93 protein-coding genes, 1 tRNA gene, 2 rRNA genes, 1 other RNA gene and 16 pseudogenes (2 of these 113 cut by a window edge) are annotated in these 98,429 nt (G+C 51.6%); 75 read left to right on the top strand and 38 right to left on the bottom strand.

Annotated elements, in window-relative coordinates:
* The 3 genes from MMC1_RS13650 to MMC1_RS13640 all read left to right on the top strand — a co-directional run.
* Positions 1-150: ribosomal RNA gene (locus tag MMC1_RS13650) — 23S ribosomal RNA — on the top strand (it extends 2,721 nt beyond the left edge of the window).
* A 110-nt stretch (positions 151-260) separates the two neighbouring features.
* Positions 261-375, top strand: a 5S ribosomal RNA gene (gene rrf / locus MMC1_RS13645).
* Positions 376-393: 18 nt separating this feature from the next.
* A tRNA-Met gene (locus MMC1_RS13640) sits at positions 394-470 on the top strand.
* Positions 471-783: 313 nt separating this feature from the next.
* On the opposite strand, the gene MMC1_RS20320 is transcribed toward MMC1_RS13640, so the two are convergent.
* The 4 genes from MMC1_RS20320 to MMC1_RS13620 all read right to left on the bottom strand — a co-directional run bounded on the left by MMC1_RS20320 (position 784) and on the right by MMC1_RS13620 (position 5,323).
* The gene (locus MMC1_RS20320; protein WP_011714265.1) at positions 784-2,787 is read right to left on the bottom strand and encodes an ATP-binding protein; all 2,004 of its coding nucleotides are present in this window, start codon (positions 2,785-2,787) and stop codon (positions 784-786) included.
* A 354-nt stretch (positions 2,788-3,141) separates the two neighbouring features.
* The gene (locus MMC1_RS13630; RefSeq protein WP_011714264.1) at positions 3,142-3,555 is read right to left on the bottom strand and encodes a hypothetical protein; all 414 of its coding nucleotides are present in this window, start codon (positions 3,553-3,555) and stop codon (positions 3,142-3,144) included.
* Positions 3,555-4,892, bottom strand: coding sequence for a recombinase family protein (locus MMC1_RS13625; RefSeq protein ID WP_011714263.1), 1,338 nt, complete (start codon positions 4,890-4,892; stop codon positions 3,555-3,557). The genes MMC1_RS13630 and MMC1_RS13625 overlap by 1 nt, the downstream gene beginning before the upstream one ends.
* Positions 4,889-5,323 carry a DUF2924 domain-containing protein gene (locus MMC1_RS13620; RefSeq protein WP_011714262.1) on the bottom strand — a complete coding sequence of 145 codons (435 nt, stop codon included), beginning with the start codon at positions 5,321-5,323 and terminating at the stop codon, positions 4,889-4,891. The genes MMC1_RS13625 and MMC1_RS13620 overlap by 4 nt, the downstream gene beginning before the upstream one ends.
* 256 nt (positions 5,324-5,579) lie before the next feature.
* On the opposite strand from MMC1_RS13620, the gene tnpA (MMC1_RS13615) reads away from it, so the two are divergent.
* The 16 genes and pseudogenes from tnpA (MMC1_RS13615) (at position 5,580) to tnpC (MMC1_RS13540) (ending at position 19,041) form a co-directional block, all read left to right on the top strand.
* Entirely contained in the window at positions 5,580-5,921 is a 342-nt protein-coding gene (gene tnpA, locus MMC1_RS13615; RefSeq protein WP_011714232.1) for an IS66 family insertion sequence element accessory protein TnpA, read from the top strand.
* Positions 5,921-6,280: an IS66 family insertion sequence element accessory protein TnpB gene (gene tnpB, locus MMC1_RS13610; protein WP_011714233.1), complete on the top strand. Its 360-nt coding sequence runs from the start codon at positions 5,921-5,923 to the stop codon at positions 6,278-6,280. Before tnpA (MMC1_RS13615) ends, tnpB (MMC1_RS13610) begins: the two co-directional genes overlap by 1 nt.
* A 35-nt stretch (positions 6,281-6,315) precedes the next feature.
* Positions 6,316-7,896 (top strand): IS66 family transposase, encoded by a 1,581-nt coding sequence (gene tnpC, locus MMC1_RS13605; protein ID WP_011714234.1) that lies wholly within the window; start codon positions 6,316-6,318, stop codon positions 7,894-7,896.
* A 244-nt stretch (positions 7,897-8,140) separates the two neighbouring features.
* The gene (locus tag MMC1_RS13600; protein WP_011714260.1) at positions 8,141-8,527 is read left to right on the top strand and encodes a helix-turn-helix domain-containing protein; all 387 of its coding nucleotides are present in this window, start codon (positions 8,141-8,143) and stop codon (positions 8,525-8,527) included.
* A gap of 1 nt (position 8,528) precedes the next feature.
* Positions 8,529-9,179, top strand: a complete 651-nt coding sequence (locus tag MMC1_RS13595; protein ID WP_011714259.1) for an ImmA/IrrE family metallo-endopeptidase — start codon at positions 8,529-8,531, stop codon at positions 9,177-9,179.
* Positions 9,180-9,253: 74 nt separating this feature from the next.
* Positions 9,254-10,495 carry a hypothetical protein gene (locus tag MMC1_RS13590; RefSeq protein WP_011714258.1) on the top strand — a complete coding sequence of 414 codons (1,242 nt, stop codon included), beginning with the start codon at positions 9,254-9,256 and terminating at the stop codon, positions 10,493-10,495.
* Entirely contained in the window at positions 10,492-11,601 is a 1,110-nt protein-coding gene (locus MMC1_RS13585; protein WP_011714215.1) for a hypothetical protein, read from the top strand. Before MMC1_RS13590 ends, MMC1_RS13585 begins: the two co-directional genes overlap by 4 nt.
* Positions 11,602-11,866: 265 nt before the next feature.
* On the top strand, positions 11,867-12,520 hold the full coding sequence (locus MMC1_RS13580; RefSeq protein ID WP_011714257.1) for a sigma-70 RNA polymerase sigma factor region 4 domain-containing protein: 654 nt from the start codon (positions 11,867-11,869) through the stop codon (positions 12,518-12,520).
* Between the two features lie 16 nt (positions 12,521-12,536).
* A complete protein-coding gene (locus MMC1_RS21310) occupies positions 12,537-13,307 on the top strand; it encodes a hypothetical protein (RefSeq protein ID WP_227665235.1) in 771 nt (256 codons plus the stop codon).
* Positions 13,304-14,206: an ATP-binding protein gene (locus MMC1_RS13570; protein WP_011714255.1), complete on the top strand. Its 903-nt coding sequence runs from the start codon at positions 13,304-13,306 to the stop codon at positions 14,204-14,206. The genes MMC1_RS21310 and MMC1_RS13570 overlap by 4 nt, the downstream gene beginning before the upstream one ends.
* A gap of 5 nt (positions 14,207-14,211) precedes the next feature.
* Positions 14,212-14,859, top strand: coding sequence for a hypothetical protein (locus MMC1_RS13565; protein WP_011714254.1), 648 nt, complete (start codon positions 14,212-14,214; stop codon positions 14,857-14,859).
* Between the two features lie 11 nt (positions 14,860-14,870).
* Entirely contained in the window at positions 14,871-15,536 is a 666-nt protein-coding gene (locus MMC1_RS20315; RefSeq protein ID WP_011714253.1) for a hypothetical protein, read from the top strand.
* Positions 15,533-16,669: pseudogene (locus MMC1_RS13555) on the top strand (DEAD/DEAH box helicase); the annotation flags it as partial. The gene MMC1_RS20315 and the pseudogene MMC1_RS13555, both read left to right, overlap by 4 nt.
* An 83-nt stretch (positions 16,670-16,752) precedes the next feature.
* On the top strand, positions 16,753-17,103 hold the full coding sequence (gene tnpA / locus MMC1_RS13550) for an IS66 family insertion sequence element accessory protein TnpA (RefSeq protein WP_011714226.1): 351 nt from the start codon (positions 16,753-16,755) through the stop codon (positions 17,101-17,103).
* The gene (gene tnpB, locus MMC1_RS13545) at positions 17,100-17,459 is read left to right on the top strand and encodes an IS66 family insertion sequence element accessory protein TnpB (protein WP_011714225.1); all 360 of its coding nucleotides are present in this window, start codon (positions 17,100-17,102) and stop codon (positions 17,457-17,459) included. The genes tnpA (MMC1_RS13550) and tnpB (MMC1_RS13545) overlap by 4 nt, the downstream gene beginning before the upstream one ends.
* A 34-nt stretch (positions 17,460-17,493) precedes the next feature.
* Positions 17,494-19,041: an IS66 family transposase gene (gene tnpC, locus MMC1_RS13540; RefSeq protein ID WP_011714224.1), complete on the top strand. Its 1,548-nt coding sequence runs from the start codon at positions 17,494-17,496 to the stop codon at positions 19,039-19,041.
* Positions 19,042-19,128: 87 nt separating this feature from the next.
* On the opposite strand, the gene tnpA (MMC1_RS13535) is transcribed toward tnpC (MMC1_RS13540), so the two are convergent.
* From tnpA (MMC1_RS13535) to MMC1_RS13525, 3 genes are all read right to left on the bottom strand, one after another.
* Positions 19,129-19,419: an IS66 family insertion sequence element accessory protein TnpA gene (gene tnpA, locus MMC1_RS13535; protein WP_011714251.1), complete on the bottom strand. Its 291-nt coding sequence runs from the start codon at positions 19,417-19,419 to the stop codon at positions 19,129-19,131.
* 278 nt (positions 19,420-19,697) lie between these two features.
* Positions 19,698-22,691 carry a hybrid sensor histidine kinase/response regulator gene (locus tag MMC1_RS20310; RefSeq protein ID WP_011714250.1) on the bottom strand — a complete coding sequence of 998 codons (2,994 nt, stop codon included), beginning with the start codon at positions 22,689-22,691 and terminating at the stop codon, positions 19,698-19,700.
* A 7-nt stretch (positions 22,692-22,698) separates the two neighbouring features.
* Complete coding sequence (locus MMC1_RS13525) at positions 22,699-23,892, bottom strand: ABC transporter substrate-binding protein (RefSeq protein ID WP_011714249.1); 1,194 nt, start codon at positions 23,890-23,892, stop codon at positions 22,699-22,701.
* 242 nt (positions 23,893-24,134) lie between these two features.
* On the opposite strand from MMC1_RS13525, the pseudogene MMC1_RS22595 reads away from it, so the two are divergent.
* Positions 24,135-24,323 (top strand): annotated as a pseudogene (locus MMC1_RS22595) (IS6 family transposase); the annotation flags it as partial.
* Positions 24,324-25,088: 765 nt separating this feature from the next.
* Positions 25,089-25,247, top strand: a pseudogene (locus tag MMC1_RS21965) (IS66 family transposase); the annotation flags it as partial.
* 30 nt (positions 25,248-25,277) lie between these two features.
* Here MMC1_RS21965 and MMC1_RS13515 read toward each other — a convergent pair.
* Positions 25,278-26,437, bottom strand: a protein-coding gene (locus MMC1_RS13515; protein WP_085987177.1) for an IS3 family transposase whose coding sequence is annotated in 2 segments (ribosomal slippage) — positions 25,278-26,185 and positions 26,185-26,437 — 1,161 coding nt in all. Because the reading frame shifts where the segments join, the coding sequence is not laid out codon by codon here.
* Between the two features lie 66 nt (positions 26,438-26,503).
* Between MMC1_RS13515 and MMC1_RS21705 the strand changes: the two are divergent.
* From MMC1_RS21705 to MMC1_RS13490, 5 genes and pseudogenes are all read left to right on the top strand, one after another.
* Positions 26,504-26,725, top strand: a pseudogene (locus MMC1_RS21705) (IS66 family transposase); the annotation flags it as partial.
* A 195-nt stretch (positions 26,726-26,920) separates the two neighbouring features.
* A complete protein-coding gene (locus tag MMC1_RS13505) occupies positions 26,921-27,292 on the top strand; it encodes a response regulator (protein ID WP_160162717.1) in 372 nt (123 codons plus the stop codon).
* Between the two features lie 216 nt (positions 27,293-27,508).
* Positions 27,509-30,826, top strand: coding sequence for an EAL domain-containing protein (locus tag MMC1_RS13500; RefSeq protein WP_160162716.1), 3,318 nt, complete (start codon positions 27,509-27,511; stop codon positions 30,824-30,826).
* 199 nt (positions 30,827-31,025) lie between these two features.
* Positions 31,026-32,633 carry a cation:proton antiporter family protein gene (locus tag MMC1_RS13495; protein WP_011714242.1) on the top strand — a complete coding sequence of 536 codons (1,608 nt, stop codon included), beginning with the start codon at positions 31,026-31,028 and terminating at the stop codon, positions 32,631-32,633.
* A gap of 538 nt (positions 32,634-33,171) precedes the next feature.
* Positions 33,172-33,945, top strand: a pseudogene (locus MMC1_RS13490) (IS4-like element ISMasp2 family transposase); the annotation flags it as partial.
* Positions 33,946-34,027: 82 nt separating this feature from the next.
* Here MMC1_RS13490 and MMC1_RS13485 read toward each other — a convergent pair.
* Positions 34,028-35,719, bottom strand: a complete 1,692-nt coding sequence (locus MMC1_RS13485; RefSeq protein WP_011714240.1) for an IS1634 family transposase — start codon at positions 35,717-35,719, stop codon at positions 34,028-34,030.
* 116 nt (positions 35,720-35,835) lie between these two features.
* On the opposite strand from MMC1_RS13485, the pseudogene MMC1_RS13480 reads away from it, so the two are divergent.
* The 6 genes and pseudogenes from MMC1_RS13480 to tnpC (MMC1_RS13455) form a co-directional block, all read left to right on the top strand.
* A pseudogene (locus MMC1_RS13480) lies at positions 35,836-36,549 on the top strand (IS4-like element ISMasp2 family transposase); the annotation flags it as partial.
* Entirely contained in the window at positions 36,503-37,345 is an 843-nt protein-coding gene (locus MMC1_RS13475) for a GGDEF domain-containing protein (protein ID WP_160162715.1), read from the top strand. The pseudogene MMC1_RS13480 and the gene MMC1_RS13475, both read left to right, overlap by 47 nt.
* Before the next feature lie 42 nt (positions 37,346-37,387).
* A complete protein-coding gene (locus MMC1_RS13470) occupies positions 37,388-38,176 on the top strand; it encodes a chemotaxis protein CheB (protein ID WP_011714237.1) in 789 nt (262 codons plus the stop codon).
* A gap of 24 nt (positions 38,177-38,200) precedes the next feature.
* The gene (gene tnpA, locus MMC1_RS13465) at positions 38,201-38,542 is read left to right on the top strand and encodes an IS66 family insertion sequence element accessory protein TnpA (protein ID WP_011714232.1); all 342 of its coding nucleotides are present in this window, start codon (positions 38,201-38,203) and stop codon (positions 38,540-38,542) included.
* Positions 38,542-38,901, top strand: a complete 360-nt coding sequence (gene tnpB, locus MMC1_RS13460; protein WP_011714233.1) for an IS66 family insertion sequence element accessory protein TnpB — start codon at positions 38,542-38,544, stop codon at positions 38,899-38,901. Before tnpA (MMC1_RS13465) ends, tnpB (MMC1_RS13460) begins: the two co-directional genes overlap by 1 nt.
* 35 nt (positions 38,902-38,936) lie before the next feature.
* A pseudogene (gene tnpC, locus MMC1_RS13455) lies at positions 38,937-40,382 on the top strand (IS66 family transposase); the annotation flags it as partial.
* Positions 40,383-40,457: 75 nt separating this feature from the next.
* On the opposite strand, the pseudogene MMC1_RS13450 reads toward tnpC (MMC1_RS13455), so the two are convergent.
* The 7 genes and pseudogenes from MMC1_RS13450 to MMC1_RS22205 all read right to left on the bottom strand — a co-directional run.
* Positions 40,458-41,921, bottom strand: a pseudogene (locus MMC1_RS13450) (IS1634 family transposase); the annotation flags it as partial.
* Positions 41,922-41,934: 13 nt separating this feature from the next.
* Positions 41,935-43,515, bottom strand: a complete 1,581-nt coding sequence (gene tnpC, locus MMC1_RS13445; RefSeq protein ID WP_011714234.1) for an IS66 family transposase — start codon at positions 43,513-43,515, stop codon at positions 41,935-41,937.
* A 35-nt stretch (positions 43,516-43,550) separates the two neighbouring features.
* Positions 43,551-43,910 carry an IS66 family insertion sequence element accessory protein TnpB gene (gene tnpB / locus MMC1_RS13440; protein WP_011714233.1) on the bottom strand — a complete coding sequence of 120 codons (360 nt, stop codon included), beginning with the start codon at positions 43,908-43,910 and terminating at the stop codon, positions 43,551-43,553.
* On the bottom strand, positions 43,910-44,251 hold the full coding sequence (gene tnpA, locus MMC1_RS13435) for an IS66 family insertion sequence element accessory protein TnpA (protein ID WP_011714232.1): 342 nt from the start codon (positions 44,249-44,251) through the stop codon (positions 43,910-43,912). The genes tnpB (MMC1_RS13440) and tnpA (MMC1_RS13435) overlap by 1 nt, the downstream gene beginning before the upstream one ends.
* A gap of 364 nt (positions 44,252-44,615) precedes the next feature.
* Positions 44,616-45,683, bottom strand: coding sequence for an integrase core domain-containing protein (locus MMC1_RS13430; protein WP_011714231.1), 1,068 nt, complete (start codon positions 45,681-45,683; stop codon positions 44,616-44,618).
* Between the two features lie 390 nt (positions 45,684-46,073).
* Positions 46,074-46,352: pseudogene (locus MMC1_RS13425) on the bottom strand (transposase); the annotation flags it as partial.
* 473 nt (positions 46,353-46,825) lie between these two features.
* Positions 46,826-47,281, bottom strand: coding sequence for an integrase core domain-containing protein (locus MMC1_RS22205; RefSeq protein ID WP_227665234.1), 456 nt, complete (start codon positions 47,279-47,281; stop codon positions 46,826-46,828).
* A gap of 527 nt (positions 47,282-47,808) precedes the next feature.
* Here MMC1_RS22205 and MMC1_RS13410 point away from each other — a divergent pair.
* From MMC1_RS13410 to tnpC (MMC1_RS13395), 4 genes are all read left to right on the top strand, one after another.
* Positions 47,809-48,777: an Rpn family recombination-promoting nuclease/putative transposase gene (locus tag MMC1_RS13410; RefSeq protein ID WP_011714227.1), complete on the top strand. Its 969-nt coding sequence runs from the start codon at positions 47,809-47,811 to the stop codon at positions 48,775-48,777.
* A gap of 215 nt (positions 48,778-48,992) precedes the next feature.
* A complete protein-coding gene (gene tnpA / locus MMC1_RS13405; RefSeq protein ID WP_011714226.1) occupies positions 48,993-49,343 on the top strand; it encodes an IS66 family insertion sequence element accessory protein TnpA in 351 nt (116 codons plus the stop codon).
* Complete coding sequence (gene tnpB, locus MMC1_RS13400; protein WP_011714225.1) at positions 49,340-49,699, top strand: IS66 family insertion sequence element accessory protein TnpB; 360 nt, start codon at positions 49,340-49,342, stop codon at positions 49,697-49,699. The genes tnpA (MMC1_RS13405) and tnpB (MMC1_RS13400) overlap by 4 nt, the downstream gene beginning before the upstream one ends.
* A 34-nt stretch (positions 49,700-49,733) precedes the next feature.
* Positions 49,734-51,281 (top strand): IS66 family transposase, encoded by a 1,548-nt coding sequence (tnpC, locus tag MMC1_RS13395; RefSeq protein WP_011714224.1) that lies wholly within the window; start codon positions 49,734-49,736, stop codon positions 51,279-51,281.
* Between the two features lie 434 nt (positions 51,282-51,715).
* Here the strand turns inward: tnpC (MMC1_RS13395) and MMC1_RS20300 are convergent, their stop codons facing one another.
* The 5 genes from MMC1_RS20300 to MMC1_RS13370 form a co-directional block, all read right to left on the bottom strand.
* Positions 51,716-53,719, bottom strand: a complete 2,004-nt coding sequence (locus tag MMC1_RS20300) for an ATP-binding protein (RefSeq protein ID WP_011714223.1) — start codon at positions 53,717-53,719, stop codon at positions 51,716-51,718.
* A 354-nt stretch (positions 53,720-54,073) separates the two neighbouring features.
* A complete protein-coding gene (locus MMC1_RS13385) occupies positions 54,074-54,487 on the bottom strand; it encodes a hypothetical protein (RefSeq protein ID WP_011714222.1) in 414 nt (137 codons plus the stop codon).
* On the bottom strand, positions 54,487-55,824 hold the full coding sequence (locus tag MMC1_RS13380; RefSeq protein ID WP_011714221.1) for a recombinase family protein: 1,338 nt from the start codon (positions 55,822-55,824) through the stop codon (positions 54,487-54,489). The genes MMC1_RS13385 and MMC1_RS13380 overlap by 1 nt, the downstream gene beginning before the upstream one ends.
* Complete coding sequence (locus tag MMC1_RS13375; protein WP_011714220.1) at positions 55,821-56,255, bottom strand: DUF2924 domain-containing protein; 435 nt, start codon at positions 56,253-56,255, stop codon at positions 55,821-55,823. Before MMC1_RS13375 ends, MMC1_RS13380 begins: the two co-directional genes overlap by 4 nt.
* A complete protein-coding gene (locus MMC1_RS13370; protein WP_011714219.1) occupies positions 56,245-56,460 on the bottom strand; it encodes a hypothetical protein in 216 nt (71 codons plus the stop codon). Before MMC1_RS13370 ends, MMC1_RS13375 begins: the two co-directional genes overlap by 11 nt.
* A gap of 202 nt (positions 56,461-56,662) precedes the next feature.
* Between MMC1_RS13370 and MMC1_RS13365 the strand changes: the two genes are divergently transcribed.
* The 18 genes from MMC1_RS13365 (at position 56,663) to MMC1_RS22390 (ending at position 71,834) form a co-directional block, all read left to right on the top strand.
* On the top strand, positions 56,663-57,022 hold the full coding sequence (locus tag MMC1_RS13365) for a helix-turn-helix domain-containing protein (protein WP_265101275.1): 360 nt from the start codon (positions 56,663-56,665) through the stop codon (positions 57,020-57,022).
* Between the two features lie 4 nt (positions 57,023-57,026).
* Positions 57,027-57,677, top strand: a complete 651-nt coding sequence (locus MMC1_RS13360; protein WP_011714217.1) for an ImmA/IrrE family metallo-endopeptidase — start codon at positions 57,027-57,029, stop codon at positions 57,675-57,677.
* Between the two features lie 74 nt (positions 57,678-57,751).
* Complete coding sequence (locus tag MMC1_RS13355; RefSeq protein WP_011714216.1) at positions 57,752-58,993, top strand: hypothetical protein; 1,242 nt, start codon at positions 57,752-57,754, stop codon at positions 58,991-58,993.
* Positions 58,990-60,099, top strand: a complete 1,110-nt coding sequence (locus MMC1_RS13350) for a hypothetical protein (protein WP_011714215.1) — start codon at positions 58,990-58,992, stop codon at positions 60,097-60,099. Before MMC1_RS13355 ends, MMC1_RS13350 begins: the two co-directional genes overlap by 4 nt.
* Before the next feature lie 265 nt (positions 60,100-60,364).
* Positions 60,365-61,018 (top strand): sigma-70 RNA polymerase sigma factor region 4 domain-containing protein, encoded by a 654-nt coding sequence (locus MMC1_RS13345; protein WP_011714214.1) that lies wholly within the window; start codon positions 60,365-60,367, stop codon positions 61,016-61,018.
* Complete coding sequence (locus MMC1_RS21300; RefSeq protein WP_011714213.1) at positions 61,002-61,805, top strand: hypothetical protein; 804 nt, start codon at positions 61,002-61,004, stop codon at positions 61,803-61,805. Before MMC1_RS13345 ends, MMC1_RS21300 begins: the two co-directional genes overlap by 17 nt.
* Positions 61,802-62,704, top strand: a complete 903-nt coding sequence (locus MMC1_RS13335; RefSeq protein WP_011714212.1) for an ATP-binding protein — start codon at positions 61,802-61,804, stop codon at positions 62,702-62,704. Before MMC1_RS21300 ends, MMC1_RS13335 begins: the two co-directional genes overlap by 4 nt.
* A gap of 5 nt (positions 62,705-62,709) precedes the next feature.
* Positions 62,710-63,348, top strand: coding sequence for a hypothetical protein (locus MMC1_RS13330; protein ID WP_011714211.1), 639 nt, complete (start codon positions 62,710-62,712; stop codon positions 63,346-63,348).
* Between the two features lie 17 nt (positions 63,349-63,365).
* Positions 63,366-65,048 carry a DEAD/DEAH box helicase gene (locus tag MMC1_RS13325; RefSeq protein WP_011714210.1) on the top strand — a complete coding sequence of 561 codons (1,683 nt, stop codon included), beginning with the start codon at positions 63,366-63,368 and terminating at the stop codon, positions 65,046-65,048.
* On the top strand, positions 65,048-65,485 hold the full coding sequence (locus MMC1_RS13320) for a DUF6511 domain-containing protein (protein ID WP_011714209.1): 438 nt from the start codon (positions 65,048-65,050) through the stop codon (positions 65,483-65,485). Before MMC1_RS13325 ends, MMC1_RS13320 begins: the two co-directional genes overlap by 1 nt.
* A gap of 15 nt (positions 65,486-65,500) precedes the next feature.
* Entirely contained in the window at positions 65,501-66,706 is a 1,206-nt protein-coding gene (locus MMC1_RS13315; RefSeq protein ID WP_011714208.1) for a Spo0J and IME4 domain-containing protein, read from the top strand.
* The gene (locus MMC1_RS13310) at positions 66,703-67,215 is read left to right on the top strand and encodes a hypothetical protein (protein ID WP_011714207.1); all 513 of its coding nucleotides are present in this window, start codon (positions 66,703-66,705) and stop codon (positions 67,213-67,215) included. Before MMC1_RS13315 ends, MMC1_RS13310 begins: the two co-directional genes overlap by 4 nt.
* The gene (locus MMC1_RS13305; RefSeq protein ID WP_011714206.1) at positions 67,208-67,978 is read left to right on the top strand and encodes a PD-(D/E)XK nuclease family protein; all 771 of its coding nucleotides are present in this window, start codon (positions 67,208-67,210) and stop codon (positions 67,976-67,978) included. The genes MMC1_RS13310 and MMC1_RS13305 overlap by 8 nt, the downstream gene beginning before the upstream one ends.
* Positions 67,975-70,113, top strand: a complete 2,139-nt coding sequence (locus MMC1_RS13300) for an AAA family ATPase (RefSeq protein ID WP_011714205.1) — start codon at positions 67,975-67,977, stop codon at positions 70,111-70,113. The genes MMC1_RS13305 and MMC1_RS13300 overlap by 4 nt, the downstream gene beginning before the upstream one ends.
* A 352-nt stretch (positions 70,114-70,465) precedes the next feature.
* Positions 70,466-70,966 carry a crossover junction endodeoxyribonuclease RuvC gene (locus MMC1_RS13295; protein ID WP_011714204.1) on the top strand — a complete coding sequence of 167 codons (501 nt, stop codon included), beginning with the start codon at positions 70,466-70,468 and terminating at the stop codon, positions 70,964-70,966.
* Positions 70,963-71,181 carry a hypothetical protein gene (locus MMC1_RS13290; RefSeq protein WP_011714203.1) on the top strand — a complete coding sequence of 73 codons (219 nt, stop codon included), beginning with the start codon at positions 70,963-70,965 and terminating at the stop codon, positions 71,179-71,181. Before MMC1_RS13295 ends, MMC1_RS13290 begins: the two co-directional genes overlap by 4 nt.
* A complete protein-coding gene (locus tag MMC1_RS13285; RefSeq protein ID WP_011712908.1) occupies positions 71,174-71,581 on the top strand; it encodes a DUF6362 family protein in 408 nt (135 codons plus the stop codon). Before MMC1_RS13290 ends, MMC1_RS13285 begins: the two co-directional genes overlap by 8 nt.
* A gap of 130 nt (positions 71,582-71,711) precedes the next feature.
* Positions 71,712-71,834 carry a hypothetical protein gene (locus MMC1_RS22390; protein ID WP_265101274.1) on the top strand — a complete coding sequence of 41 codons (123 nt, stop codon included), beginning with the start codon at positions 71,712-71,714 and terminating at the stop codon, positions 71,832-71,834.
* Between the two features lie 107 nt (positions 71,835-71,941).
* Here MMC1_RS22390 and tnpC (MMC1_RS13280) read toward each other — a convergent pair.
* Positions 71,942-73,039, bottom strand: a pseudogene (gene tnpC / locus MMC1_RS13280) (IS66 family transposase); the annotation flags it as partial.
* A gap of 69 nt (positions 73,040-73,108) precedes the next feature.
* Between tnpC (MMC1_RS13280) and MMC1_RS22010 the strand changes: the two are divergent.
* The 5 genes and pseudogenes from MMC1_RS22010 to MMC1_RS13250 form a co-directional block, all read left to right on the top strand.
* A pseudogene (locus tag MMC1_RS22010) lies at positions 73,109-73,228 on the top strand (transposase); the annotation flags it as partial.
* A 129-nt stretch (positions 73,229-73,357) separates the two neighbouring features.
* Complete coding sequence (locus tag MMC1_RS13270; RefSeq protein WP_011714201.1) at positions 73,358-74,821, top strand: IS4-like element ISMasp2 family transposase; 1,464 nt, start codon at positions 73,358-73,360, stop codon at positions 74,819-74,821.
* A 2-nt stretch (positions 74,822-74,823) separates the two neighbouring features.
* Positions 74,824-75,845, top strand: a pseudogene (locus tag MMC1_RS13260) (IS3 family transposase); the annotation flags it as partial.
* A gap of 50 nt (positions 75,846-75,895) precedes the next feature.
* Positions 75,896-76,564 (top strand): annotated as a pseudogene (locus MMC1_RS13255) (IS66-like element ISMasp5 family transposase); the annotation flags it as partial.
* Between the two features lie 383 nt (positions 76,565-76,947).
* Complete coding sequence (locus MMC1_RS13250) at positions 76,948-77,802, top strand: glucosamine inositolphosphorylceramide transferase family protein (RefSeq protein WP_049757690.1); 855 nt, start codon at positions 76,948-76,950, stop codon at positions 77,800-77,802.
* Here the strand turns inward: MMC1_RS13250 and MMC1_RS13245 are convergent.
* The 6 genes and pseudogenes from MMC1_RS13245 to ssrS all read right to left on the bottom strand — a co-directional run bounded on the left by MMC1_RS13245 (position 77,786) and on the right by ssrS (position 82,536).
* Positions 77,786-78,898, bottom strand: a complete 1,113-nt coding sequence (locus MMC1_RS13245) for a glycosyltransferase (RefSeq protein ID WP_011714197.1) — start codon at positions 78,896-78,898, stop codon at positions 77,786-77,788. The two genes, MMC1_RS13250 and MMC1_RS13245, sit on opposite strands and share 17 nt — an antisense overlap.
* Positions 78,899-79,187: 289 nt before the next feature.
* Positions 79,188-79,481 (bottom strand): annotated as a pseudogene (locus MMC1_RS13240) (IS4-like element ISMasp2 family transposase); the annotation flags it as partial.
* A gap of 21 nt (positions 79,482-79,502) precedes the next feature.
* Complete coding sequence (locus MMC1_RS13235) at positions 79,503-80,570, bottom strand: IS630 family transposase (RefSeq protein ID WP_011714195.1); 1,068 nt, start codon at positions 80,568-80,570, stop codon at positions 79,503-79,505.
* 49 nt (positions 80,571-80,619) lie between these two features.
* A pseudogene (locus MMC1_RS13230) lies at positions 80,620-81,798 on the bottom strand (IS4-like element ISMasp2 family transposase); the annotation flags it as partial.
* A 46-nt stretch (positions 81,799-81,844) separates the two neighbouring features.
* Entirely contained in the window at positions 81,845-82,315 is a 471-nt protein-coding gene (locus tag MMC1_RS13225; protein ID WP_041641242.1) for a hypothetical protein, read from the bottom strand.
* A 29-nt stretch (positions 82,316-82,344) separates the two neighbouring features.
* Positions 82,345-82,536: non-coding RNA, 6S RNA (gene ssrS, locus MMC1_RS21295), on the bottom strand.
* A 276-nt stretch (positions 82,537-82,812) separates the two neighbouring features.
* On the opposite strand from ssrS, the gene MMC1_RS13220 reads away from it, so the two are divergent.
* Together MMC1_RS13220 and MMC1_RS13215 are read left to right on the top strand one after the other, a co-directional pair.
* Positions 82,813-83,376, top strand: coding sequence for a hypothetical protein (locus MMC1_RS13220; RefSeq protein ID WP_011712983.1), 564 nt, complete (start codon positions 82,813-82,815; stop codon positions 83,374-83,376).
* Positions 83,369-84,727, top strand: coding sequence for a site-specific DNA-methyltransferase (locus tag MMC1_RS13215; RefSeq protein WP_011712984.1), 1,359 nt, complete (start codon positions 83,369-83,371; stop codon positions 84,725-84,727). The genes MMC1_RS13220 and MMC1_RS13215 overlap by 8 nt, the downstream gene beginning before the upstream one ends.
* Before the next feature lie 33 nt (positions 84,728-84,760).
* On the opposite strand, the gene MMC1_RS13210 is transcribed toward MMC1_RS13215, so the two are convergent.
* The 4 genes from MMC1_RS13210 to MMC1_RS13195 all read right to left on the bottom strand — a co-directional run bounded on the left by MMC1_RS13210 (position 84,761) and on the right by MMC1_RS13195 (position 86,410).
* Complete coding sequence (locus MMC1_RS13210; protein ID WP_011712985.1) at positions 84,761-84,949, bottom strand: hypothetical protein; 189 nt, start codon at positions 84,947-84,949, stop codon at positions 84,761-84,763.
* Positions 84,950-85,048: 99 nt separating this feature from the next.
* Positions 85,049-85,750, bottom strand: coding sequence for a DUF3489 domain-containing protein (locus MMC1_RS20295; RefSeq protein ID WP_011714192.1), 702 nt, complete (start codon positions 85,748-85,750; stop codon positions 85,049-85,051).
* A gap of 52 nt (positions 85,751-85,802) precedes the next feature.
* Complete coding sequence (locus MMC1_RS13200; RefSeq protein WP_011713684.1) at positions 85,803-86,186, bottom strand: hypothetical protein; 384 nt, start codon at positions 86,184-86,186, stop codon at positions 85,803-85,805.
* Between the two features lie 26 nt (positions 86,187-86,212).
* Entirely contained in the window at positions 86,213-86,410 is a 198-nt protein-coding gene (locus tag MMC1_RS13195; protein ID WP_011714191.1) for a hypothetical protein, read from the bottom strand.
* Positions 86,411-86,504: 94 nt separating this feature from the next.
* On the opposite strand from MMC1_RS13195, the gene MMC1_RS13190 reads away from it, so the two are divergent.
* On the top strand, positions 86,505-88,361 hold the full coding sequence (locus MMC1_RS13190) for a phage terminase large subunit family protein (RefSeq protein ID WP_011714190.1): 1,857 nt from the start codon (positions 86,505-86,507) through the stop codon (positions 88,359-88,361).
* Here the strand turns inward: MMC1_RS13190 and MMC1_RS13185 are convergent, their stop codons facing one another.
* Positions 88,362-88,616 carry a DUF1841 family protein gene (locus MMC1_RS13185; protein WP_143711430.1) on the bottom strand — a complete coding sequence of 85 codons (255 nt, stop codon included), beginning with the start codon at positions 88,614-88,616 and terminating at the stop codon, positions 88,362-88,364.
* Positions 88,617-88,678: 62 nt separating this feature from the next.
* On the opposite strand from MMC1_RS13185, the gene MMC1_RS13180 reads away from it, so the two are divergent.
* On the top strand, positions 88,679-88,894 hold the full coding sequence (locus MMC1_RS13180) for a phage head-tail joining protein (RefSeq protein ID WP_041640929.1): 216 nt from the start codon (positions 88,679-88,681) through the stop codon (positions 88,892-88,894).
* On the top strand, positions 88,894-90,378 hold the full coding sequence (locus MMC1_RS13175; RefSeq protein WP_011714188.1) for a phage portal protein: 1,485 nt from the start codon (positions 88,894-88,896) through the stop codon (positions 90,376-90,378). The genes MMC1_RS13180 and MMC1_RS13175 overlap by 1 nt, the downstream gene beginning before the upstream one ends.
* A gap of 5 nt (positions 90,379-90,383) precedes the next feature.
* Here MMC1_RS13175 and MMC1_RS13170 read toward each other — a convergent pair whose 3' ends face one another.
* The 3 genes and pseudogenes from MMC1_RS13170 to MMC1_RS13165 all read right to left on the bottom strand — a co-directional run bounded on the left by MMC1_RS13170 (position 90,384) and on the right by MMC1_RS13165 (position 90,914).
* Complete coding sequence (locus MMC1_RS13170) at positions 90,384-90,590, bottom strand: type II toxin-antitoxin system YafQ family toxin (RefSeq protein WP_227665327.1); 207 nt, start codon at positions 90,588-90,590, stop codon at positions 90,384-90,386.
* Positions 90,565-90,660 (bottom strand): annotated as a pseudogene (locus tag MMC1_RS22550) (type II toxin-antitoxin system YafQ family toxin); the annotation flags it as partial. The gene MMC1_RS13170 and the pseudogene MMC1_RS22550, both read right to left, overlap by 26 nt.
* Positions 90,657-90,914 (bottom strand): type II toxin-antitoxin system RelB/DinJ family antitoxin, encoded by a 258-nt coding sequence (locus MMC1_RS13165; RefSeq protein ID WP_041641240.1) that lies wholly within the window; start codon positions 90,912-90,914, stop codon positions 90,657-90,659. The pseudogene MMC1_RS22550 and the gene MMC1_RS13165, both read right to left, overlap by 4 nt.
* 83 nt (positions 90,915-90,997) lie before the next feature.
* Between MMC1_RS13165 and MMC1_RS13160 the strand changes: the two genes are divergently transcribed.
* From MMC1_RS13160 to MMC1_RS13110, 10 genes are read left to right on the top strand one after another with little or no spacing between them, the layout of a single operon-like run.
* The gene (locus MMC1_RS13160; protein WP_041641239.1) at positions 90,998-92,302 is read left to right on the top strand and encodes a S49 family peptidase; all 1,305 of its coding nucleotides are present in this window, start codon (positions 90,998-91,000) and stop codon (positions 92,300-92,302) included.
* A gap of 14 nt (positions 92,303-92,316) precedes the next feature.
* Positions 92,317-92,982 (top strand): head decoration protein, encoded by a 666-nt coding sequence (locus tag MMC1_RS20290; protein WP_011712992.1) that lies wholly within the window; start codon positions 92,317-92,319, stop codon positions 92,980-92,982.
* 2 nt (positions 92,983-92,984) lie between these two features.
* On the top strand, positions 92,985-93,998 hold the full coding sequence (locus MMC1_RS13145; protein ID WP_011712993.1) for a major capsid protein: 1,014 nt from the start codon (positions 92,985-92,987) through the stop codon (positions 93,996-93,998).
* Positions 93,999-94,000: 2 nt separating this feature from the next.
* A complete protein-coding gene (locus MMC1_RS13140) occupies positions 94,001-94,318 on the top strand; it encodes a head-tail joining protein (RefSeq protein ID WP_011714185.1) in 318 nt (105 codons plus the stop codon).
* Positions 94,318-94,578, top strand: a complete 261-nt coding sequence (locus MMC1_RS13135) for a hypothetical protein (protein WP_041640933.1) — start codon at positions 94,318-94,320, stop codon at positions 94,576-94,578. Before MMC1_RS13140 ends, MMC1_RS13135 begins: the two co-directional genes overlap by 1 nt.
* 11 nt (positions 94,579-94,589) lie before the next feature.
* Positions 94,590-95,507, top strand: coding sequence for a hypothetical protein (locus MMC1_RS13130; protein WP_011712996.1), 918 nt, complete (start codon positions 94,590-94,592; stop codon positions 95,505-95,507).
* Positions 95,508-95,509: 2 nt separating this feature from the next.
* Positions 95,510-95,881, top strand: a complete 372-nt coding sequence (locus MMC1_RS13125) for a hypothetical protein (protein WP_011714184.1) — start codon at positions 95,510-95,512, stop codon at positions 95,879-95,881.
* 1 nt (position 95,882) lies between these two features.
* Positions 95,883-96,293 carry a phage tail terminator protein gene (locus MMC1_RS13120; protein ID WP_011714183.1) on the top strand — a complete coding sequence of 137 codons (411 nt, stop codon included), beginning with the start codon at positions 95,883-95,885 and terminating at the stop codon, positions 96,291-96,293.
* Between the two features lie 5 nt (positions 96,294-96,298).
* A complete protein-coding gene (locus tag MMC1_RS20285; protein ID WP_011714182.1) occupies positions 96,299-97,039 on the top strand; it encodes a phage tail tube protein in 741 nt (246 codons plus the stop codon).
* A 5-nt stretch (positions 97,040-97,044) separates the two neighbouring features.
* A complete protein-coding gene (locus MMC1_RS13110; RefSeq protein ID WP_011714181.1) occupies positions 97,045-97,437 on the top strand; it encodes a hypothetical protein in 393 nt (130 codons plus the stop codon).
* Between the two features lie 68 nt (positions 97,438-97,505).
* On the opposite strand, the gene MMC1_RS13105 is transcribed toward MMC1_RS13110, so the two are convergent.
* Positions 97,506-97,820 carry a helix-turn-helix domain-containing protein gene (locus tag MMC1_RS13105; protein ID WP_011713001.1) on the bottom strand — a complete coding sequence of 105 codons (315 nt, stop codon included), beginning with the start codon at positions 97,818-97,820 and terminating at the stop codon, positions 97,506-97,508.
* Complete coding sequence (locus tag MMC1_RS13100) at positions 97,813-98,139, bottom strand: type II toxin-antitoxin system RelE/ParE family toxin (RefSeq protein WP_011713002.1); 327 nt, start codon at positions 98,137-98,139, stop codon at positions 97,813-97,815. The genes MMC1_RS13105 and MMC1_RS13100 overlap by 8 nt, the downstream gene beginning before the upstream one ends.
* 46 nt (positions 98,140-98,185) lie before the next feature.
* On the opposite strand from MMC1_RS13100, the gene MMC1_RS13095 reads away from it, so the two are divergent.
* Positions 98,186-98,429, top strand: the beginning of a protein-coding gene (locus tag MMC1_RS13095) for a phage tail tape measure protein (protein ID WP_011714180.1). Its footprint extends 3,308 nt past the window's final position; 244 of the gene's 3,552 nt are visible here — the first part of the coding sequence; the start codon lies at positions 98,186-98,188; its stop codon lies beyond the right edge, outside the window.

The following is a 98,429-nucleotide window of genomic DNA, read 5'->3' as shown; positions in this document are numbered from 1 at the left end:
TAACCGCTGAAAGCATCTAAGCGGGAAACCCACCTCAAGATGAATTTTCCCTATGAGATCCGTGGAAGACCACCACGTTGATAGGCAGGATGTGGAAGTGGGGTAACCCATGCAGCTAACCTGTACTAATCGATCCACTGACTTCTATATATACCACAGCCGCAGCCCATTCCCCTCAGTTGTCCAACTCACCCGGTTAAACCCGGTTCGGACCAAACATATCGGCCCCCTCTATGGTGATGGCCCTCAAGATAAGGATTTCCGGTAGAGATAGCGAGGGAGTCACACCCGATCCCATCCCGAACTCGGAAGTTAAGCCCCTTAGCGCCGATGATACTGCGTCTTAAGACGTGGGAAAGTAGGACACCGCCGGAAATCCTTATACTATTTTGACGCGGGATGGAGCAGCCCGGTAGCTCGTCGGGCTCATAACCCGAAGGTCGGGGGTTCAAATCCCTCTCCCGCAACCAATAACCCTGATTCGGAAACGAGTCGGGGTTTTTTGTTGCCTGAAATTCATTAACGTTTCCAATGGTTAGCGCTTGGCCCTGATTCTCTGTTTCTCCTCTCTCTGACCCGATATTCTCTCTTCTCCGCCATATTCTCCAAAAGCCGAGGACTTTGACAGGTCGGTCTTCAGATCTGAGGACCTCAGAGAATCAATAGGTTACACGTTCTCCACTCTTCAGCTTTTCGAAACCGGCTTGCTGGAGGGAGTAAGACCTAATAGAAAAAATTGTGTGATGGATACAAAAGCTTTATTGTATAGCATGCCAGATAAAATCAGAGCGCATGGTTATCAATGATGTCGATTAAGCGCGCTTTTTTGATTGGTTTGGTAAGATGAAAATTACAGCCAGCATCAATAGATTTTTTTTCATCCTCGAGCATAACATGTGCCGTCAGAGCAATTATCGGAACATTTCTATTCGATTGTTGAGTTAACTCCCAGGCTCTAATAGCCCTTGTGGCAGATAGTCCATCCATAACCGGCATTTGAATATCCATAAAAATGATATCAAAATGTTTTTCTTTGACCAGTGTTAGGGCTTCTTTACCGTTTTCTGCCGTTGTTAGTGCATGGGGATATCTGCGTAAGTATGCTTGAATCAATGATCGATTATCCTCAGAATCATCTACGAGAAGAATTCGTTTAGCTGGCTTGTTTGCTGTCGAATCAGCACAGATTTTTTGTCGTTCCCATTGCCGTCTATCTACTGCAGGGCTAGCTATTGAATTATCTGAGGAACTATTTAATAAGTGATTCTGCGGAGGATCTGTTTCCGGTAATGGCAAATCAAAAGTAAAGGTGCTACCGGTTCCTTCATGGCTTTCAACAGAAAGATTTCCTTGCATTTGAACGATCAAGCTCTGAGTGATAGCTAGTCCTAAACCTGTGCCGCCGAATTTTCTAGTGATAGAAGAGTCTGCTTGTTGAAATGGAAGAAAGATCTTTTCTTGCAAAGATGATGGTATGCCAATACCCGTATCACTTACAGAAAAGCTTAGCCGATCATTTTCAAGCGCCGATACCGTTAAAGTCACTCCACCACAGGAAGTAAACTTAACCGCATTGCCTAGCAAATTGAATAAAACCTGTCTAAGCCTGTGAATGTCGCCTTTCACAAATGATGGCAAGGCGTTTTTCACCTCGACTTTTAGATATAAGCCCTTCTTAGAAGCTCCCTGCTCGAACATTCCCACTGTATTGTTTAACAAATTTTGTAATGAAAATATATTTTCTTCAATTAACATGCTGCCTGATTCAATTTTAGATAGGTGAAGAATATCATTTATTAATAATAGAAGATTATCTCCAGCGCTTGTCAGTATGTTTAATTGTCGTTTATGTTCAAAATCTGTTATCTCTTCTTGAAGAAGTTCACCTAGTCCAATTATCGCATTCAAGGGAGTACGAATCTCATGGCTTATATTTGCAATGAACAGACTTTTTTCTTTGTTTAAAATTTCTGCTGCTATTATCTGAGATTCTTTTTCGATCAGTATTTCTCTGTTTAACTTTTCTTGGGCAATGGCTGCTTTGCTAAATTTTGAATAAACTATTTTAAATAAAGAAATGCTTATTAGAGAAGAAAAGATGAAGCTCGTAGCAAATAGTGTATTTAATAGGCTTTTTGCAAGTCGACCTAATTCACCAAGAACAAGTGAGAAATTGTTTTCAAGCTTGGTTGCGTTATTATCTATCAGTTTTATTTGTTTTAATATGTTTGGTGAAACAGTGTTTTTTCCGTTTATATTGTGAGTGTATTGAATTTTTTCTGCTAAATCCTGCAGCTTGAAAATCTCTTTATCACCTAGCTCCCAAATACGGATTGCCTCTTTTATATGTTCTAGCCAGCTAAGGTGAACAATAATCAAGCTCATAGTGCGAATATCATTCGAGTGAACTCCTGAAGCTTTAAGGTTATGGGAAGCAATTTCAAAGTTTGGTGGACTTTCCTGTAACGCATTTCTCGCTTTTCTCATATACATAATTGGAATTAGTGCTTGTTGAAACTTCTCGTAATCCAGAGCGTCTCCTGTAGCAGAATAACTGATCAGTTGAATGACAGCAGATTTTTGATTCTTAGACCACGTGCCTTCAGCCTTCACCAAACCGCGTAAGCCTGACATTAACTCCAGGCCCGAAAAGCTGAAGAAAGAAAAAAGCAAGAAAATAAACAGAAGCTGGATAATATAAATGTATGCAGACTGCCTGGGATTTTTGGGTAGCCCTTTGATCGTTTTATCTGACTGATTAGTTGATTTCACAGCTATCCCCGCCATTAGCAGCTACATGCAGATGCGTGTTACTAAATCTTAGCGGTTTGAGCGGAGAGAGTCCATAATATACGTCGTGGGTCAGTTTTGTATTGTAGGTGAGGGACGCTAAATAACAGAGTCTGTTAAAGAATCATTAGCCGGGCCAGGGCTCTTTGGGCTTTTTTTGGGGAGGGTAGAAAGGTGATTGCTGGTCAATGGCGTCCAGGGCGTTGGCCATCATGGCTGGGTTGGTCTGCATAGCTTCCTCCTTTTTTTGGAGTGTTTTTTATGAGAGAGCTATGGTGCAGTAGAGGGTAAGGCAGGGTCAATGAAGAGAAAACGGGTGTACAATAACGCCCTTTGTAGCCAGTTGTTTTTCTATCCTTTGGGTTGGGGGAAGCCCAAAGCCTCACGCTGCTGTGGCCATTCATCGGAGAAGCCACGCATAAGATCCGAAAGGGCCAGTGATTTTGGCTGACGGCCTTCTGTAATGGCTTCCACGATATCGGGGGCCAACTGAGTCAGTCGAATGGTTTTGTTCATGAAGGCAGAATCGATTTTTTCACGAGAGGCTAGCTCTTTGGCAGAGCGTACCTTGCCAGTCTCAATCTCTTTTTGCCATTTGAAGGCCCGAGCCAGGGCACGAACCATCGCTTCATCTTGCTTGGGCTTGAGGAAAGGTAGCTTCACCCCGTCGGGGATGATGATCTGCCGACGTGAACCTCTGCGTTTCAGGTCGATGGGCATGGTAATGATGATGGTCTTCTTGTCGTCGGTGAGTTTCATGTCCATTATGCGGCCTCCTGTGTGTTGAGTTCATCTACCAAACTGGTGAGCCCTTCCACCCGGAGGTGCACCTGAAGCTGTTCATTGGAGAGCATCACCTTCCTAACCAGCAGCTGGAGCAGCCTAGCCTGTTCAAGAGGGAAGAGCTCCTCCCATACCGGCTCTAGGTTTTGAAGGGTAGTGATGATGCTATTCTCAGTGCAATTGGACTCTGCGGTGTCGTTGGCAGTTTGCCAAGTTTTGGCGACCAACTCCGGTGAGCGGATCATGTTCTCGATATGGCACAGCACCAGTTCCTCGATCTCACCGGCCGCGATGTTGCCCATGGGACAGGCATCGTAGCTTTTCTTGATGGCAGTGGTGCAGGTATAGTAGCGGTACATCTTCCCCTTCTTGCGGGTGTAGGTGGTGGTCATGGCCCGACCACAATGTTCACAAGTAATGATGCCCTTGAGGGGGAAGGGGGTGTCGGCGCGTGTTTTGGTTGAGCGGGGCCGCTTGTTCTGGTTCAATACTGATTGCGCTTTCTCCCATTGGCGCAGGGTGATAATAGGATCGTGCTCACCGGGGTAGGTCTCCCCTTTGGTGACCACTTCTCCCAGGTAGGTGAGGTTGCCCAAGATGCGGTAGAGATAGCCCTTATCGATAGGCTTGCCTTCACGGACCCGCCCTGTTTTTGCGGTATAGGACTTGGTGTGCAGGCCCTGTTCAGCAAGCTCTTTTACCAACAGGGTAGTGGACCCAGTTTTGGCGAATCGGTCGTAGATGTGACGGACCAGATCCGCCTCCTTCTGATTGATCACCAGTTTGCGGTTCTCAACGTCATAGCCCAGGGGAGGGTGGCCACCCATCCACATGCCCTTTTTACGGGAAGCCGCCAGTTTGTCCCGGATCCGCTCGGATGCCACCTCTCGCTCGAACTGCGCAAACGAGAGCAACACGTTGAGGGTGAGCCGCCCCATGGAAGTTGTGGTATTGAAGCTCTGGGTGATGGAGACGAAGGTGACGTTGTGCTGATCGAAGAGCTCCACCATCTTGGTGAAATCTACCAAGGAACGGGAAAGCCTATCTATTTTATACACGCAAACACAGTCAATGCGGCCAGCTTTGATGTCGTTTAAAAGCTGATTGAGGGCAGGGCGGTTCATGTTCCCACCAGAAAATCCGCCATCTGAATAATGGTCAGGAACCAGTGTCCAACCCTCTGCTTTCTGGGAAATAATATAGCTCTCGCAGCTTTCGCGTTGGGCGTCCAAACTATTGAATTGCTGCTCTAATCCTTCTTCTGTGCTCTTGCGGGTGTAGATGGCGCAGCGGATCTTTTTGGTTGGTTTATTCTTCATTTCTTACCTCCAAGCCAGAAAATTTTCCCGTTCCACCGGGTGCCAGTAACGGCCCGGGCCGCTGCGGAGAGGCTCTTGAACTTGCGCCCCTGGTATTCAAAGCCGTCATCCAGCACCGTGCAGCTGTGTTCGACTCCCTTCCACTCTCTTACCAACCGTGTGCCAGCCACCGGCAGGCCGTCATTGCGTATGGGGTTGGGGGTTCGGTCCATGGTCTTCTCTTCAGCAGCCAGTGCCTCCAGTTTGGCCTTGGTAGTTTCGGACAGTCCGCCCCAAGCCAGCTCCTGGATGCGGTAAGCCAACCCCCGGATCAGATAGGTGCGGTTATAAGGTGGGGCACTGCTCTTACAGAGGTTCTGCCACATCTCCTTGAGCTCATCGGTGGACTTCTCAGGCAGCGCAGCCACCCGCTTCAAAACGTCACTGGTCATGGTGTTCATCTCCTTGTTTTTGTGGGATGCTTTGGTCACCATATACGCTCTGTTCGGAAACGGAGTCCAGAGGTTTCTGCTGTTTATTCAAGGATGTGCGACTGTTTCTTTTCTCCAAGAAACGCAGTACGCCGTTGGCTAAAATTTCTGCGATTTCGTCCAAGCGTTCTTCCGTAAGCGTCCATTTCTCCCCAGGATTCAGTTTGTTTTGAAGGTGTGTCAAGCTTTCTGAGATACAAATTTTCAGGAGGCTAAAATGACGGACAAATCAATCGACGGATCTGGGTTGAGCGAGAAGCAGCAGTACTGGCTTGCTCATTTGCATACTTGCCGTTTGGAAGCTGGTACCATTAAGGGGTATGCCGAAGCCAATGGTCTGAGCCTTCCATCGTTGTACTTTTGGAAGCGCAAGCTGACGCAAATGGGGTTTCTAGAAGAGTCAGGATCGGGCAAGCGACGTTTTCAGCGATTGGAATTGAGTTCGACGTCTCCAGCAGGGGTCTGCCGGATTCAGTTCCCAAATGGTATGACGGTGGAGTGGTCAGGGAATGGTGGCGAGAGCTTGCTCTCTGTCCTGCGATCTGTGGCAGCCTTGTGATGATGCGCCCATCGCCGGATATTTCTGTCGTCCATCTCTGTTTGGAGCCGGTGGATTTCAGGAAGGGGATCAACGGACTGGCTGCATTGGTGGAGGCAGAACTGGAATTGAATCCCTTTGATGAGGCTCTGTTCGTGTTTCGCAATCGATCATTGGACAAGGTGAAAATCCTTTATTGGGAACAGAATGGGTTCTGTCTGTGGCAAAAGCGGCTGGAAAAGGACCGATTTCACTGGTTGCGTCAGGGAGGTACCGCCGAAATCCAGATCACGGGGCGGCAGCTGAATTGGCTACTTGATGGCTACAACCTAGCGGCAATGAAGGGCCACAATAAACTGCATTTTTCTTCGATTGTATAGAGAGTTAAGGTGGTTTTTTTGGTATAATTCCGGGTATGAAAACGCTACCAAAGACACTCCCTGATGACCCTGCCGCTTTGCGGGAAATAATACTTTCCTTGCAGGCTGAAAATGTCTTTTTACAGGACAAAAGCAAGCGTATGGAGCATGAAGCCCAGCTTCTGAGGGAGAAGCTGAATATTCTCATTGCCAAGCGGTTTGGGCGTTCCAGTGAGAAGAGCGATCCCCGCCAGTTGGGTCTGTTCGATGAGGCAGAAGTGACGGCTGCCGAGGAACCTGAAGAGGATGCCGAAGAGATCCAGGTTCCTGCCCATAGCCGCAAAGCGAAGTCCAAAGGACGCAAGCCGTTACCAGAGTGGTTGCCTCGGGTAGATATCCTTCATGAGCTGCCTGAGTCGGCATTGGTTTGTGGCCTGGATGGTCACCATTTGGTCGAGATTGGCCGTGAGACCAGCGAGCAACTGGATATTATTCCGGCCAAGGTGCAGGTGTTGCGGCACATCCAGATCAAATATGGCTGTCCTCATTGCAAACAGGGCGTGAAGACGGCCCCTGCACCCAAACGTCCCATTCCCAAGGCGTTGGCTACAGCTGCTCTATTGGCCCATGTGGCGGTATCCAAGTATGCCGATGGGTTACCGCTCTATCGACAGGGCTCCATTCTGACCCGTGCAGGGATTGCTGTCTGTCGAACCACGCTGGCCAATTGGATGATCCAGTGCGGCCAACTGGTGCAGCCGTTGATCAATCTGATGCGGGACAAGATGCTGGATTACGATATCCTGCAGATGGATGAAACAACGGTTCAAGTGCTTAAGGAAAAAGATAAAGTTGCAGCCAGTAACTCCTATATGTGGGTACAGCGAGGTGGTCCTCCGGGTAGTCCGGTGATTTTGTTTGATTACGATCCCACACGCGGTGCCGAGGTTCCGAAACGGCTGTTGGCGGGCTATAAAGGCTGGCTGCAAACGGATGGGTATGCAGGTTATCTGGGTGTGGGTGCGCAGGAAGATGTGATCCTGATGGGGTGTTTTGCGCATGCCCGTCGTCAATTTGACGAGGCGATCAAAGCGTTGGGAAAATCCAAAAAAGGCAAGATGGGCAAGGCTGGGCAGGCACTGTCGCTGATCCGGAAACTGTACGCAGTGGAAAAAGATCTGCGTGAGGAAGAGGCTACTCCAGAGCGACGTTACAAGGTGCGCCAGGAGCGTTCCCGCCCCATTATCGATGAGTTAAAAACCTGGCTGGAAGATAATCGAGCAGGGGTGTTACCGAAAAGCAAACTCGGCGAAGCGATGGGATATCTGACCAATCAGTGGTCCTCTCTGATTCGATATTTGGATGATGGACGCCTGGAAATTGACAACAATAGAGCCGAGAATGCCATTCGCCCCTTTGTGATTGGCAGGAAAAATTGGCTCTTCAGCAACTCTGTTCGAGGTGCAAGGGCCTCGGCAAACCTCTACAGTTTGATCGAAACGGCCAAAGCCAATGGTTGGGAGCCCTTCGAGTATTTTACAAAGGTCTTTGAGGGCCTCGCCACAGCGCAAACCGTGGATGAGTTCGACCTGTTGCTCCCGTGGAATTTGAAATCTGCTGCTGAACCGACAGGGTAGTTGATGGGGAGAAATGGGCGCTTACCGTTCTTCCGCTGTTAGGAGGTCTGGATGGATGCCCCTCATGCTTTATCTCCCGGAATATTCAGGTGGGGACGATCAAAGCCCCTTTCTCATATATACTCCGAAAAATCTGCAATCGTCCCATGCCTGGGCAATTTTCACTTTGTGATTGACAGCAGATAGTCGCGATGTTTACCATCAACTAAACGAAAGCACATTGAAGTGCATTGGGAGAAGTTACATGCCAGGCAACCCGCAGTTCGGAATGTTCATTAGAAGCATGCGTGAGGAGAAGAAAAAGCGAGACCCCGCTTACTCCTTACGCAAGTTTGCAGAAGCCGCTGGAATCAGCGCCACCTTTATGAGCAAGGTGGAGAATGGTGAATTTGATCCGCCTGCACCGGATAAAATCAAAAAGATGGCGGAGCTTCTGGAGGTTAATTCTGATGAGCTCCTGGCAATGGCCGGGAAGGTAGATCCTGACCTGTCGGGTATTATTCGTGATCAGCCCAGAGCGATGGCAGACTTTTTAAGGACTGCACGAGATCTGAATCTTGGCCGAAAAGAGATAGAGGCGTTAACAGATAAGCTTCGTGCAGAGCGATGCCTGGATCCAAGCGAGGAGTAGGATGAGGGTTCCCTATCTTCATAAGGCGGATATTGAGGCGGCAGCCAATGAGCTGCTTATGAGCTACCATTACAAGTTTGGAATGGAAGAGGCTCCGCCTGTGCCTGTAGAGGAAATCCTGGAATCCTTGTTGGGGTTGGCTTTGGAGTTTGACGATCTTGATGCCCTGCTTAATAAAAAGGGGGTGCTGGGTGCGACTTGGGTGAATGAGCGTCGTGTGGTGATCAATGAGATGTTGGATCCAACAGAGGATCCATCTGTGGAGGGGCGCTACCGTTTCACTCTGGCCCATGAACTGGGTCACTGGCAGTTGCATCGCCACCTGAGTTTTGGTGAGGATGGGCAGACCATTTTATGCCGTTCGAAATCCAAGAAGGATCCCATGGAGTGGCAGGCGGATTGTTTTGCTGGCTATCTGCTGATGCCCAAGAAGGATGTGATCCGTTCATGGGAAGAGGTGTTTGGTACCCATGATCCCTATGACGCATCGGAAGAGCTCTACAATATGCAGAGCCGCTTTGATGAGGCTGGTGAAGCGTCAGAGGAGGGGTTAGTGGTTGATCTGGCCAGGGATCTGGCCGAAGTGTTTCAGGTATCCGGTTTGGCGATGCAGATTCGCCTCGTTGATATGGGGTTGCTGAAGCTGCGATAGGGCACACATATATTTTTTGTTTGCGAGGTTTAGTGTTCATTAAACAATAATAAAAGCAGAGATAGGAGAGGTCCATGGGCACCATAGAGGAAGTGCTTGAGCGGGCGGCTGCGCCTAAAGTAGAGTTTTGGGATGATGAGCTGGAGATCGGTCTGCAGCATTTGCTTCCCGAATTGGAATCTGAACGGTCCATGGCGGAGTGGGTGGACAAACTAACTGGGCGTCAACTTGCCATGCTGTGTCGCTGCACCCATACCATCACCAGGGACTCGTTACCTGATCGTCGAGAGGCGCTGAAGGCTCTGGGTGAGGTGTTATCCCCTTACCGGCTAGTTGATCACTTTGCCTACCGCAAATCTAAGGTGGCCATTACCGAGTATGCCATGGCGACGTTAGATCAGCGAACCCTTCGTGACTGCCAGATCAACGATACCACGTATGACACCAAATCGCTGCTGTTTGCGCTATTTAGCCAGAATCCCAATGGGCTTAAGGATTTGTTCCTACTGGATAAACTGCAGAAAAGTGGCTTTGCCTGTATGCAGTTGTCTGGTCCAACGGATTGTAAGCATGATATGCCGTTTGAAGGGTTTCTGCAGCCAGAGCGTATCTGTGAGATTCTGACTGAATACGACCTCAAGAAGGATGATCAGCGTACTTGTGACTTCAAGGGCATGCTGGTAGAGGATGGCCGCCCCATGCTGTTCATCCGCCGTGCTGAAAAGCCAAGCAAGATTGTGCAGAAGGTGGGCATTGTCCACGGCTTTCATCCAGAATGGATCATCCTGGATTTTGAAGCCAACGCCCGTGGAGTAAGGATATCATCCTCCAGTCCTTCTGTTCCCCTTGAGATCGCCAATAGGATCGCGACCGCCTATTTCAGACAAGGTTGTAAATATGAGAACTTGAGGCTGGGCGACGAGGTAAGCCAGATCAAACGCTTTTTTGAGCAGTTGGTAAGGGGCACCCCCTATGGGCTGTCATTGGTTGAGCTTCAACTGCAAGCCTCTCCCTTCAAAGGGGAGGGAAAGCTGCGCCTGCGGGATGACAAATCCATCAGCCGCCCTGTAGCGCATCTTCAACATGTGTTCGGAAATGTCTTTACCCCCTTTGATAATATTGACTACATCCAGGTGCTCTATCAGGGTAAACGGGTGCGGATGCAGTTTGAATCGATTCTGGGGTGTGATGACATGTTCACTGTGCGCTATTCGGATCAGCACCTGTCCATCCGTGAACGGGTCGCTTTTGAAAAGCTGCTCTCTTCACGTTTTGGCTTCCACATGGTCTCCATTGAGAAGAAGCACAGATCATGAAGATGCTGATGCTTGAAAGCGGCTGGAGTGTGGATCGCCCATCGGACGCGCTTTTATTGGAAGTGGCCAAGTTGGAAGAGATGGGGGTGATCACATCAGATCTTTACACCTACGTCCTCTGTTCCAATCCTGAGGATCGTGACTACCCCCCGCCAAATCATCTATGTAGTGGCAGAGTCCGCTTGGTGGATAGCCTGGATGAGGGGGCAGATGATTACCGCTGCCCGGAGTGCAATCATCCGGTCTATCCTGAGTATGACGAGAAACAGACCTTTCAGGAGCTGTGCTATCGGGTGGATCAGGAGGGGGCACTCTCCTTTCTGCAAGAAGAGATTGAGGCCATCGGCTCCATGCGTGCCCTGACGGACGGAGTCTATCGATGTGACCATGCCGATGGCGAGGTGATTGTCTGCGTGGTTGAGGTGTGTGAGCATCCCAAGTACCTCTCACGGGACTATGTGGCCTCAACGCCGACGGTGGTGGTTGCTCTGCATGACCGCAATGCTGAGCTGCGGCTTCTTGAAGAGCCCTGGTTGATCAAGACATCACTATCACAGTTGATACGAGGGGATCAGGACCTTGCCTCATTGATGCGTGATGCCTTGCATGCGCAGCCACCTGTGTTGACGCATACCTCGGTGCCGATCTACAACAAAGTGATTACACCCCTTTATCATCATCCCCCCGAACAGGTCGACTCTGATGTCCAGTTTCAGGTGGCGTTCAATGGTGAGCAGATCTTGATCAATGGTATCGAAGCTACGGGGGCCAAAGCTACAGCCCAGTTGAAGATCTTTGGCATCCTCTGGCGGCAGTTTCTCAAAGATGTGATGGGGAACAAACCAGCTGACGAGCATCAGATCATCACGGCTGACAAACTTACTGATGCGTTTCAGAGTGAGAATGCCGATGAGGTGGTTGATGCCGTTACGGTACGGCGCTATCTCAATCGTCTACGCAAAATGATGATGGAGCTGATCCGAAAACAGCTGGGTCTACCTATCATGCAGGACAGTATCATTGAAAACCTCAAAAACCGGCGAGGCCAACAGGGATACCGAATCAACCCTCATATGGTCCTGATTAGAGCACCGCAGTCCCGCTGAACCTCATCTACAATCAAATCACCCCCCCTATGCTCAGGCCAGTTGGTCTGAGTTTTTTTTATCCGCTTTTCCACCCTCTGATTTTGGGGATGAATACACCCAACTGTCTCACCATTTTTTAAAGTGTCTCACTGTGCTTTATAAGGCATTGAAAAATAGAGGGCGAAAAACTGCATCTGTCTCGCAAAAATTTCAAGTGACCTCAAAAAACCGTTTCCAACACGGGATAATTGTCTCCAACAACAACGCAGAAACGGAGGCGACCATGTTATCCAACAACAGCTACAACGGCCTGGATCCGCAAGCGATCAAGCTGATCCGCTACAAGGCCAATCAATTGGCAGAGATGCCCTGCTTCAGAGCTTGGGACGCAGAAGATGTCGAGCAGGAACTGGCAATCGCATCTCATCTGAGTGAATCAAATTTTGATGCCGATCTCAGCACCAAACGGACATTCCTGAACAAGGTGATACAAAACCGCTGCGCAACCATGGTGAACAAGGCATCTGCCCCTCACCGATTCCCAGGTGATGACTCACTCTCGTGGGAGACCCTGACCGATCTGGATCGTGAAGGGGCTATCGGTCATGTGGGAAGCCTCGAGGGTCCAGATGCGGTAGAGCTTCGCCTCGATTTTCACCATCACTATCAGCGCCTACCCGATATGCAGAAGCGTCTGTGCAATCTGCTTCCCTATTACGGTACCCACGTGCTTTCAAAAAAGATGGGGTGCAGTAAAACCACATTATATCGGCATATTGCCGACCTGAGACGCTCGTTCTGTCAGTTTGGTTTTCCAAAAAAAACGCGGCCTCGTGGGACGATTTCAACAAGAGCTGAGTATATATCAGATAAGGGGGTGCGTCACAAAAAACACACCACACAAACGGGGGGACAGGGCCATGGAAGCGGAAATTGATCTTTGGCGTGCGGTATTGGCTCAAGCCATCAGCGACACCACCAAGCTTCTGGAAAAAGGGAAGAAGAAGCCAAAGCTTTGGAACGACCACCTGTTTCGAATGGATGTGAGGCATTTGCGGCGGTGGTTTCTCAGTCAATCCAAAGAGCCAGGTAGTTTTCGATTCGTTTGTGAGGTTCTGGATTTAGACCATGCACGAGCCCTTGGCCGAATTCAAGAGCAGTTTTTACAGCACATGGTGCTTCCACGGTGGAAGCCCGAACCCAAAGAAGAAAAGAAGGAGAAAACAGTCATGAACACAAAGATGAATCCCACTTTGAGTGAGTTACACAGCATGCCCATAGGCGAACTGGCAGAACTCTCTCCTGAACAGTTGGCCAATCTGCAACAACAGGCGGCAAAAGCTGTGGAGTCGGCCAAGTTGACCAAGGAGTTTCTAGAAGGCGTCATCTCACGTCGTTACGCAGATAAAGCTGATCTTCTGCGCAAAGAGGCTGGTAAGGACTTTGGCACGGTGCGCTTTATTGACGGCGATGTGCAGGTAACGGCAGAGCTTCCAAAACGCCCGCATTGGGATCAAAAGCGCCTTTCAGATTTGTTTGACCGGATCCGCAAGGCGGGTGAAGACCCTCAAGAATACATGGATGTTGATTATAAAGTGCCGGAATCCAAGTTCAAAGCCTGGCCTTCCCAGATTCGCAGCGCTTTTGAAGGGGCACGCACCGTCAAGGCTGGCAAGCCCACCTTCAAACTGTCGGTGAAGGATGAGCAGGAGATCGCGGCATGAGCGGCCTCCCCATCATTAGCGCCGACCAGCGCATGGCGGAGCAACGGGGCATCAAGGGGGTAATTCTGGGCCCCAGCGGCATCGGCAAGACCTCGCTGCTATGGTCCGTCGATCCGAGTTCCACCCTGTTCTTCGACCTGGAGGCCGGCGACCTGGCCGTGGAGGGGTGGCCCGGGGATACCATCCGCCCACGCACCTGGGACGAGTGCCGCAACTTTGCAGTGTTCATTGGCGGCCCCAACCCTGCGCTGAGGGATGATCAGCACTACAGTCAGGCGCACTACAACGCTGTTTTACAGAAGTATGGCGACCCCGGGGTCATGGCCAAGTACCAGAGCATTTTCGTGGACAGCATCACCGTGGCTGGGCGGCTCTGCTTCCAATGGTGCAAGGGACAGCCCCAGGCGTTCTCGGAGAAAACCGGAAAACCAGATTTGCGGGGCGCTTACGGGCTGCACGGCCAGGAGATGATCGCCTGGATCACCCACCTCCAGCATACCCGGGGCAAGAACGTCTGGTTCGTCGGCATCCTTGATGAGAAGACCGACGACTTCAATCGGCGTTACTACACCCCGCAGATTGAAGGATCAAAAACCGGTCTGGAACTGCCCGGTATTGTAGATCAGGTGATCAGCATGGTGGAGGTCAAACCCGAGGAGGGTCCGTCTTATCGAGCCTTCATCTGCCAGACACTCAATCCATGGGGATACCCGGCTAAAGACAGAAGTGGTCGCCTCACCATGGTGGAGGAGCCCCATCTGGGTCGCCTCATGGAGAAAATACATCAACCCGGCAAACCGGCAGCGGAAAGGCTTAGCTTCGCCCGCCCTGAGAAAGTGACCGAAGCCGCCCCCGCCACCGGCGCCCCCGTCGACATGGCAATGAACACAGGAGCATGACCATCATGGATAACAACTGGAACGATTTCAACAACGCTGAGAGTCAGCAAAGTTTTGACCTGATTCCCAAAGGGACCATTGCGCCGGTGCGCATGACCATCAAGCCAGGCGGTTATGATGACCCCAACCGGGGTTGGACAGGTGGGTATGCTACGCGTAATGCCGACACTGGGGCTGTTTTCCTCAAGGTAGAATATGTCATCACTGAGGGCAAATACGCCAAACGGAAGGTGTGGAGTAACATCGGCTTATTCAGCCAGAAGGGCCCGGAATGGGGCAATATGGGGCGCTCTTTTATTCGCGCGATCCTCAACTCTTCCCGTGGCCTCAAGGATAAGGACAACACCCCTCAAGCCCAACAGGCCCGGCGCATTAATGGACTGGCTGACCTGGATGGGCTTGAGTTCTTGGCCAAAATCGATGTGGAAAAGGATCAGAGGGACGATTCGGATAAGAACACCATCAAGTTCGCCATCACTCCTGATCACAAGGAGTACCAGGGATTCAGCGGTGGCGGTTCATCCGCACCGGCAGCGCCTCCTGCACCGGCCAACCAGGGGTGGCAACAACCTGCTCAACAACAAGCACCTCAACAGCCGCAGCAGCAGGCTACTTCCACACCCCCTACCCAAACGCCCAGTTGGGCGCAGTAAGGGGGTGAAAGATGGCTAAGCTAAATATGGTGGGAAAAGTGATCGGGCGTCTTGTCGTCCATTCACCTTTCATCACATCCAAACCAGGAAGGCATTGGGAATGCCGTTGCGAGTGTGGATTTGAATCCATCCAGAGCACCTCGAAGCTGAATGAAGCAGTCAAGAAAGGAAAGAATATCGGCTGCAAATGCGCGCGTGAGGCTTCTATTGCTAAAGCGCACGCAGAATATATGCAGAAAGTTAAGGATCGTGGGGGTCCACTACCACGCCAACTCAAAGATATGTACGACAATATGCAGAAGAGGTGCTATAGGCCAGAAACCAATCGGTATGAACGATATGGAGGGCGTGGCATCAAGATGTGCGACAAGTGGCGTACAAACCGTAGAGCTTTCTATGCGTGGGCAATAGAACAAGGCTGGGAGCAGGGACTCTCCATCGACCGTATCGATGTGGATGGTAATTACACCCCTGAAAATTGCCGTTTCATACCAATCGAAAGGCAAACCAGCAATACGTCCAGAAATCGGTTTTTGGAGTGGAATGGCAAAAGTCAGATTGTTTCTGACTGGGCGCGGGAGCTTGGGGTTCGACCCCAAGCATTACAACACCGTGTTGGCCGTGGTTGGGATCTCCATCGCATGTTCACACAACCATTTAGGAGGGCCAAACAATGATCCTCCGTCCACGTCAGGAGATCTTTGTTAGCAGATCGGTCGATGCCCTTTACGAACATGGTGACACATTGGCTGTTGGTCCTACCGGCATGGGCAAGAGCATATGCCTTTCAGCTGTTGTTGGTCGTGTGATTTCCAAAAGTGGTGGGAAAGCCTGTGTCTTGGCTCATCGGGACGAACTTACCCAGCAGAATGTGATGAAATTCACTAAGGTTAATCCAGGGCTTTCCACCTCTGTAGTGGATGCCCGTGGCAAATCGTGGCGCGGGCGCGCCACCTTTGCCATGGTGCCCACTCTTGCCCGGCAGAAAAACCTGGATGCCATGCCAGATCTGGATTTGCTGGTAATTGATGAGGCCCACCATGCGGTGGCCAACAGTTACACCCGCATTATTGATTCGGCTAGAGGAATAAACCCAAACTGCATGATTTATGGTCTGACTGCCACCAGTGGTCGTGGTGATAAAAAGGCTCTCAGACCGATCTTTTCTAATGTTGCTGACCAAGTGCGGCTTGGCGAATTGATCCAGTCTGGCCATCTGGTTAAACCCCGTACATTCGTTGTCGATGTAGGCACTCAGGATGCGTTGAAAAGCGTACGGAAGACAGCAGACGACTTTGATATGGCCGAGGTGTCCCAGATCATGAACAAGGCCCCGGTTACCGAGGCCGTTATCAAACATTGGAAGGAAAAAGCCGGCACCCGAAAGACCATCGTATTCTGCTCCACCGTGGATCATGCCCAGAACGTTACAGATGCTTTCAACAATGCGGATGTGGAAGCGGTGATGGTCCATGGAGAACTCTCCACCGCAGAGCGCAAAGCTGCCTTGGCTCGGTTTGAAAAGGGCTCGGCCATGGTGGTTGTGAACGTGGCGGTTCTCACAGAAGGATACGATCATCCACCCACATCCTGCGTAGTTCTGCTTCGGCCAAGCTCGTACAAATCCACCATGATCCAGATGGTGGGACGCGGGCTGCGCACCGTAGATCCTGCCCTGTTTCCTGGGCTGGTCAAGACCGACTGTATTGTCCTGGATTTCGGCACTTCATCTATCCTTCACGGCTCCCTGGAGCAGGACGTTAACCTGGATGGAAAGGAGATCCTGGGAGCGGCTCCCACCAAGGAGTGTCGTAAGCGGTCAATAGAGCCCAGGGTTCCCACGAACCACACATTGCCGGATACTCCCTGAAACCACAATTCAGGGAGGCAATCATGAGCAAGACATCTCAAAAACATCTCAGGCAAGAGCATATCAAATTTTGGCATAATCACCTTGAAGCGCAGCGTTTGTCAGGGATGAGCGTGCGTGTGTATGCTGGTCAGCATGGATTAGCGGCATCGACGTTTTACGAATGGCGCAAACGTCTGCTGGCCATGGGCGAAGCATTGCAATCGGAGGATGTTAGAGCAGAGCCCCTTTTTCAAAGTTTCAAGATTGAGCGCTTAGCGGAAACCACTTCAGCCTGTCAGATTCGACTCAATAATGGGGTGGTGATTGAGTGGCCAGGCGGTGAAGGAGTCGCTTTGATGTCCATTTTGCGCATGACGGCAGCGTTGTCATGATGCGCCCAGCAGCAGATCTGACAGAGGTTCATATTTGCCTGAAACCTGTAGACTTTCGCAAGGGGATCAATGGGCTGGCTGTTCTCGTTGAATCAGAGCTGGCTCTGAATCCTTTCGAGAGTGGGTTGTTTGTCTTTACCAATCGCGGGCGGGATAAAATCAAGGTTTTGTACTGGGAGCGCAATGGTTTTTGTCTCTGGCAAAAACGTCTGGAAGCTGAGCGATTCCACTGGCCTTCAGGGGATAAAGATGCTGCGCAGAAGGTTACAGGCCAGCAGTTGAACTGGCTTCTGGATGGCTACAATTTAAACCTTATGCAGCCCCATAAAAAAGTGCAATTTTCGTCAATAATATAGTGTGTTGCATGCTGATTTTCAGTATAATAACAGCATGAAAATAAAGCCTCAAACACTGCCCGATGACCCTGCCGAATTGAAGGCGCTGGTACAATCTCTTCAAGAAGAGATGAAGCTGCTGCGTGAGCAGTTGCACATCCTCATATCCAAACGCTTCGGACGCTCCAGTGAGAAATATGATCCTAATCAGCTGGGGCTGTTTGACGAAGCTGAACTCATTGGTGCGACTGCGGCGGATGATGTCGAGGAATCTGCCACGGATAAAGGGGGTGCCGCATCTGGGCATTCGCGTAAGAAACGTGGGCGCAAGCCTTTCCCTGACTGGTTAAACCGCGTCGAGGTGATTCATGAACTGCCAGAGTCGGAGCGGCGCTGTGGTGTGGATGGTTCCGAGCTGGTAGAGATTGGTCGAGAGGTCAGCGAGCAGCTGGATATCGTGCCGGCCAAGGTACAAGTCATCCGTAACATCCAGATCAAATATGGCTGTCCCCACTGCAAGTCTGGCGTAAAAACCGCCCCAGCCCCTCGCCGTCCAATCCCTAAACTGCTGGGCACAGCCGCAATGCTGGCGCATGTGGTGGTCAGTAAGTATGCCGATGGCCTGCCTCTCTACCGTCAAGGTTCGATTTTAACCCGCGCTGGTATTGATCTTCCACGTAACACTCTGGCTCATTGGATGATTCTCGCTGGACGTGAGATTCAGCCGCTCATTAACTTGATGCGGGATCAGCTTTTAGCCTATCCCATCATTCAGATGGATGAGACACCGGTTCAGGTGCTCAAAGAACCCCAAAAAATCGCCCAAAGCAAATCCTATATGTGGGTACAGAGAGGCGGTCCTCCAGATAAACCGATCATCTTGTTTCATTATGACCCCACTCGCAGCAGCAAGGTCCCTAAAGATCTGTTGGCTGACTATAAAGGCTATCTACAGACCGATGCCTATGCGGGCTATCTGGATGTTGCAGCCCAGCCAGATATTATCCATCTGGGTTGTATGAGCCATGCACGACGCAAGTTTGATGAAGCCATCAAGGCGCTGGGCACCAACAAAAACCGCAAAGCCACTCGGGCGGATGAAGCGCTGACCATGGTACAGCAGCTCTACGCCATAGAAAAAGAGCTGCGCAAGGATGAAGCCGATGCCGAAACGCGATTCAAAGTGCGTCAAGCTAAAGCCAAACCTGTCATGGCTGAGTTGAGAGTCTGGTTGGAAAAGAATCTACCCCTGACACCACCTAAAAGTGCTTTGGGAAAAGCCATGGCCTATCTGTTTACAGAGTGGCGTAAGCTTATCCGCTATCTGGATGACGGCCGCTTAGAAATCGATAACAATGCCTGTGAAAACGCCATCCGCCCCTTTGTTATCGGTCGGAAAGGGTGGCTTTTCAGCACATCTGTTAAGGGCGTTAAGGCCTCCGCCAACCTCTACAGCCTCATCGAAACCGCCAAAGCCAACGGCCTGGAGCCGTTCGCTTACTTCCAGCATCTCTTCACAAAACTCCCCTACGCCGAGCGGGTCGATGATTTTGACCGCCTACTTCCTTGGAATGTGGATAAGGCCGATCTGTCAACTTCCTGAATAACGTGCTTTATAGAGCGCTTACCATCATGACAACGCTGCCGTCATGCGCAAAATGGACATCAAAGCGACTCCTTCACCGCCTGGTCACTCAATCACCACCCCATTATTGAGTCGAATCTGACAGGCTGAAGTGGTTTCCGCTGAGCGCTCAATCTTGAAACTTTGAAAAAGGGGCTCTGCTCTAACATCCTCCGATTGCAATGCTTCGCCCATGGCCAGCAGACGTTTGCGCCATTCGTAAAACGTCGATGCCGCTAATCCATGCTGACCAGCATACACACGCACGCTTATCCCTGACAAACGCTGCGCTTCAAGGTGATTATGCCAAAATTTGATATGCTCTTGCCTGAGATGTTTTTGAGATGTCTTGCTCATAATTGCCTCCCTGAATTGTGGTTTCAGGGAGTATCCGGCAATGTGTGGTTCGTGGGAACTCTGGGCTCTATTGACCGCTTACGCTGAAAATGGGTTGGCAACATTGGATCAGAGTCACGGGGAACACTATTGAAATTAGCTCATCTGGAGGCATACAGAGGAATGTGACGTTGCTTCAGGTGGGAATGGTCGAAACTGCCACGGAAAAGTTACCATTCGTTGGACAAAAAGGTTAGCCTTGTCAGCATGAGCAAGGTTTTGACGAGGGACAGAAAAAATCACTCCCCACTCCTGGAAAATCTATCCAAGTACCCAAGTAAATCCCGTTTTTTGATCGGCTTGGTTAGATAGCTGTTACAGCCCGCCTGGATTGTCTCTTGCTGGTGCTCCTCCATAGCGTGAGCAGTGAGAGCAACGATCGTTATAGGAAAGCAGTGGTTTTCTTTCTCCCAGTCGCGGATGGCTCGGGTCGCAGTCAGACCATCCATAATAGGCATCTGAATGTCCATGAATACGAGATTGAAACTATCCTTCTTAACCGTCACCTTTCCTACGGCCTGGGCGCCATCATTGACTACGGTTACCCGATAGGGGGTGTGCTTAAGAAATGCTTGGAATAGTTCTATATTATCATGACTATCTTCAGCTAACAGGATAGAAAGACAGGTTGAGTCGGCTGAGGCATTCTCAAGCATCGGTTGATCTTTCACAATCTCCAAAGCCCGTCTGACACCTTCAAAAAATAAATGCTTGTCGTAATGATCCGAGATGAATACTACTCTCAGAGCCTCTAGGCGTTGGATGGTCTCCACTGTCTGCAGGTTACCACACAAGAGAATTGGCAGCTGCGCCATGCCTGGCAGGCCACGGATCGTGACCAAGTTGGCCTCTGTGGACGGAGCAAGCCGGTCTTTTTCGTGGTGAATGAGCAGAAAATCCACACCGCCATCCTCTCGTGACCTACGCACGGACATTTCCAACTGCTCAAGATTCCCAAAGCTCTTAATACTGGCTCCGATACTGACTAAACCCTCCTCAAAAAAGTGATGGTGGATTACATGATCGTGGATTACCAAGGCACTTTGTCCGGTAAGGAGACGCGAGAAGTTTTGGGCCGTGGATTCCTCTGCCAGATCTAGATTTACTTGCGCTGTAAAGGTACTACCGTGATCCGCACGGCTATGCACAGTGATCTTACCGCCCATCTTATGAATTAAGCTTTGGCAAATGGACAATCCCAGACCAGTACCACCATGGGTCCGTGTGATGTAGGTTCCAGCCTGCTCAAACGGGCGAAAAACCTTTTCTTGATCAGCATCTGAAATGCCTATCCCTGTATCTACCACATGGAAAGCTAATTGCACCTGCTTGTCTGCGATCTGTTCAGAATGAGCCAACAAAGCGACTGTCCCAGTATCAGTGAATTTGATCGCGTTACCCAAAAGGTTAATCAACACTTGGCGTAAGCGGGTTGGGTCTCCGATCAGACTATCTGGGGTCGTTTCGCTGGCGTTAACCAGCAAATAAAGGCCTTTCTCCTTACATTTATAGGCCAGCAACTTATGAAGATCCCCCATCATTTCTCGAACTGAAAAGACACGCTGTTCCAGCTCTATATGGCCAGCCTCAAACTTGGAAATATCCAGGATGTCATTGATCACCTGGAGTAAGTTCTCGCCTGCGGAGGTAAACATGCGTACATAGCGGGACTGGTCTGCATCAAGTTCAGTCTCTGCCAGCAATTCCGCTGTACCCAGAATAGCATTCATGGGGGTACGGATCTCATGGCTCATGGTGGCAAGAAAGATGCTCTTGGCTTGATAGGCCTTTTCCGCCATATCTCGGGCAGCTACCATCTCTGCCTCCAGGCGTTTACGGTCAGTAATATCTCGGGCTAGCCAGAGTGTGTGTTGCACGTAGTCAATCTCAAGGAACCCTGCCCACACCTCCACCTCCAGATCTTGGCCATCTGCTGTGTGTAAACGGGTCTCGAAAGTGACGTGGGATGGGTTCTCTGCGTTATCGCCATCGTGATTGGGTATAGTCAGAGTGGAGTTTGGGGCCAATAGTTGGTCTTGCGTGTAATTCAGCAGCGTCACCCGACGATAGCCAAGTAGCTTCTCAGCGGCAGAGTTCGCCTCAACCACTCGTCCGTCAAGATCGAAGATCAAGAGGCTTTCTCCCGCTTGGTCAACCACCCCACGGTACTTCTCGCGTTCTAGCTGCATTTGGCGAGCGCTTTTCTTAGCTAACTCCCCATAGGCACTCTCCAAACGTTCTAGCACGGCATTGAACGCCTCTGCCACTTGGCGCACTTCATCCTCGCCTTGAACTTTGAGACGGCCAAATGAGGCTCCAGAGAGATTTAATCCTCTCAGTTCACGCGCCACTTCATTTAACCGACGGTTTAGCCACGTAACCAACAACCAAGCGCTTAAGATTGCTATTCCAATCCAGGCTAAGCCCAGCATTAAGAAATCTTGGCGTTTATTGGCCATTGCAGTTTGAAAGTAGTCATCGGTGGTGAACAAAACCACATCGGCTGTGAACCGTATATTTCCCTGATGCTGTTCGTCCAGGCGCAGAATTCGGCTGATGCTTGTGCGTCTACTTTTGCCAACTGTCAGGGTTATGGGTTTATTGTGGCCTAAAGCATGGAAGGTCATGCCCAGGCCAGTAATCTGCCGGGAATGCTCCCAGAAAGAATGGATTTGTTTGTGATCCAGCAGGTCACTTATGCGTATTTGTAGGATCAACGCACCTTCTGCCATGCCTGTGTTGGCGTAAATAACGGGCTCCATCATTATCATGTACAAGCTACCGCCGTCCACAGGATGCACATGTGTCAGTGGCTGAGTAGTTTGGATGGCTGCTCCTATTAGCTCTGTCTCAAGTAAAAGAGGGAGTTGTGGTTGGCTGCTCACCACCTCTCGGCCCAAAAAATTGGTGAGGCTCAGACGCGCCGGGACGCCGCCTATTGTCTGAATGCCAGAGAAAAAGGTGGGGAGATAGATTTCTCGCCCCTTATCATCGGCCAATGCATTAGCAACAAGAGAGTTGGATGCTAGTGCCCTGAGTTGATCACGAATCTCAAAAATTCGACTCTGCAGCGTCCAACTGAAATGTTCAGCTGTATCCTCTAGGGCCAAGTTGCGGTTGTGGATGGCATCATTTTCCAGCAGGTGTTGGGATTGCCACGTGATGGCAATGATGAATGCACTAGCTAGTAGCCCCACCGCGAGAGCGGCTTTGTGCGTAGTCCGCCACAGCATAGCGGTCTTAATGCGCAGAGGTGATGGGTACTATGGTATTGCCCTGGAAGCGCGCCATAAACACATCCTCTAATTTAAGACCATTATGATCCTCTGCAGGAAATGGGTGGTCATAGTTACGCACCAAACCAGCGTAGTCGCGTACCTGTTCCAAGGCATCTCTTACAGCCACCCGATCAATACTTCCAGCCAAATTGATAGCTCGAGCCAGAATGTGCACCAGATCATAAGCGTGGGCAAACCCGACTGGCGAATCCATCTTAGCAGGGTCTTTGATACCCAACTTGTCGTGTAGCAAGGTCACCACACGAGTTAAGGCCGGCCCCTGGGAGCGCAGCATGCTGAAAGTCTGCACCACAGAAAAATCCACGGCTTGCAAGGCTGGGCCACACGCTTCCACAAAGGCCCCTCCTGTCACGCCCCAGTGACTGATTATAGGCAGGCGTTCTGCCTGTGGGCGCGAGGACACATGGCGAACTATGATCGATCCTTCCAAATCGTTGGCTACCATCACCAGTGCCTGCGCTCCAGAGTCCAATACGGCCTGATAAGCGGCAGAGAAGTCCTTCTCTCCCCAGTTGTACCAGTGGATGAGCGTAATCTGGGTTTCCGGGTGCTTTTTAATGTAGCGTTCAGCTGCATTGGTATTGCTACGTCCCCAACCAGTGTTGGGCACCAGCAAGGCGACCTTATCGGAACCTTTACTGGCAGCGTATTGTAGCATTATTGGCATGGCATACTTGTCGCGTAAGGAAATACGGAAGCTGTAACTGGGCGATTGCGCATGGTCAGTGATACCATCAGCCGAGCCCCAGGCGTCCAGCAGGGGGATTGGCAGATGATGTACTAGTTCGAGTTGTTGCAGAAGTACTGGACTAAAACGCCCGCCTACTACTGCCACCAAGTTGGGATCAGCAGCAAATTTTTTTAGGTTTTCGATGCCACGTGCAGGTACCGAGCGGTTGTCAGCAGTTACCAAGGCCAAGGGCCTCCCGCCCAGAACGCCGCCCGCAGTGTTAATCTCATCAATGGCTAAGCGTAAACCCATTTCAATGGATTGGGCAGAGGTACTGTTTTTGAGTCCATACGCACCGTCGAAGCCAATACGCACTGATTCCATTGCCGACACGCCCCCAATGCCAGCAAAAAAGGCAAAGCACAGGGCTGCCAGTCCTCGCTTAAACCAGTTGTACTTGACCATGATATTCCGCCCTCTTGTCCGAATGTTTAACAATGGCTTGCGTTTCTTTAGCTTTGCCTAAACATACTTTGCAAGTGAATATCTTTTTTATACACTTAAAAGGGTGTTTTAGCCATATCAATCCTGCCCCTCCTTAGTGCGGCCTGTCAAGGTCGTATAACCTTCCAGAAAAGGAGATCTCCAGTGCCGACACGGCACTGTCAGGTTGACGAACGCCTGCTAACACGTGGTAAAATCCAGCCATGGAAAACACGCCCTCACTCTGTCAAGGTTACCGCTATCCTGGCGAGATTATCAGCCATGCTGTTTGGTTGTACCATCGCTTCACCCTGAGTTTCTGCAATGTTGAGGAAATCCCGGCCAGCCGTGGTGTGAATGTCCCCCACGAATCCATAAGACAGTGGTGCCTGCACTTTAGGCAGGACTATGCGATCACATCAGGTTCGGACCTCATGACCTCGGCTGTAACCGCCACCCGGCTCTCCAGATCCCTATCCTCCGACACCTCGACGACGCTGAGGCAGGATTCTTGAGGGAATAAAGGCATTCCGCTGTATGCTCATGCCCAGGGTCCTGCACCAGCTTGGCCTGGGCTTCATCCTCGACGCAGATTAGTCGCTTATCCAGATCCTTTAGATCCAGAAAAGTGCTGTGCCGACACCCTAGAAAGCCATCCAAGTCAGAGGCTGCAAACAGGGTATGTCCCTCATGCTTCCTCATGAATGACTTTCCTCAGAAAGGCCATAGGCGCTGTTTACCTCATCAGCATTGATCAAAACAATCTGCTGATGTTTAGGTTGGCGGACGTTGGGATCAATAACTGGCCTGCCTCAATCTTGGACAGATCAAGAGTAACCGTTCAGAGACCCCTCGTTCAGTGAGGATGTTCACTGTTTGAGAAGGAATTAACTGCTGGGGCTGGCACCAATTTTGTTTGATCTTGGCAAAGAATATCCTTGACACGATTTTCGTCGAAAACGTGAAATCTCAAAAGGAGAGTGCGATCCGATCTGTTTTGCCCATCAAAGCCTTGAGGGGGAATTGTGGCGGGTTTTCAGCTGTAGGCCCACCCCGGAGACGAGCGTATTTTTACACTGGCTCCAATGGGGCGCAGAAGCTCAAAAATCTCTTCCTGGAAACTCGTGTTATTATGTTCATATTGATTCATTCACCGGCGATGATATGGCGCACGAACTATGAAACTTTCGGATCACGACCTGCTCCAGATTGATGAGGAATATCTCTCCTCGCTATCGTCTGCAGAATTGCTGGCCGTCAGCCGGAAAATGTTGGAGGATCTTAAGGAATCTCGTGAGCGTTTGAACCGGACACCTAATAACAGCTCCCAGCCGCCCTGATCTGGCAACACTAAAACGGACAGTTTTTTACGCGGACTTGAGCCACTCTGTTTCGTACTGAGAAGGACTCATATAGCCGATGGATGAATGCTTGCGCTTTCGGTTATAAAAAGCCTCTATATATTCAAAGATTGCCTGTTTAGCCTCATCTCGCGTCTTGAAGTCACAGGATGACACGAGCTCAACTTTGAGAGTGTGGAAAAAGCTTTCTGCTGGTGCGTTGTCCCAACAGTTGCCACGACGACTCATACTCTGTGTATAGCCTCTCTTATCCAGATATTTTCTAAAGAGTTCAGACGCATATTGGCTACCACGATCACTGTGAACAATCAGACCGGCCTCTGGGCGGCGCTTGAAAAAGGCCATGCGTAAAGCGTCTGTTACCAGTTCTGCTTTCATATGGTCTGCCATAGACCAACCGACAACAGCTCTGGAATAAAGGTCAATCCAAACAGCTAGATAGAGCCAACCCCCCTTGGTCGGAATATATGTAATGTCACCAACATAGGCGTTATCAGGGCGTTCCGTATCGAATTGACGATCAAGAAGGTTAGGCGCTATAGGCAGTGCGTGATTTGAATCTGTCGTTACAACCTTATAACGCTTCTGAGCTTTACAAACCAAGCCAAGCTTCCTCTTGATTCTGGAGACGCGTCGGCGACTCACTCGTACACCATGCTCATTTAACTCTTTGCGTATACGCCGTGTTCCATAGATTGATCGACTCACCTTGAAAATCTCTGCTATCCACTCTTCAAGCAGTTGATTCTCTTCAGCCTTACTCGTGCTGGCTCGATTAAGCCAGCCATAATATCCACGACGAGAAACATCCAGAACACGGCATAAAGACTCGACAGAGTAGCTTTTGCTATGAGCTTGAATAAAGGCGTACCTCACGGAAGGGATCTCGCGAAGTACGCACACGCCTTTTTTAATATCGCCTGCTCCTCCTCAAGCTGAGCTAGCTTCTTTTTAAGGCGCTTATTTTCTTCTTTCACTTCTAATATTTCATTTTTATCTCTGAATGTTAGCTTCTCATCAGATCGCTTTCTCCAGTTGTAGATATTCTTAGCTGATATGCCAAACTCCTCAGCGATCACTGGTATGGGCTTGTCAGAGCTCTCTACCATTTTGAGCACCTGCTCTTTGAACTCTGGGGCAAAACTTTTAGGACTTCTTCTGCTCATGGGACACCTTTCTGAATGAGGTCTCATTTTCCCTCATTTTTTGTGTCCGTTAAAGTGTAGCCCCATCACAATGATGCTGAACGTGCGCTGCGCCACTGGGTCATCGCGCGTTTGATCAGCCACGGAACTCGTACGGCAGAAGGGAGCCAAGTATTGGGTGTGCTGGCTAGCGTCATCGAAACTTGTCGATTGCGGAACGTGTCCCCCTGGGACTATCTTGCTAAGGTGATTGCTGAACGGAGAAAGGGAAACCCCGTACCACCGTTACCGGCTCCAGTAGCCGCTTGATATCGGGGTCTCTGAACGGTTACGATTTGTGGGCGATGCTACCGCAGGGATGAGATTGATGCTCTATCTGAAAATGGAGTTTCCACACTATCTGATTTTCATGATGAAGATGAGCTCATTCATAAAATTCAGAACATACTGGGTTTGCAGAGAAATGGTAGTGGAAGAAAATCCTGTGGCACACATCGGAAGGTGTTGGTAGTTGATGATAGTGAGGATAATAGAGTTTTATTATCTCACTATTTGGAAGAGTATGATCAGGAAGTGGTAGAAGCCGTTGATGGCCATGAAGCCATTGACAAGTTTATTGAGAACAATGCGTGCATTGATTTAGTGCTAATGGATCTTCAAATGCCAGGTTGTGATGGGCTGTCGGCAACTCAGCGGATTCGAGAATGGGAAAAGGCTCATTCTGTTCCCAGAGTTCCGATTGTTGTCTTGTCTGCCCATGCCACAGAATCTCATAGGAGCTCATCCTTTAATGCAGGTTGTGATGAGTTTGTGATCAAGCCCATTAGGAGGAAGAGGTTGAAAAAAATCATGGCGCAGTTCATTAGTGATAGATAAGGCAGGGGGGTGCCCCTGTTAGCCTGACAGCCATAAGGCTTTCTTCAGATTTTCCGAAGTTTGCTGATGCAATCGCAGGGCAAATTGAGTCTGGAGCCAAAATTCTTTATCCTGGTGCAGGGTCTATTTGTGACATATGGAATAGATTCGATCACGATTGAGTGAAGGAGCATAAGAATGTGCCCCCTCCCAATTGCATCTCATATGGAGGCTCCCGTGGAAGAGACAATACGCATCGGATTGATGACTCCCCTGACAGGCTTGGTAAAGCTGTATGGCCCCGAGATCTCATGGGCAGGGCAAATTGCTTGTGATGAGATCAATGAGTCTGGGGGTGTGCTAGGCAAGTCTCTGGAGCTTGTGATTGTGGATGATGGATCACTGCCTGAGACTGCTGTTCCTGCAGCAAAAGAACTGGTCGATGAACATCGTTGTGTTGCGATGATTGGCAACCTGCTCTCAAACTCACGAATTGCCGTAGCTAATATGGTCGCCGAGCCAAGGCGCATTCCTCATCTGAATTTTTCCTTTTATGAAGGCAGCATTTTTAACCCCTTCTTTTTCCATTTTGCAGCTCTTCCCAACCAACAAATTAAAAAAATGATCCCGTTTATGGCCAATCGCTATGGGGTCAAAATGTTTTTCGCTGGGAATAATTACGAGTGGCCACGCGGATCCATTGATGCATGTAAACAATCATTGGAAAAGGTGGGGGGAGAGTGTGTCGGAGAGGAATACCTCTCCATAGGGGCCAGCGCAGAAGAGATTGAAAACCTGCTATCCAAAGTAGCCCGATCAGGAGCAGATGTTTTTGTTCCCTATTTTGCAGGAGAGGACCAGATCAACCTGCTTAATCGCTTTACTGAACTCGGGCTGAAGAAACGCATGGCTGTTGTAATGGGGCACTTTGATGAGGCCATGGCTTCACATCTTGCCCCTGAGGTCAGAGAAGGTTTCTATTCCAGCAATACATACTTCATGTCAGTGCAGACTGATCTTTCCAAGGCTTACTCAGAGCGTTTGATTAAGCTGGACCAGGTGAAAGGTATTCATCCGGATGGGAATGGCCACATCACAAATTTTGGTGAAGGCACATATCTGTGTGTAAAAGCTTTTGCAGAAGCAGCTAAAGTTGCTGGAAGTTTGCAACCAGAAGATCTCATCCATGCCCTTGAGCATGTCCAGATAGAAAGTTTGCAGGGCTCTGTCCGTATGGATGCCAAAACCCACCATGCTCACATCAACAGCTATCTATCCTGCTGCAATAGTGACGGGACATTCTCGATTGTTGAAGAGTTTGGACAAATCCCACCTGAGATTCCTTCCCGTTATCAAGAGCTTTTTGGTGTTTCCTGTTTGAATGAGTCTGGCACTTGCCCCCACGCTACATCACTTATAGCGAAAGAAGTTGTTGAAGCTCATCAATCTGAAGGTAATGCAAGGCAGGTGCTTTCTCTTGCTGACATGGCCATCATTTCAGTAAATGAAGAGGGGATTATTATTGAAGTAAACCGCTTTGCCTCTGAAATGTTCGGTTATTCTGAACAAGAAATGATCGGCCTTTCTGTCCACTTGCTTTTACCTCCGCATTTCCGAAAACGCCACACCTTACTATATCAAGGATTTGTAGATGGTGAAGTGACAGAGCGCAGAATGGGGCAAAGAGGTGAGGTCACAGGGTATCGTAAAGATGGTACCTTCTTCCCTGTTGAAGCCTCTATTGCAAAGTATAGATGCAATGAAAAATGGGTGATGGTTGCGTCATTTAGGGAGTTGACTGAACTTAAACGAGCACAAGAAGAGCTTGTTCGTCGTGCCACCCATGATCCTCTAACGGGCCTGCCAAATCGTACTCTATTCAGAGAGCGTCTAACGAGTGCTCTCCATAGGTCACATCAAAATGGTGAGAACATTGGTCTTCTTTTTATCAACCTGGATGGCTTCAGAGAGATTAACGACTCTTATGGGCATGAGATGGGAGATCTCCTTTTAGAAGAGGTTTCTCAAAGGTTGATCACAGTGGTGAACCAGGGAGACACGGTTGGTCGGTTAGCAGGGGATGAGTTTATCATTTTATGTGAACACATACAGAATCCGGAGCCTCTCTCATCTTTGGCTGTATCAGTCACCAATGTGATCCGTGAGCCTATTGTCCATGATGATTTGAAACTGCGTGTGACCGCAAGTATAGGCATCGCCCTTGGGCATGGCTCAACACATAGTGCAGATGATTTGATGCGCTCTGCTGACTCCGCCATGAACAGTGTTAAGGAGCGAGGTCGCAATGGGTGGGAGTTTTTCAATCCAACGCTGCAAGAAGAGGCTGAAAAGCGGCTCGCAATCTCAACAGGTCTTCGCACAGCCATTGATAACAACGAGTTTTACGCTCGTTACCAACCTATTGTGGATTCTGAGTCCGGAATGATTCGTGGTGCTGAACTCTTGGTGCGATGGCGTTCATCGGATGGTGAAATCTCGCCAGGCGTCTTTATCCCCGTTGCCGAGATGACAGGTGCTATCATCACCATCGGGAGGTGGGTTTTTGAAGAAGGGTGTAAAGCAGAGAGAAGATGGAAAGCCAAATTTGGGGAGCAAGCCCCATATATCACGATAAACGTCTCCACACGCCAGCTATCAGAGCCACTTATTATTGAAGAGTTCCAGGAAATTCTGGCTGAAACCGGTGCAGATCCAACACGTATCATTTTAGAGATCACTGAAACATCATTGATGGCAGATGTTTCAGCAAACAGGGAAGTGTTAAACAGGTTGGCTACAACTGGAATGAGAGTAGCTGTGGACGATTTTGGTACGGGCTACTCATCCCTTGCACAGCTTTCACGCCTTAAGGTCAATACGCTGAAAATTGATCGTGAGTTTGTGCTGGGATTAGATGAGGGAGAAGAGGGACAGATTGTTGTCTCTGCCATTAGCAGGCTGGCTAAATCACTTAAACTCAAGATTGTTGCAGAAGGTGTTGAAACGGATGAGCAAAGGAACACTATCCGTTCAATCGGATGCGATCTGATCCAAGGCTACTATTACCACCCGCCATTATCAGAAGAAGCACTTTTTGAAGCTGTTAGCACTAGCTTGAGTCAAAGAACCCACAATGAACAGCCTTTGAAGTTCTTGATTTATATTAGTCGCCCTAAGTTTGAGATAACTGAGGAAGGCCTGCAGGCAATTTTGAAGCAATCAAGAGAATTCAACCTGAAAAGTGGAATCACAGGCTATCTTTTCTATCTGAAAGGTGCGTTTGCGCAATACCTGGAAGGGGATGAAGAGCCTTTGAGCCAACTTTATCAATCAATTCAAAAAGACAATAGGCACAGTGATTTAAAGATCATTGCAGAGGGAGATCTCCCAACCAGACTCTTTGCTGGCTGGGAAATGGGATACAAACAACTAGACGGTGTATTGCTTTCTGATAGAGCCAATCTTAGTCAGAACGAATCGGATAATTATGAGTGGCTGAGCAGGCACCCAGAGCTGTGCTGTAAAATCTTTGAAACCATCAGTCTGGACTCATAGGAAACAGAAGGGATAAAACAATGGCAACGCACATCGATGAGAAAGCACTGGACCAGATATTTCGAGCAGCCAGAACTCAAAATGGTTGGCTTGATAATTCTTGCAGGATCTATCGTATCAGGTGTCATTGGTTTTTGTGTTTTATACCTGAGCTTGCGTAGAGTTCCGATAGATAAAGATTCAGTATAAGGGGCTCTCTATGGATATTCTCAGTGCTATTGAAATTCAGGACCCTGCATGGATTGCGATCGCTTTTATATTCGGTCTGATTTTCAAACAATTTCAACTTGCCCCCATGATTGGATTTTTGGCGGCTGGCTTTATGCTGAATATGCTGGGCGTCTCCACAGATTCCTTTTTAAATGAATTAGCAGATCTTGGCGTGACACTTCTGCTCTTCACTATTGGCCTGAAGCTTCAACTGAAGACCCTAGCTCGTTTGGAAACTTGGGGTACAGCTACAGCGCATATGGCCATAAGTGTGGTTGCCATTACAGCGGTTTTGTTGCTGTTAAGTTTAACGGCTATCCAGGTGTTTGCAGAATTGGATTTAGCCTCCGCCCTAATCGTTGCCTTTGCGCTCTCTTTTTCCAGCACAGTATTTGCAGTCAAGGTCCTAGAAGAACGTGGTGCAATGAGTTCCCAATATGGTCGAACGGCCATTGGCATTCTAGTCATTCAAGATATCGCAGCTGTGATCTTTTTGGCTGCTTCTTCAGGTAAGCTCCCCTCCATTTGGGCTATCCTTTTATTGGCATTAATTCCGGGGCGCCACCTTCTAGGTTATATACTGAGTCGTTCTGGTCATCGCGAGCTTTTACCTTTGTTTGGGTTTGTTGCGGCCTTAGGCGGAGCCGCATTGTTTGAAGTAGTGGGCATGAAAGGGGATCTTGGTGCGCTGATTTTTGGTGTCCTTTTAGCAAACCATCCCCGTTCTGGAGAGTTGGCAAAGCACTTGTTGGGCTTTAAAGACGTCTTATTGGTTGGGTTCTTTCTTACGATCGGATTGGCAGGATTACCGACTTGGGACACAGCTCTAGCCGCACTTCTGCTCTCCTTGCTCCTACCTTTCAAAGGTGGACTGTTCTATCTCCTTCTTGCACGTTTTAAACTCCGGGCTCGAGCTGCAACCCAGGGTGGGGCGATACTAACGAACTACTCAGAGTTTGGTCTGATCGTCGCCGCGATCTCCTTGAATGTCGAGTGGTTGCCTGCAGAATGGATCACCATTTTGGCGTTAGCGCTCTCTTTTTCATTCCTTCTGGCCTCTCCTCTTAACCGGTACACAGACACACTCTATATGAGTCTTCATGACTGGCTTATACGTTGGGAGCAGGAAAAACGCCTGCCTGAAGATGAAGAGATCTCTATTTCAGGCAATCGTATCTTGATCATTGGTATGGGGCGTGTGGGGCAAGCAGCTTATGATGAGATGGCTCACAATGCTGAAGGGCAAATTTTAGGAATTGATCTTGACAAGGCTGAGGTAGAAAAGAACAGCAAAGAAGGCAGAAGAGTTGTACCTGGAGATGCGACTCATCCTGAGTTCTGGTCACGGTTTAGTGATGGCCACAAAGGGGTGGAAATGATATTGCTCGCAATGCCCAATCATCTTGGTAACATTGCCGCTGCTGATAACCTACGTGCCCATGGCTACAAGCACTCTCTGGTTGCGACTGCTCTCTATCCAGACCAGGAAGCCGAATTGAAAAGACATGGAATAACAGAAGTCTATAATATTTATAAAGAAGTTGGTGTGGGAGCTGCGGCACACATGTGGGATTCGATAAAACGGGTTAAAATATGAAGATGCGAACAGTTTGACTCTTTAAGTGAAAAGCAGAAAGGCTCAATTTATTCTGAGACTTATTTAATAGAGCAAGTTTTCAAGGATAATTCTTAGCCAAGGGAGGGTTGACAAATGGACAAAAAATGGTTGTTTCATGAGCCTAACCCATTGCAAAGAAAATTAATCTTTGTGGCAGTTTTGCTGCTTGATATACTAACTCAAGTTTCGCAGTTCGTTGACCGCTCAATTGGGCTGATATTTGCCAACCAAATCAAGGGCAAAGCTGCCTCGTGTATGCTATAATTCTGGTGTCGAATCAGTCAGATAGCTCAGGGACGAGGCCAGCTTCATGAATCAGCATAACAGGGAACAGGCTACTGTGCCTACCCCCATGATTGACGAGATCAAAACCCAATCCTTTGGACTCAAGTTTCGCAGTTCGTTGACCGATCAATTGGGCTGATATTTGCCAACCAAATCAAGGGCAAAGCTGCCTCGTGTATGCTATAATTCTGGTGTCGAATCAGTCAGATAGCTCAGGGACGAGGCCAGCTTCATGAATCAGCATAACAGGGAACAGGCTACTGTGCCTACCCCCATGATTGACGAGATCAAAACCCAATCCTTTGGAGTATTCGGCGTAGATAACGCTATCGTCGATTTTCTCCAGGAAATTGGCTTCCAGGCGATATTCAATCGGCGCGGATGGAGCAAACGAACGGGGAAGGATCTTCCGACGCTGATCATGTTACTGATCCTGCATCCTCTGTTGAAGGTGCCATCCATTCACCTTTTTTGCCGCGACCACTTTCTGTCGGTCTTCGCGGTAGGCAAGGATACCTTCTACCGGTTGCTCCAACGCCAATTTCCATGGCGGAATGCGCATTGGGCGCTAATCAAAAAGTTACTACCCCAGTGGCGAACGCTGGATCTCGGCCCCGGCTACCTTGTTGCCGATACCACCGTCAAAGAGAAGCGTGGTGATCGTATTGAAGGTGTTTGCTGGCATCATGACCACAATACCGGCCGCTCAGTTGCAGGTTTTGAAGCAGCCCACTTGGTCTGGGTTAACAAGCAGGGAACCTTGCCACTGGATGCCGCTTTGCGTTTTTCAAAGCGGCCTCTGATCAGCAATCTGCTCCACATCCTCAGTTACCGGTTCGATTGTCGCTCACATCTTGGACGGCGTTACCGTGAGGCGGCCAAGATGTCTAAGCTTGATCAGACTGTCGACATGGTTGCCAGAGCCATTCAAGCTGGGATTCCGGCCCAGTATTTTCTCGCCGATGCTTGGTACTCATCGGTTAAGTTCGTCAAGAAAATCCTGGATCCGGACTTTCTGTTTAAAAAATGTATAATACATTGATATCAAGCTGTAATTTACTTGAACACGGTGCGCGTCACTGGACACATTAAGGCGAGATGCTGAGTAGCCGGAAAGCCTCCTGCTGTAGAGGGGTGATGTTAGCAAGCATTTCAAAAGGTTTACCAGCCGCGGGCTCCCATTGGGCACGGACGGTGTTACGGGTCAAGGTGGCTAATTGCTCCAACAGGGTGCTGAAGCTCTGCAAGGCATGGCCTGTTGGAGAACGTCTTGTGCCGGTCTTCTCTTTGGCGTTTGGAGATGGCTCTCTGGGCATGACAGGATCGTCGGGGAGCAGTGGCGCTTCATCGGTGAACAGTAGCGTTTTGAGCTTGATCCGCATTTCCCGTTCTACCATGTAGGCCAGCATGCACAGGAAGACATGGGCTTTGATGCGATCGGCACGGAAATGAAAGATCGGGCGTATATCCAGACTGCTCTTTAGATCTCTGAAGGCGCTCTCTACCTGGGCCAATGATTTGTATTGGCGGATCGTGTCGGCACTGGAGATCTCCTTTTCGGGAAGGTTGGTGCGGACCACATAGATACCGTCCAGGGCTGTTTCTTGATCAATAACAGCCTGCTTACGGGACCAAATGAACCGCCCTGGAGCAATCTCCAAGTTGAAATAACGGGCGATTTTAAGCTTGCGCAAAACCCGGTCGGCTCGTTTGCCAATTTGGCCACAATCACGCAAAGAGCCCTCTTGTACGGCTTGCAGGATCGTCTCCAATCCCTGCTCTGCGATGGCCAACAGTTCCCGTCGTGAGCGTCCCTGATCCTCGGCTAGGAAGGGATTGCGGCAAACCATCAGTCGCTCACCTGGGAAATCTGGGGAGGTAATCTCGGCAAAGTTGCGCGCATCGAATAAGGAAGGCCAGTTGTCTGCTTTGGCCAGTGATCGGATGGTACTGTGGCGCAAGGCGGTAATCCATGAAAAGCCAGCAGGTTGGATATCTTCGTCAATCCGGGCCTGGGTGATCATGCCCCGATCACCAACAACAATGACCCGCTTGAGGCCAAAGCGCGCCTTGAGCTTGTTCACTTGGGCGGTCAGCGTCGTGGGATCGCCTGTATGGCCGGGAAACACCTCCACGGCTAGAGGGCGGCCCTCCTTATCGCACAGCAGGCCAATCTCAATCTGTAGTTTGTCTGGGCGGTGGTCTCGGCTGTAGCCGTATTCAGCCAGTTCGCACTGCCTTCCTTCAAGATAGGTGGAGGTAAGATCAAACAACACCATGGAGCCATCCTGAAGGTGCTGTTTCACCAGGCGATTCTCAATTCGCTCCTGTTGCGCTCCGAGCCAATCCAAGGCCTTGTAGAGCTCTTCCTTGTTGGCATCGTCCACGCCGAACTCTTGCCCCAAGGTGGTCGTGTTGAACAGCCGGTGCGAGGCCAGTTTGGATGCAGGTTGAAGCACTCTCTGGGCAATCAGCGCCAAGACCAAATCGCGGTAGCGCGTTTGTTTTGTTCCCAGCAAACGCTTAAGACCCAAAGATTTCATCACTCCGGCAACAGCAGCCACATGGCCGTGGGGCAGACTCGCCTCAATGGTCAGTGCTGAGGTCATCGGCATCATGCGCCCACCCTTGAGCACCACCCGCAAAGCCTCAATGGTCTCCTCGGGTTGACCAGTCAGGTTGCCCAGAGTGCGCTTTTTGACCTTGCCGTTTTCACGGTAGGATTCCCGTAGCAGCACGGTTGGGTGTGAATTTCGATTGGGAACACGTTCAATATGCATGGCTATGATTATAGCGCAACATTTCAAATATTAAAAGAACAAAAACACACATTACATGACTACAAGAAATCAGGAAAATTTACATATCTTACTGTTTTTAAATATGAATCTTAGATTTCTGCAAGAAAGTCCGGCTGGATCTGGGCGTGGTCCCCCTGATCCGATGGAAGCGCAACAACACCAAGTTCCTATTCCAGGGCGAGAGACTGACCAGTGCCGAACTTTACACCCGGTTTGCCAAGGGCAAGATCAGGAAAGCTAAGGGGTCCAAGCGCTTCAAAGGAACCTTCCTAGATGCAGAGCACCCCGAAATCGGCCTTATACGTCTGTTCTTCGTCCGGCTGATCGATCCGAAAACCGGCTCGAAGGAGTGGGCCGTCTTTCTGACCACAGACCGGTCAATGGGGCTGTCAAATATGATCGAGCACTACGCCAACCGCTGGGGAATCGAAGTTTTCTACAAGGAATCCAAACAGCACCTCGGTTTCCTTAATGAGTCCGTCCGATCCTTCGAAGCAGTCATCGCCTGCCTACACCTAGCTGCCATGCGCCATGCTGTTCTCTCCAGCATGATGGCGATCAAAGGCAGCCAGCGGGATCAACTCGCCCACAATCTGGCCGCTTTGACCTATGCCCGAAAGCTCTGGCATACCTTCCGCGCCATCTTCAATGATGCCCTTGGCCGAACATCCATTCTTGAAAATCACCAAAAAAACGAGGTAATTGAACTCTTTGAACAGGAGGTCGAGGCTTGGCTCAGCAAGGCATTGATGCTCGATCCCCTTGGTTCACAACGTCAAATTCTGGCCGAAACGAACTGCGAAACTTGAGATACTAATTATTTTTGCTCACTACCATATTGGGCTACATCTAGAGTTCCACATTTTTTTAAGCATTCCTGTTTTACTTGCAACATGGTTTCTTGGAATAAAGAGCGGTATTTTCATTGCTATTGTGACTGATATGTTTTGGCTACAAATCGACTGGATGCTAGCTCCTAGTGAAGAAGCGCATCAGTTTTTAATTTTTAATTCAATAATGCGCACCATAATTTCATTAGTTGGTGCCTGGCTTATCTATTCTTTGCGCAAAGCTTTGCAACAGCTAGAGGTTATGGCAACACACGACAAACTAACAGGTATATTGAATCGTCATGGATTCCAAGAGAGGGGGAAATATATTATTGACCAATCTCAACGTCACAGCTGGCCTTTAGCAGTTGTGATGATGGATATCGACCATTTCAAAAAAATTAATGACAGTTTTGGCCATGATATAGGAGATCTGGTTCTCCAATCTTTAGGCTCAGAATTAAAAAAATCTGTTAGATCAACAGACATAGTAGCACGACTTGGGGGTGAAGAATTTGCTCTGATTCTTCCAAATACAGATAGCAAGCATGCCCATCAAATAGCGGATAGCATTCGCAAAAAAATAGAAACCTCTCGACTTTCATTACCTGATGGAAAGTTTTTGACTTATACGCTGAGTCTTGGTGTAACCTCAGGATTAGGAATTGATAAAATGGATTTATTGCTCAATCAAGCAGATAATGCTCTGTATAGGGCAAAGGGCACTGGGCGAAACCGTGTGGTAAGCTTTCATCAAACTGCTCATTCCTGTTAGTTCAGCTATGAAGAAGCGCTGGAGATTGGAAGGGGGGGCGATATGAAAACAGATGCGAAAGAGTCAGAGCCACAGATCAATTGGCCTGTTGTGGGTATTGGCTCATCAGCGGGTGGTTTGGAGGCGCTGACCTCCTTGTTGGGTGGATTGGATCAGGATGTCGAGCATTCCTTCGTCATCATCCAGCACCTCTCCCCTCACCATCGCAGTATGATGGTCACCCTGTTAGAACGGGAAACCCTACTGCCTGTGCGGGATGTGCAGGATGGGCTGAGACCTGCCCGAGGGGTGATCTATGTGACCCCAGAAAATCACAATGTTATCTTGGCGGATGGCCGCTTTCGACTGTTAACTCCCTCCAAACAGGTTGTACCCAAACCCTCGGTGAATCTGTTCTTTCGCTCCCTTGCTGAAGAGCTGGGTGAGCTGGCCGTCGGGGTGATCCTCTCCGGCACTGGATCCGATGGGGCGCAAGGGGTCAAAGAAATTAAATATGCTGGTGGCACGGTCTTGGTGCAGGACCCGGAAGAGTCCAAGTACGACGGCATGCCCCGCGCCGCCATTGAGACCGGGGTAGTTGACCTGATACTCCCAGCGCAGACCATTGGTAAACGGCTGATGGGGCTGGCCCTCTCCGATTCCGGTCAGTTGCACTTCTCTGAAGAGGGGTTTGAGCAGGCTGGGGTGGCAGGCTTGATTAACCAACTGCATGCCTGGACCAAAATTGACTTCAGTGGCTACAAGGAGAGCACCCTAAGCCGACGGGTACAGCGTAAGCGTCCATTTCTCCCCAGGATTCAGTTTGTTTTGAAGGTGTGTCAAGCTTTCTGAGATACAAATTTTCAGGAGGCTAAAATGACGGACAAATCAATCGACGGATCTGGGTTGAGCGAGAAGCAGCAGTACTGGCTTGCTCATTTGCATACTTGCCGTTTGGAAGCTGGTACCATTAAGGGGTATGCCGAAGCCAATGGTCTGAGCCTTCCATCGTTGTACTTTTGGAAGCGCAAGCTGACGCAAATGGGGTTTCTGGAAGAGTCAGGATCGGGCAAGCGACGTTTTCAGCGATTGGAATTGAGTTCGACGTCTCCAGCAGGGGTCTGCCGGATTCAGTTCCCAAATGGTATGACGGTGGAGTGGTCAGGGAATGGTGGCGAGAGCTTGCTCTCTGTCCTGCGATCTGTGGCAGCCTTGTGATGATGCGCCCATCGCCGGATATTTCTGTCGTCCATCTCTGTTTGGAGCCGGTGGATTTCAGGAAGGGGATCAACGGACTGGCTGCATTGGTGGAGGCAGAACTGGAATTGAATCCCTTTGATGAGGCTCTGTTCGTGTTTCGCAATCGATCATTGGACAAGGTGAAAATCCTTTATTGGGAACAGAATGGGTTCTGTCTGTGGCAAAAGCGGCTGGAAAAGGACCGATTTCACTGGTTGCGTCAGGGAGGTACCGCCGAAATCCAGATCACGGGGCGGCAGCTGAATTGGCTACTTGATGGCTACAACCTAGCGGCAATGAAGGGCCACAATAAACTGCATTTTTCTTCGATTGTATAGAGAGTTAAGGTGGTTTTTTTGGTATAATTCCGGGTATGAAAACGCTACCAAAGACACTCCCTGATGACCCTGCCGCTTTGCGGGAAATAATACTTTCCTTGCAGGCTGAAAATGTCTTTTTACAGGACAAAAGCAAGCGTATGGAGCATGAAGCCCAGCTTCTGAGGGAGAAGCTGAATATTCTCATTGCCAAGCGGTTTGGGCGTTCCAGTGAGAAGAGCGATCCCCGCCAGTTGGGTCTGTTCGATGAGGCAGAAGTGACGGCTGCCGAGGAACCTGAAGAGGATGCCGAAGAGATCCAGGTTCCTGCCCATAGCCGCAAAGCGAAGTCCAAAGGACGCAAGCCGTTACCAGAGTGGTTGCCTCGGGTAGATATCCTTCATGAGCTGCCTGAGTCGGCATTGGTTTGTGGCCTGGATGGTCACCATTTGGTCGAGATTGGCCGTGAGACCAGCGAGCAACTGGATATTATTCCGGCCAAGGTGCAGGTGTTGCGGCACATCCAGATCAAATATGGCTGTCCTCATTGCAAACAGGGCGTGAAGACGGCCCCTGCACCCAAACGTCCCATTCCCAAGGCGTTGGCTACAGCTGCTCTATTGGCCCATGTGGCGGTATCCAAGTATGCCGATGGGTTACCGCTCTATCGACAGGGCTCCATTCTGACCCGTGCAGGGATTGCTGTCTGTCGAACCACGCTGGCCAATTGGATGATCCAGTGCGGCCAACTGGTGCAGCCGTTGATCAATCTGATGCGGGACAAGATGCTGGATTACGATATCCTGCAGATGGATGAAACAACGGTTCAAGTGCTTAAGGAAAAAGATAAAGTTGCAGCCAGTAACTCCTATATGTGGGTACAGCGAGGTGGTCCTCCGGGTAGTCCGGTGATTTTGTTTGATTACGATCCCACACGCGGTGCCGAGGTTCCGAAACGGCTGTTGGCGGGCTATAAAGGCTGGCTGCAAACGGATGGGTATGCAGGTTATCTGGGTGTGGGTGCGCAGGAAGATGTGATCCTGATGGGGTGTTTTGCGCATGCCCGTCGTCAATTTGACGAGGCGATCAAAGCGTTGGGAAAATCCAAAAAAGGCAAGATGGGCAAGGCTGGGCAGGCACTGTCGCTGATCCGGAAACTGTACGCAGTGGAAAAAGATCTGCGTGAGGAAGAGGCTACTCCAGAGCGACGTTACAAGGTGCGCCAGGAGCGTTCCCGCCCCATTATCGATGAGTTAAAAACCTGGCTGGAAGATAATCGAGCAGGGGTGTTACCGAAAAGCAAACTCGGCGAAGCGATGGGATATCTGACCAATCAGTGGTCCTCTCTGATTCGATATTTGGATGATGGACGCCTGGAAATTGACAACAATAGAGCCGAGAATGCCATTCGCCCCTTTGTGATTGGCAGGAAAAATTGGCTCTTCAGCAACTCTGTTCGAGGTGCAAGGGCCTCGGCAAACCTCTACAGTTTGATCCGGACTTTCTGTTTAAAAAATGTATAATACATTGATATCAAGCTGTAATTTACTTGAACACGGTGCGCGTCACTGGACACATTAAGGCGAGATGCTGAGTAGCCGGAAAGCCTCCTGCTGTAGAGGGGTGATGTTAGCAAGCATTTCAAAAGGTTTACCAGCCGCGGGCTCCCATTGGGCACGGACGGTGTTACGGGTCAAGGTGGCTAATTGCTCCAACAGGGTGCTGAAGCTCTGCAAGGCATGGCCTGTTGGAGAACGTCTTGTGCCGGTCTTCTCTTTGGCGTTTGGAGATGGCTCTCTGGGCATGACAGGATCGTCGGGGAGCAGTGGCGCTTCATCGGTGAACAGTAGCGTTTTGAGCTTGATCCGCATTTCCCGTTCTACCATGTAGGCCAGCATGCACAGGAAGACATGGGCTTTGATGCGATCGGCACGGAAATGAAAGATCGGGCGTATATCCAGACTGCTCTTTAGATCTCTGAAGGCGCTCTCTACCTGGGCCAATGATTTGTATTGGCGGATCGTGTCGGCACTGGAGATCTCCTTTTCGGGAAGGTTGGTGCGGACCACATAGATACCGTCCAGGGCTGTTTCCTGATCAATAACAGCCTGCTTACGGGACCAAATGAACCGCCCTGGAGCAATCTCCAAGTTGAAATAACGGGCGATTTTAAGCTTGCGCAGAACCCGGTCGGCTCGTTTGCCAATTTGGCCACAATCACGCAAAGAGCCCTCTTGCACGGCTTGCAGGATCGTCTCCAACCCCTGTTCTGCGGCAGCCAACAGTTCCCGTCGTGAGCGTCCCTGATCCTCGGCTAGGAAGGGATTGCGGCAAACCATCAGTCGCTCACCTGGGAAATCTGGGGAGGTAATCTCGGCAAAGTTGCGCGCATCGAATAAGGAAGGCCAGTTGTCTGCTTTGGCCAGTGATCGGATGGTACTGTGGCGCAAGGCGGTAATCCATGAAAAGCCAGCAGGTTGGATATCTTCGTCAATCCGGGCCTGGGTGATCATGCCCCGATCACCAACAACAATGACCCGCTTGAGGCCAAAGCGCGCCTTGAGCTTGTTCACTTGGGCGGTCAGCGTCGTGGGATCGCCTGTATGGCCGGGAAACACCTCCACGGCTAGAGGGCGGCCCTCCTTATCGCACAGCAGGCCAATCTCAATCTGTAGTTTGTCTGGTCGGTGGTCTCGGCTGTAGCCGTATTCAGCCAGTTCGCACTGCCTTCCTTCAAGATAGGTGGAGGTGAGATCAAACAACACCATGGAGCCATCCTGAAGGTGCTGTTTCACCAGGAGATTCTCAATTCGCTCCTGTTGCGCTCCGAGCCAATCCAAGGCCTTGTAGAGCTCTTCCTTGTTGGCATCGTCCACGCCAAACTCCTGCCCCAAGGTGGTCGTGTTGAACAGCCGGTGCGAGGCCAGTTTGGATGCAGGTTGAAGCACTCTCTGGGCAATAAGTGCCAAGACCAAATCGCGGTAACGCGTATGTTTTGTTCCCAGCAAACGCTTAAGACCCAAAGATTTGTAAGCGCCCATTTCTCCCCATCAACTACCCTGTCGGTTCAGCAGCAGATTTCAAATTCCACGGGAGCAACAGGTCGAACTCATCCACGGTTTGCGCTGTGGCGAGGCCCTCAAAGACCTTTGTAAAATACTCGAAGGGCTCCCAACCATTGGCTTTGGCCGTTTCGATCAAACTGTAGAGGTTTGCCGAGGCCCTTGCACCTCGAACAGAGTTGCTGAAGAGCCAATTTTTCCTGCCAATCACAAAGGGGCGAATGGCATTCTCGGCTCTATTGTTGTCAATTTCCAGGCGTCCATCATCCAAATATCGAATCAGAGAGGACCACTGATTGGTCAGATATCCCATCGCTTCGCCGAGTTTGCTTTTCGGTAACACCCCTGCTCGATTATCTTCCAGCCAGGTTTTTAACTCATCGATAATGGGGCGGGAACGCTCCTGGCGCACCTTGTAACGTCGCTCTGGAGTAGCCTCTTCCTCACGCAGATCTTTTTCCACTGCGTACAGTTTCCGGATCAGCGACAGTGCCTGCCCAGCCTTGCCCATCTTGCCTTTTTTGGATTTTCCCAACGCTTTGATCGCCTCGTCAAATTGACGACGGGCATGCGCAAAACACCCCATCAGGATCACATCTTCCTGCGCACCCACACCCAGATAACCTGCATACCCATCCGTTTGCAGCCAGCCTTTATAGCCCGCCAACAGCCGTTTCGGAACCTCGGCACCGCGTGTGGGATCGTAATCAAACAAAATCACCGGACTACCCGGAGGACCACCTCGCTGTACCCACATATAGGAGTTACTGGCTGCAACTTTATCTTTTTCCTTAAGCACTTGAACCGTTGTTTCATCCATCTGCAGGATATCGTAATCCAGCATCTTGTCCCGCATCAGATTGATCAACGGCTGCACCAGTTGGCCGCACTGGATCATCCAATTGGCCAGCGTGGTTCGACAGACAGCAATCCCTGCACGGGTCAGAATGGAGCCCTGTCGATAGAGCGGTAACCCATCGGCATACTTGGATACCGCCACATGGGCCAATAGAGCAGCTGTAGCCAACGCCTTGGGAATGGGACGTTTGGGTGCAGGGGCCGTCTTCACGCCCTGTTTGCAATGAGGACAGCCATATTTGATCTGGATGTGCCGCAACACCTGCACCTTGGCCGGAATAATATCCAGTTGCTCGCTGGTCTCACGGCCAATCTCGACCAAATGGTGACCATCCAGGCCACAAACCAATGCCGACTCAGGCAGCTCATGAAGGATATCTACCCGAGGCAACCACTCTGGTAACGGCTTGCGTCCTTTGGACTTCGCTTTGCGGCTATGGGCAGGAACCTGGATCTCTTCGGCATCCTCTTCAGGTTCCTCGGCAGCCGTCACTTCTGCCTCATCGAACAGACCCAACTGGCGGGGATCGCTCTTCTCACTGGAACGCCCAAACCGCTTGGCAATGAGAATATTCAGCTTCTCCCTCAGAAGCTGGGCTTCATGCTCCATACGCTTGCTTTTGTCCTGTAAAAAGACATTTTCAGCCTGCAAGGAAAGTATTATTTCCCGCAAAGCGGCAGGGTCATCAGGGAGTGTCTTTGGTAGCGTTTTCATACCCGGAATTATACCAAAAAAACCACCTTAACTCTCTATACAATCGAAGAAAAATGCAGTTTATTGTGGCCCTTCATTGCCGCTAGGTTGTAGCCATCAAGTAGCCAATTCAGCTGCCGCCCCGTGATCTGGATTTCGGCGGTACCTCCCTGACGCAACCAGTGAAATCGGTCCTTTTCCAGCCGCTTTTGCCACAGACAGAACCCATTCTGTTCCCAATAAAGGATTTTCACCTTGTCCAATGATCGATTGCGAAACACGAACAGAGCCTCATCAAAGGGATTCAATTCCAGTTCTGCCTCCACCAATGCAGCCAGTCCGTTGATCCCCTTCCTGAAATCCACCGGCTCCAAACAGAGATGGACGACAGAAATATCCGGCGATGGGCGCATCATCACAAGGCTGCCACAGATCGCAGGACAGAGAGCAAGCTCTCGCCACCATTCCCTGACCACTCCACCGTCATACCATTTGGGAACTGAATCCGGCAGACCCCTGCTGGAGACGTCGAACTCAATTCCAATCGCTGAAAACGTCGCTTGCCCGATCCTGACTCTTCTAGAAACCCCATTTGCGTCAGCTTGCGCTTCCAAAAGTACAACGATGGAAGGCTCAGACCATTGGCTTCGGCATACCCCTTAATGGTACCAGCTTCCAAACGGCAAGTATGCAAATGAGCAAGCCAGTACTGCTGCTTCTCGCTCAACCCAGATCCGTCGATTGATTTGTCCGTCATTTTAGCCTCCTGAAAATTTGTATCTCAGAAAGCTTGACACACCTTCAAAACAAACTGAATCCTGGGGAGAAATGGACGCTTACCAAAAATGCCTAAAAAAATAGGCGGAGAAGGTTTGCTAAAGGGTGGCGTTTGGTCAACCATAAGAAATCGTTATAGATTTCTCTCTATAAGCCACTCGCAAGAGTGGCTTTTTTTGTACCAAAATTCTGCAATGATTCCAAGCGTTAGCAACCTGTCCAAATTACCGAGCCTCGTAGTGTAGGTCGGGGTAGGGTTGAGGGGTGCCAAAATGTGTACACACTGCTTTCAGTTTATAATACAAGCGTATGGTACACTTTTTGGTGAGCGGTAGGAATGGGCTCTATGCAGCCTCCCGATAGTAAGATTTGATGATTCCTCCAAGCTTTTCTTTGCATTTGATGGGACCATCGCGGGCAGCTTTGAAATTAACGTCCAGCACGTTGTTGTCGCGGCCAGCACCACGGTGTGGGCGATCATGGTTATAATGGTCGAGCCAGGTAGAGAGAATATGGTTTAACTGTGACCGGCTGAAGCAGACAAAATAGTTCAGGCACTCGCGTTTTAACGTGCCGATGAAGGACTCTGCAAAGGCATTGGCCTGTGGTGCATTATGCGGTATTTGGATCACTCGAACGGAATCGCTTCGCCAGACTTCCAGAAAAGGGCCGGAGAACTTGGTGTCGCCGTCGCGGATCAGATAGCTTGGTTTGATGCCTTGCTGGTCACACCAAAAAAGGGCATTGCGGGCTTGCTGTGTGACCCATGCGCTATCTGGTGCATAGGTGGCTGAACTGGTAAAAGCACGCCGAGAAGCCAGGTGGATGAAAATAAGCACGTATGCGGTTTTCTTGCCGAGCAGCGTATACACATCTTTGGAGAAAAAGTCGCATGCCAGAGTAGTTTCAAGGTGGGCCTTGATGAAGGTGTCCCAGGGTAGAGGTGGTGTCGGTTTGCTCTTCTCTGGTTCTGGGTGAATGCCTGCCTCATTAAGAATGCGTTTGACCGAGTTGGCTCCAGCATAGAGGCCAAGCTTTTTGAGCTCTCCGACGATCCGTCGATAGCCCCATTGGAGATTCTCCTTGGCCATGCAGATCACTGTGTCCCTCAACTCCTGAGTCAGTCGTGGCCTGCCGACTTGCTTGAAAGGCTTTCCTGATGAGGATTGGTTGAGCCAGCGACGATAGGTGTTGGGCTTGACGATCATGATCAGATCGTTGATCTGGTGATCAAAGTCAGCCCCCAGTCGCAACAGTTCAGATTTTTCCTCAGGTGAGGCGATAACACGCTGGCTGGGAAGTCGTTCCTGGAGTATTCTGACCTGGGCTTTGAGCAGCCGGATCTGCGCGTTATGACGAGGGCTGAAAAACTGGGAGATCAGCCCCCAGATAAGGAGTGATAGTGAGTTCATGTGCACCAAAACGACCGGATCAGGTTTTTTCAAAAAAAGATGGCGGTGCAATGATATACCCAGATCCTACAAATTGGCACCCCGCTCAAAATGGCCGGGAATTGGGCCAGATGATTTTTGAATATTTTTCCCACCAGATTACAGATTCCTGCCCCCTAAAGTTCGGACTTCCAGTCTCTACATTCGGGCTTTTTCCCCTCAAGTTCGGACCTCTTGTAAGTCCCCCAAGGCACCATATGCCAGTGTGGGCCTCCAAATATCACAAATAATACGCAAACATAGTGTGAAATGAGGGTGTTTGAGTTCCTTTGAAAACATCATGTTATTGTGTGCCAAGTCTCCAGAGACGGTTCGTTTCGGGAGCCGAACCCTCCAATCGATCATCAACTACTCGTAATCAGGGTCTTCAATCATCTGGTCAAGCAGCTTCTCCCAGATCCCTTTGTCGCGCCACCGGCAGAAACGGCGTTGAGTGTTGTTCCAATCGCCATAATCTGGTGGAAGATCGCGCCATGGCGCACCTGTACGCAAGATCCAAAACACCGCATTGATAAAAAGGCGGTTGTCCTTGGCTACTCCTCCCCAGCTTCCAGCCCTTCCAGGCAAATGGGGCTCAAGGCGTGACCATAGTTGGTCTGAAATATCGTGCCTACGGTAAGATGCAGTCATGTCAAAGCCTCCTTGCTTTGACTCCTATTCTACATCAGCTTATCTCGTGTCGACAGTATCTAACATCACCCCTCTACAGCAGGAGGCTTTCCGGCTACTCAGCATCTCGCCTTAATGTGTCCAGTGACGCGCACCGTGTTCAAGTAAATTACAGCTTGATATCAATGTATTATACATTTTTTAAACAGAAAGTCCGGTCTCGTAAACCTCATCTGCACCAAAACTGGCCCTGAGTTGGAGAGCAGCGTAGCGATTTTTCTGGTCGGATGAGGTGAAATTTGGGAGAATCAGGGGCGGAATAGATGCTTGGTGTGGCTGGATTCTTCTAAAAATAGGATTTCAGGTACGGAGGATTGGAACGTCAAGCCAATGCGCTCTTTGAAAATCAGAAACCGATAGCTGACAGATGTCAGGCAGCGATACGTTGGTACCGATGGTGCAGACCGCCGAGAACTGGGAGGGCAACGATGTTGCTAGACTCTTCTGGCTGGACTGCCCGATGGACTGGGGAATCTTTGGACAGTCCTAAATGGGTCCGCTAGTTGGTAATAATCCACATACTCCCCAAGCCGCTGTTGCAGGTGTTCTTCGTTGAGCACGATGATGTGATCAAAGCACTCTCGGCGTAAACTGCCGATCACTCTTTCGCAGTAGGCGTTTTGCCAGGGCGAGGCCTTTGCCGTGATCACAGTTTCAATGCCCATTCTTTTGAGCGCATATTGGCTGGCCATGAAAAGCGGATCGTGGTCGTGCAATAGGAATCGTGGTGCTGTATCCCAAGGGGACGCCTCCCGAATTTGCTGGACAACCCAAGTTGATGTTGGATTGGTGGTAACGTTGATGTGAATGATACGCCGCCACTCATGATCAATAAGAATCAGGACGTGCAGCACCTTGAAAAAGATTGTCGGTATGGTGAAGAAGTCCATGGCCACGATCTGATTTACGTGGTTATCAAGGTAGGTCCTCCAGGTCTGAGCATGTACTTTGAGACCGATGTTTCCCCGACATCATACCCCAATTTAAGTAACTCGCCGTGAATGCGTGGTGCTCCCCAGAGTGGATTTTCCCGCGACATTTGCCGAATTAGGTCACGCACTTCCTGCGGGACGCGAGGACGGCCAGGGCGCATTGGTCGCGACTTCCGTTTCCAATAGAGCTTGAAGCCTTGCTTGTGCCATTTGATAACGGTGGCTGGTTTTATAATCACTAACGCGTGTTTCCACCTAGGCCAGATCTGAGATAGCCAAACCCAAAAGATCCTGTCCATATGGCGTAGGGTAGGGCGCTTGGGGCGTTGGCGTTGTAAGACATTAATCTGGTGGCGCAGGGCGAGGATTTCCAGTTGCAGGGCTGCACGAGACCTGAACAACCCCATGAAGTAGTGGATGAGTTCTGTTAGTGTGCCGAGCATGTTATACCCTTGGGAAAATGCTTTGAATGGAATGACCACTGTATGACGAAGATTACCCAGCCGCACGATCGGTTTCTGAAGGCATTGTTGAGTGATCCAGATAAGACTGGAACTTTGCTTCGGGAGCGTCTGCCAAAGGAAGTAGCAGAGTTACTGTCATCAGAGCCGCCTGTCTTGGTGGATGGAACCTTCATTGATGGCGAGTTTCGGGAGCATTTAACGGACCGGCTTTTCAAGGTTAAGACTCAAGAGGGGAAGGCGGCATACATTTACGCGCTGATTGAGCACAAGAGCTATGCAGACGAATGGGTTGCCTTTCAACTTTTGCGCTATATGGTCAGGATCTGGGAGCGGTTTCTGAAAGAAGGGCAGCAGAAGCTACCTCCGATTGTGCCTCTGGTGGTTTATCATGGGGCTCGTGAGTGGACGGTCCCAAACCAGTTTTCAGCATTGCTTGAAGCAGATAAGGGTTTGTTACACCATCTGCTTGATTTCAGCTTTGCGGTGACGGATTTAGGGCGCATCGCGGATGATGACCTGTCTCAGGATACTCATTTGCGAGCTGCTCTGATGGCGATGAAGTATGCGTTTCATAGTGCGGATGGTGTGGTTGTCATTCCGCAGATAGGGAAGGGTGCCCAAGGGGATCCCGAGTTTGCCAAGCTGGTGTTGAGATATCTGATTCAAACGTACAGGGGAATGACAATGGCAGATGTACAGGCATATGCGGAAGAGGCTTTTCCAGGAGAAGCGGAGCACTATGCATCGCAGTTTGCGCGTGAGATGATGTCTAAGGGTCGTCAAGAGGGCCGTCAAGAGGGCCGTCAAGAGGGCCGTCAAGAGGGCCGTCAAGAAGGTGAATCTTCACTTCTTCTGAGACAGCTTCATCGCCGATTTGGAGAAGTACCTGGTTGGGCGGAGTTAAAAGTAGCGAATGCTACAATTGATGAACTGGAGACCTGGGGTGAGCAAATTTTTGATGCGGAGACGCTGGAAGCCGTATTCAAGTAGGGTCAGGGTTCGTGAATTTATGTGATCGGGCGAGCGGACCTTTGAAGCAAACTTTTCGAGGTCGAATTGGAAGCTTTTTTGCTGTTTTGTTGATAAATATCAATGCGATGTGACTTATTTTTGCTAGAGTTCTGTAAGCGGTCAATAGAGCCCAGGGTTCCCACGAACCACACATTGCCGGATACTCCCTGAAACCACAATTCAGGGAGGCAATCATGAGCAAGACATCTCAAAAACATCTCAGGCAAGAGCATATCAAATTTTGGCATAATCACCTTGAAGCGCAGCGTTTGTCAGGGATGAGCGTGCGTGTGTATGCTGGTCAGCATGGATTAGCGGCATCGACGTTTTACGAATGGCGCAAACGTCTGCTGGCCATGGGCGAAGCATTGCAATCGGAGGATGTTAGAGCAGAGCCCCTTTTTCAAAGTTTCAAGATTGAGCGCTTAGCGGAAACCACTTCAGCCTGTCAGATTCGACTCAATAATGGGGTGGTGATTGAGTGGCCAGGCGGTGAAGGAGTCGCTTTGATGTCCATTTTGCGCATGACGGCAGCGTTGTCATGATGCGCCCAGCAGCAGATCTGACAGAGGTTCATATTTGCCTGAAACCTGTAGACTTTCGCAAGGGGATCAATGGGCTGGCTGTTCTCGTTGAATCAGAGCTGGCTCTGAATCCTTTCGAGAGTGGGTTGTTTGTCTTTACCAATCGCGGGCGGGATAAAATCAAGGTTTTGTACTGGGAGCGCAATGGTTTTTGTCTCTGGCAAAAACGTCTGGAAGCTGAGCGATTCCACTGGCCTTCAGGGGATAAAGATGCTGCGCAGAAGGTTACAGGCCAGCAGTTGAACTGGCTTCTGGATGGCTACAATTTAAACCTTATGCAGCCCCATAAAAAAGTGCAATTTTCGTCAATAATATAGTGTGTTGCATGCTGATTTTCAGTATAATAACAGCATGAAAATAAAGCCTCAAACACTGCCCGATGACCCTGCCGAATTGAAGGCGCTGGTACAATCTCTTCAAGAAGAGATGAAGCTGCTGCGTGAGCAGTTGCACATCCTCATATCCAAACGCTTCGGACGCTCCAGTGAGAAATATGATCCTAATCAGCTGGGGCTGTTTGACGAAGCTGAACTCATTGGTGCGACTGCGGCGGATGATGTCGAGGAATCTGCCACGGATAAAGGGGGTGCCGCATCTGGGCATTCGCGTAAGAAACGTGGGCGCAAGCCTTTCCCTGACTGGTTAAACCGCGTCGAGGTGATTCATGAACTGCCAGAGTCGGAGCGGCGCTGTGGTGTGGATGGTTCCGAGCTGGTAGAGATTGGTCGAGAGGTCAGCGAGCAGCTGGATATCGTGCCGGCCAAGGTACAAGTCATCCGTAACATCCAGATCAAATATGGCTGTCCCCACTGCAAGTCTGGCGTAAAAACCGCCCCAGCCCCTCGCCGTCCAATCCCTAAACTGCTGGGCACAGCCGCAATGCTGGCGCATGTGGTGGTCAGTAAGTATGCCGATGGCCTGCCTCTCTACCGTCAAGGTTCGATTTTAACCCGCGCTGGTATTGATCTTCCACGTAACACTCTGGCTCATTGGATGATTCTCGCTGGACGTGAGATTCAGCCGCTCATTAACTTGATGCGGGATCAGCTTTTAGCCTATCCCATCATTCAGATGGATGAGACACCGGTTCAGGTGCTCAAAGAACCCCAAAAAATCGCCCAAAGCAAATCCTATATGTGGGTACAGAGAGGCGGTCCTCCAGATAAACCGATCATCTTGTTTCATTATGACCCCACTCGCAGCAGCAAGGTCCCTAAAGATCTGTTGGCTGACTATAAAGGCTATCTACAGACCGATGCCTATGCGGGCTATCTGGATGTTGCAGCCCAGCCAGATATTATCCATCTGGGTTGTATGAGCCATGCACGACGCAAGTTTGATGAAGCCATCAAGGCGCTGGGCACCAACAAAAACCGCAAAGCCACTCGGGCGGATGAAGCGCTGACCATGGTACAGCAGCTCTACGCCATAGAAAAAGAGCTGCGCAAGGATGAAGCCGATGCCGAAACGCGATTCAAAGTGCGTCAAGCTAAAGCCAAACCTGTCATGGCTGAGTTGAGAGTCTGGTTGGAAAAGAATCTACCCCTGACACCACCTAAAAGTGCTTTGGGAAAAGCCATGGCCTATCTGTTTACAGAGTGGCGTAAGCTTATCCGCTATCTGGATGACGGCCGCTTAGAAATCGATAACAATGCCTGTGAAAACGCCATCCGCCCCTTTGTTATCGGTCGGAAAGGGTGGCTTTTCAGCACATCTGTTAAGGGCGTTAAGGCCTCCGCCAACCTCTACAGCCTCATCGAAACCGCCAAAGCCAACGGCCTGGAGCCGTTCGCTTACTTCCAGCATCTCTTCACAAAACTCCCCTACGCCGAGCGGGTCGATGATTTTGACCGCCTACTTCCTTGGAATGTGGATAAGGCCGATCTGTCAACTTCCTGAATAACGTGCTTTATAGAGCGCTTACAGAGTTCTTGGGTAGCGAGTGTGACCCTCTTGCGAAACAAAAATGCCTAAAAAATAGGCGGAGAAGGTTTGCTAAAGGGTGGCGTTTGGTCAACCAATAACCCTGATTCGGAAACGAGTCGGGGTTTTTTGTTGCCTGAAATTCATTAACGTTTCCAATGGTTAGCGCTTGGCCCTGATTCTCTGTTTCTCCTCTCTCTGACCCGATATTCTCTCTTCTCCGCCATATTCTCCAAAAGCCGAGGACTTTGACAGGTCGATCTTCAGATCTGAGGACCTCAGAGAATCAATAGGTTACATGTTCTCCACTCTTCAGCTTTTCGAAACCGGCTTGCTGGAGGGAGTAAGACCTAATAGAAAAAATTGTGTGATGGATACAAAAGCTTTATTGTATAGCATGCCAGATAAAATCAGAGCGCATGGTTATCAATGATGTCGATTAAGCGCGCTTTTTTGATTGGTTTGGTAAGATGAAAATTACAGCCAGCATCAATAGATTTTTTTTCATCCTCGAGCATAACATGTGCCGTCAGAGCAATTATCGGAACATTTCTATTCGATTGTTGAGTTAACTCCCAGGCTCTAATAGCCCTTGTGGCAGATAGTCCATCCATAACCGGCATTTGAATATCCATAAAAATGATATCAAAATGTTTTTCTTTGACCAGTGTTAGGGCTTCTTTACCGTTTTCTGCCGTTGTTAGTGCATGGGGATATCTGCGTAAGTATGCTTGAATCAATGATCGATTATCCTCAGAATCATCTACGAGAAGAATTCGTTTAGCTGGCTTGTTTGCTGTCGAATCAGCACAGATTTTTTGTCGTTCCCATTGCCGTCTATCTACTGCAGGGCTAGCTATTGAATTATCTGAGGAACTATTTAATAAGTGATTCTGCGGAGGATCTGTTTCCGGTAATGGCAAATCAAAAGTAAAGGTGCTACCGGTTCCTTCATGGCTTTCAACAGAAAGATTTCCTTGCATTTGAACGATCAAGCTCTGAGTGATAGCTAGTCCTAAACCTGTGCCGCCGAATTTTCTAGTGATAGAAGAGTCTGCTTGTTGAAATGGAAGAAAGATCTTTTCTTGCAAAGATGATGGTATGCCAATACCTGTATCACTTACAGAAAAGCTTAGCCGATCATTTTCAAGCGCCGATACCGTTAAAGTCACTCCACCACAGGAAGTAAACTTAACCGCATTGCCTAGCAAATTGAATAAAACCTGTCTAAGCCTGTGAATGTCGCCTTTCACAAATGATGGCAAGGCGTTTTTCACCTCGACTTTTAGATATAAGCCCTTTTTAGAAGCTCCCTGCTCGAACATTCCCACTGTATTGTTTAACAAATTTTGTAATGAAAATATATTTTCTTCAATTAACATGCTGCCTGATTCAATTTTAGATAGGTGAAGAATATCATTTATTAATAATAGAAGATTATCTCCAGCGCTTGTCAGTATGTTTAATTGTCGTTTATGTTCAAAATCTGTTATCTCTTCTTGAAGAAGTTCACCTAGTCCAATTATCGCATTCAAGGGAGTACGAATCTCATGGCTTATATTTGCAATGAACAGACTTTTTTCTTTGTTTAAAATTTCTGCTGCTATTATCTGAGATTCTTTTTCGATCAGTATTTCTCTGTTTAACTTTTCTTGGGCAATGGCTGCTTTGCTAAATTTTGAATAAACTATTTTAAATAAAGAAATGCTTATTAGAGAAGAAAAGATGAAGCTCGTAGCAAATAGTGTATTTAATAGGCTTTTTGCAAGTCGACCTAATTCACCAAGAACAAGTGAGAAATTGTTTTCAAGCTTGGTTGCGTTATTATCTATCAGTTTTATTTGTTTTAATATGTTTGGTGAAACAGTGTTTTTTCCGTTTATATTGTGAGTGTATTGAATTTTTTCTGCTAAATCCTGCAGCTTGAAAATCTCTTTATCACCTAGCTCCCAAATACGGATTGCTTCTTTTATCTGTTCTAGCCAGCTAAGGTGAACAATAATCAAGCTCATAGTGCGAATATCATTCGAGTGAACTCCTGAAGCTTTAAGGTTATGGGAAGCAATTTCAAAGTTTGGTGGACTTTCCTGTAACGCATTTCTCGCTTTTCTCATATACATAATTGGAATTAGTGCTTGTTGAAACTTCTCGTAATCCAGAGCGTCTCCTGTAGCAGAATAACTGATCAGTTGAATGACAGCAGATTTTTGATTCTTAGACCACGTGCCTTCAGCCTTCACCCAACCTCGTAAGCCTGACATTAACTCCAGGCCCGAAAAGCTGAAGAAAGAAAAAAGCAAGAAAATAAACAGAAGCTGGATAATATAAATGTATGCAGACTGCCTGGGATTTTTGGGTAGCCCTTTGATCGTTTTATCTGACTGATTAGTTGATTTCACAGCTATCCCCGCCATTAGCAGCTACATGCAGATGCGTGTTACTAAATCTTAGCGGTTTGAGCGGAGAGGGTCCATAATATACGTCGTGGGTCAGTTTTGGATTGTAGGTGAGGGACGCTAAATAACAGAGTCTGTTAAAGAATCATTAGCCGGGCCAGGGCTCTTTGGGCTTTGTTTGGGGAGGGTAGAAAGGTGATTGCTGGTCAATGGCGTCCAGGGCGTTGGCCATCATGGCTGGGTTGGTCTGCATAGCTTCCTCCTTTTTTTGGAGTGTTTTTTATGAGAGAGCTATGGTGCAGTAGAGGGTAAGGCAGGGTCAATGAAGAGAAAACGGGTGTACAATAACGCCCTTTGTAGCCAGTTGTTTTTCTATCCTTTGGGTTGGGGGAAGCCCAAAGCCTCACGCTGCTGTGGCCATTCATCGGAGAAGCCACGCATAAGATCCGAAAGGGCCAGTGATTTTGGCTGACGGCCTTCTGTAATGGCTTCCACGATATCGGGGGCCAACTGAGTCAGTCGAATGGTTTTGTTCATGAAGGCAGAATCGATTTTTTCACGAGAGGCCAGCTCTTTGGCAGAGCGTACCTTGCCCGTCTCAATCTCTTTCTGCCATTTGAAGGCCCGAGCCAGAGCGCGTACCATAGCTTCATCTTGCTTTGGCTTGAAGAAGGGGAGCTTTACCCCCTCTGGGATGATGATCTGCCGACGGGAACCTCTGCGTTTCAGGTCGATGGGCATGGTGATGATGATGGTCTTCTTGTCGTCGGTGAGTTTCATGTCCATTATGCGGCCTCCTCGGTGTTGAGTTCATCTACCAAGCTGGTGAGCCCTTCCACCCGGAGGTGCACCTGGAGTCGCTCATTGGAGAGAACCACTTTGCGGACCAATAGTTGAAGAAGCCGGGCTTGCTCAAGAGGGAAGAGTTCCTCCCACACCGGCTCCAGGTTTTGAAGGGTTGTGATGATGCTGTTCTCGCTGCAGTCGGAGTTATCAGCGTCATTGGCAGTTTGCCAAGTTTTGGCGACCAACTCCGGTGAGCGGATCATGCTCTCGATATGGCCCAGCACCAATTCCTCAATCTCACCGGCCGCGATGTTGCCCATGGGACAAGAATCGTAGCTTTTCTTGATGGCGCTGGTGCAGGTGTAGTAGCGGTACATCCTCCCCTTCTTGCGGGTGTAGGTGGTGGTCATGGCCCGACCACAATGCTCACAAGTAATGATGCCCTTGAGGGGGAAGGGGGTGTCGGCGCGTGTTTTGGTTGAGCGGGGCCGCTTGTTCTGGTTGAGAACCGATTGGGCTTTTTCCCATTGGCGCAGGGTAATAATGGGCTCATGCTCACCGGGGTAGGTCTCCCCTTTGATGACCACCTCACCAAGGTAGGTGCGGTTGCCCAGAATGCGGTAGAGGTAGCCCTTATCAATGGGCTTTCCTTCACGGACCCGACCCGATTTTGCGGTGTAAGATTTGGTGTGCCGCCCTTGCTCACCAAGCTCTTTGACCAGCAGGGTGGTGGAGCCTGTTTTGGCGAAGCGATCGAAGATGTGCCTGACCAGGTCCGCCTCCTGCGGGTTGATTACCAGCTTGCGGTTCTCAACGTCATAGCCCAGGGGAGGGTGGCCACCCATCCACATGCCTTTTTTGCGGGAAGCCGCCAGTTTGTCCCGGATCCGCTCGGATGCTACCTCCCGTTCAAACTGCGCAAACGATAAAAGCACATTAAGCGTCAGCCGCCCCATGGAGGTGGTGGTGTTGAAGGATTGTGTGATGGAAACGAAGGTGACACCGTGCTGATCAAAGAGCTCCACCATCTTGGTGAAATCCACCAGAGAGCGGGAAAGCCTGTCTATTTTGTACACGCAAACACAGTCAATGCGGCCAGCTTTGATGTCGTTCAATAGCTGATTGAGGGCAGGGCGGTTCATATTCCCGCCGGAGAAACCTCCATCGGAGTAGTGGTCCGGAACCAGCGTCCAACCCTCAGCTTTCTGAGAGATTATATAGCTCTCGCAACTTTCACGCTGTGCGTCCAAGCTATTGAATTGCTGATCTAATCCTTCTTCTGTGCTCTTGCGGGTATAGATAGCGCAGCGGATCTTTTTTGTTGGTTTGTTCTTCATTTCTTACCTCCAAGCCAGAAGATCTTTCCATTCCACCGGGTGCCGGTAACGGCCCGGGCCGCTGCGGAGAGGCTCTTGAATTTGCGCCCCTGATATTCAAAACCGTCATCAAGAACCGTACAGCTGTGCTCCACCCCCTTCCACTCCCTGACCAGCCGGGTGCCAGCCACCGGCAGGCCGTCATTGCGTATGGGGTTGGGGGTTCGGTCCATGGTCTTCTCTTCAGCAGCCTGTGCCTCCAGTTTGGCCTTGGTAGTTTCGGACAGTCCTCCCCAAGCCAGCTCCTGGATGCGGTAAGCCAACCCCCGGATCAGATAGGTGCGGTTATAAGGTGGGGCACTGCTCTTACAGAGGTTCTGCCACATCTCCTTGAGCTCATCGGTGGACTTCTCCGGAAGCGCTGCCACCCGCTTCAAAACGTCACTGGTCATGGTGTTCATCTCCTTGTTTTTGTGGGATGCTTTGGTCACCATATACGCTCTGTTCGGAAACGGAGTCCAGAGGTTTCTGCTGTTTATTCAAGGATGTGCGACTGTTTCTTTTCTCCAAGAAACGCAGTACGCCGTTGGCTAAAATTTCTGCGATTTCGTCCAAGCGTTCTTCCGCTGTTAGGAGGTCTGGATGGATGCCCCTCATGCGTTATCTCCCGGAATATTCAGGTGGGGACGATCAAAGCCCCTTTCTCATATATACTCCGCAAAATCTGCAATCGTCCCATGCCTGGGCAATTTTCACTTTGTGATTGACAGCAGATAGGTGTGATGTTTACCATCAACTAAACGAAAGCACATTGAAGTGCATTGGGAGAAGTTACATGCCAGGAAACCCACAGTTCGGAATGTTCATTAGAAGCATGCGTGAGGAGAAGAAAAAGCGAGACCCCGCTTACTCCTTACGCAAGTTTGCAGAAGCCGCTGGAATCAGCGCCACCTTTATGAGCAAGGTGGAGAATGGTGAATTTGATCCGCCTGCACCGGATAAAATCAAAAAGATGGCGGAGCTTCTGGAGGTTAATTCTGATGAGCTCCTGGCAATGGCCGGGAAGGTAGATCCTGACCTGTCGGGTATTATTCGTGATCAGCCCAGAGCGATGGCAGACTTTTTAAGGACTGCACGAGATCTGAATCTTGGCCGAAAAGAGATAGAGGCGTTAACAGATAAGCTTCGTGCAGAGCGAGGCCTGGATCCAAGCGAGTAGTAGGATGAGGGTTCCCTATCTTCATAAGGCGGATATTGAGGCGGCAGCCAATGAGTTGCTTATGAGCTACCATTACAAGTTTGGAATGGAAGAGGCTCCGCCTGTGCCTGTAGAGGAAATCCTGGAATCCTTGTTGGGGTTGGCTTTGGAGTTTGACGATCTTGATGCCCTGCTTAATAAAAAGGGGGTGCTGGGTGCGACTTGGGTGAATGAGCGTCGTGTGGTGATCAATGAGATGTTGGATCCAACAGAGGATCCATCTGTGGAGGGGCGCTACCGTTTCACTCTGGCCCATGAACTGGGTCACTGGCAGTTGCATCGCCACCTGAGTTTTGATGAGGATGGGCAGACCATTTTATGCCGTTCGAAATCCAAGAAGGATCCCATGGAGTGGCAGGCGGATTGTTTTGCTGGCTATCTGCTGATGCCCAAGAAGGATGTGATCCGTTCATGGGAAGAGGTGTTTGGTACCCATGATCCCTATGACGCATCGGAAGAGCTCTACAATATGCAGAGCCGCTTTGATGAGGCTGGTGAAGCGTCAGAGGAGGGGTTAGTGGTTGATCTGGCCAGGGATCTGGCCGAAGTGTTTCAGGTATCCGGTTTGGCGATGCAGATTCGCCTCGTTGATATGGGGTTGCTGAAGCTGCGATAGGGCACACATATATTTTTTGTTTGCGAGGTTTAGTGTTCATTAAACAATAATAAAAGCAGAGATAGGAGAGGTCCATGGGCACCATAGAGGAAGTGCTTGAGCGGGCGGCTGCGCCTAAAGTAGAGTTTTGGGATGATGAGCTGGAGATCGGTCTGCAGCATTTGCTTCCCGAATTGGAATCTGAACGGTCCATGGCGGAGTGGGTGGACAAACTAACTGGGCGTCAACTTGCCATGCTGTGTCGCTGCACCCATACCATCACCAGGGACTCGTTACCTGATCGTCGAGAGGCGCTGAAGGCTCTGGGTGAGGTGTTATCCCCTTACCGGCTAGTTGATCACTTTGCCTACCGCAAATCTAAGGTGACCATTACCGAGTATGCCATGGCGACGTTAGATCAGCGAACCCTTCGTGACTGCCAGATCAACGATACCACGTATGACACCAAATCGCTGCTGTTTGCGCTATTTAGCCAGAATCCCAATGGGCTTAAGGATGTGTTCCTACTGGATAAACTGCAGAAAAGTGGCTTTGCCTGTATGCAGTTGTCTGGTCCAACGGATTGTAAGCATGATATGCCGTTTGAAGGGTTTCTGCAGCCAGAGCGTATCTGTGAGATTCTGACTGAATACGACCTCAAGAAGGATGATCAGCGTACTTGTGACTTCAAGGGCATGCTGGTAGAGGATGGCCGCCCCATGCTGTTCATCCGCCGTGCTGAAAAGCCAAGCAAGATTGTGCAGAAGGTGGGCATTGTCCACGGCTTTCATCCAGAATGGATCATCCTGGATTTTGAAGCCAACGCCCGTGGAGTAAGGATATCATCCTCCAGTCCTTCTGTTCCCCTTGAGATCGCCAATAGGATCGCGACCGCCTATTTCAGACAAGGTTGTAAATATGAGAACTTGAGGCTGGGCGACGAGGTAAGCCAGATCAAACGCTTTTTTGAGCAGTTGGTAAGGGGCACCCCCTATGGGCTGTCATTGGTTGAGCTTCAACTGCAAGCCTCTCCCTTCAAAGGGGAGGGAAAGCTGCGCCTGCGGGATGACAAATCCATCAGCCGCCCTGTAGCGCATCTTCAACATGTGTTCGGAAATGTCTTTACCCCCTTTGATAATATTGACTACATCCAAGTGCTCTATCAGGGTAAACGGGTGCGGATGCAGTTTGAATCGATTCTGGGGTGTGATGACATGTTCACTGTGCGCTATTCGGATCAGCCCCTGTCCATCCGTGAACGGGTCGCTTTTGAAAAGCTGCTCTCTTCACGTTTTGGCTTCCACATGGTCTCCATTGAGAAGAAGCACAGATCATGAAGATGCTGATGCTTGAAAGCGGCTGGAGTGTGGATCGCCCATCGGACGCGCTTTTATTGGAAGTGGCCAAGTTGGAAGAGATGGGGGTGATCACATCAGATCTTTACACCTACGTCCTCTGTTCCAATCCTGAGGATCGTGACTACCCCCCGCCAAATCATCTATGTAGTGGAAGAGTCCGCTTGGTGGATAGCCTGGATGAGGGGGCAGATGATTACCGCTGCCCGGAGTGCAATCATCCGGTCTATCCTGAGTATGACGAGAAACAGACCTTTCAGGAGCTGTGCTATCGGGTGGATCAGGAGGGGGCACTCTCCTTTCTGCAAGAAGAGATTGAGGCCATCGGCTCCATGCGTGCCCTGACGGACGGAGTCTATCGATGTGACCATGCCGATGGCGAGGTGATTGTCTGCGTGGTTGAGGTGTGTGAGCATCCCAAGTACCTCTCACGGGACTATGTGGCCTCAACGCCGACGGTGGTGGTTGCTCTGCATGACCGCAATGCTGAGCTGCGGCTTCTTGAAGAGCCCTGGTTGATCAAGACATCACTATCACAGTTGATACGAGGGGATCAGGACCTTGCCTCATTGATGCGTGATGCCTTGCATGCGCAGCCACCTGTGTTGACGCATACCTCGGTGCCGATCTACAACAAAGTGATTACACCCCTTTATCATCATCCCCCCGAACAGGTCGACTCTGATGTCCAGTTTCAGGTGGCGTTCAATGGTGAGCAGATCTTGATCAATGGTATCGAAGCTACGGGGGCCAAAGCTACAGCCCAGTTGAAGATCTTTGGCATCCTCTGGCGGCAGTTTCTCAAAGATGTGATGGGGAACAAACCAGCTGACGAGCATCAGATCATCACGGCTGACAAACTTACTGATGCGTTTCAGAGTGAGAATGCCGATGAGGTGGTTGATGCCGTTACGGTACGGCGCTATCTCAATCGTCTACGCAAAATGATGATGGAGCTGATCCGAAAACAGCTGGGTCTACCTATCATGCAGGACAGTATCATTGAAAACCTCAAAAACCGGCGAGGCCAACAGGGATACCGAATCAACCCTCATATGGTCCTGATTAGAGCACCGCAGTCCCGCTGAACCTCATCTACAATCAAATCACCCCCCCTATGCTCAGGCCAGTTGGTCTGAGTTTTTTTTATCCGCTTTTCCACCCTCTGATTTTGGGGATGAATACACCCAACTGTCTCACCATTTTTTAAAGTGTCTCACTGTGCTTTATAAGGCATTGAAAAATAGAGGGCGAAAAACTGCATCTGTCTCGCAAAAATTTCAAGTGACCTCAAAAAACCGTTTCCAACACGGGATAATTGTCTCCAACAACAACGCAGAAACGGAGGCGACCATGTTATCCAACAACAGCTACAACGGCCTGGATCCGCAAGCGATCAAGCTGATCCGCTACAAGGCCAATCAATTGGCAGAGATGCCCTGCTTCAGAGCTTGGGACGCAGAAGATGTCGAGCAGGAACTGGCAATCGCATCTCATCTGAGTGAATCAAATTTTGATGCCGATCTCAGCACCAAACGGACATTCCTGAACAAGGTGATACAAAACCGCTGCGCAACCATGGTGAACAAGGCATCTGCCCCTCACCGATTCCCAGGTGATGACTCACTCTCGTGGGAGACCCTGACCGATCTGGATCGTGAAGGGGCTATCGGTCATGTGGGAAGCCTCGAGGGTCCAGATGCGGTAGAGCTTCGCCTCGATTTTCACCATCACTATCAGCGCCTACCCGATATGCAGAAGCGTCTGTGCAATCTGCTTCCCTATTACGGTACCCACGTGCTTTCAAAAAAGATGGGGTGCAGTAAAACCACATTATATCGGCATATTGCCGACCTGAGACGCTCGTTCTGTCAGTTTGGTTTTCCAAAAAAAACGCGGCCTCGTGGGACGATTTCAACAAGAGCTGAGTATATATCAGATAAGGGGGTGCATCACAAAAAACACACCACACAAGCGGGGGAAAAGGGTCATGGAAGCGGAAATTGATCTTTGGCGTGCGGTATTGGCTCAAGCCATTAGTGATGCAGGCAGGCTTCTAAAAAAAGGGAAGAAGAAGCCAAAGCTTTGGAACGACCACCTGTTTCGAATGGATGTGAGGCATTTGCGGCGGTGGTTTCTCAGTCAATCCAAAGAGCCAGGTAGTTTTCGATTCGTGTGTGAGGTTCTAGATATTGACCATGAACGGGCATTTGGCCGAATTCAAGAGCAGTTTTTACAGCACATGGTGCTTCCACGGTGGAAGCCCGAACCCAAAGAGGAAAAGAAGGAGAAAACAGTCATGAAAACAGAGATGAATCCCACGTTGAGTGAGTTACACAGCATGCCCATAGGCGAACTGGCAGAACTCTCTCCTGAACAGTTGGCCAATCTGCAACAACAGGCGGCAAAAGCTGTGGAGTCGGCCAAGTTGACCAATGAGTTTCTAGAAGGCGTCATTTCACGTCGTTACGCAGATAAAGCTGATCTTCTGCGCAAAGAGGCTGGTAAGGACTTTGGCACGGTGCGCTTTCTCGACGGCGATGTGCAGGTAACGGCAGAGCTTCCAAAACGCCCGCATTGGGATCAAAAGCGACTCTCGGATCTGTTCGACCGGATCCGCAAAGCCGGTGAAGACCCCAACGAGTACATGGATGTCGACTACAAGGTGCCCGAGACCAAGTTCAAGGCTTGGCCCTCCCAGATCCGAAGTGCTTTTGAGGGAGCACGCACCGTCAAGGCTGGCAAGCCCACCTTCAAACTGTCGGTGAAGGATGAGCAGGAGATCGCGGCATGAGCGGGCTCCCCATCATTAGCGCCGACCAGCGCATGGCGGAGCAACGGGGCATCAAGGGGGTAATTCTGGGCCCCAGCGGCATCGGCAAGACCTCGCTGCTATGGTCCGTCGATCCGAGTTCCACCCTGTTCTTCGACCTGGAGGCCGGAGACCTGGCCGTGGAGGGGTGGCCCGGGGACACCATCCGTCCCCGCACTTGGGACGAGTGCCGCGACATCGCGGTGTTCATTGGCGGCCCCAACCCTGCGCTGAGGGATGATCAGCACTACAGCCAAGCGCACTACGACGCTGTTTTACAGAAGTATGGTGACCCCGGGGTCATGGCCAAGTATCAGAGCATCTTTGTGGACAGCATCACCGTGGCTGGACGGCTCTGCTTCCAATGGTGCAAGGGACAGCCTCAAGCTTTTTCGGAGAAGACCGGCAAACCAGATCTGCGGGGCGCTTACGGTCTACATGGTCAGGAGATGATCGCCTGGATCACCCATCTCCAGCACACCCGGGGCAAGAACGTTTGGTTCGTCGGTATCCTCGATGAGAAGACCGACGACTTCAACCGGCGCTACTACACCGCTCAGATCGAGGGTTCTAAAACCGGCCTGGAGCTGCCCGGCATTGTTGACCAGGTCATCAGCATGGTGGAGATCAAACCCGAGGAGGGTCCGTCTTATCGAGCCTTCATCTGCCAGACACTCAATCCATGGGGATACCCGGCTAAAGACAGAAGTGGTCGCCTCACCATGGTGGAGGAGCCCCATCTGGGTCGCCTCATGGAGAAAATACATCAACCCGGCAAACCGGCAGCGGAAAGGCTTAGCTTCGAACGCCCTGAGAAAGTGACCGAAGCCGCCCCCGCCACCGGCGCCCCCGTCGACATGGCAATGAACACAGGAGCATGACCATCATGGATAACAACTGGAACGATTTCAACAACGCTGAGAGTCAGCAAAGTTTTGACCTGATTCCCAAAGGGACCATTGCGCCGGTGCGCATGACCATCAAGCCAGGCGGTTATGATGACCCCAACCGGGGTTGGACAGGTGGGTATGCTACGCGTAATGCCGACACTGGGGCTGTTTTCCTCAAGGTAGAATATGTCATCACTGAGGGCAAATACGCCAAACGGAAGGTGTGGAGCAACATCGGCTTATTCAGCCAGAAGGGTCCGGAATGGGGCAATATGGGACGCTCTTTCATCCGCGCCATCCTCAACTCTTCTCGCGGTCTGAAAGATAAGGATAACTCACCCCAGGCTCAACAGGCGCGGCGCATCAACGGCTTTGCCGATCTGGATGGCATTGAGTTTTTAGCAAAGATCGATGTTGAGAAGGATCAGCGGGACGATTCTGATAAAAACGTCATCAAGTTCGCCATTACCCCGGATCACAAGGAGTACCAGGGCTACAGTGGTGGTGGGACTCCTGCGCCTGCGGCACCACCTGCTGGACAGGGATGGCAGCAACCCCCTGCGCAACAGCAGCCTGCGCCTCAGCATCAGTCCCAGGCCGCACCCCCTCCTCAAACGCCCAGTTGGGCACAGTGAGGGGGTGAGCCATGGTTATGTTGAGACCACGCCAAAAAATCTTTGTAGAGCGATCAGTGACCGCTCTCAAGGAACATGGCAATACACTCGGGGTCTGTCCCACAGGTGGGGGGAAGACCTATATGTTGTCCTCTGTCGTTGGGAAGGTGCTGAAAAAGAAGGAGGAAAAAGCCTGCATTCTGGCGCACCGGGATGAGCTGACCCGCCAGAATGTGATGAAGTTCACCAAGGTCAATCCAGGGCTTTCTACCTCCGTGGTGGATGCCCGTGGCAAATCGTGGCGCGGTCGCGCCACCTTTGCCATGGTGCCGACCCTGGCGCGTCAGCAAAATTTGGACGCCATGCCAGAGCTGGACCTGTTGGTGATTGATGAGGCGCACCATGCAGCGGCCAACAGCTACCGGCGTATCATCGATACCGCTCTGGATCGCAATCCGGACTGCCGCATTTACGGTCTTACCGCTACGCCCGGGAGGGGAGATAAACAGGCCCTGCGACCTATTTTCAGCAATGTCGCAGACCAGGTCCGACTGGGTGAATTGATCCAAGCGGGCAATCTGGTCAAACCCCGCACCTTTGTCATCGATGTGGGGGCCCAGGAGGCGCTGAAAAACGTCCGCAAAACGGTGGATGACTTCGATATGGCTGAGGTGGATCGGGTGATGAACAAGGCTCCGGTTACCGAGGCGGTGGTCAAGCATTGGAAGGAGAAAGCAGGAACCCGAAAAACGGTGGTGTTCTGTTCCACCGTAGATCATGCCCGCAATGTCACCGACGCTTTCAATGCAGCTGATGTTGAAGCGGTGATGGTTCATGGGGAGCTCTCTTCAGCAGAGCGGAAAGCCACCTTATCCCGGTTTGAAAAGGGGTCGGCCATGGTGGTGGTGAACGTCGCGGTCCTCACTGAGGGCTACGACCATCCTCCGGCCTCCTGTGTCGTGCTGCTCAGACCCAGTTCGTTTAAATCCACTATGATCCAGATGGTGGGCAGGGGGCTGCGTACCGTCGATCCCAACGAATACCCCGGGGTGATTAAAAACGACTGCGTGGTGTTGGATTTTGGTATCTCATCCCTGCTGCATGGCTCTCTTGAGCAGGATGTGAATCTGGATGGCAAAGAGCTGACGGGGGAAGCGCCTACCAAGCAATGCCCCCAATGCGAAGCCATTCTTCCCATTGCCATGCAGGAGTGCTCACTCTGCGGCTATATCTGGGAATTCGTAACTAGCCCTGAGGATAATCCTGAGTCGATCGCCGATTTCATCATGTCCGAGGTGGACCTTCTGGCCCGCTCCAGTTTTCGCTGGGTGGACCTGTTTGGTGATGATGCCGCCATGATGGCGGGGGGCTTTAATGCCTGGGGCGGTGTCTTCTACCTTAACGGCTTCTGGCATGCAGTGGGTGGGGTAAAAGGACAGCCTACCCGGCTGCTCTCCATCGGGGAACGTACTGTCTGCCTGGCGGCCGCCGATGACTGGCTCAATGAGCATGAGAGTGATGAGTCGGCCCACAAAACCAAGTCCTGGCTTAATCAGCCACCAACGGATAAGCAGCTGAAATATCTTCCGCCTGATATGCAGATGGATATGGGTATGACCCGTTATCAAGCCTCTGCGCTACTCACCTTTCGGTTTAACAAATCGGTCATTCGCAACCTGATCTTTCAGGCGGATCGTCAGGCTCTGTCGGAGGTGGCGTGATGGCTATGGCGTGGACAAGGCGGCCAAGTACCTGGCACGACCCGGCCTGGGGGTGGGTATCACTACCCCCAGGGTTAAAAACCCGCCGAATCGGTCTGGGCGCTTTGCAGCGTAAAGAGAAACAGCTCTTTCAGCGCCATCTGGAAAACCATCCCCAGCATGTGCTGATCTGGCTGCTTGGCAAGGTCAGGGCAGTGCCGGTGGATCTGTTACTGGAGGTGCGCAACATGGTTGACGCTACCAAACTGGAAAAAGCAGCTATGGCGGCAACACTGCCGCTATTGGGCGAGTACGTAGCCAGTGTCGATATGCAGCGCCCCCTTGCGTCGTACAGCAAGGAAGAGGTGCTCACCATGGTGGAGGTGGTCATCACCGCCTACCAGGAATATATGGCCAAAGCGACCCCCGATACGCTGCTTGATGACATACCGTTCTAAACGAGGAGAACCTCGATGAAAACCTATGAATTTCACCCCATCGCCGACATCTTCCCGTTGATGTCAGAGCAGGAACTCAATGAGCTGACCCAGGACATGCGTGATCATGGGCAGCGTGAACCCATCTGGCTGCATGCCGATGGCCGAATTCTGGATGGTCGGAACCGTTACAACGCCTGCTGCACCATCGGAGCAGAGCCATCTGTAGAAATCTACCAGGGGGATGACCCCGTGGCGTTCTCTATCAGTCTCAACCTACACCGCCGTCATCTTAACGAATCCCAACGGGCCATGGTGGCAGCACGATTGAAGCCCATGTTTGAGGAGGAGGCGCGTTCACGGATGTTACAGGGAGGCTCATCAGACCCTATGGCAAATTTGCCACAAGGTAAAGTTGGGGCTTCTCGTGAACATGCTGCGGAATTGGCCAACGTATCAGCACGGTCCGTCGAAAGCGCATCCCGCGTCCTACGCAAGGGCACCCCTGACCTAATTGAGAAGGTGGATAAGGGCAATGTGTCGGTATCAGCGGCAGCCGATGTTGCCAACTTATCAGAAAATGAGCAACAGGTGGTGGTGGCCAAAGGAGAGGAGGCCATCCTGGAGGCAGCCAAGGAGATCCGCTCTCGCAAAGCCAAGGAAAATGCCGCTTATCGAGCACAGGTACGTGCCGATGCCCTCAAAATGGATCTACCTGATGGAAAGTACCGCACCATCATCATCGACCCCCCGTGGCCCATGCAGAAGGTCGAACGGGATCAGCGACCCGACCAAGTGGGGTTCGACTACCCCACCATGAGTGAGGTGGAGTTGGCTGATCTGGATGTGGGTGGGCTTGCCCATGAAGAGTGTCACCTCTTTCTCTGGACTACCCAGAAGTTTCTGCCCATGGCCATGCGGTTGATGGAGAAGTGGGGCTTTCCCTACATTTTCCAGATGGTGTGGCACAAGCCAGGTGGTTTCCAACCTTTTGGATTGCCCCAGTATAACTGTGAATTTGTGTTGTTCGGACGCAAGGGGAGTCTTGAGTTTCTGGAGACCAAAGCGTTCTCCACCTGTTTTGACGCGCCTCGCCGTGAACACAGCCGAAAACCCGATGAGTTCTATGATCTGATCCGGCGGGTTTCTCCATCCCCACGCATCGATGTGTTCTCTCGTGAACAGCGGGAGGGGTTTGATACCTGGGGGGCAGAGAGTGGCAAGTTTGGAGAGGTGGCATGAGTACCTATCAGAGTGACCGCAGATGGTCCGACCGTTTCTTACCCACCATTCAGCAGATCGTGGGCCCATTGCTCATGACACCGGCACCGGTGGAACTGGATGTACACGAGGCCACCGACTTGATGTTACTCACAGCCAAGGATATGCGCATTGCCTGTCGCATTCGACGGGCGGGGTATGCCGATCGCTATGGCCATGAGTTTACCATGCGTTCCCGCCGTCATGACTTAGGAGGTAAGACAGAGATCAACAAAATAGCTGAGGGTTTCGGCGACTGGATGTTCTATGGCCATGCGCTGGATGAAATCTCCTCAACCCTGAAGCGCTGGTTGATCATCGATCTGGATGTATGGCGTCAGCAGGTCAAAGTCAACCTGGGCACAATCACCTGGGAAGAGCGGCGCAACCGGGATCAGGAGACCTCTTTTGTCTCCTTCGATGTGCGCACATTTCCTGCGCATCCCCCCATCCTCATTGCGAAAGGGGAGATGGAGGTGTGCCGTGCTTGATTTCAATCACGACGGTGGGGGTGTTGCCCCCACCATCAATCACCTCATCGACATGGCACTGGAGGAGGACAATCACCAACAGACGCCTCGCACCTACCTGGGCGCATCCCGTTTGGGTGTGGCTTGTGAGCGGGCACTGCAGTTTGAGTATGCCCATGCGCCCAAAGATCCGGGCAGGGATTTCGATGGACAGTTGCTGCGCATCTTTGCCGCTGGGCATCTCTTTGAAGACATGGCGATAAAATGGTTGCGTATGGCCGGGTTTGAGCTCTTTACCACCAAGGGGAACCGCCCCAACGGTGAACAGTTTGGCTTTGAAGCGGCCGGTGGCCGGATACAGGGGCATGTGGATGGGATCATCATGTCCGGCCCCCCCAGTGTGCTCATGAAATACCCCTGTTTATGGGAGTGTAAATCCCTCAACGACAAATCATGGAAAGACACGGTCAAGAAGGGGGTGGTTCTCTCAAAACCGGTTTATGCAACGCAGATGGCAATCTACCAAGCCTATATGGAATCCCAGGTTACGGGCATTTCTGCTAATCCAGCTCTGTTTACCGCCATCAACAAGGATACAGCTGAGCTGCATCATGAACTGGTTCCGTTTGATGCTTCCCTGGCGCAGAAGATGTCCGATCGCGCTGTGCGGATCATCAAAGCTACAGAGGCCCATGAACTGCTGCCCCGGATCAGCCGGGAGTCGACACACTTCCAGTGCCGTATGTGTGCATATAGTGATCGCTGCTGGAGTCTATCAGCATGAATAATGGGGCTTCATATCTCGATTTCAATGATGCCGGTGGACAGCAGGAGTTTTCCTCTGTTGCGGAGCAGCATCATGAAAAGGAGGAGATAAAAGCACGCCTGCAGAGCCAGATTGAGTTAGTGCTTTATCACCTGTTGCCTGCCGGGAAGGTTCGTCATGGGCAGTTCTTCATCGGAGATGTGGAGGGCAACCCCGGTGAGAGCATGAAGGTTGAGCTGACGGGAGAAAAGGCCGGGGTCTGGTATGACCATGCCGCAGGTTCGGGTGGCGATATCTTGGAGTTGTGGGCCCGGTCACGAGGCATGGACACCCGCACCCAGTTCCGTGACGTCATGGATGATGTGCGCGACTGGCTGGGAGAGTCCGTGAGATTGCCACCTGTATCGATGCAACCCACTCAACGGCGTGAACCCCCCATGGATAAGTTGGGGCCCCATACCGGTAAGTGGGACTATTTCGATACCAATGGCCAACTACTGGTCTGTGTCTACCGTTACGATCCTCCGGGCCGCCGAAAGGAGTTTCGGCCCCTGGATGTGCGCACTGGCAAGTGGCAGTCGCCAGCGGTGACGCCCCTCTACAACCTCCCCGGCATCATTCACGCCGCTGAGGTGGTGTTGGTCGAAGGGGAAAAGAGCGCCCAGGCGCTCATCGATGCGGGAATCCCGGCTACCACCTCCTTGGGCTCCAAGGGACAGATCAACCGTGCCGATTGGAGTGTTCTCCAGGGTAGGCGGGTAATCATCTGGCCCGACCGGGACAAGGCAGGATGGGAGTACGCCCAATTGGCATCACAAGCCGTTAAGGGTGCTGGAGCCCATGAAGTGTCCATTCTCACACCACCAGAGGGAAAACCGGAAAAGTGGGACGCCGCTGATGCCGTGGCCGAAGGGATGGATGTGCGTGCTTTCATCCATGGAACACCACGGCAGGAACCACAGACCCGGAAACGCCGCATTCGACTGATGGATTGGACCTTCGACCGTTATGACGGCCCACCCCCGCCACGGGAGTGGTTGGTTGAGGGTGTTCTTCCCCTCGGAGTGCCCGGCATGGTCGCCGCCATCGGTGGAGCAGGAAAAAGCATGCTGTTGTTGGACCTTTGCATCAAGGTGGCTCAGATACATACAGGGAATCCCATTCCCACAGAGGCGCTGGGAGGTCCTTTGGTCCCTATTGAAGGTACAGCGGTCATGCTCACCGCTGAGGACGATCAAGATGAGATCCACAGACGACTCAATCTGCTTGTTGGAGATCTTCCAGATCCCAGAAGGCTGATTGTGATTCCACTGCCCAATGCAGGTGGTGCTATGCCCCTTGTCGCCATGGGTCGTGAAGGCCCTGTACTCACTGATGCCTACGAGGAGATGCGTCAGGAGCTATTGGAAATCCCAGACCTGCGATTAGTGGTCATCGATCCACTCCAAAGCTTTGCAGGCGGAGATGTCAATAGTGACCCCGCCGCAGGGTCCATGTTCTTTGCTGGGTTGGGCCGCATTGCTGCTGAAACAGGGGCAACCACATTAGTAGCGCACCATTTCAAGAAAGTGGGTAGCAAACCCATTCACAGCGCCAGTGAAGCCAGAGAAGCAATCCGTGGCACCACTGCCCTAGTTGACGGTGGGCGCTGGTCTTACGCCCTATGGGAAGCCTCACAGGATGAATCCATCAAGATCTGCACCCAATTGCAACGCAGTTATGAACGTGACTCTGTGTTCAATGGTGCGGTGGTCAAAAGCAACTGGCCAGTTGATAAAGCAGTTAGGGTCTATGTTCGCGAATCATCGACAGGGTTACTACAAGATCGTTCAGTTGACCTCGCTATGCGCATCAGTGGCAATGAAGATTTAAGTAAAAGTCTTGTCATGGCTCTGGGTAAAGCAGCATCCAATGGCCAACCATTCACGAAAACTGGCGGCAATGGTGTCTTTGAACGCAGATCAGAGCTTCCAGGCGACTTACAGGCGTTTTCCAAGCATAAGATAGCAGAGTTGATTGACTCCTTATTGCGAACAGGACGGCTAGTGCAGTGCGTAGCACCGGGTAGTCATATCAAAAAATGGCTCGATGTTCCGGGGGGTGAGTTTGCACTTGGCGTCGGTGAATTTCAGCTGGGATCTGGAGCTGAATGATGAGGAAAAATGCGTTCCCGGAACCTACCCATTCCCGGAAAAATCCGGGAACCGGGAACGTTAACATATTGAATTGTATAGGGTACACAGTTCCCGCCGGGAACGTTCCCGGCCATTCCGGGAAGACGTTTAACTTATTGATTACTTAAGGAGAAATCAGCTCGTTCCCGGTTCCCGGCTTTCCCTATATATAAATATATAGATGGGGGTGGTATGGAAACCCACCCCCCATCATGAATGACTGTTCAACAATTCCGCAGCCCGGCAAAGGGAGCGGATTCAAATCGGACGGTGGTGAGCTCCGCCAAGACCTGCACCACCGTCCTGACCACATCAGCCAACGGAGGAAGATATGGCTACTCAGAGTTTGCCCCATCGGGGCGCAGATGGAAACGGGGCAGTTTTAGCCCTGGACCTTGGTACCCAGATGGGATGGGCGCTGTACCACCCCGATGGGACCATCACCAGCGGCACGGTGTCGTTCAAGCTGGGCCGGTTTGAAGGGGGTGGTATGCAATGGGTCAGGTTCAAAGCCTGGCTGGCTGAGATGCACTTCACCAGCGATGTAGGTCAGATCCTGTTCGAGGAGGTGCGCAGACACAGCGGGGTTGGGGCTTCACATGTCTATGGGGGATTCCTGGCCCATCTTACCGCATGGGCAGAAAGCTCAGAGGTGCCCTACCAGGGGGTGCCGGTTGGGACGATAAAAAAACACGCGACTGGCAAGGGCAACGCCAGCAAGGCCCAGGTTATCCATGCCATGAAGCGTCTGGGGCACAATCCAGCCGATGACAACGAGAGTGACGCACTTGCCCTTCTGCACTGCGTGCTAGGGCAGGGAGGCACGCGATGAACGGCGGACCCAATATGCCCCGCAGCCCCTTGGCCCGGTTTCAGGGCAGCCAAGTGGATGTGGATGAGCAGAAGCGCAACGGGTGGAATCGCCATGGCATCCTGGTGGTGTCGCATGACGACAATCGCCTCAGCTGGCCAGAGCGAGAGTTGGTCAAGCAACTGGGGGATCGGCTTTATGGCCAAAATCGTCGCAAGGGGGTGTGTCATGCGTGAGCAGAAATGGGATGCTCCAGCTGTAGCAAAACGGTTAGAAGAGGCAGCGTTCACGATGAAGCGGTTGCCTGTGAAGGGACTCAAGCCTGAGGAGGTTCGTTCTGCTTGGCCGGAGGTGATCCATGAATTTTACGATGCCTACGGTTGGGGTACGGCAGAGGCTAGGCTGGGACCTCCTTCCCCAGCTGCCATCGACCGCCTTGATGAGGTGATGGGGTGGTTGGAATGGCTTGAGCCGGATCATCGGCGCTTGGTTTGGTACCGTGCCGAAAGGGTGCCTTGGAAATTGCTCATGCGGCGATTTGGTCGCGCCAGATCAACGCTTGCAGCACATTGGAAGTCAGCCATTTTCCAAGTCGTGGCTGTGCTTAACCAAGGAAAACGTGTCCGGACGTTTTAGTTCCAGACACGATCGGCAGATTTTGGTAGTATTAGCGCTATAGTCGGGCAGAAGACCCGCATCGCACGAAACACGAGAAACCCACCCCGGGGCAACCTGGCGGTGGGTTTAGCCGTTTATGGGGGTAGAGATGGGAACTTCACTGCTGATGGTGGCTACGGTGGCTGGGTCGCTGATCATCGGGCTTTTTGCCGTGGCCATGATGGGCGTGCTGTTACGCATCCTGCTCGGAGGGGGTGAAGAGCATGTCTGAACAGCATTGGCCACATTTCTCCCATGCTGAACTGCAATGCCATTGTGGCTGTGGCCGGTCGGTGATGGACGAGCGTTCCATGGTAAGCGCCCATTTCTCCCCATCAACTACCCTATCGGTTCAGCAGCAGATTTCAAATTCCACGGGAGCAACAGGTCGAACTCATCCACGGTTTGCGCTGTGGCGAGGCCCTCAAAGACCTTTGTAAAATACTCGAAGGGCTCCCAACCATTGGCTTTGGCCGTTTCGATCAAACTGTAGAGGTTTGCCGAGGCCCTTGCACCTCGAACAGAGTTGCTGAAAAGCCAATTTTTCCTGCCAATCACAAAGGGGCGAATGGCATTCTCGGCTCTATTGTTGTCAATTTCCAGGCGTCCATCATCCAAATATCGAATCAGAGATGACCACTGATTGGTCAGATATCCCATCGCTTCGCCGAGTTTGCTTTTCGGTAACACCCCTGCTCGATTATCTTCCAGCCAGGTTTTCAACTCATCGATAATGGGGCGGGAACGCTCCTGGCGCACCTTGTAACGTCGCTCTGGAGTAGCCTCTTCCTCACGCAGATCTTTTTCCACAGCGTACAGTTTCCGGATCAGCGACAGAGCCTGCCCAGCCTTGCCCATCTTGCCTTTTTTGGATTTTCCCAACGCTTTGATCGCCTCGTCAAATTGACGACGGGCATGCGCAAAACACCCCATCAGGATCACATCTTCCTGCGCACCCACACCCAGATAACCTGCATACCCATCCGTTTGCAGCCAGCCTTTATAGCCCGCCAACAGCCGTTTCGGAACCTCGGCACCGCGTGTGGGATCGTAATCAAACAAAATCACCGGACTACCCGGAGGACCACCTCGCTGTACCCACATATAGGAGTTACTGGCTGCAACTTTATCTTTTTCCTTAAGCACTTGAACCGTTGTTTCATCCATCTGCAGGATATCGTAATCCAGCATCTTGTCCCGCATCAGATTGATCAACGGCTGCACCAGTTGGCCGCACTGGATCATCCAATTGGCCAGCGTGGTTCGACAGACATCAATCCCTGCACGGGTCAGAATGGCGCCCTGTCGATAGAGCGGTAACCCATCGGCATACTTGGATACCGCCACATGGGCCAATAGAGCAGCTGTAGCCAACGCCTTGGGAATGGGACGTTTGGGTGCAGGGGCCGTCTTCACGCCCTGTTTGCAATGAGGACAGAGGTGGTACCCATTTTTAGGACAGTCAGCTAAGGTGAAGTTTCGCACTTTGAACAAATGGAGTTTGAGATGGCGAAACGTAAAAATCACTCTGCCCAATTCAAGGCAAAAGTTGCTATGGAAGCGATCCGAGGAGAGCAGACTTTAGCTGAACTGGCGACTAAACACGGTATTCATTCTACCTTGCTCAAGTTTCGCAGTTCGTTGACCGCTCAATTGGGCTGATATTTGCCAACCAAATCAAGGGCAAAGCTGCCTCGTATATGCTATAATTCTGGTGTCGAATCAGTCAGATAGCTCAGGGACGAGGCCAGCTTTATGAATCAGCATAACAGGGAACAGGCTACTGTGCCTACCCCCATGATTGACGAGATCAAAACCCAATCCTTTGGAGTATTCGGCGTAGATAATGCTATCGTCGATTTTCTCCAGGAAATTGGCTTCCAGGCGATATTCAATCGGCGCGGATGGAGCAAACGAACGGGGAAGGATCTTCCGACGCTGATCATGTTACTGATCCTGCATCCTCTGCTGAAGGTGCCGTCCATTCACCTTTTTTGCCGCGATCACTTTCTGTCGGTCTTCGCGGTAGGCAAGGATACCTTCTACCGGTTGCTCCAATGCCAATTTCCATGGCGGAATGCGCATTGGGCGCTAATCAAAAAGTTACTACCCCAGTGGCGAACGCTGGATCTCGGCCCCGGCTACCTTGTTGCCGATACCACCGTCAAAGAGAAGCGTGGTGATCGTATTGAAGGTGTTTGCTGGCATCATGACCACAATACCGGCCGCTCGGTTGCAGGTTTTGAAGCAGCCCACTTGGTCTGGGTTAACAAGCAGGGAACCTTGCCACTGGATGCCGCTTTGCGTTTTTCAAAGCGGCCTCTGATCAGCAATCTGCTCCACATCCTCAGTTACCGGTTCGATTGTCGCTCACATCTTGGACGGCGTTACCGTGAGGCGGCCAAGATGTCTAAGCTTGATCAGACTGTCGACATGGTTGCCAGAGCCATTCAAGCTGGGATTCCGGCCCAGTATTTTCTCGCCGATGCTTGGTACTCATCGGTTAAGTTCGTCAAGAAAATCCTGGATCTGGGCGTGGTCCCCCTGATCCGATGGAAGCGCAACAACACCAAGTTCCTATTCCAGGGCGAGAGACTGACCAGCGTCGAACTTTACACCCGGTTTGCCAAGGGCAAAATCAGGAAAGCTAAGGGGTCCAAGCGCTTCAAAGGAACCTTCCTAGATGCAGAGCACCCCGAAATCGGCCTTATACGTCTGTTCTTCGTCCGGCTGATCGATCCGAAAACCGGCTCGAAGGAGTGGGCCGTCTTTCTGACCACAGACCGGTCAATGGGGCTGTCAAATATGATCGAGCACTACGCCAACCGCTGGGGAATCGAAGTTTTCTACAAGGAATCCAAACAGCACCTTGGTTTCCTTAATGAATCCGTCCGATCCTTCGAAGCAGTCATCGCCTGCCTACACTTAGCTGCCATGCGCCATGCTGTTCTCTCCAGCATGGTGGCGATCAAAGGCAGCCAGCGGGATCAACTCTCCCACAATCTGGCCGCTTTGACCTATGCCCGAAAGCTCTGGCATACCTTCCGCGCCATCTTCAATGATGCCCTTGGCCGAACATCCATTCTTGAAAATCACCAAAAAAACGAGGTAATTGAACTCTTTGAACAGGAGGTCGAGGCTTGGCTCAGCAAGGCATTGATGCTCGATCCCCTTGGTTCACAACGTCAAATTCTAGCCGAAACGAACTGCGAAACTTGAGTACCTTGGTTACAAAGTGGAAGAAGGCTGCTATAGATGGTCTGACCGATACGTTCACAGGAAAGAACGCTAAGAATGAAAAAGAACATGAGGATGAGGTGCGTGATCTTCACGCCAAGATTGGCCAGTTGACGGTGGAGAATGATTTTTTAAAGAGAGCCTTCGGACGATGAGCCCCGCCCGGAGGAAGGAAATGATCAAGCCTGATCACCCACGGCTCAGCATTCTACGACAGTGTGCGCTCGTCAGTCTCAGTCGATCCTCATTCTACTATCAAGAGAAAGGCGAAAGTCCTCTCAACCTGAAACTGATGGAGTTGATTGATAGGCAGTTTATGGAGACCCCCTTCTATGGGGCTCGTCAAATGGCTCGTCATCTTCGTAATCATGAGGGCTATTGTGTTGGGCGCAAGAAGATATGCCGATTAATGGCCAAGATGGGATTGGTCCCGATATATCAAAGGCCTCGCACGACCAAACCTCATCCAGAACACGTCAAGTACCCATATTTATTACGGGATCTGGTGATAGATAAGCCCAATCAGGTCTGGTGTACTGACATTACCTATATTCCGATGCGGAGAGGGTTTCTCTATCTGGTTGCGATTATGGATTGGCATAGTCGCTGTGTACTCTCCTGGCGACTCTCCAATACGATGGAGGCCGATTTCTGTGTTGAGGCCTTGGAGGAGGCTTTAAACAAGTTCGGAAAGCCAGAGATTTTCAATACGGATCAGGGCAGTCAGTTTACCAGCCAGAGTTTCACTGAGACACTCAAAGAGGCTGATATAAAGATATCTATGGACGGCAAAGGAGCATGGACGGATAATGTGTTTATTGAGCGTCTCTGGCGTTCTTTGAAGTATGAGTGTGTTTACCTGCATGCCTTCGAGACAGGTTCAAAAGCTCATCATGGAATCGGCCATTGGATCCAGTTCTATAATGAACGTAGGCCACATTCATCTTTAGGCGGCTTGTCCCCCAACTCGGTCTACGAAACTGAGCTGTGGAGTGAGGCTGCATAACCGAGAGGCTTCACCTAAGAAACGGCTGTTTGCTGTCCAAAAAATGGAGCCACTTCTGGCTTTGGGTTTTCGCGACGGCCAATACAGTCTTGTTTTGCGTGGGACCTCGGACACGGCAAATGGTCATGGATATCCTGACCGAGGAATTCGCGGGCTGGCTGATGAGCGACGGACTCATGAACTACCGGACTTTTTCAAAGCGGCTGCGTTGCTGGGCACACCTGATCCGGAAGGCCAAAGGGTTGTCGGTAAGCCTGGATAAAGAGACCAAACGATTCGGCTCCAGGGTATTGGAAGTCCTGGAATACATGGTCGAAGAGGTCAAAGACGGATCGGATCCGCCTGCTGCCGCGTCGATTTTGGAAGATTTCCAGGGATACTGCGAAATATACAGAGATTATCCCCCGTCCGAGAAGGTTCGCAGCCTTGCCGTTGAGCTTCTCAATGACTGGGATGTCATCTGGCTACCCTTGAGATCTCCGGGGTTGCCACTGACAAACAATGATGCTGAACGTGCGCTGCGCCACTGGGTCATCGCGCGTTTAATCAGCCACGGAACTCGTACGGCAGAAGGGAGCCAAGTATTGGGTGTGCTGGCTAGCGTCATCGAAACTTGTCGATTGCGGAACGTGTCCCCCTGGGACTATCTTGCTAAGGTGATTGCTGAACGGAGAAAGGGAAACCCCGTACCACCGTTACCGGCTCCAGTAACCGCTTGATATCGGGGTCTCTGAACGGTTACGTCTTAAGAGTGATGCGGTTACTGGAAATGCTCTCCATAGTGGAGAAAATGATAGAGCCAAATCAGCTTGATGTCAGCAGAGTTTAGAAGGTCGGCTTTTTTGCTTTTCTCGCCCGGAGGGCGTAATGTTCGAAAAGAGGTTCATATCTGAGCCTCAAAACAGGGCTTGAGAATCGCAAAAGTCTTGCGGTGAACCTCACTCTGCTCTTCTCCTGTTTTTGGAGCGGATTGGGTCAAGAGAGGTCTTCTGCTGAAGTGTCGTGATTATCAACCTTCCCGGGGAGACAGCCATGGCTGCACCTATGCATGGGACACGAAAAAAAACAGGGACAGCCTATACCCTTTTTCCAGAGAATATTCATGCAAAAACAGAGCAACTGGTCCATTGGAATTTTTTCCGGTCCCGATCCCTTTACACTGCGACCGTTCCACTCTGACATGCCTAGTCTGGATGCCTCCCATTGCGGTGCTGACCAAGCTAAATTTGTGGCGGACCCCTTTCTGTGGCCCCATGAAGGACGCTGGTATCTGTTTTATGAAGCACTCATTAAAGACAAAGGGGTCATCTGCGTCTCAAGCAGCCATGATCTGCGCAATTGGCACTACGGTGGCATTGCTTTGGAGACCCCTAGCCACCTCTCCTACCCATTTATCTTTGCACTTCAAGGGAATGTGCTCATGATTCCCGAAGACTTAGCCTCGGGTGGTGTGTATCTCTACGTGGCCAAAAAATTTCCCTACCAGTGGGTGGCTGTGGCTAAATTGTTGGACGGCATGCACGCCGATGCCACCCTGTTTCACCATGGGCAACACTGGTGGATGTTAACCTGCCCCACGCCCTATGGAAATGATACGCTCCAGCTATTCTACTCCAAAAACTTGCTCTCCGGGTGGGAACCCCACCCCAGTGGGTGGATCCGTCAGAGTGATCCCCGCTACGCTCGACCCTCTGGACGTGTTTTTCGTCACCAGGAAAAGCTTTATCGTTTAACCCAGAATTGCGAGCCGCACTATGGGCACTCAGTAAACGCTTTTCACATCCAGCAACTGGACCAGACACACTACGTAGAGATTTCTGACCCTATTCCTATCCTGAAGCCATCAGGAAGGGGTTGGAATAGGGATGGTATGCATCATGCCGACCTTCATCAATTGCGGCCCGATCTCTGGATTGCCAGTGTAGATGGTCAATTTACCCTCACATGTCGGGCCTAACCACGGCATCCCAAGCCTGGGCAAATGCTTGGGAGAAGTGCTCCAGCCGATGATGCTTGTTTACCTTCTCAAAGCTGGCCTGGGCACGCATCTGTAAATGATTTGGATCCAGATTGGCCAGATGGCCTACATGGGTGGCGATGGTCTGTACGGAGGTATCGGGCAGGATAAACCCTGCGCCTTGAACATCCACACTGGCTTGCTCTGTGACCACGGGGACCAATCCATGGGCCATAGCGTCCAGGCAACTACTGGCACCAGCCTCTGAGGCAGAAGGAAAGAGCACATAGCCACATTGTGCCAGAAGTTGGGCAAAGGCTGGGGACGCAAGATCCATAAAACCGTATAACTTAATGCGGTTTGTCGTCTTCAATGCTTCGGCATAAACAGCCAAGAACCTCTCTTCCATTGGACAACACACGTGCAAGGTAACATGCTCTTGGTTCAAGAAGGCCTCGATACATAGATCCAGCCCTTTGAGCAACAAACCTGCCCCCCCAATCCACAAAAAATGGGTTCTGGCTTGGGTGTAATCCCGCGGCAACACCTGCTGATTGGGTGTAAAATGAGCGTGGGTTGGGGTACGAAAAATAGGCCCGTTAAAGTGTGCACGATAGGTCTGCATGGTCCACCCGTTCCCGGTACAAAAGATCGCATCACTGAGCATGCTTGAGGCATAATCGGGATAGGGCTTTAAGCGCCTGGGGGGGTAGAGCACCCCATGACGGCGTTGAAAAGCCTGAATACGCTCAAGCTCTGCTACGTTACGCTGGCAGGTGGCGGCACCTGTGGCAAAGTAGATGCGTTTTCCTGCAAATGGTTTGTTAAAACTGCGTTCGAAAGGGTAGCCAAAACCCAACAGGACCTGATACCTGGAGAGATCCCAATCACCCACAAACATGTGATGCAAGACATCAATATCAAACCCTTTATCCGCCATGATCCGGGCCATAGTCATTGCGGTCTGCAAACTCGGATGCGTGGGCCCCAAGTTGGGATTGGCAAAAGGCAGGGTGATGTAGCAAAGTGCGGCTTTGCGACCATGATTGGTTTGATAGAGATTTTCCAGAACTGTTGGCTCTTTAAGTCCGTTCATTCAGATCTGTTTCCAGAACATTACGCCCTCCGGGCGAGAAAAGCAAAAAAGCCGACCTTCTAAACTCTGCTGACATCAAGCTGATTTGGCTCTATCATTTTCTCCACTATGGAGAGCATTTCCAGTAACCGCATCACTCTTAAGACGATCCTCCAGGAGAATTGGGCAGCTTTTCTATCTGTCTATCGCCTGTCCCGATCATTCACAGGAAATATGCCACATTTCTGTATCGTGTAAAAGCCGTTTCTGCGTAAGCGCCACGTAAACTGCTGTCCCTCGTCATAACTTCTCAAGTTTCGCAGTTCGTTTCGGCCAGAATTTGACGTTGTGAACCAAGGGGATCGAGCATCAATGCTTTGCTGAGCCAAGCCTCAACCTCCTGTTCAAAGAGTTCAATCACCTCGTTTTTTTGGTGATTTTCAAGGATGGATGTTCGGCCAAGGGCATCATTGAAGATGGCGCGGAAGGTATGCCAGAGCTTTCGGGCATAGGTCAAAGCGGCCAGATTGTGGGAGAGTTGATCCCGCTGGCTGCCTTTGATCGCTACCATGCTGGAGAGGACAGCATGGCGCATGGCAGCTAGTGTCCCGTGCGGTTAGTCACGTTACAGTTGTTTAGCCCTGTTGACCGCCTCCAGGATAACTTCTGCACTTTGGGTCCAGCGGAATGGTTTGGCTGAGAGGGCGTTGTGCTCATTGATGATGCGGTGGATCTCCCGGCGCAGGTCCTCGACGCTGGTGAAGACGCCTCGGTGGATTGCGCGGCGCTCCAGGGATGAGAACCAGCTTTCCACGGCGTTGAGCCAAGAGGCGCTGGTGGGAGTGAAGTGCAGCTTGAAGCGGGGCCTGGCCTCCAGCCATTGTCGGACCTCCTGGGTTTTGTGGGTGCTGGAATTGTCCAAGATCAGATGTAGGTCCAGTTCCTTTGGAGTGGAGCGGTCGATCTGGCGTAGGAAATCCAGAAACTCCTTGCTCCGGTGGCGTTTGGTGGTGCGCCCCATTACCTCGCCGGTGAGGATGTTGAACGCGGCGTAGAGGTTGGTGGTTCCGTTACGCTTGTAGTCGTGGGTGCGGCGCTCGATCTGGCCGGGCTTCATCGGTAGCTGGGGCTGCGTGCGGTCCAGGGCCTGGATCTGGGTTTTTTCGTCTACGGAAAGGATCAGGGCATTATGCGGTGGATTCATGTACAGGCCCACCACGTCGATTACCTTCTCGGCGAAGTTGGGATCGTTGCTGATCTTGAAGGTCTTGAGGCGGTGGGGCTTAAGCCCGGCGGCCTGCCAGATCTGACGGACCTGCCAAGTGGTGAGGTCGGCGTACTCGGCCATGAGTCGCACGCTCCAGTGGGTGGATTCGCGGGGAATCCTCTCCACCGTTGCTTGGAGCACCGCTTGGATCTGGCCTTGGGTCAGTTTCCTGGGCTGACCAGAGCGCGGCGCATCGGCCAGGCCGTCCACCCCCAGTTCCTGGAAACGTGCGCGCCAGCGGTACACGGTGGGACGGCTGACACCCAGAGTCTTCGCCACCTCGGGTGGTGACAGGCCATCCGCGCTGTGCATAACGATCTGAATGCGGGGGATCAGACTTTGCGGTGTCTTAGAGGCACGAAGCAGCCCCTCAAGGGCTTCACGTTGCTTGCTGGTCAGGTCGAGTGGAGAAGTGTGTTTAGCCATAAAGAATCATAGCATTTCTTCCTCCGCATGTAACGGAACTAACCGCACGGGACACTAGGTGTAGGCAGGCGATGACTGCTTCGAAGGATCGGACGGACTCATTAAGGAAACCGAGGTGCTGTTTGGATTCCTTGTAGAAAACTTCGATCCCCCAGCGGTTGGCGTAGTGCTCGATCATATTTGACAGTCCCATTGACCGGTCTGTGGTCAGAAAGACGGCCCACTCCTTCGAGCCGGTTTTCGGATCGATCAGCCGGACGAAGAACAGACGGATAAGGCCGATTTCGGGGTGCTCTGCATCTAGGAAGGTTCCTTTGAAGCGCTTGGACCCCTTAGCTTTCCTGATTTTGCCTTTGGCAAACCGGGTGTAAAGTTCGACGCTGGTCAGTCTCTCGCCCTGGAATAGGAACTTGGTGTTGTTGCGCTTCCATCGGATCAGGGGGACCACGCCCAGATCCAGGATTTTCTTGACGAACTTAACCGATGAGTACCAAGCATCGGCGAGAAAATACTGGGCCGGAATCCCAGCTTGAATGGCTCTGGCAACCATGTCGACAGTCTGATCAAGCTTAGACATCTTGGCCGCCTCACGGTAACGCCGTCCAAGATGTGAGCGACAATCGAACCGGTAACTGAGGATGTGGAGCAGATTGCTGATCAGAGGCCGCTTTGAAAAACGCAAAGCGGCATCCAGTGGCAAGGTTCCCTGCTTGTTAACCCAGACCAAGTGGGCTGCTTCAAAACCAGCAACCGAGCGGCCGGTATTGTGGTCATGATGCCAGCAAACACCTTCAATACGATCACCACGCTTCTCTTTGACGGTGGTATCGGCAACAAGGTAGCCGGGGCCGAGATCCAGCGTTCGCCACTGGGGTAGTAACTTTTTGATTAGCGCCCAATGCGCATTCCGCCATGGAAATTGGCGTTGGAGCAACCGGTAGAAGGTATCCTTGCCTACCGCGAAGACCGACAGAAAGTGATCGCGGCAAAAAAGGTGAATGGACGGCACCTTCAGCAGAGGATGCAGGATCAGTAACATGATCAGCGTCGGAAGATCCTTCCCCGTTCGTTTGCTCCATCCGCGCCGATTGAATATCGCCTGGAAGCCAAATTCCTGGAGAAAATCGACGATAGCATTATCTACGCCGAATACTCCAAAGGATTGGGTTTTGATGTCGTCAATCATGGGGGTAGGCACAGTAGCCTGTTCCCTGTTATGCTGATCCATAAAGCTGGCCTCGTCCCTGAGCTATCTGACTGATTCGACACCAGAATTATAGCATATACGAGGCAGCTTTGCCCTTGATTTGGTTGGCAAATATCAGCCCAATTGAGCGGTCAACGAACTGCGAAACTTGAGATGAGTTAACAATCTTGCTAAGACATGTCGGGTGGATGGGAATGATGTTTTCACGGTCACGGGCCTGTTTAATGAATTCATCGTATTGAAAAGCTGGAATAATATTGCAAAAACAGTTCTTTACACCAAGACACCAGATATCAATTAAATAGCACCCAAAAGCGAATTCTCCTGTAGCAACTTTTCGACTCAGGATTAAATTTCCTATCCCTCTGTCAAAAAGTGTATCAGCTACAAAACTATCGAAAACGGGCAACTCGGTAGAAGCGGCTAAACGTTGAGCAACTGAGAACATTCCCGAAAGATTACTGTTACTACCGATTTTTTTTCTTTTGTCTTTTTTTCGAGCTAATTTTTTCTGGCGACGTTTTTGATCAACTGACATACATAGCTCCGGGCAGGAGATGGATTCATAACTCCCCCGCAGATGCCGTGGACATGGAACCACATGGCACCCTGAATACAAGGTGGATCCGGTGTGGAGGTCACACACCCGCAGTGGGGAAGACTCCCCAGCCTGGGCGTGAGAGCATCCAACAAGTCCCAGTTCCAAGAACCAAAAGAGTGGGCCAAGGGAACAGTGTCTCACGAGCACCGCAGGGTACGGTTTCAGATTACTCTTGTTGGTTCAAAGCCGCAATTGAAAGCGGTTTGCTGAATTATTTTGGTAGGCGAAAGGATCTGGAAACGAACTTTTTCATGGTTTGTAAGTATTTGAAAAGTAAATAGTTGACAAAATCGCACGGGACCTGGAACGCTGTAAAATCAATGGGTTCCGCGAGAGCGCTTGAGTTGCCTAGCGACAGTAATAAAAACGGGTTCGCGGTTCGCACTTAGGTTCGCACCCATCCACCACAGCACTGAGGAATAGATGAGAGCGCAATGGGCGTTTCCATTCGGCAGTACGCCAAATTGCGCGGCGTCTCTGATGCCGCTGTACGTAAGGCGATCAAGGCCGGGCGCATTAGCAAGGAGCCGGATGGCACGGTAGATCCGGCCAAAGCAGACGCGGCCTGGGAACGAAATACCAATCCCGCTCAGCAGCGCGAAATTTCTGCAAATGGGGGTGCGAACCCCAGTGCAAACCAGACTGCGAACCCTGGGTACGCACCCCCTGCGAACCAACCCCAGAGGTTCGCATCCCAAACACCACCGTCACCACCCCTGAAACAGGGCGCACCGGACTACCAGACCAGCCGGGCCATTCGGGAGGCCTACAGCGCCCGCTTGGTCAAACTGGATTTTGAGGAGCGCTCGGAACAGCTGGTCAGCAGTGATGAGGTGAAGGTGACTGCGTTCAATCTGGCCCGTCGGGTTCGGGATCGGCTCTTTACCATCCCCCATCGGCTCTCCTCGGTGCTGGCATCTGAAAACGATGCCGGAGCGATTGAGGAAAGGCTGGATCAGGAACTGAGAAAAGCCCTTGAGGAATTGAAGCATGAATGAGATCCCTGCCATGGCCGAACGGATTGAACTGTGGCCAACGGATCGGCTGTTGCCCTATGCGGGCAACGCCCGTACCCACAGTGATGAGCAGGTCGCCAAAGTGGCGGCCAGCATGGTGGAGTTTGGCTTTACCAACCCCATCCTGGTGGACGGTAAGGATGGCATCATTGCCGGTCACTGCCGTCTCTCTGCCGCCCAGCGCATTGGCCTGACACAGGTGCCGGTGGTGGTTCTGGACCATCTCTCCGATGCTCAGCGCCGTGCCTATATCCTGGCGGACAATAGGCTGGCGCTGGATGGTGGCTGGGATGAGTCGATCCTGGCGGCAGAGCTTGCTCGGCTTCAGGAGGATGAATTCAATCTCTCCCTGGTGGGATTCACCGATGAAGAGATGCGGGACCTGCTGGACGGCTTTGCAGATGATATGGATGGTGATGGCAGTGGGACTGCTGCGGGGGCCGATGAGGTGGTTCCTGAGCCTCCAGCCAACCCAGTTTCCAAAACCGGTGATCTGTGGATCCTTGGGGAGCATCGCCTCCTATGCGGTAGCAGCCTCAATCCCGAGGATGTGATTCGGTTGATGAACGGTGAGCGGGCCATCCTCTTCGCCACGGATCCTCCCTATCTGGTGGATTACGATGGTACCAATCATCCCGGTTCCAAAGAGAGCCGTAAGCGGGAATCCCTCAATAAGGACTGGTCGGATAGCTACGGCGTGACTTGGGATGACTCCTCCCAAGGGCCTGAGCTCTATGAGGGGTTTATCCGTTCCGCTATCGACCATGCCATTGAGCCCAACGCGGCTTGGTACTGCTGGCATGCCTCCAAACGGCAGGCGATGCTGGAAGCGGTATGGGAAAAAATGGGGGCCTTTCAGCACCAGCAGATCATCTGGAACAAGGAGAAAGGTGTCCTCACCCGCTCCAAGTACCTGTGGAAGCACGAGCCCTGCTTGATGGGCTGGATCAAGGGCAACATGCCGCCCAAGATCAACGGCGCCGAGTTCCTTTCCACCGTCTGGGACATTCGTGGGCTCTCCGGTGAGGAGCGACCTGACCATCCCACGCCCAAACCACTGGACTGTTTCGCCATTCCCATGCGTCAGCATGTGGAACGAGGCGGCCTCTGCTACGAGCCCTTCAGCGGATCTGGTTCCCAGATCATGGCCGGGGAGATGACAGGGCGGCGGGTGCATGCCATGGAGATCTCACCGGTCTATGTGGATGTGGCGGTAAAGCGATTCATTCAAGCCACGGGGAAGATTGTTTATTTGGATGGTTCCGGCGGGAAAAGTTTTGAGGATGTAGCCTTGGAACGGGGTATTGATCTGGAAGCAGAACCGCCCGGCTGATCCGGGTTGGCTCTGGTTGGTGGTGATCGTGATTTAGGCTTGAGCGTCTTCTGCTTCAATCTCTTGAAGCATGTCGCTGAGCCAGCCAAGGTCTCCGTTGCGGCGGTGGATCTCCAAGATCTGCTTGGTCAGGGCGGCCAGCTTCTCAGGAATCTCTGAGTTGTCTTCAACCTCTCGCATGGTGGCGTTCACTTTGGCGTGGATGGTGTCAATTTTAGTCATGGTGCTTCTCCAAGTTGTTGTTTTCTCTTGGATTACACTATCGCTCTAATCGCAGCTATCATCAACTTAAACAGAGCAAAATCAGTCGGTTAATCGTCGTTATTCCGTGATGCGGTAGGTGGTGATTCCATCGACCTTTGCGCGGGTGACGTTGAGCCCCAGCTTTTTCTTCAGAGTGCCGGAGATCGCGCCCCTAATTGTGTTGGAACCCCATCCAGTCTCTTCAGTGATTTGATCCAAGGTAGCTCCTTGGGGGCGCTTCATCATCTCGATCATGGTGGCCTGCTTGGAATTCGCCCTGGTCCCTCTGGATCGGGGCGTTTTGCGTTGTGCTGCTTCAATTCCAGCCTGGAAGGCCGCTTCCAAGGCGCTCTGGACGCCCCAGAAGCTGACGTTATGGAAGTCGAGGCTGTCAGAGTTTCTGGTCTCGAGCGTGTCAATAAAAAGGTGATCCAGGGCGATCCTGCTGAAAATCCCAGCCTCAGGATCATCCGGGGTCTCTGTTTCCTCGGGCTTCTCTCCTGCTGTTTCCTCAGTCATGGTGTCGATGATCTGGTTCTCGACGGGAGGTAGGGCAGGAGGCTCCTGGCCAATAACTTGGTATGCGGCGCTGGTAAGGACCCAGTTGGGGTAGGGTGGGTTGATGCTTACGTTCTCGATCAAGCCTTTGGCTTCAAGGGCGTTGATCACCTTTACCGATGCGCCCCCTTTGATCCGTTCTGGTAAAGGGTTGATCGACCCGTCTGGGCGCTGGGCAGCGGCTTTAAGAATGGTCTGTTGAGTATGAGTGAGGTTAATCATCTCTCTTCTCCTGTTTGTTTTGGCCTGGTTTGTCGCTGAAGACCACTTCTTCTCATCGAGTGGGGTGCTGGATCGCATGCACGGCGTCGTCAATCCAGCTTTTATAGCTTCTGTTTGCCATTCTCTTGGCCAGATGGTCGGTAATGGCTTCAGGGGTAGTTGGCCCGCCCTCAATGAAGCTTAGGTCATCGGCAAGGTGGCGTCCGAAAACGCTGTCCAGAAGGTCTCTGGTATCCTGTGCATCGAGATTGTAGCTGTTTGCAAAGAAGTGGCTGGCGGCCAGCCAAGTCATCTCTTGGTCATAGCCGTTATGTCTGGATGTCCCCCAGAATCCCCAGCTTGGATTGTTGGTAGGTAGAGGCATGATCTGGAGATTGTCCCGGTTGGCAGCGGTCTTAAGGATGGTCCGTTGGGTCGGGCTCAGTTGGATGGTCATGTTCGTTCTCCGTTGTGAGGTTGGTCTCAAAGCCAGTTGTCGCCAATGTGGGGCAGCAGGTCCCCGTCGTTACCGGTGAAGTATTCGATCCCTTCAAAAGCCTCTGGCTGGTCGATGATCACTCCGCCGGTGACGCTGAGGGCGACTCCATACTTGCGGGTGAGTTCTGCCAGCTCTTTGGCGAAGGCTTCAAGGCGTTGTTCCTGGTTCAGTTTCTCGTTCATTTTCAAGCTCCTGGACGTTTGCTTCGTTGGATCTATATAGCCATACCATCGACGTCTCTATCCAGGTAAAAATGATGTAATTTCAACAAATAAGATGGCCTTGTCCGCAGCGCAGATTTACGAAGATGCATTCCTTCAGGGGCTGATGCCCGATCCGCGTCTGACGGTCTCTGAATGGGCCGATGAGCACCGTATGCTGTCATCCGTGGCCTCGGGGGAACCCGGCCCTTGGCGTACCGATCGCACCCCCTATTTGCAGGAGGTGATGGACTCTCTTTCACCCAGTTCCCCCATTGAGCGGGTGGTGGCGATGTTTGGCAGTCAGCTGGGCAAAACCGAGTGTGGCCTGAACTGGGTGGGGTATGTGATCCACCACGCACCAGGGCCCATGTTGATGGTTCAGCCCACGGTGGAGATGGCCAAACGCTACTCCAAACAGCGGGTGGGACCGCTCATCGAATCCAGCTCTGAGATCCGGGAGCGGGTGAAACCGGCCCGATCCAGAGATTCCGGAAACACGGTGCTCTCCAAGGAGTTCCCTGGCGGCATCCTTTTGATGACCGGAGCCAACAGCGCGGTTGGGCTCTCTTCCGCGCCCATCCGTTACCTGTTTATGGATGAGGTGGATCGCTTTCCGGGTGATGCCGATGGCGAAGGGGATCCGGTGGCGCTGGCCATTCAGCGCACGGCGAACTTCTCCAACCGCAAGGTGCTGCTCACCAGCACACCCACCATCAAAGGATTCAGCCGCATTGAAGCGGCCTATGCCGAGAGCGATCAGCGTCAGTTCTGGGTACCCTGCCCAGAGTGTGGTGAATTCCAGGTGCTGACATGGGCCCAGGTGAAATGGCCTCATGGTGAGCGAAAAGCGGCGTATTACCTCTGTCCACACTGTGAATCACAGCTGGCGGATCATCAAAAGGGCTGGATGCTGGAAAATGGTGTCTGGCGAGCGGCGGCAGCAGGGGATGGGAAAACTGCTGGTTTTCACCTCTCCTCCCTCTATAGCCCCCATGGTTGGACCTCCTGGGGGGACATTGCGGTGGAGCATGGTCTGGTGCACAAGGATCCGCCCCGTTTGAAAGTATGGATCAACACCAAGCTGGGTGAAACCTGGGAAGAGGATGCGGATCGTGTTGATGGCGAAGGGCTCATGGAGCGTCGAGAGGCGTGGGGTGCACTGCTCCCTGCTGATGTGGCTGTGCTCACAGCTGGTGTGGATGTGCAGGATGATCGTCTTGAAATTGAAATCGTAGGCTGGGGCCGGGATGAAGAGTCCTGGTCCATCGACTATCGGGTATTGTGGGGTGATCCCTCATCCCCAGCTGTATGGGAAGATCTGGACAACCTGCTCCGTCACCCCCTTGGTCACAGTCGGCAGTTGCCAGATATGACCATCCGGGCCGCCGCTATCGATACCGGTGGTCACCATACCCTGAAGTCCTATGCCTTCTGCCGATCCAGGCAGGGCCGAAGGATCTGGGCTATCAAGGGGCGTGGTGGTCAGGGAGTGCCCATTTGGCCCCGTAAGCCCTCCACTAAGAATAAGGGGAAGGTGCCGCTTTTCATTTTGGGTGTGGATGCCTGTAAAGAGGCGATCCTCTCCCGTCTACGCATTGAAGAGCCAGGACCGGGCTTTCTGCACTTTCCCATGCAACGGGATGGGGACTACTTCAAACAACTCACCGCTGAATCGGTGGTGACCCGTTATCACAAGGGCCGCCCCATTCGGGAGTGGAAGAAGCGGGATTCGGATCGCAACGAGGCGTTGGATTGTCGTGTCTATGCCATGGCCGCTCTGCAGGGGCTGATTGCCATGGGCTTTCGACTGAACCGGGATGTTGAAAAGCTTGCGGAACACCCGTTGAAGGATGCCATAGCCGAGTCGGGTGCCTCACAACCCAAACGCATCAAACCGAAACGACGGGTCATTCAATCGAGTTGGATGTGATTACCCCGGGAGGCGAGGTAATTGGCCCATCAATGCAGCGTGACGATTCGAATCGTAAGGCTGATTGTGCTGGTTGATCATGAACATCTCATGAGCCAGTACGCTGGCCATGAGGCGTTTGGCTTCATCTGCATCAAAACCGCTTTTCTGCAGCCGCTCAAAGGTGGTCCGTGAGATGGCGGGATCGTTGGTTTCAATTTGAGTGGAAATGGCTTGGATCATTCCCTCTCGTATATGTCGGGCCGCAACGTTCATGAGAGCATTCCCTTGCTGGATGGTCAACGAAACCAGAATGCCCTTTGACTGGAGGTATGTCCATGGCCACAGTATCCGAATTACAAGTCCGAAGAGATAAACTCCTGGAGCGTTTGGAATCTCTTCAAACTCGCGTCAGCCATGGGGATAAGACCGTACAGTATGACCTCAGCCAAGCCCGTGAAGCGTTGGATCTATTGGACCGAGAAATAGCCCGTAATGGTGGCAACCGTCGTGTCGCCCGACACCTGCGCGTGCGCAGCAATAAGGATCTCTAATGAAGCTGTTTAAGCGTCTGTTTGGTGGTCCTCCCAAACGCCGGGCAGGATATGAAGGGGCCGCATCTGGTCGGCGGCTGGGTAACTGGCAGCCGGAAGAGGCCGGGATCAATGCCCTGCTGTTTCGCGATGCCACCCTCATGCGTGCACGCTCACGAGACTTGGTGCGCCGTAATGCCTGGGCATCCAACGCTGTAGACTCTCTGGTTGGGAACCTTGTGGGTACCGGTATCAAGCCCCAATCCACGGTAAAAGACCCCCAGATCAAAGCCCAGATTCAGTCTTTATGGCTGGCCTGGACAAAAGAGGCCGATGCCCACGGCATGCTGGGCTTCTATGGCCTTCAGGCTTTGATTGCCCGCGCTATGATCGAGGGGGGCGAGGTGCTGGTACGGCTGCGCAATCGGGATGCCCGTGATGGCTTGTTAGTCCCCCTTCAACTCCAGGTATTGGAGCCCGAACATCTCCCTGCCAGTGACAGCCGGGATCTACCCAACGGGCATCGGGTAAGGGCTGGGATTGAGTTTGACAAGATCGGTCGCCGGGTCGCCTACCATCTGTTTCGGGAACACCCCGGTGAACAGCCCATGCTGTTCAAAGCGGGGGATGTAGTCCGGGTGCCAGGCTCAGAAGTGTGTCACATTTTCAAACCTCTGCGCCCCGGTCAGCTAAGAGGAGAACCCTGGATGGCTCAGGCGTTGGTCCGCCTCCATGAGTTGGATCAGTACGACGATGCGGAGCTGGTGCGGAAAAAGACCGCCGCGCTCATCGCCGGCTTCATCACCAAACCTGACCCCGAGTTGGGCGTTGGCGGTGAGGATGGACAGGACCCGGATGAACAGGGGGCCGTCCCCGTCACCTGGGCTCCCGGCACCATGCAGGTCCTGCTACCCGGTGAGGATGTAAAGTTTTCCGATCCGGCAGACGTGGGCGGTCAATACGGGGAGTTCATGCGCACCCAACTCCGCGCTGTGGCTGTAGGGCTTGGGCTGACTTATGAGCAACTCACCGGCGACCTCACTGGGGTGAACTACTCCTCCATCCGTGCTGGCATGGTGGAGTTTCGCCGCCGCATGGAACAGATCCAGCGCATGGTCTTGATCCATCAGCTTTGCCGCCCTGTATGGGAACGGTGGATGGATCAGGCTGTTTTGTCGGGTGCTTTGCAGCTTCCCGAGTACAGCAAACGCCGCCGTGAATATCTGGCGGTGAAGTGGATACCTCAAGGGTGGACCTGGGTGGATCCACAAAAAGAGATGAACTCCATCATCTGGGCGATCCGGGCTGGTCTGCTCAGTCGGGCTGAAGCAGTCTCTACCTACGGCTATGACATCGAAGAGATCGACCGGGAGATCGTAGCCGATAACAAGCGTGCCGATGAACTGGGGCTTGTGTTTGACTCTGACTCACGGCGTACTTCCCGGTCGGGAGTATCACGGGACAGCAAGCAGAGTGATAAGGAGTTGGTAGATCTGAAAGAGTAAACGCCTCAGCCAAAGAGGTCAGAGTGTGTTCCAAGTCGAGTCAGGATAATGGTTTCTTCTTGCTCATCCACCCAGATCAGTAGCCAATCAGATTCAATATGACACTCCCAGCATCCGTCCCAATTGCCCGTCAGACGGTGGGGGACGAAATCTGCTGGCAAGGGGTTCTCCAGAAGCCAACGTATCAATGACGGATTTAAGCTTACCCAGATCCTTGCCGCGTTTTTTAGCTTTCTTGAGATCTTTCTCAAAGGCCTTTGTGGTCTGGATGATCCTGCTCATTCAACGCTCTTCATTAGCTCATCTACTGAGTTCCAGGTGGTGAGGGCTTCACCTTTACGGGCCTGATTTAGCGCCTCAATCGTTTCTGTATTGGGAATTTTTACCTCGAAGGGTATGCCATGGTGCAGCGCTACTTGGCGATAGAACATCGTGATCGCCTCGGAAGCTGAAATACCAAGTGTCCTGAAAATGTCTTCAGCGGCCTGCTTTGTTTCCAGTTCTACACGGGCCCGAATCATCTCTGTTTTAGCCATTGGTCTCCTCCACTGGTTTAGAGGTTTCATTGTACCCCATATGAGCCACATGAATCCATAATCATCTCTTTGAGGAGCATGTTGTGAATCAGTTACCTCAACTGGCATCCCGAATCCTCGGGACGCCGCTTATGGTCGATCGCGCCCGCTTGGAGACCATCCTCTCGGTGATCGGTCCCCGCGTCGGCCTGGAACCAACGGCCATGCCCAGCGGCTTTGAGCCCAAAAATTACAGCTCTGATTTGATGGTCACGCCTAATGGAATCGCCATCGTGCCCATCCACGGCACCCTGGTGAAACGGGTGGGGGCCGTCGAGGCTGCTTCGGGGCTCATGTCCTACGCATCCATTGAAGAAAAACTGCTGGATGCCGCCACCGACCCAGCCGTGCGAGCAATCCTAATGGATATCGACTCCCCTGGTGGTGAGGTTGGGGGCGTGTTCGATCTGGCCGACATGATCAGTGAAGCGGGGCAGGGCAAGCCCATCTGGGCGCTGGCCGATGACGCTTTCTCTGCTGCCTATCTTATCGCCTCCCAGGCTCATCGGATCATCGTGCCCCAGACTGCGGGGGTGGGCTCCATCGGCGTCATAGCTGTTCATGTGGATGAGTCGGAGAAGGATGCCAAAGAGGGGCGTAGCTACACCACGGTGTTTGCCGGAGCCCGGAAAAATGACTTTTCCACCCACGCCCCTCTCTCTCTAGAGGCCCGGACTAACCTGCAACTGGAGGTAGATCGGCTCTACGGTATGTTCGTCGCCGCCGTGGCGGCAGGTCGCAAGATGCATGAATCGGCGGTGCGTGCCACCGAGGCAGGCCTGTTCTTTGGCGACAAGGCAATCCGGGTTGGTCTGGCTGACCAGGTTGGCACCATCCGGGATGCCCTGGCTGGCCTGTCAATAACTATTGATGCGTCCAAAAAGACCCATTCTCACCGAGCGGCACTGCCGCGGGAACCTGTGTATATGGAGGAAACCATGCCCATGGAAGAAAATCCGGCGGCTGAAACATCTGTTGTCACGTCACGACAATCCCAACCTGACCTTCACGCCAAATCCGACATAATGTCGGATTTGACTGACCAATCTGCGGTATCCAACGTTGTGGACCTAGACAAGGTCCGTGCCGAGCATGGCCAACAGATGCGCAATGAGGCTCAGGCCATTGTCGATCTGTGTGCTCTTGCTGGGATGCCTGATCTGGCTGGCGGTTATATCGCCGAAGGCCAATCTGCCGAAGCGGTGCGCAAAGAGCTACTGGCCAAACGGGCCGATGCTGAGGAGATCCACTCCGAGGTGATGCCTGGTGATGGCACCCGTATGCAGCCCAGACAGAGTCTTGAAACCAACCCGGTTGTGGCCTCCTGCCGCAAACTCGCCGGTCAATAAGGAGGTAGTCAACCATGCCTGCGATTCAACAAGCCAACAATCTTGGGGATGTGCTCAAGTTTGAAGCCCCCAACCTTTATTCCCGAGAGACCGTCACCGTGCTGGGTGGGGTGGGTACCGAACGGGTGCTGCCTGTGGGCACCGTGATTGGTCGCCGTACCAAATCCGAGGTAGCCGCTGCGGCCGATGCGGGTAACTCCGGGGATGGTACCATCGGGACCGTTACCCTGGGATCCCAGGCCGTACCCGGTGTCTACAGCCTCACTTGCATCATCGCCAGCGCCGACAGCGGCACCTTTCAGGTAGTGGATCCCAATGGTCACCGCCTGCCCGATGTGACGGTGGGGATGGCCTATGACACCTCTCACCTGAAATTCACCATAGATGATGGAACCACTGACTTTGTGGTGGGGGATCACTTCACCGTGCTGGTCACCGGGGATAGCAACGTAGTGGCCATGGACCCCACAGCGGTGGATGGCTCTGCTGATCCTATCGGCATCATCGCTCAGCGGGTAGTGGCCTCTGTAGGCCAGGATACCCCAGAGGTGGCCATCCTTCGCCATGCCATTCTGGCTGACCATGCTGTGGTCTGGCCTGAATCCATCAATGAAACACAGAAACTGGGAGCCACGGCGGCCCTTGAGGCCCGGGGCATCCTTATCCGTTTGGGAGTATGATTATGGCTCTTGCCGCAAATCCATTCAATAATGACGCTTTCGGGGCGGTAGCTCTGACAGCGGCCATCAATATTCTGCCCAACCGCTACGGTAAGCTTGAGGGCCTCAATCTGATGCCTTCCAAACCGGTCCGACTGCGCCAGATCGCCATTGAGGAGCGCAATGGGGTGCTCTCCCTGCTGCCTACCGCAGCAGTAGGATCCCCTGGAAGTACCGGTAAGCGCGGAAAACGGCGTATCCGCTCCTTTGTTATTCCCCATATCCCCCATGATGATGTGGTGCTCCCTGAAGAGATTGCCGGGGTGCGTGCCTTCGGCAGTGAAGGGGAGCTTGAGGCGGTCTCCGATGTGCTGGCCATGCATCTGCAATCCATGCGGGATAAACATGCCATCACTCTTGAGCACCTGCGTATGGGGGCTTTGAAGGGAGAGATACTCGATGCCGATGGCTCGGTAATCTACAACCTCTTTGATGAGTTCCAAATCAGCCCTAAAACCATCAACTTTGAATTGGATGACGCTACCACCGATGTGAAGGCCAAATGCCTGGAGCTGAAACGCTATCTGGAGGATAACCTCCGGGGGGAATTCATGACCGGGATCCATGTGCTGGTTTCTCCAGAGTTTATGGATGCCCTGACCGGCCATGCCCGCGTCGAAAGCGCCTATCAGCTTTGGCAGCAGGGGCTGATGTTGCGTAGTGACATGCGCCATGGGTTTGAGTTTGGAGGCGTTATATTCGAAGAGTATCGGGGCCAAGCGACGGATCCCGGTGGTGCCGTGCGGCGCTTTATCGCTGCAGGGGAGGGGCATGCGTTTCCTACAGGGACCAGCCAGACATTCTGTACCTATTTTGCCCCGGCTGACTTCAATGAGTCGGTTAACACCCTGGGGCAGCCGCTCTATGCCAAGCAGGAGCCCCGTAAGTTTGAACGGGGCACCGACCTGCACACCCAGTCCAACCCCCTGCCCATGTGCCACCGCCCTGGCGTGCTGGTCAAACTGACCGCCAGCTGATCATGGCCACCTGGGATGACGGGCTGAATGGTCTCAATGCAGCCTGTATCGAGGTCTTTGGCCAAGCCATCATCCACACCCCCGCTGGCGGGGAGCCATCTGAGCTCTCCGCCATTTTTGATTCCAGCCGTGAGATCACCACCATCGATGCCGTTGGGGTGCCGGTGCAGAGCTATCGACCGGTCATTGAGGGGCGAGAGGCCGACTTTGCCACACGTCCTGCGGTGGGTGATGGGGTGGCGGTCGGTGGGATCAACTACCGCGTCATGGATGTGCAACCCCATGGGGATGGTTGGTTGGCGCTGATTCTTCGGAGGTAATGGTGTCTCTGTTTAAGAAGGTGTTTCCCGAACTGGTGCATGAGGCGGAGAGTCTGCTCATCCGCCGTATTGCCTATGACCTGGATGGCAACCCTGAATACATCGGGCAGGCCAATCCAGGGGCCCTGGATGCTGATGATGCATGGTTTGTCCGGCGCATCGCCTATGAGGGGGGCAATCCGGTCTCCATCCTGTTTGCCGAAGGCTCCACCAAGTTTAACAAGCGCTGGGATCTGCGTGGATCCTATGACTATCGATAGGAGCAACCGTCGTGTACGCACGTTATGATTACAACGCTGGAGCCAGCATCAGCAACATGCTGTCGGATATTGTTGCGCTGCTGACCGGCACCACCGATAAAGCGACGTTGTCGGCATCCTGCAACCAGGCCTCTACCCAGGTTATCTCTCAGGTGGCCGCCGGATGGACCCTGCATGATGCCAGCGCCGGAACCAACATGCAGTGTCTGAAGGCCCCGCTGGCGGATGATGCCAGCGCCTTCAAATATCTGTGTGTGGATCTGAACACCACCGGCTATCTGTTTCCCAAGGTGTATGAAGTATGGGATGCAACGGGTCACGCTGGGACCAATATGGCGAGCACCAGTGACAGCACCAGCTACAACCAACGCATCGATACGAGCAATGGGGGGTCGCTTTATATCTGGGCCTCAGCACGGTTTGTCATGTTTGCCAGCCAGACGGCAGCAGGGTGGGCCAGTACCATCAAACCTGGTCCATCCGGTATTGTGGAACGAACCCGATACTTGCCCTGGGATACCCCGGCCGCCGGGTGGCCGCCGTTTCTGTGGTGCAACCTCGGATATGCCATGTATGGCACTTTGGGTTATTCACCCCGACAGATGCAGAAAGACGAGACCCCTGTCACAGGCACATCAGCGTCACTAACCGCTGGAACGGTCTGTTTCTCAACATTGGCCATGCCTTCGGGCAGTGACCAGAAGGTACCGGATGGTGCCGGTGGTTCCACCATCCCAGCCTGGCCTTTGATGGGCCACAACGTTAACCATATGCCCCTGATGTACGGTGAGATCTCCTCGCTGTGCGATATCTGGGTGATCCCCGACAATATGGCGGCAACCCACGATGTGCTCTCCATGGATGGCAAGCAGTACTCGGTGGTGCAGACCAACGGACCCACCGAATCCATGATCATTCGTAAGGGCTGATCATGGCTGATCTGAATGATCCCGGTTTTGCCCTGGATGGGGCCTGTTGGTCTCTCCCATCTGTGGGTGGTGTTCTGGAGCGATACGGCAGCCATGCGGCACTTCTGGACCATGGCATCTCCTATATGGGAGGCCGTCTGGAGCCAAGGGCAACCTCCAGTATCGCCTATCCGTCAGGTATCCCCCTGATCAGTCTGCTTAACGTACCTATTCCACCGGCCAGTCACTGTCAGGTGCTGACCCAGATCACCCCAGCCTTTCCCCATCGGTTTGGCCCCAGTGATTGCTCGGGTGACGTGGGTACTGCGACCCCCAGCATAGGGGCATGTAAGCCACCGCTGATCTCTGTTCTTCCCCCGCTAATAAGGATCTGAGGTGCAAAATTATTTGCAGGTTGAAGGGCTGATCGTTCAGCGGTTGAAGGATCAGCTTGAGGAAATCCGCGTGCTCTCATCCTGGGGCATGCCGGTGATCCATGAAGAGGCAGAATTACCCCCTACGGTGATTATCTTTCTGGAAGAGGACAAGCCGGGGCCCATTCAGGGCAATCAGCAGAAGGTTGAACAGACCTGGCTCTGTCTGGTGGTAGTGCGGGATTCCGAGAGTGATGCCGGGGCACTGATCAGCCGGGTGATCACTGCGGTGGTGGGCTGGACTCCGGATAGAACCCTCTTCAAACCGCTTCAGCGGACAGCTTCGGCTTATTCACCAGATTACTCACCCAATGGGATCTTCTATTTTCCGTTGGCGTTTGAGACATCGTTTCTATTCAAAACAACGGAGTAAAGACTGTGGGCAAAAAAACACATACCCTTATCGGCGGTGGGGAATGCTTCATCGGCCCCTTTGGTGGCGGCGCAGGCATGCGCTTTCTGGGCGAGGCTTCCAAAGTCGAGCTGTCTTTTTCGGAGGAGAAAAAAACCCTGAAAAACTACTCCACCCCAGGTGGGGGCACCGCCGACACCGTCTCCCTCATCACCGATGTGCAGTTGGTGATTACGGCCCATGGCTTTGATACCGAATCCCTGGCCATGGCTACCTTTGGTGAGTCGGGATCCATTGCGGGAGGCACCGTCACCGATGAATCCCATGTAGCCTATCGGGGTGGGTATCTCCGGGCCAAAGAGGGGGTGGATCTCTCTGCCGTCTCCCTCACCAATAGCGGTACACCCCTGGTCGAGGGTACTGACTATGAGGTCAAAGGGGGTGGGGTTCGGATTCTAGAGGCCGCTGAAAATGTGGTGGATGGAGATACGGTGCTCATGACCTACACCCATGCCTCCTCGGCCACGGTTGAGGCAATCCTCAATGCAGGGAAAGAATATCGGCTCTCCTTTGATGGCTTTAACCAGGCTTTTGATGGTAAGCCGGTGGTACTGGATGTCTACCGGGTGAAAAACACCCCATCCTCGCTGGGGTTGGTCACTGATGACTTTGGGAACATTGAGTTTTCCATGGATGTGCTCAAAGACGACTCAAAGACCGGTGCAGGTGTGTCCCAATTCTTCAAACTGATGCAGATTGAAGGGTGATGGCCGTGGGACGTCTGATTGCCAAGACAGCAGGGGATCTCACCTACCATGTGCGCAAGTTTACCGTGGGTGAGATCTACGAGTTCTTCAACAAAGCAGTTAACGCACAGACCGCAGAGCCTGACTGGGTGGGGAACGTGCTTTTTGAAGAGGTCACCATCCAAGATATCCTCACCTTCAGCGATCTGACCACAGAGCAGATCCAAGCGATGGAACCGGAGGTGTTGGAGACCATCATCGCGGCGATCAAGGAGGAGAACCCCCATTTTTTCGCCGCCTGCCAGCGTCTGGAGGAGGCCGGGAAGCGGCTGAACCAGATGCTGACGACCTCCAACGAAGGGTCGGACAGTTCAAGCGGGCCATCTTCACCCTCATCAAACTCGGACACCCCGGTGTGATGGATTACACCTGGGAGATGTTCCTGGATGCACTCTCCTTCGAAAACAGCCTTAACGAGAAGCCGTAATTACTGAGGAACCAGCTTGATCTCCAACTTACAGCCAACCGCTTTGGCATATTTACGCAGAGTGGCAATAGATGGAGAGTGTTTATGATCGCCCAGGGAAGATTCCAGACGGGATACGGCACTTTTGGTGGTGCCCATTCGTTTGGCAATCTCTTCCTGGGTAAGCCCTGCTTCCTTGCGGGCCGACAGGAAGGTTCGTAAAGCCTGGAACTCATCTTCCAAAGCATCATAGGCCTCACTAAAGCCCGGCTTCAGTCGGGCGTGGGTTAACTCGTCCTTAATATTGAGGGGAAGAGGGTTGTAGCCATCAGCCATTTTTCACCTCCTTGAGACGTTTCTGCGCAGTACGCAGCTCTTTCGCAGGGGTCTCTTGGGTTTTCTTGATAAACGAGTGCAGGATCACAATGGTCTGCCCTTTGACCGTGCAGTAAAACGCTCGACCAATGCCCTCTGACCCTTTGCAGCGCAATTCAAACAATCCTTTTCCCATGGCACGGGAATGGGGCATGCGCAGGTCCATGCCGAACTCCTCCAGCAGTTGGACCAAGCGAAGAAAATCAGCGTGAATACCAACAGGCCAGGAGCGGATCTCCTGCTGCACGTTCACATTGTAAAAAGTGATCGACCATTTCATCCCTAAAAGTTAGCATATTTGATAACTTTAACCAACAGGAATCCTGATGGCCAGAACCACGGCGGCGCTTGAGTTTGTCATTAGGGCAAATGACGATGAACTGCGTTCTGCTGTCACCCGCATGCAGAGCGACTTTCGCCAGGGCGTGCAATCCATGGCCTCCGCTGCTCAGACTCAGGCGCAGCGTATCAATGGGGCACTATCGGACATCGATGCTTTCCGCAATCTAAAGCGACAAATCAGGGAGAGTGAAGATCAATGGCAGGCGGCCACCCGTGAGGTGGCCCATC

The organism is Magnetococcus marinus MC-1 (assembly GCF_000014865.1).
Lineage (GTDB): Bacteria > Pseudomonadota > Magnetococcia > Magnetococcales > Magnetococcaceae > Magnetococcus > Magnetococcus marinus.
The sequence above is the reverse complement of the archived record's forward strand: the minus strand, read 5'-3'. Positions and strand labels throughout refer to the sequence as shown.

What these genes read in the sequence shown, in the direction of transcription:
- MMC1_RS20320 (WP_011714265.1), bottom strand. Translation starts at nt 2,787, where the DNA reads ATGGCGGGGATAGCTGTGAAATCAACTAATCAGTCAGATAAAACGATC.
- MMC1_RS13630 (WP_011714264.1), bottom strand. Translation starts at nt 3,555, where the DNA reads ATGGACATGAAACTCACCGACGACAAGAAGACCATCATCATTACCATG.
- MMC1_RS13625 (WP_011714263.1), bottom strand. Translation starts at nt 4,892, where the DNA reads ATGAAGAATAAACCAACCAAAAAGATCCGCTGCGCCATCTACACCCGC.
- MMC1_RS13620 (WP_011714262.1), bottom strand. Translation starts at nt 5,323, where the DNA reads ATGACCAGTGACGTTTTGAAGCGGGTGGCTGCGCTGCCTGAGAAGTCC.
- tnpA (WP_011714232.1), top strand. Translation starts at nt 5,580, where the DNA reads ATGACGGACAAATCAATCGACGGATCTGGGTTGAGCGAGAAGCAGCAG.
- tnpB (WP_011714233.1), top strand. Translation starts at nt 5,921, where the DNA reads ATGATGCGCCCATCGCCGGATATTTCTGTCGTCCATCTCTGTTTGGAG.
- tnpC (WP_011714234.1), top strand. Translation starts at nt 6,316, where the DNA reads ATGAAAACGCTACCAAAGACACTCCCTGATGACCCTGCCGCTTTGCGG.
- MMC1_RS13600 (WP_011714260.1), top strand. Translation starts at nt 8,141, where the DNA reads ATGCCAGGCAACCCGCAGTTCGGAATGTTCATTAGAAGCATGCGTGAG.
- MMC1_RS13595 (WP_011714259.1), top strand. Translation starts at nt 8,529, where the DNA reads ATGAGGGTTCCCTATCTTCATAAGGCGGATATTGAGGCGGCAGCCAAT.
- MMC1_RS13590 (WP_011714258.1), top strand. Translation starts at nt 9,254, where the DNA reads ATGGGCACCATAGAGGAAGTGCTTGAGCGGGCGGCTGCGCCTAAAGTA.
- MMC1_RS13585 (WP_011714215.1), top strand. Translation starts at nt 10,492, where the DNA reads ATGAAGATGCTGATGCTTGAAAGCGGCTGGAGTGTGGATCGCCCATCG.
- MMC1_RS13580 (WP_011714257.1), top strand. Translation starts at nt 11,867, where the DNA reads ATGTTATCCAACAACAGCTACAACGGCCTGGATCCGCAAGCGATCAAG.
- MMC1_RS13570 (WP_011714255.1), top strand. Translation starts at nt 13,304, where the DNA reads ATGAGCGGCCTCCCCATCATTAGCGCCGACCAGCGCATGGCGGAGCAA.
- MMC1_RS13565 (WP_011714254.1), top strand. Translation starts at nt 14,212, where the DNA reads ATGGATAACAACTGGAACGATTTCAACAACGCTGAGAGTCAGCAAAGT.
- MMC1_RS20315 (WP_011714253.1), top strand. Translation starts at nt 14,871, where the DNA reads ATGGCTAAGCTAAATATGGTGGGAAAAGTGATCGGGCGTCTTGTCGTC.
- tnpA (WP_011714226.1), top strand. Translation starts at nt 16,753, where the DNA reads ATGAGCAAGACATCTCAAAAACATCTCAGGCAAGAGCATATCAAATTT.
- tnpB (WP_011714225.1), top strand. Translation starts at nt 17,100, where the DNA reads ATGATGCGCCCAGCAGCAGATCTGACAGAGGTTCATATTTGCCTGAAA.
- tnpC (WP_011714224.1), top strand. Translation starts at nt 17,494, where the DNA reads ATGAAAATAAAGCCTCAAACACTGCCCGATGACCCTGCCGAATTGAAG.
- tnpA (WP_011714251.1), bottom strand. Translation starts at nt 19,419, where the DNA reads ATGAGCAAGACATCTCAAAAACATCTCAGGCAAGAGCATATCAAATTT.
- MMC1_RS20310 (WP_011714250.1), bottom strand. Translation starts at nt 22,691, where the DNA reads ATGCTGTGGCGGACTACGCACAAAGCCGCTCTCGCGGTGGGGCTACTA.
- MMC1_RS13525 (WP_011714249.1), bottom strand. Translation starts at nt 23,892, where the DNA reads ATGGTCAAGTACAACTGGTTTAAGCGAGGACTGGCAGCCCTGTGCTTT.
- MMC1_RS13495 (WP_011714242.1), top strand. Translation starts at nt 31,026, where the DNA reads ATGGATATTCTCAGTGCTATTGAAATTCAGGACCCTGCATGGATTGCG.
- MMC1_RS13485 (WP_011714240.1), bottom strand. Translation starts at nt 35,719, where the DNA reads ATGCATATTGAACGTGTTCCCAATCGAAATTCACACCCAACCGTGCTG.
- MMC1_RS13470 (WP_011714237.1), top strand. Translation starts at nt 37,388, where the DNA reads ATGAAAACAGATGCGAAAGAGTCAGAGCCACAGATCAATTGGCCTGTT.
- tnpA (WP_011714232.1), top strand. Translation starts at nt 38,201, where the DNA reads ATGACGGACAAATCAATCGACGGATCTGGGTTGAGCGAGAAGCAGCAG.
- tnpB (WP_011714233.1), top strand. Translation starts at nt 38,542, where the DNA reads ATGATGCGCCCATCGCCGGATATTTCTGTCGTCCATCTCTGTTTGGAG.
- tnpC (WP_011714234.1), bottom strand. Translation starts at nt 43,515, where the DNA reads ATGAAAACGCTACCAAAGACACTCCCTGATGACCCTGCCGCTTTGCGG.
- tnpB (WP_011714233.1), bottom strand. Translation starts at nt 43,910, where the DNA reads ATGATGCGCCCATCGCCGGATATTTCTGTCGTCCATCTCTGTTTGGAG.
- tnpA (WP_011714232.1), bottom strand. Translation starts at nt 44,251, where the DNA reads ATGACGGACAAATCAATCGACGGATCTGGGTTGAGCGAGAAGCAGCAG.
- MMC1_RS13430 (WP_011714231.1), bottom strand. Translation starts at nt 45,683, where the DNA reads ATGAACTCACTATCACTCCTTATCTGGGGGCTGATCTCCCAGTTTTTC.
- MMC1_RS22205 (WP_227665234.1), bottom strand. Translation starts at nt 47,281, where the DNA reads ATGGACTTCTTCACCATACCGACAATCTTTTTCAAGGTGCTGCACGTC.
- MMC1_RS13410 (WP_011714227.1), top strand. Translation starts at nt 47,809, where the DNA reads ATGACGAAGATTACCCAGCCGCACGATCGGTTTCTGAAGGCATTGTTG.
- tnpA (WP_011714226.1), top strand. Translation starts at nt 48,993, where the DNA reads ATGAGCAAGACATCTCAAAAACATCTCAGGCAAGAGCATATCAAATTT.
- tnpB (WP_011714225.1), top strand. Translation starts at nt 49,340, where the DNA reads ATGATGCGCCCAGCAGCAGATCTGACAGAGGTTCATATTTGCCTGAAA.
- tnpC (WP_011714224.1), top strand. Translation starts at nt 49,734, where the DNA reads ATGAAAATAAAGCCTCAAACACTGCCCGATGACCCTGCCGAATTGAAG.
- MMC1_RS20300 (WP_011714223.1), bottom strand. Translation starts at nt 53,719, where the DNA reads ATGGCGGGGATAGCTGTGAAATCAACTAATCAGTCAGATAAAACGATC.
- MMC1_RS13385 (WP_011714222.1), bottom strand. Translation starts at nt 54,487, where the DNA reads ATGGACATGAAACTCACCGACGACAAGAAGACCATCATCATCACCATG.
- MMC1_RS13380 (WP_011714221.1), bottom strand. Translation starts at nt 55,824, where the DNA reads ATGAAGAACAAACCAACAAAAAAGATCCGCTGCGCTATCTATACCCGC.
- MMC1_RS13375 (WP_011714220.1), bottom strand. Translation starts at nt 56,255, where the DNA reads ATGACCAGTGACGTTTTGAAGCGGGTGGCAGCGCTTCCGGAGAAGTCC.
- MMC1_RS13370 (WP_011714219.1), bottom strand. Translation starts at nt 56,460, where the DNA reads ATGAGGGGCATCCATCCAGACCTCCTAACAGCGGAAGAACGCTTGGAC.
- MMC1_RS13365 (WP_265101275.1), top strand. Translation starts at nt 56,663, where the DNA reads ATGTTCATTAGAAGCATGCGTGAGGAGAAGAAAAAGCGAGACCCCGCT.
- MMC1_RS13360 (WP_011714217.1), top strand. Translation starts at nt 57,027, where the DNA reads ATGAGGGTTCCCTATCTTCATAAGGCGGATATTGAGGCGGCAGCCAAT.
- MMC1_RS13355 (WP_011714216.1), top strand. Translation starts at nt 57,752, where the DNA reads ATGGGCACCATAGAGGAAGTGCTTGAGCGGGCGGCTGCGCCTAAAGTA.
- MMC1_RS13350 (WP_011714215.1), top strand. Translation starts at nt 58,990, where the DNA reads ATGAAGATGCTGATGCTTGAAAGCGGCTGGAGTGTGGATCGCCCATCG.
- MMC1_RS13345 (WP_011714214.1), top strand. Translation starts at nt 60,365, where the DNA reads ATGTTATCCAACAACAGCTACAACGGCCTGGATCCGCAAGCGATCAAG.
- MMC1_RS21300 (WP_011714213.1), top strand. Translation starts at nt 61,002, where the DNA reads ATGGAAGCGGAAATTGATCTTTGGCGTGCGGTATTGGCTCAAGCCATT.
- MMC1_RS13335 (WP_011714212.1), top strand. Translation starts at nt 61,802, where the DNA reads ATGAGCGGGCTCCCCATCATTAGCGCCGACCAGCGCATGGCGGAGCAA.
- MMC1_RS13330 (WP_011714211.1), top strand. Translation starts at nt 62,710, where the DNA reads ATGGATAACAACTGGAACGATTTCAACAACGCTGAGAGTCAGCAAAGT.
- MMC1_RS13325 (WP_011714210.1), top strand. Translation starts at nt 63,366, where the DNA reads ATGTTGAGACCACGCCAAAAAATCTTTGTAGAGCGATCAGTGACCGCT.
- MMC1_RS13320 (WP_011714209.1), top strand. Translation starts at nt 65,048, where the DNA reads ATGGCTATGGCGTGGACAAGGCGGCCAAGTACCTGGCACGACCCGGCC.
- MMC1_RS13315 (WP_011714208.1), top strand. Translation starts at nt 65,501, where the DNA reads ATGAAAACCTATGAATTTCACCCCATCGCCGACATCTTCCCGTTGATG.
- MMC1_RS13310 (WP_011714207.1), top strand. Translation starts at nt 66,703, where the DNA reads ATGAGTACCTATCAGAGTGACCGCAGATGGTCCGACCGTTTCTTACCC.
- MMC1_RS13300 (WP_011714205.1), top strand. Translation starts at nt 67,975, where the DNA reads ATGAATAATGGGGCTTCATATCTCGATTTCAATGATGCCGGTGGACAG.
- MMC1_RS13295 (WP_011714204.1), top strand. Translation starts at nt 70,466, where the DNA reads ATGGCTACTCAGAGTTTGCCCCATCGGGGCGCAGATGGAAACGGGGCA.
- MMC1_RS13290 (WP_011714203.1), top strand. Translation starts at nt 70,963, where the DNA reads ATGAACGGCGGACCCAATATGCCCCGCAGCCCCTTGGCCCGGTTTCAG.
- MMC1_RS13285 (WP_011712908.1), top strand. Translation starts at nt 71,174, where the DNA reads ATGCGTGAGCAGAAATGGGATGCTCCAGCTGTAGCAAAACGGTTAGAA.
- MMC1_RS22390 (WP_265101274.1), top strand. Translation starts at nt 71,712, where the DNA reads ATGGGAACTTCACTGCTGATGGTGGCTACGGTGGCTGGGTCGCTGATC.
- MMC1_RS13270 (WP_011714201.1), top strand. Translation starts at nt 73,358, where the DNA reads ATGAATCAGCATAACAGGGAACAGGCTACTGTGCCTACCCCCATGATT.
- MMC1_RS13250 (WP_049757690.1), top strand. Translation starts at nt 76,948, where the DNA reads ATGCAAAAACAGAGCAACTGGTCCATTGGAATTTTTTCCGGTCCCGAT.
- MMC1_RS13245 (WP_011714197.1), bottom strand. Translation starts at nt 78,898, where the DNA reads ATGAACGGACTTAAAGAGCCAACAGTTCTGGAAAATCTCTATCAAACC.
- MMC1_RS13235 (WP_011714195.1), bottom strand. Translation starts at nt 80,570, where the DNA reads ATGGCTAAACACACTTCTCCACTCGACCTGACCAGCAAGCAACGTGAA.
- MMC1_RS13225 (WP_041641242.1), bottom strand. Translation starts at nt 82,315, where the DNA reads ATGTCAGTTGATCAAAAACGTCGCCAGAAAAAATTAGCTCGAAAAAAA.
- MMC1_RS13220 (WP_011712983.1), top strand. Translation starts at nt 82,813, where the DNA reads ATGGGCGTTTCCATTCGGCAGTACGCCAAATTGCGCGGCGTCTCTGAT.
- MMC1_RS13215 (WP_011712984.1), top strand. Translation starts at nt 83,369, where the DNA reads ATGAATGAGATCCCTGCCATGGCCGAACGGATTGAACTGTGGCCAACG.
- MMC1_RS13210 (WP_011712985.1), bottom strand. Translation starts at nt 84,949, where the DNA reads ATGACTAAAATTGACACCATCCACGCCAAAGTGAACGCCACCATGCGA.
- MMC1_RS20295 (WP_011714192.1), bottom strand. Translation starts at nt 85,750, where the DNA reads ATGATTAACCTCACTCATACTCAACAGACCATTCTTAAAGCCGCTGCC.
- MMC1_RS13200 (WP_011713684.1), bottom strand. Translation starts at nt 86,186, where the DNA reads ATGACCATCCAACTGAGCCCGACCCAACGGACCATCCTTAAGACCGCT.
- MMC1_RS13195 (WP_011714191.1), bottom strand. Translation starts at nt 86,410, where the DNA reads ATGAACGAGAAACTGAACCAGGAACAACGCCTTGAAGCCTTCGCCAAA.
- MMC1_RS13190 (WP_011714190.1), top strand. Translation starts at nt 86,505, where the DNA reads ATGGCCTTGTCCGCAGCGCAGATTTACGAAGATGCATTCCTTCAGGGG.
- MMC1_RS13185 (WP_143711430.1), bottom strand. Translation starts at nt 88,616, where the DNA reads ATGAACGTTGCGGCCCGACATATACGAGAGGGAATGATCCAAGCCATT.
- MMC1_RS13180 (WP_041640929.1), top strand. Translation starts at nt 88,679, where the DNA reads ATGGCCACAGTATCCGAATTACAAGTCCGAAGAGATAAACTCCTGGAG.
- MMC1_RS13175 (WP_011714188.1), top strand. Translation starts at nt 88,894, where the DNA reads ATGAAGCTGTTTAAGCGTCTGTTTGGTGGTCCTCCCAAACGCCGGGCA.
- MMC1_RS13165 (WP_041641240.1), bottom strand. Translation starts at nt 90,914, where the DNA reads ATGGCTAAAACAGAGATGATTCGGGCCCGTGTAGAACTGGAAACAAAG.
- MMC1_RS20290 (WP_011712992.1), top strand. Translation starts at nt 92,317, where the DNA reads ATGCCTGCGATTCAACAAGCCAACAATCTTGGGGATGTGCTCAAGTTT.
- MMC1_RS13145 (WP_011712993.1), top strand. Translation starts at nt 92,985, where the DNA reads ATGGCTCTTGCCGCAAATCCATTCAATAATGACGCTTTCGGGGCGGTA.
- MMC1_RS13140 (WP_011714185.1), top strand. Translation starts at nt 94,001, where the DNA reads ATGGCCACCTGGGATGACGGGCTGAATGGTCTCAATGCAGCCTGTATC.
- MMC1_RS13135 (WP_041640933.1), top strand. Translation starts at nt 94,318, where the DNA reads ATGGTGTCTCTGTTTAAGAAGGTGTTTCCCGAACTGGTGCATGAGGCG.
- MMC1_RS13125 (WP_011714184.1), top strand. Translation starts at nt 95,510, where the DNA reads ATGGCTGATCTGAATGATCCCGGTTTTGCCCTGGATGGGGCCTGTTGG.
- MMC1_RS13105 (WP_011713001.1), bottom strand. Translation starts at nt 97,820, where the DNA reads ATGGCTGATGGCTACAACCCTCTTCCCCTCAATATTAAGGACGAGTTA.
- MMC1_RS13100 (WP_011713002.1), bottom strand. Translation starts at nt 98,139, where the DNA reads ATGAAATGGTCGATCACTTTTTACAATGTGAACGTGCAGCAGGAGATC.